Consider the following 114,366-nt stretch of genomic DNA (forward strand, 5'->3'; position numbering starts at 1 on the left):
GGCACCGGAGTGGCCGGCACCGGACCGGCCGGAGCCGGACCGCGCGGAGTCGCCACCCGTGCGGCCCCCGCCGGACCGGCCTGCGCCACCCGTGCGGGCGGCCGAGGCGGCGGTCTCGCGGATCGGCGACGCGCGGAGGCGACCCTTCGACCCGGCCGGGATGTTCAAGTCGGTGTAGAGGTGCGGCGACGACGAGTAGGTCTCCATTGGAACCGGCGTCCCGAAGTCCAGCGCGTTGTTGATCAGCGTCCACTTGTGCATGTCGTCCCAGTCGACGAACGTGACCGCGATCCCGGTCTTGCCCGCGCGGCCGGTGCGTCCCACGCGGTGCAGGTACGCCTTCTCGTCCTCGGGGATGGTGTGGTTGATCACGTGGGTGACGTCGTCGACGTCGATGCCGCGCGCGGCGACATCCGTGGCGATCAGGATGTCCTTCTTGCCGGCCTTGAACGAGGCCATGGCGCGTTCGCGCTGTTCCTGGTTGAGGTCGCCGTGCACGGCCGTGGCGTTGAACCCGCGGTCGCCGAGTTCCTCGACCAGCTTGGCGGCGGCGCGCTTGGTGCGGGTGAAGATCACGGTCTTGCCGCGGCCGTCGGCCATCAGGATGCGGCCGATCACCTCGTCCTTGTCCATGTTGTGAGCGCGGTAGACGAGGTGCTCGATGTTGGCCTGCATCAGACCCTCGTCGGGGTCGGTCGCCCGGATGTGGATCGGGCGGTTCATGAACCGGCGCGCCAGGGCGACGATCGGGCCCGGCATCGTGGCCGAGAACAGCATGGTGTGGCGGGTGGACGGCGTCTGCGAGAACAGCTTCTCGATGTCGGCGAGGAAACCGAGGTCGAGCATCTTGTCGGCTTCGTCGAGCACCATCTCGCTCACGTTGGCGAGGCTGAGCAGGCGCTGGCTCGCGAGGTCGAGAAGACGGCCGGGGGTGCCGACGACGATCTGCGCGCCGGCCTTGAGAGCCTCGATCTGGCCCTCGTAGGCCTTGCCGCCGTAGATGGAGACGACCTTGGTGTTGCGGTTGCTCGAGGCCATCTCGAGGTCTTCGGAGACCTGCACGCACAGCTCGCGGGTCGGAACGACGACGAGAACCTGCACGCCCGGCGCGGGATCGAGCCCGAGGCGCTGGATGATCGGAAGGCCGAAGCCGAGGGTCTTGCCGGTGCCGGTCTTGGCCTGGCCGATGATGTCCTGGCCGCTCAGGGCGAGGGGGATGGTCTGCACCTGGATGGGGAAGGGCTCGATGATGCCTTTATCAGCGAGAGCCTGAACCATGTCCTGGTCGATATTGAGTTCGGAGAAAGTCACGAATTATTGCCTTGTCATTAGCTGGAAGCGGGATGCGCCCGTCTTTTGCTTCGGGCACCTAACCACCGATCCATGCCGATGGCGTGGTCCCACCTTATCGGGCGGCCCTGGGAAGTCTCTTATACCGCACCGCGGCGTGCCGATTCGCGCCGGCGGGGCCGGAACCCGCGGTGCGGGCGCGGCACTGTCCTAAGCTGAGCGTGTGATCATGTGGACTGATCGGCGCGGGAAGCGCGTGGAGGCACCCCGGCAACCGACGCGGCGGGTACGTCAGTCGACCACGAAAGTCGACATTGCCGGCTTCACCCCGGAGCTGCTGCCCTACCTCGGCCAGGCGGCCTACTTCCAACTCGGCATGTTCGAGAACCTTGCCCTGGCCATCTCGTTGTCTCCGGACCTCACCGCGAAGGAGCAGCTGAGCGTCGCCGCCGGCCGGGCCCTCGCCAAGCACCAGGGGCTCGTGGCCGAGATCCGTCGCCGCGGCGGTGAGCCGTCCGAGGTGATGGAGCCGTTCGCGCCCCGCCTCGACACGTTCCGCGGGCAGACGGCCGGCGCCGACTGGTACGAGCTCCTGCTCAGCTGCTATCTCGCCGGGGGGTTGCTCGACGACTTCTTCATCCGGCTGTCCGACGGGCTGCCCGGCGACGTGGGCCCGCGGGTGGCGCACCTGCTCGGCCAGGACGCCGGAACCGAGGTTCTCGTCACCCATCTGAAGGCCGCCATCGGCGCCGCGCCCGCGCTCGGGTCGCACCTGGCCCTGTGGGGACGCCGCCTGGTCGGGGACACCCTGCTGGTCGCCCGCTCGGCCCTGCCGATGGAGGGCATCACCGCCGACGAGTCCCGGATCGAACCGGTGTTCACCGAGCTCATCGCCGCGCACACGCGGCGCATGGACGGGCTCGGCCTGACCGCCTGACCGCCTGGCGGCCTGACCGCCTGGCGGCCTGACAGCCTGACCCGTTCGCCCGCCTGCCCTGCCCGCTTCGCTGCGCTGGACATCCCCTCGGGCATGCCGAAAAGGCGGCCGGCGCCGAAGCACCGGCCGCCTTCGGGGGTCACCGTCAGGCGCCGGTCGGGTGCCCGTCGCGCAGCAGGGTGTGCAGCATCCGCTCGTCACCTGCGGTGCGCGTGCGCACCAGGGCCAGGTCGGCGGCAACGGATGCCAACGCGGTCACCCCGAGGGTGACCCACCAGATCCAGCCTTCATTCCAGGGCAGACCGAGCCAGGTCAGCGCCACCCAGACGGTGGACGCGACCGCCGTGCCGATGGCCGGCACGAGGACCGCGCCGTGCGTCATGCGGCCCGGCAGGGCATACCGCGCGGCGATCCCCAGAACCGCACCGCCGAGGGCGATGAAGAGGAGTTCCACGGTTGCTTAGGCGACGAAGCCGACGCGGCGGGACTCCTCGGAGCCCAGCTCCACGTACGCGAGCCCGACGGTCGGAACGATGTAGACCTTGCCCTTGCTGTCGGAGAGCTTCAGGTACCCGCTCTGCCCGGCGAGGGCGGCAGCAACCGTCTCCTCGACCTCGTTAGCGGGCTGTGAAGTCTCGAAGCCAATCTCACGGGGAGAATTGAAGATGCCAATGCGGATATCCACCAGATGCGCCTTTCGTTGCCTAAGCGCCCAGATTACGACAGAACCGTGCACCGGCCCGACACCGTTCACTGTCGGCGCAACCCGGTAGCTTTGAAAACGTGACAACCCTGGGAATCCCGCTCCGTACCGACCCCGATTCGGTGGTCCTCGACGACTCGCAGCGCGCCGTTCTGGCGCTGGTCGCAGAGCCGCCCCTGACCGTCGGGACCCGCCACCCCGCGGCGGGAGTCAGCGGCGCCGTGATCGGCGCCCCCGGCACCGGCAAGACCACCACGCTGGTGGAACTCGTCGCCGAGTGCGTCCTCGGCCAGGGGTATTCGCCCAGCGAGGTTCTGGTGCTCGTGCCGACCCGTACGGGCGCGACGGCCCTCCGTGACCGGCTCGCACTGCGGCTCGGCGTGCCCACCAACGGGCCGCTGGCCCGCACCGCGAATTCGGTCGCGTTCCAGATCGTGCGGGATGCCGTGGCCCGCGCGGGTGGCCCGGCACCCACCCTGCTCACCGGCGGCGAACAGGACCAGATCATCGCCGAGCTGCTCGAGGGGCACCGGCAGGACCAGGCCGAGGCCGCGCAGGGCGAGGCGCAGGCTCCGCTTCAGCGCACCGCACCGGACTGGCCCGACACCCTCGGCGCCGACGTGCGCAGCCTGCGCGGGTTCCGCACCCAGCTGCGCGACCTGATGATGCGCGCGGTCGAATACGGCGTGACCCCGCAAGCGCTCCTCGACCTCGGCCGCAGCGAGCAGCGCCCGGAATGGGTGGCCGCGGCCGAGTTCATCCGCGGCTACGAAGACGTGAAGGACCAGTCCCGGCCCGGCCAGTACGACTCCACCGAACTGGCCCAGTTCGCCGCGGCCGTCGTGGCCGGGGCGCCGGCCGGTTCCGCGGCGCTCGGCTCCCTCGGCGGCCTGCGCCTGATCGTGCTCGACGACGCGCAGGAACTCACCCAGGCCAACCTGACCCTGCTCGCGCAGTTCGCGGCACGCGGCGTGGGAGTCATCGCGTTCGGCGACCCCGACATCAGCACCGGCTCGTTCCACGGCGCCCACCCGGATGCCCTCGGCCGGCTGGGCACGTACCTCTCCGGCACCGTGCTGCCGACCCTCGTGCTCGACACGGTGTACCGGCACGACGCGGCTATCCGCGGGGTGGTGCGGGGGATCACTCACCGCATCGGGGCCGCGTCCGCCGGCACCCAGCGGTTCGCCGCCAGCGTTCCGGTCGCCGAGCCTGCCCGACCGGTGGCGCCCGCCGAGCCTCTGCAGGAGCCGAACCCCGTGCAGGCCATGCTCGCGGACAGCCCCGCCGACCAGCTGGCCGTGATCGCCCGCCGACTGCGGGAACGGCACGTGCTCGGCGGCATCCCGTGGGGGGAGATGGCCGTCGTCGTACGCAGCGGCTCGCTCGTGCCCTCCCTGTCCAAGGGCCTCGCCGCGCTCGAGGTGCCCACCCAGGCGTCGAGCGCGCAGACCGCGCTGCGCGACGACTTCGCCGTGCGGGCCTTCATCCTCGCGCTCGAGGTGACTCTGGGCCGCAAGCCGCTCGGGCCAGAGGAGGCGACCCTGCTGCTCCGCGGCCCGCTCGGCGGCCTCGACCCGATCACCCTGCGGCGCCTGCGTGCGGCGCTGCGCCTGCAGGAGCTGAACGCCGACCGCAACCGCTCCGCCGACGAACTCCTGGTGGAGGCACTCACCAACCCGGGCCTGCTGTCCGCCATCGACAACCGCACGGCCCGCCGCGCCGCCGGCTGCGGCGAAAGCCTCCGGGCCGCCGCCGTGGAATACGCGGCCGGCGCAACGATCGAGGAACTGCTCTGGGGTCTCTGGCAGCGCAGCGGCCTCGCCCGTGAGTGGAAGGAACAGTCCGCAGGCACGGGCATCGTCGCCGATGAGGCCAACCACAACCTCGACGCCGTGGTGGCCCTCTTCTCCGCCGCGCAGCGCTATGTGGAGCGCACCCCGGCCGCCCCGCCGGTCCTGTTCCTCGAGCACCTCGTCGACACCGACGTGCCCGAGGACACCCTCGCCCCGCGCGCGCTCGGCGACGCGGTCGTGGTGTCCACCCCGAGCGGCCTGATCGGCCGCGAATTCGCCGTCGTCGTGATCGCCGGGGTGCAGGAGAACGTCTGGCCCGACCTGCGCATCCGTGGTTCCCTGCTCGGAGCCGACGACCTGGCCGCGCTCGCCGCCGGCCGCCGCCCGGAGGAGGCCGGTGCCCGCACGGCCGTGCTGCACGATGAGCTGCGCATGTTCGCCCAGGCGGCCAGTCGCGCCCGCACCGAACTGCTGGTGACGGCCATCGACAATGAGGAGAACCAGCCCTCGGTCTTCCTGAGGCTATTGCCGAAGCCCGCGCCGCGAACGGCGGGGGAGCCCGGTGACATCAGCCGCTACCCGCTCTCCCTGCGCGGACTGGTGGGCCGGCTCCGCCGCGACCTGACCCGGGGGACCGCGGCCCAGGGCGACGAGGCCGTGAGCCGGGCCACGGATGCCGCCGCGACCCTGGCCCGGCTGGCCCGGGAGAACGTGGCCGGCGCCGCCCCCGAGCAGTGGTACGGCCTGAACGAACCCAGCTCCGTGCGCCCGCTCAACGACCCGGAGGCCGGCGATGCCCCGGTGCGCGTCTCACCGTCGCGGATGGCCGCCTTCGAGACCTGCCCGCTGCACTGGGTGATCGGGCAGGTCGGCGGCGGCACCTCCAACACCGCCGCGAACCTCGGCACGATCATCCACAAGGTGATGGAGGACTCCACCGACCGCACCCCCGACGCGCTCTGGGCCGGGGTGGAGGCGCGCTGGGGCGAACTGCAATTCGACGCCGACTGGCAGTCCCGCGTGCAGAAGGTCGAGGCGCGCACGCTGACCGACCGGCTCGCGTCCTACCTGCTCGACTTCGACCGCGGCGGCGGCAGCCTGCTCAGCGCGGAGGGAACCTTCCAGCTCGACGTCGACGGCGCCGTGCTCTCCGGCACGGTCGACCGGGTCGAACGGCTCGGCGACGGGCGGGCGGTCATCGTCGACCTGAAGACGGGTCGCGGCGACCCGATCAGCGACGCCGGGGTGGCCGAACATCCTCAGCTCGGTGCCTACCAGCTCGCATTCAACGAGGGGGCGATCGAGGGCATCCCCGCCGGGATGCCGCTCGCCGGAGCACGCCTCCTGATCGTGTCCAGCGGCACCGTCAAGCAGAACTACCGTAATCCCACCCAGCCCACCTTCACCCCGGAGGAGCTCGCGGCCTTCCGCACCCGGGTCGGCCGGGACGCCGCCGGCATGGGCGGCGCCACCTTCCTCGCCGAAATCAGTTCCCACTGCCTCGACCCGCGCTCGCACGGGTCTTGCCGAATCCACGTCATCAAGCAGGTCAGCTCATGAACCAGTCCGTCGCCCTGCTCCCGATCTCGGCCCTCCAGATCGCGGCGGCGCTGGGCATGTTCCCGCCGACGCCTGAACAGCAGGCCGTGATCGAGGCGCCGCTGGCACCCACCCTGGTGGTGGCCGGCGCCGGCAGCGGCAAGACCGAGACCATGGCCAACCGGGTGCTCTGGCTGCTCGCGAACGGGCACGCCCGGCCCGATCAGATCCTCGGCCTCACCTTCACCCGCAAGGCAGCCGGCGAACTGTCCGAGCGCATCCGTGACCGCATCGACCAGCTCGACGCGGAGGGGCTGCTGCCGAAACCGCCGGAGCCCGCGGCGGGCGCGGTCACGATCGATTCCGCCGACCTGTTCGACGCGCCCACCGTGTCGACCTACAACTCGTTCGCCAGCCGCCTGTTCACCGACAACGCGCTGCTCCTCGGGCGCGAACCCGAGTCGGTGCTGCTCAGCGAGACCAGCGCCTGGCTGCTGGCCCGGCGGGTGGTGATCGAGCACGGCGACAACCGGCTCGTGCCCTTCGGCAAGAAGCTCGACGCGGTGACGGATGCCGTGCTTGCCTTCAGCCGCTCCCTCGCCGAGAACCCCCCGCGTTTCGTCCCCGGCGATCCGGCCGCGCCCCACGACCTGGCCGGCCTCGCCGCGGGCTTCGGCTACCTGCGGGACCTGCCCTACGGCAACCCGCGCAAGAAGATCCCGTACGCCTCGGTCGCCGAGTCACTCGCGGCCGTGGAGCCGTTGCCCGTTCTGTGCGAGCTCGCCGAGCGCTACGCCCTGGAGAAGCGCCGGCTCGGGCTGATCGAGTTCTCCGACCAGGTAGCCCTCGCCCTGCAGGTCTGCCAGAAGGTGGAACAGGTCGTCACGCGCTACCGCGACCAGTACCGGGTGGTGCTGCTCGACGAGTACCAGGACACCTCCGTGCTGCAGACCGAGCTGCTGCACACGCTCTTCAGCCGGCATCCGGTGATGGCCGTCGGCGACCCGCACCAGTCCATCTACGGCTGGCGCGGGGCCAGTTCAGCGAACCTGCTGGGCTTCTCGCAGAGCTTCGCCGGCCTCTCCAACCGCGAGTCGCCGTCGATGAGCCTCTCCGTCACCTGGCGAAACCCGGTCACGGTGCTCGACACCGCAAACACGCTGGTGTCTCCGCTGAGCGTCGCGCTCCGGGCCCGGCCAGACGGCATCCAGGTCGACACCCTCACGGTTCCGGCCGGAAAGGCGAACGGCCGGGTCGAGGCGTCGATGCAGGAGACCATCGCCGACGAGGCCCGGGTGGTGGCGGACTGGTTCGCCGAACGCCTCACCCCGGGCAGTGAGAAGACCGGCGCGATGCTGTTCCGGGCCCGGCGCGAGATGGAGTTCTTCGCCGAGATGCTGCGGGAACGCGGTGTGCGCGCCCACGTGCTCGGTCTCGGCGGGCTGCTGTCCACCCCGGAGGTCACCGACGTGGTCTGCGTGCTGCGGGTCGTGCATGATCCCGCCGCCGGCAGCGAACTGGTGCGCCTGCTCGCCAGCGGCCGCTACCGGGTCGGCCCCCGCGACCTGCAGCACCTCGCGGCCGTGGCGCGCTGGCTGGCGGCACACGACTGGGCCCAGCAGGCGGTGACGCAGGAACTCAAGGAGAAGATGCGGGCATCCGTCGCCGTCGACGAGGGTGCCTCGCTCGTGGACGCCCTCGACTTCGTGGCTGCCGCCCCCGAGACCCACGGGCAGCTCACCGGCTTCAGCGACGCCGGCCGGGCCCGGGTGCGGGCCGCCGGCCGCCAGCTGGCCTGGCTGCGTGCGCGGGCCGGCCTGCCGCTGCTCGACTTCGTGCGGCTGATCGAGCAGGAGCTCCTACTCGACGTCGAACTCGTCGCCAACGAAGCCAACAGCCTGGGTCTGGCCAACCTCTACGCGTTCCACGACACCGTCTCCGCATTCCTCGCCAGCGACGAGGTCGGCAGCCTGGCCGGCTTCCTGCGCTGGCTGAGCCGGGCCGCAGCCTTCGACGACATGGGCCCGCGGGTCGAGCCGGGCGAGAGCGGCACCGTGCAGCTGCTCACCATCCACGGGGCCAAGGGGCTCGAATGGGACTACGTGGCCATCCCCAACCTGACCGAGAAGAGCCTGCCGGCACAGACCCGGGAGGGGGCCGGCTGGCTGAAGTTCGGCGAGCTGCCCTACCCGTTCCGCGGCGACCGGGCCGAGCTGCCCGAGCTGGCCTGGCAGGAGCACGAGACCCACCTGTCGTTCGACACCGAATTCCAGGCCTACAAGGAGCAGCTCGCCGCGCGCCACGACGACGAGGAGCGGCGCCTGATCTATGTGGCCACGACCCGGGCGCAGCGGGAGTTGCTGCTCACCGGCTCGTACTGGGGCGGCGGCAGCACCGTGCGCACGCCCAGCCGCTACCTCGAGGAGCTCGCCGAGGCCGGCCTGATCGACGCACTGCCGGAAAGCAGCGCGCACGGCGAGAAGCCCGCCGCCGGCGCGGGCGCCGAGGAGCACTGGCCCTTCGACCCACTCGGCACCCGCCGGCCCCTCGTCGAGGGGGCGGCCGCCCGGGTGCGCGGCGAGGCCGAGACCGAACGCGTCACCCGGTGGTCCGACGCGGTCACCCTGCTGCTCGAGGAACGGATGCTGCGCCTCGCCGGCGCGGGTACCACCCCGCTGCCCACGCGCATCCCGGCGTCCCGGTTCAAGGACTACATCGACGACCCGGTGGGGGTGGCCGACGCTCTCCGCCGGCCCATGCCCGAACGGCCCTACCGGGCCACCCGGCTGGGCACCCTGTTCCACTCCTGGGTAGAGCAGCGCGCCGGCGGAGCGTCGGGCGGTGACCTGATCGACGCGGGCGAGAACGAACTGGACCTCGGCGACCAGGACCCCGATGCGTTCGACCTCGACCTCGATCAGAACCAGCCGCTGGAGCAGGCGCAGCTCGAACGGCTTCAGCGCACCTTCGAGCAGTCGCCGTGGGCGGCGCGGCAGCCCGAAGAGGTCGAGATCGAGATCCACCACGTGCTGGCCGGGCAGGTCTTCGTCTGCAAGCTCGACGCGGTCTATCGCACCGAGACGGGGTACCAGGTGGTCGATTGGAAGACCGGCCGGGCACCGTCGAGCGCGGCGGACCTCGAACTCAAGCAGACCCAGCTGGCCCTCTACCGGCTCGCCTACGCACGCTGGAAGGGCATCGACCCGGAGACCGTCGACGCGGTGTTCTACTTCGTGGCGGACGACACGCTCGTCGCGCCCGACCGGCTCTACTCCGAGGAGGACCTGGTGCGGGCCTGGTCATCCGTTCGGCTGACGGCGGAGTCACCCACGATCTCGATCGCACCGGTGGCGGCATCGTCGGGCGATGACGATGACGAGGACGAGCCCGAGCCGGTCGCGTCGTCGTCCTCGAAGTCGCTGCCGAACTCCGAGAGGTTGTAGGCGTCGGTGTGCATGGCCCCGCCCAGGTCGCGGCGGGGGATGCCGCGCGGCGTGGACTTGAGCATGCTCTCCACCCCGGCGACGTCGAGGACAGGGCCGGTGGGCGGTGACAATGGATGCGACGTGGACTGGTGCACGTTGTCCACCAGTCCGTCGAGCATGGCCACGGCGTCGTCGACGATGCCCTGGTTGCGGGTGTCCGTGCCGTGCAGCAGCCAGCGGGCCAGTTCCAGCTCCGCATAGAGCATCGCCCGCTGCGTGATCCTCGGGTCGTTGCCCTGGCGGGCCGACGCATACGACGCGACGGCGGTTTCGCCGGCCGCCCCGCGGGAGGCGAGCAGCCAGTGCAGGTCGCGGGCCGGGTCACCCACGCTCAGGGCGGACCAGCCGAGAACCCCGGAGACGGAGTCGTCGGCGATCAGGAAGGAGTCGGCCGACAGCGACCCGTGCACCACGCAGGGCGCGAACTGCCAGAGCCCGTCGTCGTCGGTGGCCTGTTCCCAGCGGCGCAGGATCGCGGCGGGCAGGTAGCCCGTGGCGGCCGCCCGGTCGATCAGGGCGATGGTGCCGGTGCGGCATTCCTGGGCGCTCTGCTGCGGCAGTCCGGCGGTGCCGACGAAGGCGGTCGGCAGGGAGTGCACCGCGGCGATGGCCCGCCCGATCGAACCGGACACGCCCGCGTGGCCGGTGAGGGCATCCGCGCCGAACGAATCGCCCTCCAGGAACTCGTAGACGACGGCCCGGGTGCCGCTGAGCGGCGCCTGGCCCACGAACTGCGGCACGTCGAAGGGGAGGCGGCTGCGGTTGCCGACAGTGAGCGCCCGCAGCGCCACCAGGTCGGCGGACTGCTCGGTCTCGGCGGCCTGCGAGGCGGGAACCCGGATGATGAGGGCACGGTCGTCGCGGTCGATCAGCAGCGCGGAATCGAACGCGCCGTTGGCTTCATGGGAACGCGCGACGGAGCCGTGCAGGCGTACCTGGACGACGTCGAGATCGGGAACGGCGGCAGTGGCCAGCGCGGCTAGAGTGAGAGGGGATCTGACCATACCTTCTAGGTTAGGTCGACTTCCCCTCGGCGCGGTTGTTCGCCACGCCTCGACACAACTTCGGCAGTCTGTCCGAGACCGAGGAGCACCATGTCGTTTGCGTTCACATCCCGGCTGCCGCTTTCCCGACACGCGACCGACCGCGACGGTGAGGCGCGCTCCACCCCTGGCCTGCTCGACACGCTGCAGGCGGATGCCGGAACGCGCGTGCTCGCACTCCGGCGAGGCTCCGCTCTGATGGCAGCCACGGGCCCTGTCCGACTGCGCCTGCTGGCGCCCGACCGGGTCCCCGCCGGCGAGTTCCGGCTCTACCTCGGCCGTTCCCTCGCCGAGCAGGTGGCCGAGCCCGTGGGCACCCCGCTGGTCGCGGCCGTGCTGACCGATCAGGAGGCGATGGCGCTCGAACCCGACGAGTCCCTCTGGGCTCCGCTCCGCCAGGTGGCGACCACCCTGTCCGACCGCGACGCGGGACTGTTCACCGAGACGGTCGGCGTCGTGAACTGGCACGCCTCGCACGCCCACTGCCCGCGCTGCGGCACGGCGACCCTGGTCGAGAACGCCGGCTGGACCAGACGCTGCCCCGACTGCGGCGGCCAGGTGTTTCCGCGCACCGACCCGGCCGTGATCGTGCTGATCACCGATGCCGACGACCGCATCCTGCTCGGCTCGAACGCCCTCTGGGAGGGCAACCGCTACTCGCTCCTGGCCGGCTTCGTCGAACCGGGCGAATCGCTCGAGGCGGCCGTCATCCGGGAGATGTTCGAGGAGTCCGGCCTCCGCGTGACCGACCCGGTCTACCTCGGCTCCCAGCCCTGGCCGTTCCCGGCCTCGATCATGTTCGGCTTCACGGCCCGGCTCGCCGACGGGCAGGCTCCGGCGGCACTGCTCCCCGACGGGGAGGAGATCCTCGACCTGCGCTGGTTCAGCCGGGACGAGCTGCGGGCCTCCGGAGACGCCATCATCCTCCCCGGCCGCTCCTCGATCGCCCGGGCGATCATCGAGCACTGGCTCGGTGAACCCCTCGACTTCGGTCCCGACGAGGCGCACGGATGGCGCTGACCGCCGGGTCCCTGCTGGCCGGCCTCGACGACCAGCAGCGGGTGGCGGCCGAAGCGCTCGTGGGTCCGGTGTGCATGCTCGCCGGCGCCGGGACCGGTAAGACCCGGGCCATCACCCACCGCATCGCCTACGGCGTGATGACCGGGGCCTACTCGCCGACCCGGGTGATGGCCCTCACCTTCACGGCACGCGCCGCCGCGGAGCTGCGCGGCCGGCTGCGGCAGCTCGGCGCCGGCGGCGTCGCCGCCCGCACGTTCCACTCGGCGGCCCTGTCCCAGCTGAACTACTTCTGGCCGCACGTCGTCGGCGGCCAGGCGCCCCGCATCCTAGACGGCAAGGGCCGCCTGCTCGGGCACGCCGCCGAGACCCTCAAACTCAAGCTGGACACGGCCACCCTCCGCGACCTGGCCGCCGAGATCGAATGGCGCAAGACCTCCGGAATCGGCATCGAGGCCTACGGGGCCGGCATCGCCCGGCGCAGCCTGCCCGGCCGGCTCGACGTGGACCAGGTGCTGGCCATGATGGAGAGCTACGAGCGTCTTAAAAACGACCGCAAGCAGATCGACTTCGAGGATGTGCTGCTGGCGATGGCCGGGATGATCGAGGCCGAGCCATCCGTCGCCCTGCAGGTGCGCGAGCAATACCGCTTCTTCGTGGTGGATGAGTACCAGGACGTCTCCCCGCTGCAGCATGACCTGCTCTCGCTCTGGCTGGGGGAGCGGCGCGATCTCTGCGTCGTCGGCGACGCCAGCCAGACCATCTACTCCTTCGCGGGCGCCCGCAGCGACTACCTGCTCGACTTCCCCAAGCGCTGGGAGGATGCCACCGTCGTGCGCCTCGAGCAGAACTACCGGTCGACGGGTTCGATCGTCGCCACCGCCAACCAGCTCATGCGCGGGCGCGCCGGCGCCCTCACCCTGCGCGCCCATGCCAGCGAGACCGGGGACGAACCGGGGGTGCGCGAGTACCCGAGCGACATGGCGGAGGCCCGCGGCGTCGCCCAGCACATCGTCGAGCTGATCGAGGCCGGCACCCGCCCGGAGGACATCGCCGTGCTGTTCCGGGTGAACGTGCAGGCCGCCATGCTCGAAACCGCCCTCGGGGATGTGGGGGTCAGCTACCAGATCCGGGGGTCGAAGCGGTTCTTCGACCTGGCCGAGGTCAAGCAGGCGGTGATGCAGCTGCGCGCGGCATCCGTGTCGATCATCGGCGAACCCCTGTTCAAGTCGGTCAGCGATGTGCTGCGCTCCCTCGGCTGGAGCCAGAGCGCGCCGGAGGCCCAGGGCGCGGTGCGCGACCGGTGGGAGTCGCTGAACGCGATCATGGGTCTGGTCGACCAGGCGGCCCCGGAGACCACGTTCCGCCAGTTCACCGACGAGCTGATGGAGCGCCAGGCCGGCCAGCACGAGCCGACGGTGTCCGCGGTCACCCTGGCGACGCTGCACTCCGCGAAGGGACTCGAATGGGACGCCGTCTTCCTGATCGGGCTATCCGAGGGGCTGGTGCCGATCAGCTACGCGGGAACCTTCGAGCAGATCGACGAGGAACGCCGGCTGCTCTATGTGGGCATCACCCGCGCCCGTAAACGACTGTCCCTCAGCTGGTCGGCCGCGGGCCATCAGCAGCGCAGCCCCCGGGAGCGCTCCCGGTTCCTGGCCGAGATCGGCGCCCGCGGCGTGCGTGCGCCCGGCGCCCGCCGCGCCTGACCCAAGGCGCGGGGTAGCCTCGGGGCGTGCCCACTTTCCCGTTCACGCGCCTGGCCGCGGTTCCCTACGCGCCGCTGCTGGTGACGCAGGCGCGCCGGCTGCGCCGCGAAACGCCCCGGCTGCCCGACGCCGCCCTCCCGTGGACCGGGTCCCGGCCCGGCCCCGACCCGCTGCGCATCCTCGTGCTTGGCGACTCGACCGCGGCCGGTGTGGGCGCCGAGACCCAGGCCGAGGCACTGCCGGGCTGGATCGCCCACGAGGTGTCCGAACGTTGGGGCCGGGGCAGCACCTGGCGGGCGATCGGCGAGAACGGCGCCACGGCCCGAGACGTGCGCGCGCGCTTCCTGACGGATGCCGCCGCCGTGCCCTTCGACCTGGCCCTGCTGACCATCGGCGCGAACGACGCCCTGGGGCTGCGCTCTCGGAACGCCTTCACGAACGACGTGCGCCGGATCGTGCTCGCCCTCCGGGCCGCGGCGCCGCAGGCGGCCGTGCTCGTGTCGCTGATGCCGCGTTTCGACCGGTTCGCGCTGCTGCCCGAACCCCTCCGCGCCACCCTCGCCCGGCACGCCGCAAGCCTCGACACCGGCGCCCGCCTGGCCGTCGAGGGTCTCGACGGGGTCGTCGCGATCCCCACCCCGCCGCCCTACGTCGACGGCTTCTTCGCCAGCGACGAGTTCCACCCGAGCGCCCTCGGTTACCGCCTCTGGGCCGAATTCGTCTTCGACTCCGCGCCGGGCCTCCGACTCGACCGCCCGGCCGGCTGAGCGCCTCCGATGGCACTGCTCCGCACCCTCGACGAGGTCGCTCTGGCCGTCCGGGCTGCCGAAACCCGACGCGGGCGGGCGACGGATGCCGGCCCGCGCACCCTCGTCGGCTTGGCCGGCGCCCCGGGGTCGGGAAAGTCGACCGTGGGGGAGGCGCTCGTCGCCCGGCTGAACGCCGGTGCCCGTCCTGCCGGCGCCGCCGCCGTCGCACTGCCGCGCGCGCAGCTGGTCTCGATGGACGGCTACCACCTGCCGCAGGCCCGCCTGGTCGAACTCGGCCGTCGCGACCGGATGGGAGCGCCCGACACGTTCGACGTCGACGGGTTCCTGGCGCTGCTGCGGCTGCTCCGGTCGGCCCGGGGCACCGTGGTGGCGCCCGGTTTCGACCGGGAGGTGGAGGAACCGACCCCTGGTGCCGTGGCGATCGGCCGGGAACGGAGCCTCGTGGTGGTGGAGGGCAACTACCTGCTGCATGACGAGGGTGGCTGGGCCGCGGCCCGGCCGCTGCTCGACCTGACCCTGTTCGTGGGGCTGGAGCGGGGCATCCGTCTCGGCCGGCTGGTGGCCCGGCACGAGCGCTTCGGCAAGACCGCGGCGCAAGCCCGAGCCTGGGCGCTCGGTCCCGATGAGGCCAATGCGCGGCTGATCGAGCGCACGCGCGGGCAGGCTGACCACGAGATCCGGCTCGCCTGACCACGAGCCTGAGCCTGAGCGGCGCGGACCACGGTCACACCGGGTCGGAGGGGCGCCCGGCCTCGCGCAGCGCGGTCACGTTCCCAGGTACGATGCGGCAGCCGCACCGCTCATGCGGCCGGTAGCCGCGCCGTTTCAGCGCGCCGGACGCCGTGTCGAGGACGAGCGCGGTCTCCGTCAGGGTGGATCGCCCGAGGACGAGCCGGTCGTGGCTGATCCCGGCGACGAGGGCGGCCACGTCGATGCCGGCCCGCGGGGTCTCCGTGGGCGCCCGGCGGCTCAGCAGCTGGCAGGCGACGGCCGCCCACGACGGGTCGGATTCGAGGTGCGCCAGTTCCAGGCAGTACAGGCAGGGGCCGACCCCCGGCTCGACCAGCGGTCCGATCCGAACCTCGCTGTCGCTGAACACCACGGGCAGGTGCGGGATGTCCCGGCGCAGCCAGCGCCCATGCCGCTCCGGTTCCAGCGCGTAGTGCCCCACGACCACGGCCAGCCCGGTGCCGGGGTGCCCGGCCGCGGCCAGGGTCAGACCCAGGGTGCCGATCAGGGCGCGGATCAGGTCCGCCGTGAGCCCGTTCCCGTCGACACAGATCCCGGGCGGCGGCGCCGCCACCGCCGGTTCGGGCAACCGGGCGGGTCCGGGAACGGTCTCCGCGGTGACCAGCAGGGCCGGCCGCAGGGCGCGGAGCAGTGCCAGGACGGCCTCGTCGGAGGCCCCGCCCTCCCGCCCGATCATCAGCGCGCCCGAGCGGGGCACCCCCACGGACAGGGCCGCGAGCACCCGCTCGAGCCCCGGGCTTCGCGCGGTGATCACGGCGAGCGGTCGGTCGACGCCGACCTGGATGATGTCGGGCGAGCGCCAGACGACCGGATACCGAGGGTCAAGTCGAAGTGTCATCCGGCGATGATGTCGCACCCGGCGCGGGCCCGCGCAAGTCATCCACAGCCCCGGTCCCCAGGCCCGGTCCCCAGCCCCGGTCCACAGCCCAGGTCCCCAGCCGGGGCGGCGTCGTCGCGTGCGGCCGTTTGCCTGATCCTCGGCGTCAGTCCAGCATCCACCCCTAGGCTTTCGCTATGACGACGCAACGACGTGTGCTTGTGACCGGCGCCACCGGGTATATCGGTGGCCGGCTCGTTCCCCTGCTACTGGAAGCCGGCTACGACGTGCGCGTACTCGTGCGTACGCCTCAGAAGCTGAAGGATGTCCCGTGGGTCGATCAGGTGGAGGTCGCCGAGGGTGATCTCGGGGATCTGGCCAGCGTTCGGGCGGCCGTCGCCGGGGTCGACGTGCTCTACTACCTGGTGCACTCGATGGGTACTCGCGGCGACTTCGAGAGCACGGAACGCCTCGCGGCGAAGAACGTGGCCACGGCGGCCGCCGAGGCCGGGGTCTCCCGCATCGTCTACCTGGGCGGGCTGCACCCCGCCACCGAGGAGCTGTCCCAGCACCTGCGCTCCCGGGCCGAGGTCGGCCGCATCCTGCTGGCGTCCGGCGTGCCGACGGCCGCCCTGCAGGCCGGGGTTGTCATCGGCTCCGGCTCCACCTCATTCGAGATGATCCGGCACCTGACCGACGTGCTGCCGTATATGCCGGCGCCGCAATGGGTGCGCAACAAGATCCAGCCGATCGCCGTGCGCGACGTGCTCTACTACCTCGTCTCCTCGGCGGAGCTTCCCGCCGACATCAACCGCACCTTCGACATCGGCGGTCCCGACGTGCTGCGCTACGGCCAGATGATGAACGGGTACGCCCTCGAAGCGGGCCTCCGCCAGCGACCGATCGCGTCCCTGCCCGTGTTCACGCCCTGGCTCGCGTCGCAGTGGGTCAACCTGGTCACGCCCATCCCGCGCAGTCTGGCCGTGCCGATCATCGCCAGCCTGCAGAACGACTGCGTGGTGCACGAGCGCGACATCGACGGGTACATTCCCCAGCCGAAAGCGGGTCTCACCGGCTACCGCACCGCCGTGCGCCTGGCACTCGGCCGCATGCGCGACGGCGACGTCGAGACCAGCTGGCGGAACGCGTCGATCGCGGGCGCGTCGAGCAACCCGCTGCCCAGCGACCCCGAATGGGCCGGGCACCTCGTCTATACCGACCTCAAGGAGAAGCACACCGCCGCGAAGCCGGATGACCTGTGGCGCGTGATCGAGAGCATCGGCGGCGACAACGGCTGGTATTCGTTCCCGCTGGCGTGGGCCATCCGCGGCTGGATGGACAAGCTGGTCGGCGGGGTCGGGCTGCGCCGTGGCCGGCGCAACCCCGACCACCTGCACACGGGCGACGTGCTGGACTTCTGGCGGGTCGAGCGCATCGACACCGGCCGCTTCCTGCGCCTCCGCGCCGAAATGCGCGTTCCCGGCCGGGCCTGGCTCGAGATGACGGCGGATCCGGTGGAGGGCGGCGGTTCGGTCTACCGTCAGCGGGCCGTCTTCTTCCCGCGGGGCCTGGGCGGTCGGCTGTACTGGTTCGCGATCTTGCCCTTCCACGGCGTCATCTTCAACGGCATGGCCAACCGGATCACGGCGGCCGCCGTCGGGGAGGCCGCCGTGGAGGCGGCCGTGACGACCGCGGGCGCCGCGACTGCTTCAGCAGCGGGCCCTCCGGTCGCCGACCGCGCCGCCTGAGCCGTGACCCGACCTCGCTGACCTAGCCGGCCTTACACGGGCGAGGCATGATGGAGGGGGTTGCGAGGGAGAAGTGATGTCGTCATCCGTTTTGTTCATCGGTGACGGTTTCACCGCGGACGGCAACTGGTCGGACTGGCTCCCTGAGTACGACGTGCGCAATCTCGGGGCCAACGGGCACACCACGGATGAGGTCGTCGCCGAACTCGACCAGGTCGTCGACCGGCAGCCGGACGCGGTTGTGGTGGCGGTCGGCACGAACGACCTGGGCTGGCACCGGTCGGACGAGTACGTCGTGCGCAACATGGAAACGGTGCTCTGCATGCTGCGCAAGCGCCTGCCGGCCGTGCGCATCCTGGTCGTGTCGGTGCCGCCGCGCGAAAGCGAACTCGCCGACACCGTGCGCTCGATCAACCGCCACCTGCGCCAGTTCGCGCCGACCCTGCACGCCCAGTACCTGGACCTGTGGACACGGCTGGCCCGGCCCGACGGCGAAATCGACGTGGCGTACTCGGATGACCGATTGCACCTGAACGACGCGGCCTACGCGGTCTGGGTGAGCGAACTCAAACCCGCACTCGAGATCCTGTTCCAGCGCCCGCCGTCGAGCAGCGCGATCCCGATCCAGCAGATCTGACGATCCAGCAGATCCGGCGCGGCGCGGACCCGACGGCGGCGGTGCTAGTGGGTGGGGAGGTGCGCCGTGACCTGCTCGTGGGGCTCGAGTTCCGGCTGGCGCTCACGGAAGAGATTGAGCTGGCGCTGGCGGTATTCGCCGACCAGATCCGTGATGTCGTGGTGATCGGCGTGGCCGGGGTTGTGCACGGGGGAAGCAGTGTCTGAAGTCAAGGGGATAACCAATTCGTCTCGGGGGGAACGATCGATGCCACGGTTCGGAGCATTCAGAGACGCTATGTGATTCCACCGGTGATGTCAACGCGGCCGGTGCCGTCGGCGTCAGCCTCGGTTGTTGTTCAGCTCGAAGACCTTGAGCAGCTCCGTGATGGCAGTCTCCCTCGCCTCGCCGCCGGCCTCGAACATCTCGGTCACGTGGGTCTGCAGGTGGTTGTCGACCAGGAGCTTGTTGAGAGAGCCGAGCGACTTCTGGATCGACAGGGACTGGGTGAGGATGTCGATGCAGTAGTCCTCGTTCTCAATCATCTTCTCCAGGCCGCGCATCTGGCCCTCCAGAATGCGGGCACGGTGCAGGGCACGCCGTTTGATGTCTTCGATCATGGGATCACAGTACCGTGAATCGGAATACCCCCAAGGGGTATTCTGTTCTCTACAGGGAAGCTGTTTCGGGCCGCCTGTCCCGAGCGAAAGGACTACCGTGTCGAACACCGTCGACCTCTCCATCGAGGGCATGACCTGCGCGAGCTGCGTCGGCCGCGTGGAAGGACGTCTCAACGGCGTGGACGGCGTCACCGCCCAGGTCAACCTCGCCACGGAGCGAGCCCGGGTGACGTACCCCGAGGGGGTCACCCCCGCCGAGCTGATCGCCGAGGTCGGCAAGGCCGGCTACCAGGCGGCCGTGGTCGAACCGGCATCCGTCCGTCGAACGGCGCCGGCCGAGACGAAGGGCCCGTCGACCCCGCTGCGCATCCGCCTCCTGGTCAGCGCCTCGCTCTCGGTGCCCGTCATCGTGCTCGCAATGGTGCCGGCCCTGCAGTTCGACTACTGGCAATGGCTGTCGCTCGTGCTCGCCGCCCCGGTCGTGGTCTGGGGCGGGTACCCATTCCACCGCGCCACCGTCACCAACCTCCGCCACGGCGCCGTCACCATGGACACCCTGATCACCGTGGGTACACTGGCCTCCTTCGGCTGGTCGCTCTACGCGCTCTTCTTCGGCATGGCCGGCATGACCGGCATGCGGCACTCCTTCGAGTTCACGATCAGCCGCGGCGACGCCTCCGGCAACATCTACCTCGAGGTCGCCGCCGGCGTGATCACCTTCCTGCTACTCGGGCGCTACCTCGAGGAACGGTCGAAGAAGCGGGCCGGCTCGGCCCTGCACGCCCTGCTCGACCTCGGCGCGAAAGACGTCACGGTCGTGCGGGAGAGCCCGAGCAACCCCGGCAACCTGATGGCCGCCACCCGCACCGAGCAGAGCATCCCGATCGACGCTCTCTCCGTCGGCGACCTGTTCGTGGTGCGTCCGGGCGAGAAGATCGCGACCGACGGCGTCGTGGTCGATGGCCAGGCCGCCGTCGACCTCAGCATGATCACCGGGGAGTCCGTACCGATCGAGGTCGGCCCGGGCGACGAGGTCGTCGGCGCCACGGTCGCCCAGGGCGGCCGCCTCCTGGTGCGCGCCACCCAGGTCGGCGCCGGAACGCGCCTGGCCCAGATGGCGAAGCTCGTCGAGGATGCCCAGCTCGGCAAGTCAGACATCCAGCGCCTCGCCGACCGGGTCGCCGGTGTCTTCGTGCCCGCGGTCATCCTGCTGGCACTGGCCACCTTCGTGGTCTGGATCGCCACCGGCAGCCCCGTGGAAGCCGGCTTCACCGCCATGGTGGCCGTGCTGATCATCGCCTGCCCCTGTGCTCTCGGCCTGGCCACCCCCGTCGCGCTGCTGGTGGGAACCGGCCGGGGCGCCCAACTCGGCATCCTGATCAAGGGCCCGGAGGCTCTCGAACAGACCCGGAAGGTCGACACCATCCTGCTCGACAAGACCGGCACCCTCACCACCGGGCGGATGTCCCTGCGCCAGACCACGGCCACCGGCGACGCCGGCACTGCGCTGCGCTACGCGGCGGCACTGGAGAGCGCCTCCGAGCATCCCATCGCCCGGGCCATCGTCGCCGCGAACGCGGGAACCGGGGGAGCCGCCGCGCCGCTGCCCGAGGTGACCGGATTTCGGGCCACCGCCGGCCTCGGCGTCTCCGGCACGGTCGAGGGCCACGCGGTCCTCGTCGGCCGGCCCTCGCTCTTCCCCGGGCCGCTCGAGGCGCGACTGACCCAGGCCATCGAGTCCTCCACCGGCACCGCCGTCGTGGTCGGCTGGGACGACGAGGCGCGAGCCGTGCTCGACATCGCCGACACCGTGCGATCCGAGGCCCCGGCCGCGCTCGCCGAGCTCGTCTCGCTCGGGCTGACCCCGATCCTGCTCACCGGCGACAACGCCCGCACCGCCGGGGAGGTGGCCGCGGCCGTCGGCATCGACGAGGTCTTCTCCGGCATGCTCCCCGAAGACAAGGTCGCCACGATCCGGCGCCTGCAGTCCGAGGGTCGGGTCGTCGCCATGGTCGGCGACGGCGTGAACGACGCCGCCGCACTCGCCCAGGCCGACCTGGGCATCGCCCTGGCCACCGGCACCGACGTGGCCATCGAGGCCAGCGACGTCACCGTCGTTCGCGACCACCTCGGCACCGTGCCCGACGCCATCCGGCTGTCCCGCCGCACCCTGCGCGTGATCAAGGGCAACCTGTTCTGGGCCTTCGCCTACAATTTGGCGGCGCTTCCCCTGGCCGCGTTCGGCCTGCTCAACCCGATGATCGCCGGAGCCGCGATGGCGTTCTCCAGCCTGTTCGTGGTGCTGAACAGTCTGCGTCTGAACACGTTCCGGTAGCAGGCCGCCCCGGCGGGCCGCTGAGTAGAGTGAAGGCATGCGTCGTGCGCTGATTGTCCTGTTCACAGCCATACTCGGCGGCCTCGGCCTCCTCGGCGCGTCCGCTCCGGGGCTCGCGGTCGCCGGCCCGGTGCACGCTTCGGGCGCCGTGTCGGCGGGCGTGGAGGACTTCGACTTCGACTCCTGGCACTCCGATTTCGAGCTGGGCCTCACCGACGACGGGCACTCGCGCCTGACCACCACCGAGACGATCGTCGCCCGGTTCCCGGAGTCCGACCAGAACCGCGGCATCCTGCGCGCGATCCCCACCCACTACAACGGGCATCCCACCGACCTGGAACTGGTCAGCGTGACCGACGAGAACGGTCGAAAGCGCGGCGTCGACACCACAACGACCAGTGAGGATGGCGGAGACGAGTTCCTGGAGGTGACGATCGCCGCCGATGACTACGCGCACGGCGTGCAGACCTATGTCATCACCTACGAGCAGGTCGACGTCACGCTCGAGCCGGAGGACGCCCCGATCCAGGAGTTCTACCGGGAGGTCAACGGCACCGGCTGGGCTCAGCCGTTCGGCGACGTGTCCGCCACCCTCACGGTCGACCCGGACGTCGCACCCCGGCTCACCGGGGAGGCCGCCTGCTACCAGGGCACCCCTGACTCGTCGGAACCCTGCGCCTCGCTGTCGACGGATGCCGGGCCGACGACGGATGCCGGGCCGACGACGGATGCCGTGGGCGAGGCCGTCGCGATCGACGTCACCGCCGGGGCGCTCGGACCGGCCGAGGGGCTGACCCTGGCGGTCGGGTTCGAGCCCGGCACCTTCGTTCCCCGCGACCAGTCGTTCACGGCGAACCCGCTCCCGGGCATCGGCCTCGCCGCGGCGCTGTTCGGACTGATCGTCGCGGGTCTCGCGATCGTCGCCCGGGTCACCCGGTGGCGAAACGCGCCGGGCCGGCCGACCATCATCGCCGAGTATCTTCCGCCGAAGGGCGTAAACCTGCTCGTGGCCGGCAATGTGACCCGCACCAGCGCCCAGGCCATGACCGCCCAGTTCCTCAGCTTCGCGGTGCGCGGCAACGTGCGGGTGCTGGAGGGTGAGGGCAAGAAGCACTACATGCTCGAGCTGCGGCACACCCGAGACCTCGACACCAGTGAGCAGGCCGTGCTGCGGCTGCTGTTTCCGGGTCTGCAGGCGGGCACGAGCCGCGACCTCACGACGAAGGACACCACGCTGGGCACCGGGCTGACCAAGCAGCTTCAGGCGGTCCTGAAGCAGGTGCTGGCCGACGGGCTGCGGGTGGAGAAGGGAGGCCGGCCGCGTCGGTGGCTGATCGCCGGCGCCGTGTTCACCGGCATCCTGACCCTGGTTGGCTGCCTGGGGGCGTTCATCACCGAGGTCGGCGCGGGCTGGCCGGTCCTGGTTCTGGTGCTGGGGATCGCCGCCTCGGTCACGACCCTCACCGCCGTCGCGAGCGTGCGGCCCTTCACCGCGGCCGGCGCCGAGCTGCGCGACTACCTCGCCGGTGTGAAGCTGTACATCGAGATCGCCGAGGCCGACCGGCTGCGGGTGCTGCAGAGCCCCGTCGGAGCGCTGCGGTCGCCCTACCGGCCGGACCCGGCATCCGTTCTCGGTCGGCCCGGCTTGCCTGACCCCGGGCAGCCGGGGCAGGTGCTGAGGCTCTACGAGCGTCTGCTGCCGTACGCCGTGCTGTTCGGCCAGGAGAAGGACTGGTCGCAGGTTCTCGGCGACTACTACGCCCGGAGCGACGCTCAGCCGGACTGGTACGCTGAGTCCGCTCCGTTCAATCCGGTCTGGTTCGCCGCCGGGTTGAGCTCATTCACGAGCTCCACCTCGGCCTCCTGGTCGGGAAGCGCGTCGAGTTCCTCCAGTTCCGGTTCGGGTGGAGGTGGCTCGGTCGGCGGTGGTGGAGGCGGCGGCGGAGGAGGAGGCGTCTGATGGGCACCCCGGTCGAACCCACATTCACGCGTTCCGCGCTGGCACCCGGCCTGCTCGGCGCGGTCATCCTGCTCGGCGGGCTCGCGCTGCTGGACTCCGAAAGTTTCATCATCATCCGCTATGCGGTCAGCATCCTCGCGCTGATCCTCTGTGTCTTCGTCATCCAGGCGAAGGCCTGGCTGTGGTTGATCGGCCTGGTGCCGATCGCGGTGCTCTGGAACCCGATCGTGGTCATCGACCTGTCCGGCCAGGGCTGGGTGTCCGCCCAATTCATCGCCGCGCTGGTCTTCATTCTCGCCGGCGTCGTCACCAAGGTGCCGGTGCACCGGGATTGACCAGCAGGCGTAGAATAGAGCCGCGTTGAAATAGCCCGATTACCGTCTTGACCGTGCCGCTGCATCCCACATGCCGGTGGCGCAAATATGGTTGGCACGTTGCTCGATTCAGGCTTCGACGTATCGATCGCACCGGTGTCCACGGATACCGCACCACGTCGAGCACGGCCCCTGACTGCTGTGCTGCTGTGAAGTTGGAGAAGAATGGCTTACACCCGCCACCAGGCCGCCGGTTCGAACAACCGAGTTGCAGCCGGAGGCCGCGCACGATCGCGACCTCGTTCCCGCGACGATGACGCCCCCATCATCCCCATCCTCGCCCGCAAGGTGCGCGAGGTGGAGGCGAAGGCGCAGACCGGCGCCAAGCTCGGCCCGACCAACCGCACCAAGTACCAGGTGATCGCGTTGCTCATGCGCGAGGAACGCGCCCGGGTCAAGGGCGACAAGGAACTCACCGACGCGAACCGCGCCGAACTGCTGAAGCGCCTCGACGGCATCGCCCAGATCCTGGCGAAGACCGCGGCCCGCGACACCAGCCTGATCACCCTGCTCGAACCGGATGCCGGCGTGTCCACGGTCGCGCAGCGTTTCCGCCGTGACTGGCTGCTGGAGTCCGGTGCCGAACTCACGCCCGACGAACTGATCATCACCCGGGAACCCGAGGCCAAGCCCGAGGTGCCGGTGAACCAGGTCATCCCGCAGTCGGTCAAGGCCCGCCAGCTCGCCAACCCGTTCCTCGCCCCCGACTTCAGCGCCGCAGCGGCCCCGCCGGTCGTCTCCGGCCGTCGCCTGGCCAACTGGGAACTCATCGGCCCGCTGTTCAAGTCCTTCGAGTACGGCTCCGGCGGCCAGGCCGCCAGCATGGATCTGCCCGAGGCTCCCCGCGTCGACCGGCTCTCGCCTCGCGGCATGGAGCTGATGCGCCACCAGGCCCGCTTCGTCGAAAGTGCGCGCCTCGGCCACCGCAGCTACCTGCTCGCCGACGAGCCGGGGCTCGGGAAGACGGCGCAGAGCCTGCTCGCGGCATCCGTCAGCGGGTCCTACCCGCTCCTGGCCATCGTGCCCAACGTCGTCAAGATGAACTGGGTGCGCGAGGTCGAGCTGTGGACGCCGAACCGCCGGGCCACCGTCATCCACGGCGACGGCGACACACTAGACGCGTTCGCAGACGTCGTCATCGTCAACTACGACGTGCTCGACCGGCACCGCGCCTGGCTGGGCACTCTCGGTTTCAAGGGCATGGTCGTCGACGAGGCGCACTTCATCAAGAACCTGCAGTCGCAGCGCTCCAAGCACGTGCTGGCCCTGGCCGAGCAGATCCGGCGCCGGACGCCCGGCGGCAACCCGCTGCTGATGGCCCTGACCGGAACCCCACTGATCAACGACGTCGACGACTTCCGCGCGATCTGGCAGTTCCTCGGCTGGCTCGACGGCGACAAGCCGGCCCCCAGACTCATGCAGAAGCTCGAGGCGATCGGCCTGACCCCCGCCGACCCCGGCTTCTACGCCGAGGCGCGTGCCGCCGTGATCGACCTCGGCATCGTGCGCCGCCGCAAGGTCGACGTCGCCGCCGACTTGCCGGCCAAGCGCATCGCCGACATCCCGGTCGAGCTGGACGACGACCTCGGTCGCTCCATCCGCCAGGCCGAACGGGAGCTCGCCGCCCGGCTGGTCACCCGGTACCATTCCCTCGTCGTCGCCCGCCATCCCGGCCAGACGCCGCCCGCGCTCGAGGGCGAGCAGCGCGCCGCGTTCATCCGTGCGGTCGCCCACGCCGAACTCGAGGAATCGAAGGGGCAGACCACCGGCGAGAACGTCTTCACCATGGTGCGCAAGATCGGCCAGGCCAAGGCGGCCCTCGCGGCGGATTACGCCGTGCAGCTGGCGCACTCGGTGGGCAAGGTCGTCTTCTTCGCCAAGCACATCGACGTGATGGATGCCGCCGAGGACATCTTCGCCAAGCGAGGTCTGCGCACGGTGTCCCTGCGTGGCGACCAGAGCGCCCTGGCCCGCCAGGCCGCGATCGACTCCTTCAACGACGACCCGTCAGTGGCCGTCGTGGTCTGTTCCCTGACCGCCGCCGGAGTCGGCGTCAACCTGCAGGCCGCCTCCAACGTCGTGCTCGCCGAGCTCAGCTGGACCGCCGCCGAGCAGACGCAGGCCATCGACCGGGTCCACCGCATCGGCCAGGACGAGCCGGTCACCGCCTGGCGGATCATCGCCGCCCACACCATCGACGCGCGCATCGCCGAACTCATCGGCAGCAAGCAGGGTCTCGCGGCCCGCGCCCTGGACGGTGCCGTCGAAGAGATCTCGTCCGCCGATTCCGTGCAGGCCAGCGCCCTGATCTACCTGTTGACCCTGGCACTCGACGGGGAGCTGTAGAACGCGTCCCTCACCGGCGTGGATTTGAACCGGCCCCGCTTGGGGTCCATTATTAACTGGCGGCGGTGTGGGCGCCAATCTGATCACTTGTGCAACAAGGAGCAACGACAAATGAAAATTGGAATCCTCACCAGCGGCGGAGACTGCCCCGGACTGAACGCGGTTATTCGCGGTTCCGTCCTTAAAGGCATCCGCGTCCTCGATGCCGAATTCGTCGGCATTCGCAACGGCTGGAAAGGCTTGGTCGAGGGCGACTTTATGACTCTGGACCGGCACAGCGTGCGCGGTCTCTCCCGGCAGGGGGGCACCATCCTCGGCAGCTCCCGCACGAACCCGTTCGAGGGTGAAAACGGCGGCCCCATTAACATTCAGAAGACGATGGACGCCGAAGGCATCGACGCGATCATCGCCATTGGAGGCGAGGGCACCCTCACCGCGGCGCGCCGCCTGACGGATGCCGGACTCCAGATCGTCGGCGTGCCCAAGACCATCGACAACGACCTCGAAGCCACCGACTACTCGTTCGGCTTCAACACCGCCGTCGAGATCGCCACCGAGGCCATCGACCGGCTGCGCACCACGGCCGAGTCCCACGGCCGCTGCATGATCGTCGAGGTCATGGGCCGCCACGTGGGCTGGATCGCCCTGCACTCCGGCATGGCCGGCGGCGCCCACGCCATCCTGATCCCCGAGCAGCCGCAGACCATCGAGCAGATCTGCGAATGGGTCATGCATGTGCGTGACCGCGGCCGCGCCCCCGTCCTCGTCGTCTCCGAGGGATTCAAGCTCGCCGGGATGGACGAGGCGCTCTCCACCAAGGGCCTCGACGCGTTCAACCGCCCCCGACTCGGCGGCATCGGTGAAATGATCGCCCCGATGATCGAGGAGCGCACGGGCATCGAGACCCGCGCCACCGTCCTCGGCCACACCCAGCGCGGCGGCTCCCCTTCGGCCTACGACCGAGTGCTCGCGACCCGCCTCGGCATGGCGGCCGTCGACGCCGTCTACGCCGGCCAGTGGGGCTCCATGGTCTCCCTGCGCGGCACCGACATGGAGATCGTCAGCATCGCCGACGCGACCATCGGTCTCAAGACCGTGACGCAGGCGCGCTACGACGAGGCCGCGGTGCTGTTCGGCTAAATCCGCACGCAGTTGGACCCGCGAGTGCTCCGAGGGGTCCCGGTTCGATACCCGCCGGTCGGCGGAGGTCGAACCGGGACCCCGAGGTTTGTTCGGAAGCGGCTCAGGCGAGCTTGGCCTGTACCTGCGCCAGAGACGGGTTCGTCGCGCTCGAGCCGTCCGGAAAGAGGATGGTCGGAACCGTACGGTTGCCGTTGTTCAGGCTCATCACGAGTTCCGAGGTGCCCTGGACCTCTTCCACGTTGATCTCGGTGTAGGTTATTCCGGCCTTGACCAGCTGGGTCTTCAGGCGGGTGCAGTAGCCGCACCAGGTCGTCGTGAACATGGTTATGGTTCCGGATTCAGGCACAAAATTCATGCCTGCAGCCTAACAAGGCGCGCTGAGAAGGAGCCCCGGTTCTTCGTCGTTACCATGGGGGAATGTCCCTGCCCCAGGTGTGCGTCTGCTACCTCACCCGCCGTTCCCCGTCGGGGGAGCTGCAGGTGCTGCTCGGCCGCAAGAAGAAGGGCCTGGGCCTCGGCAACATTGTCGGCTTGGGCGGCAAGCTCGAGCCGGGTGAGTCGGCCGTGCAGGCGATGGTGCGGGAGATCGAGGAGGAGTCCGGCCTGGTCGTGGCGGCATCCGCCCTCACCCCGCTGGGGCTGCTGACCTACCTGTTCCCGCACCGGGAGGCCTGGAGCCAGGAATCCAGCGTGTTCGTCTGCACCGAGTGGAGCGGCACCCCGCGCGAGTCCGACGAGCTGAACCCGGTCTGGTTCGACGTGGCCGCCCTGCCGGTCGACGACATGTGGGACGACGCCCGGCACTGGCTGCCGGGAGTGCTCGCCGGCATTCCGGTGCGGGCCACCTTCACCTTCGGCCCCGATCTGGCGACGGTGGTCGATCGGCTCTGAATTGACCTGCCTCTCCGGGAGTGTCAGGCTTATCACTGCTTTGCAGCTTGAGATAACCCCGGCTGTCGTACACCCAGAGGAAGACGCCGGTGGATTTCACCCTGATCGTCGCGCTTGTGATTGCGCTGGCACTGATTTTCGACTTCACCAACGGCTTCCACGACACCGCGAACGCGATGGCCACCCCCATCGCGACCGGCGCCATGCGCCCGAAAGTCGCGGTGGGACTCGCCGCCGTCCTGAACCTGATCGGGGCGTTCCTCTCCACCGAGGTCGCCAAGACCATCTCCGGCGGCATCATCAAGGAGGGTGACGCCGGCGTTCAGATCACGCCCGAGATCATCTTTGCGGGCCTGATCGGCGCCATCGTCTGGAACCTGATCACCTGGCTGCGCGGACTGCCGTCCAGCTCGAGCCACGCCCTGTTCGGCGGTCTCATCGGCGCCACGATCATCGGCGTCGGCTCGCAGGCGGTCGCCTACGACGTCGTGCTGGCCAAGGTCATCCTGCCGGCGCTGATCGCCCCGCTCACGGTGGGCATCGTGGCTTTCCTCGCCACCAAGCTCGCCTACTCGATCACCCGCCGTGATTCCGGCAAGGCGGATGGCCGTGGTGGCTTCCGCTACGCGCAGATCTTCTCCTCGTCGCTCGTCGCCCTCGCGCACGGCACCAACGACGCCCAGAAGACCATGGGTGTCATCACCCTCACTCTGATCGCCAGCGGGATGCAGGACGTGGGCACCGGCCCGCAGCTGTGGGTCATCACCACCTGCGCCCTCGCCATCGCCATCGGCACGTACACCGGCGGCTGGCGCATCATCCTGACCATGGGTCGCGGCCTCACCGAGATCAAGCCGGCCCAGGGCTTCGCGGCGGAGACCAGCACCGCGGCCACCATCCTCGCGTCCAGCCACCTCGGCTTCGCCCTCTCCACCACGCAGGTCGCGTCCGGCTCGGTCATCGGCTCGGGCCTGGGCCGGCGCGGCTCGACCGTGCGCTGGGGCATGGCCGGCCAAATCGGGCTCGGTTGGGTGCTCACCCTGCCCGCGGCGGCCATCATGGGGGCCTTCGCGGCCGGTCTGGCCCTGATCGGCCCGATGGGCATTGTGCTCGACCTGGTGATCGGCTCCCTCGTGGTCGCACTGCTGTTCCGCCGGTCCCGCCTGAACCGGGTCACGCACGACACCCTGCACGACATCGACGACGCCGGGCGGGTCGTGAAAATCCGGAAGACCCCCCGCAAAGCCTCCCGCTCAGATCGAAAGAAGGTCGCGCTGTGATCGATTGGTCTGCGTTCCTGGTCGTCGCGTTCGCGTCGCTCCTGTCGTCCGCGGTCGTGGTGAGCCTGTACTCCCTCGGGCTGCGGCTGCTCACCACCGCCGGCCGGGTTCCCGTGGTCGAACCGGTCGAGTTCACGGGCGCCATCACCGTGCTCACCCCCAAGCGTGCGGCCAAGGAGGCCAAGCGCGTGCGTAAGGCCGCAGCCTCCCCGCTGGGCCCGGTGCAGAAGCAGGTCGCCTTGGTGGGTGCCTACGCCTGCTTCGTGCTCTGCAGCGCGGCCGTGCTGTACGGCGTCTACTTGATCGTGCCGGCCCTGCACCGCTGACCCGCCGCGCCCCGCTTCGGCCCTGCACGGTGGTGCCGCGTCCGGTGTGCGGCTGTTACCGCTCGGTGCCGCGCACCCGGGCCACCCAGGTCATCAGGTGGTAGATCACGATGGCGGCGACCGTGCCCAGCGCGATACCGTTGAAGCTGAGGGTGCCCGCCGAGAAGGTGTAATCGGCGATGCCGATGATCAGCGCGGTGGCCGCCGTGAACTGGTTGACCGGCTTGCTGAAGTCGACCTTGTTGTCGAGCCAGATCTTGACGCCGATGATGCCGATCAGGCCGTAGAGGGCCGTCGTGACGCCGCCGAGTACGCCCGCCGGAATGGTGTTGATGACCGCGCCGATCTTGGGGGAGAGCCCGAGCAGCACCGCGGTGATGCCGGCGACCCAGTAGGCGGCCGTGGAGTAGATGCGGGTGGCGGCCATGACGCCGATGTTCTCGCCGTAGGTCGTGGTGCCCGATCCACCGCTGAAGCCGGCGAGCATGGTGGCCAGCCCGTCGGCCATCAGTGCGCGACCGGTGAAGCGGTTCACCTTCGTATCCGTCATCTGGGCGACGCCCTTGATGTGGCCCACGTTCTCGGCCACCAGCACGAGCACGACCGGCAGGAACGCCGGCAGCACGCCGAGGGCGGCGGACGGATCCGCGAACGGGTTCATCGCCGCGGTGAACTGGGGCAGGCCGATCCAGGCGGCCTCACCCACGCCGCTGAAGTCGACCTCGCCGGCGATCACGGCGGCCACGTAGCCCACGATCACGCCGATGAAGATCGACAGCCGGCCGAGGATGCCGCGGAACAGCACGGTCGAGAGGATCACGGCCAGCAGGGTGATCAGCGCGGTCAACGGCGCCAGCGCGAAGTTCGACTTCGCGACGGGCGCCAGGTTGAGGCCGATCAAGGCGACGATGGCCCCGGAGACCACCGGTGGCATCAGTGCATCGATCCAGCCGGTGCCGGTGAGCTGCACGATCAGGCCGATCAGCGCCAGGAGCAGGCCGACGACAAGGATGCCGAACAGGGCGCTGCCCATGCCGGCGCTGGCCGTCGCGGCGGTGATCGGCGCGATGAAGGCGAACGAGGACCCCAGGTAGCTGGGCAGCTTGTTCTGGGTGATGACCAGGAACAGCAGGGTGCCGATGCCCGAGAAGAGCAGCGTCGTGCTCGGCGGGAAGCCCGTGAGCAGCGGAACCAGGAACGTGGCGCCGAACATGGCGACGACGTGCTGGGTGCCGATCCCGATGGTCAGCGGCCAGTTGAGGCGCTCGCCGGGGCCGACGACATCCGTGGCTCCGACCGTTTTACCGTTACCGTGCAGGGTCCAGGGCAGAGCCATGTGTTTCTCGTTTCCGTGTCGTGCGTAATCCCGATGGTAGTGAACAAATAGGCTCTTACGGTGAGACCATCCGTTCAGCCTGCCCCTGCAGAACCTCTCTCGGTGCGGATCGAGACCGGTTCGCTGCGCGGGATCCGGGTGCGCGGGGTGCGTCAGTGGCGCGGGATCCCCTACGCGGCGGCCCCCGTGGGAGAGCTCCGGTTCCGGGCCCCGCAGCCGGCCGTGCCCTGGCCGGGCGAGCGGGATGCGCGCGGGTTCGGCCTGGTCGCCACGCAAAGCCACCGCGGCCAGTTCATCGGCGCGAAGCCCACGATCCCGCAGGGCGAGGATTGCCTCAACCTCAACGTGATCACCCCCGACGAACCTGTCGACCAACGGATGCTGCGGCCCGTCATGGTCTTCATCCACGGCGGCGCCTACAGCGTCGGGTCTTCTCGGGAGGTGCCCCGGCAGGGGGAGGGGCTCGTGCGCCGCGGCGGCATCGTCTACGTCAGCTTCAACTACCGGCTGGGGGCGCTGGGATACCTCGACTTCAGCCGCTACTCCACCGCGGAGCGGCCGTTCGAGAGCAACCTCGGGCTGCGCGACCAGGTGGCTGCGCTCGCCTGGGTGCGGCGCAACATCGCGGTGTTCGGCGGAGACCCGGACGCCGTCACCGTCTTCGGTGAATCGGCCGGGGCCAACGCCGTGACCACCCTGATGACCGTCCCGGCCGCCGCCGGCCTGTTCCAGCGTGCGATCGCCCAGAGCGCCCCGCCGAACGCCGTCTACGCCCCCGCTGTCACCGCCGAGTGGGCAGCGGACTTCGTGCGGCTCCTCGCCCGGCGCACCGGTCAGGCCGACCCGACGAACTCGACCGACACGGCGGCGGATGCCGCTGCCCTGCTCCTTCAGGCCGACCCGGCGCATCTGGCCGAGGCCACGAGCGACCTGACCCGGCGCGCCCCGGACCGGTACCCCGGGACGATCCCGCTCTCGCCTGTGATCGACGGCGACTTCCTGCCCGAACGGCCGCTCGACGCTTTCCGCGACGGACGCGCCCACCGGATCCCCCTGATCATCGGCACCAACTCGCGGGAAGGGTCGCTGTTCAGCGGGCGCATCGACATCCTCGCCACGACGCCCGGGCGCATCCGGGCCGTGTTCGCTAACACCAAGAAGAAGGCCCGCACCCGCCTCCGGGCGCAATACCCCGGGATCCCCGCGCTGCGGCCGGCCCTCGATTTCGGCGGAGACTTCTCGTTCTGGTACCCGAGCGTGCGTGTGGGCGAGCGGCACTCCCGGTATGCCCCGGTGCGCTTCTACCGCTTCGACGCCGCTCCGCGCCTGGTGCGCCTGATGGGGCTGGACGCCACCCACGGCCTCGAGCTGTTCCCGCTGTTCGACCGGCTCGACGGCTGGTTCGGCCGCGGCATGACCGCGCTCGGTGGGCGCCGAGACTTCCAGCGGATCGGCGCACGGATGCAGGGCTGGTGGCTCAGCTTCGCCGCAACCGGAGTGCCGGATGCTGCGTGGCCGCTCTACGACGAGGCGGAGCGGCTGACCCTCGTGATCGATGCCGTCGACCGGGTCGAGTCCGACCCGCGCGGGGACCGCCGCCGGGCCTGGGACGCCTTCGTGCCGCACATCTGAGCGCCCGCGTGAGGGCCCGCGGAATCCGCCCGCACTCCGGGGCCGTAAACTGGGCAACTGAGAATTAGCTGAGTCGGACACCAGGAGCACCCCATTTCTGAAACAGAGACCCACACGTCATCCACGCCTGCCCCGAAGCCGGACACCCCGGCCGACGCAGCCAGCCCCGGGCTGAAGGCCCGCATCGACCGTTACTTCGAAATCACGCGACGCGGCTCCACCTATGGCCGGGAGATCCGGGGCGGCCTGGTGACGTTCGTCACGATGGCCTACATCGTCATCCTCAACCCGCTGATCCTCGGCGGTTTCAGCGCCGACCAGGCCGCGGTCGACGTGGCCGGCGGATGGCTGCCCAACGGTCAGGTTGCCGCGGTCACCGCCCTCACCGCCGGCGTCATGACCATCCTGTTCGGCGCCGTCGCACGGCTTCCATTCGGTTTCGCCGCGGGCCTCGGCATCAACTCCTTCCTGGCCGTGAGCGTCGTCGGCCAGGTGACCTGGCCGGAGGCCATGGGCCTCGTGGTCATCAACGGGCTCATCATCGTGCTGCTCGCCTCCACCGGCCTCCGCGAGCTCATCTTCAACGCCGTGCCGCGCCAGTTGAAGATCGCCATCACGGTCGGCATCGGCCTGTTCATCGCCTTCATCGGCCTGGTCGACTCCGGCTTCGTGCGCGCGAGCGGCGCCGCGTCGCCGCCCGTGCAGCTCGGCGACAACGGTTCCGTCGTGAGCCTGCCGACCGCCGTGTTCGTGCTCGGCCTGATCCTTCTCGGCATCCTGGTCGCCCGCAAGGTGAAGGCCGCCCTCCTGATCGGTATCGTCGCCACCACGCTGATCGCCGTGATCCTCGAGGCGATCTTCAAGGTCGGACCGTCGTTCGGGCAGAACCCCGACGGGTGGAACCTGAACGCCCCGGTGCTGCCGACATCCGTCGTCTCGCTGCCCGACCTGAGCCTGGTCGGACAGGTCAGCTTCGGCGCCTTCGACCGGATCGGCATGCTGGCCGCGTCGATGCTCGTGTTCACGCTCGTCTTCACGAACTTCTTCGACGCCATGGGCACCATGACGGGTCTGGCCAACGAGGCCGGCGTGGCCGACGACAAGGGCAACTTCCCCCGCCTGAAGTCCGCCCTGATCGTGGAGGGCGTCGGCGCCGTCGTCGGCGGGTCCACCTCCGCCTCGTCGAACACGGTGTTCATCGAGTCCGGTGCCGGCATCGGCGAGGGTGCGCGCACGGGCCTGGCCAACATCGTCACCGGGCTTTTGTTCCTCGCGGCCATGTTCTTCACCCCGCTCACCCAGATCGTGCCGCTCGAGGTCGCCGCGGCCGCCCTCGTGATCGTCGGCGCGATGATGGTGTCCCAGATCCGGTTCATCGACTTCTCGGAGTTCTCGATCGTGCTGCCGGTGTTTCTCACGATTATCGTGATGCCGCTGACCTACTCGATCGCCAACGGAATCGGGGCCGGCTTCATCACCTGGGTGCTGGTGCGTTCGTTCTCGGGCAAGGCGCGCGAGATCAGCCCGCTGCTCTGGATCGTCGCGGCCGGCTTTCTGGTCTTCTTCGTGCGCGGCCCGATCGAGGTCCTGTTCGGCGCGTGACCGCGTGGCCGCCCCCGGCCCGATTCGGGGGCTAACCCCATGGGTGCCAGAACGGATGCTCCGTAGTGTCGTTGGGAGAGCGGCATCCGTCGCTCCCCATCGAAACGGAGAACCACCCATGTCAACCATCGCTCCCGACCAGGCCACGGTCTACACTGCCGAGCCCGTACCCCCGCGGAGCAGCACCCTGGCCGTGTCGAGCCTCGTACTCGGCCTCGTGTCGATCGTCGCCGGCTGGACCTTTCTGGTGCCCATTGCCGGCCTGGTCGTCGGCATCCTCGCCCTCGGACGGGAACCGCAGGCGCGCACCCTGGCGATCTGGGGCATCGTGCTCAATGCGGTGCTGCTGGCCGGGTCGCTGCTGCTCGTGCTGTTGGCGCTGGCCCTCGGCCTGTTGGCTCTGCCGTTCGCGTTCTTGATCTGACCTCGATCTGGCCCGCCGTGGCCTCGCCCTACTCCAGGAAGCCGCGCAGCAGCAGGGCGGTGCCGGCCAGGTGCTCGGCCATCGCCTGCGCGGCGGCGTCGGGCCGGCCGGTCAGGATCGCGGTCACGATCTGCTCGTGCTGCCGGTCCGAGTGCGCGATGTTCGGGCCGAGGGACGGGATGTTGTCGAGCAGTTCGTTGACCCGCATCCGTACCTCGGCCAGCAGCGGCACCAACGACGGCGAGCCGGCCAGCTCGCCGATCGTGAGGTGCAGCCTGGAATCCAGCCGCCGGTAGTCCTCGCCGGTGGCGCCGATCGAATCGGCCAGGCTGTTCCAGAGCACCTCCCGTTCGCCGGGTGACAGGGTGCGCGCGGCGGCATGCCGGGCGGCGCCCTCCTCCAGGATCTCGCGGAGTGCGAGCGCGTCCTCGATCTCGGCCACGGGGATGTCCCGGCGTGCCCGCAGCCCACCCTCAGGGCCTCGGCCCGGCGTCTGCTGAGGCAGCGAGTCGCTGACGAAGGTGCCGCCGTAGCGACCGCGACGGGAGACCAGATAGCCGGCATCGGCCAGGGACGCGATCGCATCCCGCAGCGTGTCCCGGCTCACGGCGAGCATGGCGGAGAGTTCGCGTTCGGCAGGCAGTCTCTCGCCGGGCGCGATCAGCCCCAGCCGCACGGTCTGCAGCAACCGCTGCACGGTCTCCTCGAAGGCGTTGCCGCTGTGCACGGGCCGCAGCAGCAGGCCGCTGTCGAGCCCGGGCTGTTCGTCGTCGGTCACTGTTCTGGTCCTGGCTTCTGGTCGGACTCCCAGTCCATCACGGTTTCCCTGTCCGTCCGCACCGCTACATCGGCGTCACGTAGGCAGAGCTGATGCCGCCGTCGACCAGGAACGTGGATCCCGTGATGAACGAGGAGTCGTCGCTGGCCAGGAAGGCGACCGCGGCCGCGAGCTCCTCCGGTTCCGCGAACCGGCCGACCGGGATGTGCACCAGCCGCCGGGCCGCGCGCTCCGGGTCCTTCGCGAACAGTTCCTGCAGCAGCGGGGTGTTCACCGGGCCGGGGCAGAGGGCGTTGACCCTGATGCCCTGGCGCGCGAACTGCACGCCCAGCTCGCGGCTGAGCGCGAGCACTCCGCCCTTGGAGGCGGTGTACGAGATCTGACTGGTCGCGGAGCCGAGCACGGCCACGAACGAGGCCGTGTTGATGATCGACCCGCGGCCCTGTTTCACCATGTAGCGCAGGGCGGACCGGCAGCACAGATACACCGACTTCAGGTTGACGTCCTGCACCCGCTGCCAGGCCGGCAGCTCGGTCGTCTCGATCGAGTCGTCGTCTGGTGGGGAGATCCCGGCGTTGTTGAACGCGATGTCGACGGAGCCGTAGGTGAGGTAGGCGGTGTCGAAGAGGGCGTTGACCTCGTCCTCGTCGGTCACATCCACTTTGACGAAGAGGCAGTCGAGCAGGTCGGCCGCAGCGAGCCCTGCCGGTTCGTCGAGGTCGCCGATCACGACCGTGGCTCCCTCCGCGGCGAAGCGTTTCGCCGTGGCCAGGCCGATACCGCTGGCGCCGCCGGTGATCACGGCGACCCGGCCCGCAAGCCGCTGGGTGAGGTCGATGGGGGTGAGGCTGCTCATGCTGACTCCTTGAACGGGGTTGAGGGGTGAGAGGGCCGAAGCGATCAGTCGACGGCGATGAAGACGTTCTTGGTCTCGGTGAACGACATCGGGGCATCCGGGCCCAGTTCCCGCCCGAGACCCGATTGCTTGAACCCGCCGAACGGGGTCGAGTAGCGCACCGAGGAGTGCGAGTTGACGGACAGGTTGCCGGATTCCACGGCCCGCGCCACCCGGATGGCCCGGCCCACGTCCCGGGTCCAGATCGAGCCGGAGAGGCCGTAGTCGGTGTCGTTGGCCAGCGTCACGGCGTCGTCTTCCCCGTCGAAGGGCAGCACGGTGACGACGGGACCGAAGATCTCGTCGGTGACAGAGCGGTCGGTGCGGGAAGCCGGGGTGAGCACGGTCGGCGGGAACCAGAAACCCGGTCCGGTCGGGGCGTTGCCGCGGAACGCCACGGGGGAGCCCTCCGGCACATAGGCCGAGACCGCGGCGTGGTGCGCGGCCGAGACGAGCGGTCCCATCTCGGTGCCCTCGTCGGCGGGGTCCCCCACCCGCACCCCGGCGACGGCCGGCTCGAGAAGCTCCAGGAACCGGTCGTACACGCTCTGCTCGACCAGGATGCGGCTGCGGGCGCAGCAGTCCTGGCCGGCGTTCTCGAACACCCCGGAGGGTGCGCTGGCGGCGGCCTTCTCCAGATCGGAGTCGGCGAACACGATGTTGGCGCTCTTGCCCCCGAGTTCCAGGGTGACCCGTTTGACCTGGGCGGCACAGCCGGCCATGATCCGTTTGCCGACATCCGTCGACCCCGTGAAGACGACCTTCCGCACCTGGGGGTGTGTGACGAACCGTTCGCCGACCACCGATCCGCGGCCCGGCAGTACCTGGAACAGCCCCTCCGGCAGGCCGGCCTCCCGGGCGAGTTCGCCCAGACGGATGCTGGAGAGTGGCGTCCACTCCGCCGGCTTCAGCAGCACCGCGTTGCCGGCCGCGAGGGCCGGGGCGAAACCCCAGGCCGCGATCGTCATCGGGAAATTCCACGGGGTGATGATGCCGACCACGCCCAGAGGCTCCTGGAACGTCATGTCGAGACCGCCGGACACCGGGATCTGCCGCCCGAACAGGCGCTCGGGGGCGGCCGAGTAGTAGGTCAGCACGTCGCGCACATGGCCGGCCTCCCAGCGCGCCTGCGTGATCGGATGCCCCGAGTTGGCCATCTCGATGCGGGCCAGGTTCTCCCGGTCCCCGTCCACCGCCTCCGCGAAGCGGCGCAGCACGGCCGCCTTGTCGGCCGGCGCCACCCGGGACCAGAGCCGCTGCGCGGCCACCGCCCGGGAGACCGCCTCATCGGTCGCTTCCGGGTCGAGGTGTTCGACCACGGTGACGGGAGTCTCGTCGGCCGGGTTGATGACGGTGTAGCTGCTCACGGGGTGTCCCTTTCCTGGCCGTGTTCGTGTTCCTGGCCGTGTTCGTGTTCGTGTTCGTGTTCGTGGTCCTGCTCACGGGCCGCCCGGTAGCGGGTGGCCGCGTCGACGAGGCCCGCGAACAGGCGCAGGTCGTCGTGCTGTTCCGGATGCCACTGCACGGCCACCCCGAACGGAACGCCGGTGAGTTCCACGGCCTGCACGACCCCGTCGTGGGTGCGCGCGGTCACGGTGAGGCCGGCACCGACCCGGTCGATGGACTGGTGGTGGTAGACGGGAACCGGCAGCGGCACATCCAGGGCGTCCAGCAGCCCGTGCAACCTCGACTCGGGTTCCACATGAACGTCCACGATGCTGAAGATGCCGCCGCCGGCCTGGTAGCCGGCGTGGCCGACGACGTCGGGCAGGTGCTGGTGCAGGGTACCGCCCTGCGCGATGTTGAGCATCTGGGCGCCGCGGCAGATGCCGAGCAACGGCAGCTCCCGGTCGATAGCGCGGTGGATCAGCTCGTTCTCCCAGGCGTCGCGATCCGGGCGCGGCTCGTCGGTTCTCGTGTGGGCGGCCTGGCCGTAGCGCGCCGGATCGACGTCCTTGCCGCCGGTGATGACCAGGCCGTCCAGGCCGTCGAGCACCCGCCCGGCGATGGCCGCGTCCACGGGCTGCGGCGGCAGCAGCACGGCGATGCCGCCCGCGCGGACGACCGAGTCGAAATAGGCGTGCGGCAGGAAGGCCGCCGGCACGTCCCAGACGCCGGTCTGGGCCTGCTCGAGGTACGTGGTCAGGCCGATCACCGGGCGCTGGGCGGTGCCGGTTTGTGGGGCGGTGCCGGTTCGCGGGGCGGCGCCGGGATCAGAGGCGCTCAAAGCCGCGCACCCGCTCCCAGTCGGTCACCGCCGCGTCGTAGGCCTCCAACTCGATCCGCGCGTTGTTGAGGTAGTGGTCGACCACCTCGTCGCCGAAGGCCTCCCGGGCGACCGTGGAGGTCGCGAACAGTGCGGTGGCCTCCCGGAGCGAAGCCGGCACGCGCTCGGCGTCGCTTTCGTAGGCGTTGCCGACGAAGACGTCGTCGAGTTCGAGTTCGTTCTCGATGCCGTAGAGGCCCGCCGCGATCAGCGCGGCCACGGCCAGATACTGGTTCACGTCTCCGCCGGGAACCCGGTTCTCCACCCGCAGGCCGAGTCCCGCGCCCACCACGCGCAGGGCGCAGGTGCGGTTGTCGAGGCCCCAGGCGATAGCGGTCGGGGCGAAGCTGCCGCTGACGTAGCGTTTATAGGAGTTGATGTTCGGCGCCGAGAAGAGGGTCAGTTCGCGCATCACCGCGAGTTGGCCGGCGAGGAAGTGGCGGAACAGTTTCGACATGCCGTAGTCGGCATCCGTGTCGGCGAAGACCGCGGACCCGTCGGTGCCGCGCAGGCTGATGTGGATGTGGCAGCTGTTGCCCTCACGCTCGTTGAACTTGGCCATGAAGGTCAGGCTCTTGCCGTGGGCATCCGCGATCTCCTTGGCACCGTTCTTGTAGATCGAGTGGTTGTCGCAGGTGGCCAGGGCGTCGGTGTAGCGGAACGCGATCTCCTGCTGGCCGAGGTTGCACTCGCCCTTGACGCCCTCGCAGTACATGCCGGCGCCGTCCATGGCGTTACGGATGTCCCGCAGCAACGGTTCCATCCGGGTGGAGGCGAGCAGCGCGTAGTCGATGTTGTAGTCGCTGGCGGGGGTCAGGTCGCGGTAGCCCTTCTTCCACGCCTCCCGGTAGCCGTCGTCGAAGACGAGGAACTCCAGCTCGGTGCCGACGTAGGGCACCAGCCCGCGGTCCGCCAGACGGGCCAGCTGAGCCTTCAGGATCTGGCGGGGCGACGCCACCACGGGCGTCTTGTCGAGCCACTGCAGGTCCGCGGTGACGAGAGCGGCCCCGGGCAGCCAGGGCGCCCGGCGCAGCGTGGCGAGGTCGGGGATCATGGCCATGTCGCCATAGCCGCGACGCCAGCTCGACATCTCGTAGCCGTCCACAGTGTTCATCTCGACGTCGACGGCCAGAAGGTAGTTGCAGCACTCCGCGCCGTGGCTCGCCACGTCTTCCAGAAAAAGCCGCGCGGAGACCCGCTTGCCCACCAGCCGTCCCTGCATATCGGTGAAGGCGACGACGATCGTGTCGATGTCGCCGTCTCGAACCAGAGCGGTGAGCTCGTCGAGCGAGAGATTTCCGGAGCGGGGTGTCATCAACTTCTCCTCATCGAGCCGTTCAAAGGGTGAACATTCGACCATTAGACCACAGATCGAGCGTGGCGAAACAGACAATTTTCGTCGCATCCTTACGAGAATCGGGTATGCAAAGGTATGTACACGCCACCATTGGAGCCCTATAGTCATGCCAACGAAAACTCCCGGAGTTGCCGCTCGCTCGCCGAGACGCGCAACCAGAGCGCAAAGGAATCCAGGATGTCCAAAGACACCTTGAACGTCTCGGGCGTGACCTACACGACGGCAGAGGCCGGCTACTTCGAGAAACGCAGGCTCCGGCGCAGCGCCGGGATTTGGGGCCTGTGGGGTCTCGCCGTCGCCGCGGTCATCTCGGGCGATTTCTCGGGCTGGAACTTCGGCATCGATTTCGCCGGATTCGGCGGGATGCTGATCGCCTTCGCCCTCCTCATCGTCATGTATTACGGCATGATCTTCGCGATCGGGGAGATGGCCTCGGCCATGCCGCACACGGGTGGGGCCTACTCCTTCGCCCGCGCGGCGCTCGGACCCTGGGGCGGTTTCGTCACCGGGCTGGCCGAGACCATCGAGTATGTCGCGACCACCGCGGTGATCGTCTACTTCTCGGCGTCCTACGCCGACGGCATCACGAGTGAGTTGCTCGGAGTCTCCCTGCCCGCGTGGGTGTGGTGGGCCATCCTCTACGCCGCGTTCATCGGCCTGAACGCGGCCGGCGCCGCGATCTCGTTCCGGTTCGCGATCGTGGTCTCGATCATCTCCATCGGCATCCTGCTGGTGTTCTCCGTGATGGCGGCCTTCTCCGGCCTCTTCAGCGTAGACAACCTGTTCGATATCGCCCCGGAGGCCGGCCAGTCCGAGTTCCTGCCGTACGGCGTGGTGCCGATCCTGTTCGCCCTGCCCTACGCCATGTGGTTCTTCCTCGGCATCGAGGAGCTGCCGCTGGCCGCGGAGGAGGCACACGACCCGGTGCGGGACATCCCGCGGGCCGGCTTGATCGCCCGTTCGACGCTCATCGTCACCGGAATCCTGGTGCTGGTGCTCAACACCGGGATCGTCGGGGCGTCGAACATCGCGACCGCCGGTGAGCCTCTGCTCGACGGCTTCCGGGCGATGGTCGGCGACGAGGCCGCCGCGGTGCTGGCCCTGTTCGCCCTGGTCGGGCTGCTGGCCTCCCTGCAGGGCATCATGTTCGCCTACGGGCGCAACATGTACTCCCTGTCGCGGGCGGGCTACTACCCGAAGTTCCTCTCCCTGACCGGCCGCCGCCAGACTCCGGCGGTGGCGCTGCTCGTGGGTGCCCTGATCGGCTTCGTGGCCCTGATCCTCGTCGACGCGCTCGGCGGCGCCGGCGGCGTGGCCGGCGCGATCGTGCTGAACATCGCCGTCTGGGGCGCCGTGATCGCCTACATCCTGCAGATGATCTCGTTCGTCGTGCTGCGCAAGAAGTACCCGAACGCGAACCGGCCCTACCGCAGCCCGTGGGGCGTCCCCGGGGCGGTGATCGCGGGCATCCTCTCGCTGGCGATCTTCTTCGGGTTCTTCATCAACGAGCCGGCCCGCCCGGCCATCGCGGCCATCGCCGTGGTCTACGTGGTCATGCTGCTGATCTTCGCGCTCTACGGCCGCAAGCGCCTCGTGCTTTCGCCGGAGGAGGAGTACGCGGTGTCCGGCGGCCTGCACGGCGACCCGCAGAAGGAGGGTTACGGCGGCAAAGTGGAGGAGCAGCTGCTCGCCCTCGACGGCCGGGACGACCAGCCCGCGTCGTAGCCGGCGGAGCGCCCCGCCCGGTCGTGAACGAATTCGACGGAGATTCTCTCGAGAAACGGCTATCCCAGAGAGTTTGGGGCCGATTTCGGCACAATCTCCGTCGAATTCGTTCGGGGGGCGGCGCTACTCTGACCCCATGAGCGTCTGGGAGCGCCGTTCCCGGCGGCGGCCGGGGTCCGCACCGGCCGATGAGGCGGTGTCGCGTGACCGCGCCCTGCCCGACCGGGATTGGACCGTGCTGCCCGCCGGCAGCCGCGCCTTCCGGTTCGCGGCGCCGAGCGGGTACCTCGCCGCTTTCGAGTTGGGCGACCCGGCCGCCCCGAGAATCGTGCTGGTGCCCGGAGCCACCGGCTCCAAGGAGGATTTCGTGCTGCTGGCCCCGCTGCTGGCCGACGCCGGTTACTTCGTGCAGAGCCACGACCTGGCCGGGCAATACCAGTCGCACGCGGCCGGCCCCGACGGAACCGCGCCCTGGGACTACGCCCTGTTCGTGGCCGACCTGATCGCGTTCCTCGAGGCAGGGAGCACTCCAACGCACGTGCTCGGCTACTCGTTCGCCGGGATCGTCGCCGAGCTGGCGCTCGCCGAACGTCCCGAACTGTTCGCCAGCCTGGTCCTGCTGGGGGTGCCGCCGCAGCCGGGCCAGGCGTTCCGGCGGGTGCGGTGGATCGGCCCGCTGAGCCAGGTGCTCCCGCCGAGGCGGATCGCGGAGCTGATCATCTGGGGCATCATCGGGAACCTGAACCGGATGCCCCCTGGCCGGCTCGCGCTCGTCCGGCTCCGGTTCGGGCTCACGAGCCGGCGCAGCGTCGACGAGATCGTCGGGCTGATGAAACGGATGCCCGACCTGCGGGCTGTACTCCGGCGCACCCCGATCCCGTGCCTCGTCGCCGTCGGCGACCGAGACGTCTGGCCCGTTGAACTGCACCGGAGGTTCGCCCGCCGGATCGGTGCCGACATCCGGGTGTACCGCACCGGCCACAGCCCGTGCGAGACCACCCCGAACCAGCTGGCACGCGATCTGCTCGCGCTCTACCGCGCGGTGTGAAGCGCCCGGGGCAGAGTCACCGCCCGATCCGAGAGTGCTGGAATAGTGTGATCCCGGCCCGGTGGAGCCGCATCGCGGACCGGGTGGCGTGCCGGCGCCAGGGGTTGTCCGCGGGCCAGTCCAACAGGAATGTGCGGCCGCCCCATCGCGCCCGGCGGGCGAAGGCGCTCCAGGAATCGAACGGCCGGCCGGAGATCGCGACCCGCAGCGTGGGGTCGTATCGCACGCGCACCGAGGGGCTCAGGTTCAGGCTCAGGTCGAGGTCGTCGTGGATGTCATCGCGGTCGCGGTGCACCCGGAGGCGCGCGTCCAGCCAGACTGCCCGACGCATGGCGAAATTCGACCCGAAGACCGGGCGGTGGCCCAGCCAGAACCGCGTCCAGAAGAAGTAGCCGCCGATGTAGAAGGTGCCGCCCAGCCAGGCCACAAGGGGGCTGCAGTCGTAGAAGTCACCGGGGCCGGTGACCATGTCCGTCTGGGGGGACTCCGCCAGGGCGGACTCGATCCGGGCCAGCCAGTCGGCCGGCGGCACGGAGTCGGCGTCGAGACGGGCGATCACGTCACCGGATGCCGCGTCGTAGCCGGTCGCCGCCGCCGGCCAGATCCCCCGCTGGGGTGCCCGCACGACCCGGGCGCCGCCGGAGAGAGCGATCTCGGCCGAGGCATCCGTGCTCGCGTTGTCGACGACAATCACCTCGTCGGGCGCGCGGTGCTGCCGGGCCAGAGCCGCGAGGCACTTTTCCAGGAAGGCCGCGTCGTTGTAGCAGGGGATCACGACGGAGATCGTCGTCATGGCTGCCTGCCTCCTCGTCCGGGCGCGGCCGTGGTCATGTACTTCCGTGTTGCGGCCACGGTCAGACGTGTTGCGGCCACGGTCAGATCGCGCGGCAGTGCGTGGTGAGGAAGCCGATCTTGTCGATGGTGATCGTCACGGTCGAGCCGTCGCGCAGGAAGACCGGCGGCTTGCGGCTATAGCCGGCGCCGCCCGGGCTGCCGGTGGAGATGAGCGTGCCCGGCAGCAGGGTCGAGGTGCTGGAGAGGAAGGAGATCAGCTCGGCGACCGAGCGCACCATGTCGCCGCTCGAGGCATCCTGCAGGATCCGGCCGTCGACGTGGGTGGTCAGCCACAGGTCCTGCGGGTCGGCGATCTGGTCGGCCGTGATGACGACCGGCCCGGTGGGCGTGAAACCGTCGAAGGACTTGCAGCGCGACCACTGCGCCTCGGAGAACTGCAGGTCGCGAGCCGTGATGTCGTTGACGACCGTGTAGCCGAATACGTGGTCGAGGGCGTCAGCCACCGACACGTGGTGGGCGGCCTTGCCGATGATCACGCCGAGTTCGGCCTCGTAGTCGACCTGGCCGGTCAGATCGGTCGGCCAGGTGATCGTGGACTCGTGCCCGGTGAGCGAGTTGGGCCAGAGCGAGAATACGGTCGCCGCCGATTCGATGCGCAGCTTCAGCTCAGCGGAGTGGGCGGCGTAGTTGGCGCCGATCGCGATGATCTGCGGCGGGCGCAGCACGGCCGACGAGTAGCGCAGCTCGGCGAGCGGGGTGAGCGTGGCTCCCTGCCCGGCGGCGTTCTGACTCAGGGCGCGCACCCGGTCGTACTCGTCGGAGCCCTTCTCGATCAGGTCCTGCAGATCGCGGGGGGCATCGTCCATGATCTCGTCGAGGAACAGGGCTGCGTCGTCGAAGACAGCGGCGAGACGCGGAGTGGATTGACCTTCAACTCTGAGGTGGGCGAATTTCACCTGTTCAGGCTATCTGCCCGAAGAGGGGTCTCGCTGCGCGGGGGTCGCCGTGGCGCCTGCCGCACGCCAGAGGTGCATGCCGGCGTAGCTGCGCCACGGCGCCCAGGCGGCGCCGTGGCGGGCGAGTTGCCGGGCCTCGGCTGGGAGGCCGAGCCGCCCGGCGCCCTGCCGCAGGGCCAGGTCGCTGGTCAGCAAGATGTCCGGGCTACCCAGCACGCGCAGGGCAACGTAGCCGGCCGTCCACGGTCCGATTCCGGCCAGGGCGGTGAGGCGGGTCTCGAGCTCTTCCCGGGTCTGCCCATAGGACAGCACCAGATCGCCGGAGCAGAGCGCCTCCGCCACACCGATGATCGCATCGATGCGCGCGGCCGGGCCACGTAGCACGCCGCGCCCCTCGGCCGCGATTCGCTGGGCGGTGGGGAACAGCCGGGTCAGGGGAGCCGCCGTCGGGCCGGGCCCGGTGGCTCCGTGGCCCTGGCCGTCGCCGCCGCCGCGGTTTTTGGCGTCGTCGCCGTCTGAACCCGGGACGAGTTCGTCGCCGAGGGCCGCGGCCAGCCGGGTGAGTGCCGTGCGGGCGGAGGCCACCGAGACCTGCTGGCCGATCAGCGCACGGAACAGCGTTTCCTCGGGGTCCATGCTGCCCGGCACCCGCATACCGGGGGTGGCCGCGATACCGGCTGCGAGGGCCGGGTCCCGCCCGAGCGCCAGGTCGATCGCCCGGGAGTCCGCGTCCAGGTCGAGCAGTCGGCGCACCCGGCTGACGAGCGGCGCGAGGTCGGCGAGGCTGGTCAGGCGGGCGCGGCAGGCGACTGATGGAGCGGCCGCCGTTCCGGATAGGGTCAGTTCCACCGTCGCGGGGCCGGCAGGCAGGCGCAGTGTGCGCGCGTAGCGGGCATCCGTCGCCTGTTCCACCCCCGCGAGGCCGCGCGCGGCGAGGAACCGCAACACCCCTACCCCGTCGAATGGCGCCCGCGCCGGCAACTGCAGGTCGATCCCCGTCCCCGAGGGGACAGATTGTGCGCTCTCGCGACCGATGGGATCGGTTCCGACGGGATCGGTTCCGGTGTGTGCACCCGAGGGCCGGGCGCGGCGCAGCTCTGTGGGGGTGCGATCGTAGACGGCGGCAATGGTGTCGTTGAACTGGCGCACGCTGCCGAAACCGGCGGCGAACGCGACGTCGGTGATCGGGACATCCGTGCCGGTGAGCAGCACCCGGGCGGTCTCCGCGCGGTGCGCCCGGGCGAGCGCGAGCGGGCCGGCGCCGAGCTCGGTCACGAGCACGCGGGTCAGGTGCCGTTCGCTGTAGCCGAGGCGGCGGGCCAGGCCGGGCACCCCCGCCCGCTCGACCGTCCCGTCGCTGATCAGGCGCATGGCCCGGGCGGCGAGGTCGTCACGGATGTCCCAGTCCGGCGACCCGGGCACGGCGTCGGGTAGGCAGCGCTTGCACGCCCGCAGCCCGGCTTCGTGCGCGGCCGCGCTGGTCAGGTAGAACGACACATTCGCCGGCTTCGGTGTCGCCGCCGGGCAGCTGGGGCGGCAGTAGATGCCGGTGGAGTGCACACCCGTGATGAACAGCCCGTCGAAGCGGGCGTCGCGGGAGGACACGGCCCGGAAGCGCTCGGCGAAGACCGGATCGGGGCCGGCAGGAAGGATGGTCACCGGTTCAGCCTGTCACCCGGGGCCCGGGTGCACCAGCCGGAATCGGCCATCGCCGTCGCCGCTCCGGGGCTCGGCCTGCCCGCCGGCGCGGCACTTCGCGCGGCACCCGGCCCGGTACTCTGGGCGCATGACCGCACTGGAGCGCCTGCAGGCTGAACTCGGCACCCACGTCAGTGTCGATCCGCACCGGCTGGCGGCTGTTCGGGCCGACAAGTCGGGCTGGGTGGCCCCGGGCATGCCGCTGGCCGTGGTGTACGCGGCATCCGTCGCCGAGGTGCAGGCCACACTGCGCATCGCGACCGAGTTCCGGGTGCCGGTCATCACCCGGGGCGCCGGAACGGGCCTGGCCGGGGGAGCGTGCGGCTCCGACGGGGCCATCGTGCTCAGCACCTCACGGATGAACCGCATCCTCGAGATCCGGCCGGAGGACGAACTGGCCGTGGTCGAGCCGGGCGTGCTGAACGGCGACCTCAACCTGGCCCTCTCCGCGCACGGGCTCTGGTTCGCGCCTGACCCGGCGAGCCGGGCGATCTCCACGGTCGGCGGCAACATCGCCACGAACGCGGGCGGACTGCTCTGCACGAAGTATGGCGTCACCCGGGAGGCGGTGCTGGCGCTGACGGTGGTCCTAGCCGACGGGAGCCTGCTGGAGACCGGGCACCGCACCGTGAAGGGTGTCACCGGCTACGACCTGACCGCGCTGCTCACCGGCTCGGAGGGCACCCTCGGCGTCATCGTCCGGGCCACCGTGCGGGCGCGCGCCATCACGCTGGGAGAGACGGTCACGATCGGCGCGACGTTCCCCGACGTGGCCCAGGCGGCCGCGGCATCCGCTCTCGTCACGGCGGCCCGGCTGCGCCCGGCCGTGATGGAACTCATCGACCCGGTGGCCCTGGCCCTGATCGTGGCGCACCTCGGACCGGACCTCTCCCCGGGAGTGCCGGCCGGGGGCGCGTTCCTACTGGTGCAGACGGATGGCCCGGCGAGCCCGGCCGAGGCGGACCAGGCCGTGGCCGTGCTGCGGGCCGCGGGTGGGGAGGTGCGTGTGTCCACTGACGCCGAGTCCGCCGACCGCCTGCTGGCCGTGCGGCGGGCCGCGCACCCCGCGCTGGCCGCCCACGGCGACGTGCTGATCGAGGATGTCTGCGTGCCTCGGTCCCGGCTGGCCGAGATGTTCGAGCGGATCGCCGAGATCAGCACCCGCACGGGGCTGCTCATCCCCACGGTGGCCCATGCCGGTGACGGCAACCTGCACCCCAACTTCCTGATCCCGTTCGATCCGTCCCGGGTCAGCGCGGAGCCGGTCGTACCCGAACAGGTCTGGTTGGCGGCCGGAGAGCTCTTCCGCGCCGCGCTCGAACTCGGCGGCACCCTCACCGGTGAGCACGGGGTCGGCGTGCTCAAGCGGCGCTGGCTGGCCGAGGAACTCGGCGACCCCGGCCTGGCCCTTCAGCGTCGGATCAAGGCGGTGTTCGACCCGCTGGGCATCCTCAACCCGGGCACGATGTTCGGGTCCTGAGCACGCCGCTAGTCTGTTGGGCATGACCTACGAGCCGACCCCGGCGCACGCCGCCGCCCCGCACCCTCGTCCGGACGGATCCCGGCCGACGGCCCCAGCCGCCGCCGTGCGGCCGGCGGCCCAGCCGGTGCAGCCCGTCTGGACCGCGCCGGTGCGCCGCACCCGGGCGGGCATCGTCACGCTCGCGGTCGCCGGCCTCGTCTTCGGGGGTGCGAGCCTGCTGCTGGTGTTCGTCTACCTGGCCACCTTCCTCGGGGCCGGCACGCTGCTGGTCGGCCTCATCCTGGCGCTCATCCCGCTGATCGGCATCCTGCTCGCGGTGCGCTGGATCGACCGGTGGGAGCCGGAGCCGCGCCCCGCGCTCTGGTTCGCGTTCCTCTGGGGCGCCGGCGTCTCCGTCGTGACCGCGCTGCTCTTCGACCTGGGCGTGCAGTTGGCCCGCGCCGGCACCGGATTCAGCGAAACGGATGACGGGTTCGCCGCCGCCGTCTTCCAGGCGCCCCTCGTCGAGGAGGCCGCCAAGGGAGCCGGGGTGCTGCTGCTCTTCTGGGTGCTGCGCCGCCGGTTCGACGGCCCGGTCGACGGCGTGGTCTATGCCGCGACGATCGCTGCCGGTTTCGCCTTCACCGAGAACATCCAGTATTTCGGCGTGGCAATGATGGAGGGCGGCGCCGAGAACCTGGGTTTCACGTTCCTGGTGCGCGGGGTGCTGTCTCCCTTCGCCCATGTCATGTTCACCGCCTGCATCGGCATCGCCTGCGGGCTGGCTGTTCGGTTTCGGCCCGTCGCGGCCCTCGCCACGATCCTGCTTGGATTCGCCTCTGCGATCTTCCTGCACTTCGTCTGGAACGGCGCGTTCTTCCTGGTCGAGAGCGAATCGCTGGTGTCGTACTACCTCGCCGTGCAGGTTCCCCTATTCCTCGCCGCGATCGTGGTTGTCGTGCTGCTGCGGCGCCAGGAGGAACGCGTCACCGTGCTCCGGCTGCGCGAGTATGCCGCCGCCGGCTGGTTCAGCCTGGCCGAGGTGGGCATGCTCGCCACCCGCGACGGCCGCAGCCAGGCCCGCGCTTGGGCGTCGCGGCAGCCGCCGGCCCGTAAACGGGCGATGCGTGACTTCATCCACAACTCCACCCGTCTCGCCTTCGCGCGCCAACGCATGCTGAACGGAACGGCCGCGAACGTCGACCGTGCCGACGAGTCGGAGCTGCTGGGGCTGATCCAGCGTGACCGTGCCGGCGTGATCACCTGATGCCGTGTTCCCGGCGAACGCCGATGCCTCCGCGAGCAAGGCCCTGACGAGCAACGCCCTGACGAGCAACGCCCTGAGGAACAGGGACTCGCCGTCCCGGTGGTGTGGCAGTGCCGACAACTCTCCCGGGGCGACGAGTTCTCAGAACATAGTGCGCCCGGCACCCGCGTTCGCGCAAGAGGGAAGGCGTTCGCGCACGGAGGAATTTTCGGCGTGCGGGGGAGCGCGCAATCCGATTGGATAGAGCTATGACTGATCTGAATACCAAGCCCGAACTCGACGCGCCCGAGGGCCCCGCGCCCACCGAACTGACCGTCACCGACATCGTGGTGGGCGAGGGTGCCGAGGCAACCCCCGGCGCCACCGTCAACGTGCACTACCTCGGCGTCGCCTACGACACCGGAGACGAATTCGACTCCTCCTGGAGCCGCGGGCAATCGATCAACTTCCCGCTGGGCCAGCTCATCGCCGGCTGGCAGCAGGGCATCCCCGGCATGAAGGTTGGCGGACGCCGCAAGCTGGTCGTCCCGCCGCACCTGGCCTACGGACCGGCCGGCGGAGGACACCAGCTCTCCGGCCAGACCCTGATCTTTGTGATCGACCTGCTCGGCACCCGCTAGAAACCCGCATCGACGAGGCACGTGCGAGTCGCCACGCGGGTCGCCGTTCGCTACGAATCGTCTTCGATTCGCACGTGCTTGATCCGGGAGGCGTGACCGCGCACGATGGTCACCGCACTCGTGGACACTCCGAAGTGCTTGGCCAGCAGCTTCACCAGCGCATCGTTGGCGGCCCCTTCGACAGCCCGCTGCTGCAGGAACACGGTGAGCGGGGCATCCGTCGGGGCATGGGGCATAGCGTCGCCCGGCGCCTGGCCCGGCTCGTCCACGGTGACGAGCGGTCCCTTGCGGCTGCCGGGCTTCACATGCACCGTCAGGTTCACCGTTCGCGTCACGCCGGTCCTCCTGGAATATAGTTCTCTTCACAACGCTAGTGGGCGGAGTCGGAACATGATCTCAATCGATAATGCACGGGCCCTGGCCGAGGCCGGGTTGTACTGGCGACCGACCTCCGGTGACGCCTTCCGCATCGAGCGCTCCGGGTTCGAGAGCGACGTGTTCACCGTCAGCGACATGACGATCGAGCCGCACGAGTTCGACACGGGAACGATCCTCGGCTTCAACGGCACCACCGAGTGGGCCCTGGATTCGCTGGCCCTCGAGGATGCCCTCTGGTTGCCGCGGGAGGACCAGCTGCGCGACCTGCTGAGGAGCACGTTCCGGTCGCTCACCCGGCAGGGCGAGAACAGCTACCGGGTCACGGTCGACCTGTTCGGTGCGCCGGAATGCTTCGACGCCGCCGACCCCGCGGATGCCTACGGCGACGCGCTCCTCCGCCTGATCAGCCTGTCCGCCGACTCCCTCGCCTGACCCTGCCCTCGCGGCTGACCCTGCCCTCGCGGCTGACCTTGCCCTCGCGGCTGACCTTGCTCCCGCGGCTGACCTTGCTCCCGCGGCTGTCCGCCCCGTCGAGATCGGCGAGCTTGACCGCCACGAACCGGCGCGCCGCGTCCGAGGTCTGCACCCGGAACGGGGGCCGGTCGCCGTCGAGCAGGGCAGCGATGACCTCGCCGGCGCTCCGGGCCGACTGCGCCGCGTCGAACGACGACGCCGCCCGGGCCAGGTAGGCCTCCAATGCGGCGGCGTACGGGTCATTCGCCGGGCCGGACCGGCTGAGGTCCCGGCCGACATTGGCGACGCATGAGGAGGCCACCGCGCCGGTCTCGACCACAGTCACCGACACGCCGACCGTGGCGGCGACCGGGGCGAGGCTTTCCATGAACCCCTCTACCGCGAACTTCGCCGCGCAATACGCCTCGTTGAAGGGCTGTCCGACGACCCCGCCCGCGCTGGACACGGTGATCAGCCGGCCACGGCATCCGTTGCAGCCTGAGGCTCAGTCACGTCCAGGCGACGGATGTCGAGGCTCACCTCCGCGTCGGCGGTCGCGTCCCGCAGGGCCAGGGCCCGGGCACCCTCGAGGTTTGCGCATGGTGGCCACCACCGTGTGCCCGGCCCGTGCGGCGGCGACGGCGGCATGGAGTCCGATGCCGGAGGAGGTCCCCGTGATCAAGACGACGCGGGAGTCCGGTGCGTGAGTCATTCTGCTAGTACCGGTCAGGTTCCGGGCCGAGCTGGAACCGTCGGCCGGTGAGCTTTTTCGGCGTGATCTCGACGTAGATGTACTTCAGGGTCGGGATCAGCGGGCGTAGAGGCAGCTGGTCCGCGGCCTCGATTTCGGCCTGCTTGTCGAGAACCCGGGCCTCGCCTCGCACCACGACGCTCCATGCCTCGCTGCGGCCGATGCCGTCGATCTCGAAGGCGACGCGGTTGTTCACCGTGAGCTCGAGGAGCTTCGTGCCCTCGGCGGTGCGGAAAACGAGACGCCCGTCTGCGGAGACGAAGTTCACCGGGTAGATGTCCGGCTCATTGGAAATGCTCATCGCGAGCCGCCCGAAACTGGACGAGATCAGGAGATCCCAGCATTCGTCCTCGGTGAGGTTCTGAACCGGATACAGGTCGTTGGTTTCCATGACCCATAGTCCCACGCGGTCCGGTGCGGCGCGAGCAGGCGGCGGTACGAAAAACGCGCCCACCGTTCCCCGAGGGGCGGTGGGCGCGTTTTCGGCCGGATCAGCGAGCCGGATCAGTCCCGATGGGCCGGGCGCACCACGGTGCGTCGCAGCGCGAGGAGCGCGCCGAGTCCGAGGAGCAGGGTGCCGACGGCCACGGAGACCAGCAAGGGAGCCGAGTCGACGCCGGTCGCGGCGAGCTCGGGAGCGGCCGTCACCGTGTCAGCGGCAGCCGGCAGTGCCGTCTCGGTGGGGGTCGGGGTTGCCGTCGGTGTGGGTGTCTCTGTCGGCGTGACCTCGGCCGCAAGCGCGATCGTGTTGAGCTCGGTCGCGCACTCCACGGTCGAGCCGCCACCGTTGCTGGAGTAGTTGCACTGGTTAACGGTGATGGGAACCTCGGTCGTCACCGTTGCCGAGGGATTCACCCGGCAGAGCACATCGGCGCCGCCGCCGTTGCCGGCGTTATTGCACTGGGTGACGGTCGCGTCGGTGGTGTTCTGGAGGGGCACGCAGTCAAGTTCCGTGCTGGCTCCGGATCCGACGCATTGGTTGACCGTGGCCGGGGATGCCGTGGTCGCGCCGGTGATGTGGTTGTTCACGGTCACCGTGCAGATGGTGTTGCCGCCTCCGACGTTGATCGAGCCGTTGCACTGGGTGATCGTGCGGATTAGCTTGGAAGAGTTCACGACCGTCGCTGCGGGGGGCTGTACCTCGGTGTTCGCCGCGTGAACGCTGACGATGGTGCTCGTGGTCGAACTGGTCGCGCCGGTGGCCAGATTGAGATAGTTGTCGACCGTGACGCTGCATTCGACGGCGCCGGTTCCGCCGCCGACGCCGGCAACATCGTTGCACTGATCGACGGTGCCGTCGACCGGAGCGGCAGAAGCCGCAACCAGAGGCGACGCGGTCAGGACGAAGGCTGAAAGGAGGAGGCCGAGGGCCAGGACAATCGAACGGTTCAGTGCCGTCGAGTGAAAGAATGTACGTGAAGATTTAACAGCCGGCAGATTTGCGATGGAGGCCCCCTTATTAGGGACACTCTAACAGGGGATTCTCAGCCGCACACGACGGAATACGGGTCAGTGGCCCTCGTTCACGCCTCTGACCCGGTCAATAAGTTCCTGCCACGGCCCATGGACCTGCTGTTCGCCGAGCACGACCTCGTGGGGTGCGCAGCGGATGCGGTATACGTACCGGTCCGGCTGCGGTGCGGTCTCGGACACCTCGTCCCAGGGGAGCCCGGAGAGCATTTCCGCCCAGGTGGACCGGTCGGGTTGTTCGTCCACCTGCACCTCCCAGGTGGTGCGGATGCCGGCGAAGCCACCGCTGCGCGAGACGACGACCTTCATGAGGCCGATGCTACTCCGGCCGGGGCACAGGATCGACGGCGACGTGGCCGGAGGCGGTCCCGGTCCCCGCCGCGATGTCGGACCAGGCCCGGGAGCCGGCGCCGAGCCCGCCGCCGAGGCCGACGGCGCTCCAGCCGGCGATCACGGCCTCGTGTTCGCGGGACCCGGCTCCGTGGCGCGTGACCGCGGCCCGGGAGGTCGCCCGGGCGAACCCGGCGAAGTCCACGGTGCGGCCGAGCGTGCCCGAGGTGAGGGTGTCGAACCAGATCTGGCCGGCCGTTTCCCAGGCGTTACCGCCGAGAGCGGTGGCCACGAGGTAGAACGCCCGGTTCGGAATGCCGGAGTTCAGGTGCACCCCGCCGTTGTCGTCCTCGGTTTCGATGTAGCCGGCCATGTCGGCGGGTTGCGGGTCCTTGCCGAGCACGTCGTCGTTGTAGGCGGTGCCCGGAGCCTTCAGCGAGCGCAGCGCGACCCCCTGCACCTGGTCGGTGAAGAGTCCCTCGCCGATCAGCCAGCCGGCCTCGGCGGCGGACTGGCCCAACGACCGCTGCTCCACCAGGGAGCCGAACACGTCTGACAGAGATTCGTTGATCGCGCCCGACTGCCCCTCGTAGGCGAGGTTGGCGGTGAACTGGGTCACCCCGTGGGTGAGTTCGTGCCCGATCACCGTCAGCGACGAGGTGAAGCGGTTGAAGACCTGGCCGTCGCCATCGCCGAACACCATGCGCTCGCCGTCCCAGAACGCGTTGTCGTAGTTGCGGCCGTAGTGCACGGTTGCCTCCAGCGTCAGCCCGCGGTCGTCGATCGAGTCGCGTTCGAACGCGTTCCAGAACAGGGAATGGGTGTCTCCGAGCCCCGCCCAGGCCTCGTTCACGGCAGGGTCGGCCCCCTCGGGCTGGCCCTCGCGGCGGACCAGCCGGCCCGGCAGGCGCTCCAGGCCACCGGCATCCGACACGGCCCGGTCGAGCCGACCGCGCACCGGCGGCGCCCCGCCGCGCACACCCGGGCGGGCAGCCGACGGTGGTGACGGATGCGCCGCCGCGCGCAGTTCCCGGATCGGCACGTCCCGCATCAGGGAGCGTCTGGCTGCCTCGGCCGCAGCCGCGAGCCGGGGATCGTCGACCCGGGCCAGCCGCACCAGCAGGTACGGCGGCACGATCGTGCACCGGGAGAAGCCGTGCGATGAGCCTGTCATGGGTCGAGTGTGGCACCTGACGCGCACCTGCACCACAGAAAACCCCCGACCGGGCCGCGGGCCGGCACCGGGAACCCGAGTGGGGGAGGCCCGCGGCGGCATCCGGAACGTGGGCCGGGTGCCGCCACGGGGGTCTGGTGTACAGCCGTTGACCGGCTGCCCGAGGGGGAACGAACGCCGGTCGAGCACCATTAATAGCACTGCTCAGGCCGGGCGAAAAGGTGCCGGCGACGGGCCTTTCGTAGACTCTCAGCATGCGCTTCGGAATCGTCATCCTCCCGCAAGACTCGTGGCCCCAGGCCCGCCGCCGCTGGCAGGGCGCGGAGCGGCTCGGCTTCGACCACGCCTGGACCTATGACCACCTGTCCTGGCGGTCGCTGGCCGACCAGCCCTGGCACGCGACCATCCCGACTCTGACCGCCGCGGCGGTCGTCACCTCCCGGATCCGACTGGGTACCTTCGTTTCGTCACCGAACTTCCGGCATCCGGTGACCTTCGCCAAGGAGATCGCCACCCTCGACGACATCGCCGGCGGGCGGTTTCTGCTCGGGGTCGGCTCGGGCGGCACCGGGTTCGACGCCTCCGTGCTCGGACAGCCCGACTACTCCCCGAGGCAGCGGTCCGAGCGCTTCGCCGCCTTCGTCTCGGCCCTCGACCGGCTGCTGCGCCACGAGCAACCGGGCAGCGGCGGCATCAGCTTTGCGGGGGAGTGGGCGACCGCGGTCGGCGCGCGTATGGTCGGCACGCCGGCCCAGGAGCCGCGGGTTCCGTTCGTCATCGCCGCAAATGGGCCCAAGGGGCTGCGCCTGGTCACGACGTTCGGGGCCGGTTGGGTGACGACGGGAGCGGACGGCGCCGTGGGCGCGGACTGGTGGGCAACGGTGGCCGGCCTGACGCGCCGGCTCGAGGACACGGCGTTCGCCGCGGGCCGCGACCCGGCCACCATCGACCGGTACCTCTCGCTCGACAGCGGTGGCGGCTACTCCCTGCAGAGCATCGGAGCCTTCGAGGATGCCGTCGGCCGAGCGGCCGAACTCGGCTTCACCGACGTGATCAGCCACTGGCCACGCGCGGAGGGAATCTACGCCGGAACGGAGACCGTCCTGCAGCAGGCGGCCGCTGTGATCCAAGGGCACGCCGGAGCCGGCGAGGCCTGACCAGCAGGCAGAGGAGTACCGGCATCGCACAGTCGGCGAAGATGAGCTAGAATGGACGATTCGCACCGGCATCCCCTTCCGCTCTGGAACCGGGCCCGGCCCCGCTGCAGGCCTCGTCGACGAGGTGCTGACACGACCTCCGCTCCGCGCCCGCACGACCCTGATGGCGACGGTCCATGCTCCCGATCCAGAAAGCACTTCGTGACACCACTCTCCTCACCAAGCCGCCCCGACGATCGAACCCCGGACGATTCCCGCCACCGTGTCCGCGGCAGGCTTGTGCCTGCCCCGCGGGTCTTCTTCCCGGCCCTGATCATCATCCTGCTCGTCGTCGTGGTTGCCATCGTCTTCCCCACCGGCACGGGCGACACCCTTGCCCTGCTGCAGGGCTGGGTCGTGGCCGGCCTGGGCCCGTATTACATCTTGATCGTCGCCGCGTTCGTGGTCTTCGCCACCTGGATGGGCATGAGTCGATTCGGTGACATCAAGCTCGGCCAGGACGACGACGTGCCCGAGTTCGGGCTGATGTCGTGGTTCTCGATGCTCTTCGCCGCCGGCATGGGCATCGGCCTCGTCTTCTGGGGCACGGCCGAGCCACTCACCCACTTCACCAACCCCAAGCCCGGCGTCACGGGCAGCAGCCAGGAGCTCGCCGCCGCGGCCATGTCGCAGACGTTCCTGCACTGGGGTTTCCACGCCTGGGCCATCTACGCCGTCGTCGGACTGTCGCTGGCCTACGCCATCCACCGCAAGGGACGCCCCGTCTCCATCCGCTGGGCCCTGGAACCGCTCCTCGGCGACCGAGTGCGCGGGCGCCTCGGCGATGCCATCGACGTGATCGCGATCGTCGGCACGCTCTTCGGCGTGGCCACGTCCCTCGGCCTGGGCGTCAAGCAGATCGCGGCAGGCCTGCGCCACTTGGGCGTCGTCGGCGCGGTCGACAATACCCTGCTCGTCGTGCTCATCGTTATCATCACGGCGATCGCCACCGCCTCCGTCGTCAGTGGCGTGGGCCGGGGCATCAAGTGGCTCTCGAACATCAACCTCGGCATGGCCGGGCTCCTCCTGGTCGCGGTGCTGCTCCTCGGCCCCACGCTCTACCTGTTTCGCGTGTTCGTCGAATCGATCGGCGGCTATCTGCAGGGCGTCGTCGGACTCACGTTCGATGCCGGTTCCTTCACCGGCCAGACCGGCCTCGACTGGCAGGGTGCCTGGACCGTCTTCTACTGGGGCTGGTGGATTTCGTGGGCGCCGTTCGTCGGCGTCTTCATCGCCCGGATCTCCCGCGGGCGCACGGTGCGCGAGTTCGTGGCCGGCGTTCTGCTGGTGCCGACCCTGGTGACCTTCGCCTGGTTCGCGGTCATGGGCGGCAGCGCCATCAAGCAGGCCTTCGGCGGCGACGGCGGCGGACTGTTCGACCCGGCAGTCGGCATCATCGCCGAGAACGTGCTCTTCGACTTCCTCTCCGGACTGCCCTTCGGCGGCGTGCTCTCGGTGCTCGCCGTGATCGTGGTGGCCATCTTCTTCATCACCTCGGCCGACTCCGGGTCGCTCGTCATCGATATGCTCGCTTCCGGCGGCGACACCAACCCGCCCAAGTGGAGCCGCATCCTCTGGGCGGGTCTCAGCGGACTCGTCGCGATCGCGTTGCTGCTGGCCGGCGGGCTCGCGGCGCTGCAGACCGGAGCCATCCTGACCGCCATCCCGGTCAGCGTGGTGATGATCGGCATGTGCGTCGCCACCTACAAGGCGTTCCAGGAGGAGCATCAGGTGCTGGTTCGCCTCGAACGCCGTCAACGCCGGGACGAACTGTCCCGGCGGATCCGGAAGAACGTGACCGACCACCTGGAAGAGAATTTCGACGACCACTTCGGCGACCAGATGGACGAGCGGATCACCGCTGCCCTCTCCGAGGGGGAGCAACGCCGCTGGAAGCTCTGGCGTCGCAAGCATCCGGTGGAGCACGCCCGTGCGGAGTCGGACGATGGCGCTCAGGTGGAGCTGTCCGGGCCGATTCAGGGCGAGCCGATTCAGGCTGCGCCGGCCGAACCTGCCGAACCTGAGACGCCTCGGACGTCGATGCGATAACCCATCGGTAGCCTTCCGGCGTGAGCGGGCGGATGCCGGGGGCCACGAGTGGGGCCGCCGTCACCGGACCCACCGCCGCGGCCACGACGGTGTCTCTGAAGGCGCCGAACAGTGCCGCCACGGTCGGCGCGCTGGTGAAGGTGACGGCGTCGAGGCCGCCGGCGAATCTCCGTCGAAGTGGTCCGACGCCGGGCCGGGGGGTGCCGCCCCCCAATCAGTCGGGAGGCTCTCGGCCGGGCAGCCGTTTACCCGGGTGGCACAGGTGCCTATGGTGGCAGCATGCGCACCGACGACCCCTCGCACCCGTCCCTGCAGACCCTGCTGACCAGCCGGCTGGGCCGGTGGGCCATCCGCTCTGCCCAGATCATCGTCGTGGTCGTGCTGGCCGCCGGCGCCGTCTACGCGCTGGTGCAGGTGAAGCTTGTGGTGATCCCCGTCCTCGTGGCGCTCATCCTGGCGTCGGCGCTGGCACCGCTGGTCGGCTGGCTGCGCAAGCGCGGCCTCCCGAGGATCCTCGCGACCTGGATCACCCTGCTGGCAGGGGCGCTCATCCTCGGTGGCATCATCACGCTCATCGTCGTCGCGGTGCGCAACCAGTGGGGTGAACTGGTGGCGGCAGCCGGCGACGGGCTCGATGAACTGCAGGGGCTGCTGGTCGAGGGGCCGATCGCGTTGGACTCGGAGCAGTTCAACGCGGTGCGTGATGCGGTCGTGGGCTTCGTCACGAGCGCGCAATTCGGCACGGGCGCGCTCGCCGGTGTGTCCGCCGCGGTGGAACTGGTCACCGGAGCCCTGCTCGTGCTGGTGATCCTGTTCTTCTTCCTGAAGGACGGCGGCCAGATCTGGACCTTCTTCCTGCGTTTCCTGCACGGTGAGAACCTCGAGCGCGCGCACCGGATCGGCGACGCCACCCCGGTGGTCCTCGGCCAGTACGTGCGGGGAACGGCGATCATCGCCCTGTTCGACGCCGTTCTGATCGGAATCGGGCTGGCCGTCCTACAGGTTCCGCTGGCGCTGCCGCTGGCCGTGATCGTGTTCCTGACCGCGTTCATCCCCCTGATCGGGGCGACCATCGCGGGCATCCTGGCTGCCCTCGTGGCGCTGGTGGCCAACGGGCCGCTCGTGGCGCTGATCGTCGTGGCCATCGTGATCGTGGTCAACCAGCTCGAGGGCGATCTGCTCAACCCTGTGGTGATGGCGGGATCGTTGAGGCTGCATCCGCTCGTGATCCTCGTCGCGTTGACCGGGGGCACCATCCTCGGCGGCATCGCCGGGGCTGTGCTCGCCGTGCCGATCGTGGCCGTGGGCTGGGCGATGATCAAGGTCTGGGATGGGCCGGACCAGTCGATCACCCAGCGGGAGAAGTTCTCCCTCCGGCACCGGCCGACACCCGTGAGTCCGTCCCAGCCCGCGAAGCCGGCGCAGACCGCGTAGGCCGAAACCCAGTGTCGGCGTCGGGTTGTCGGCGTCGGGTTGTCGGCTTCGGGCATTGTCGGCGTCGGGCCGCCAGCCTACGATGAGCGGCATCTGACCGGGGAGGCACAGGTGGCGATCTCAACGCTGAAGTCCGTCGTCGACCGGGCATTCGCCGAACGTTACGGCGTGCCCGCGATCAATGTCGTGAACGACTTGACCATGGAGGCCGTTCTCGCGGGGGCGGTCGAGGCGCGCTCCCCGGTGATCGTGCAGACATCCGTCAAAACCGTGAAGACCATCGGGTCGAGGGTGCTGTTCGCCACGTGGGAGGCGATGACCGCCGGCATCGAGGTGCCCGTGGTGCTGCACCTCGACCACTGTCCCGACCGGGCCGTGATCACCGAATGCCTGCGCCAGGGTTGGAACTCGGTGCTCTTCGACGCCTCCGTTCTGCCCGTGGCGGAGAACCAGCGGCAGACCATCGAGGTCGTCGCCGAGGCTCGCGGTTTCGGCGCGCATGTGGAGGGCGAGATCGAGTCGATCACCGGGGTGGAAGACGGGATCGGCTCGGAGGCGCCCTCCGCGCGACAGAGCCTGGAGATCTCGCTGCGGTTCATCGAGGCCACCGGGGTGGATGTCTTCGCTCCCGCGATCGGCAACGCTCACGGCGTGTACAAGCGTGAGCCGGTGCTCGACTTCGACCGGGTCACCGATCTGGTGGCCGCGCACCCGATCCCAATCGCCCTGCACGGCGGCAGCGGCCTCAGCCCGGCCCAGTTCACCGACCTGATCGGGCGCGGCTGCGCCAAGGTCAACATCTCCACCGCGCTGAAGATGACGTTCATGCAGTCGAGCCTCGCCTTCCTGAAAGAGGCGGAGGCCCGGGACACCTGGGACCCGCCGTCGCTGTTCGGTCAGGTGCGCGGCGACGTCGTCGCACTCACCCGCGACCTGGCCGTGCGATTCGGCAGCGCGGGGAAGGCGTGAGGACATGCCGGCGATTATCTTCGACTGCGACGGCGTACTGGCCGACACCGAACGCGACGGCCACCTGCCGGCGTTCAACCAGACCTTCGAGGAATTCTCGGTGCCCGTGCAGTGGAGCGACTCCGATTATGCCCTGAGAGTGAAGACCGGGGGAGGCAAGGAACGGATGCGCAGCATCCTCACCCCGGAGGTCGCGACCGCGCTCGGTCTGCCGCAGGGCGACCCCGTGGCCCTCGACGAGGCCGTCGCCCGCTGGCACCGGCGAAAGACCGCGATCTACACCGAGCGGGTGGCGAGCGGCGCGCTGCCGGCCCGCCCGGGCATCCGTCGCCTCGTCGCCCAGGCCGAGGCTGCCGGCTGGACCCTCGCCGTGGCTTCGACCTCGGCGGAGGAATCCGTGCGCGCCGTGCTCACGCACGCGGTCGGGCCCGAGTTGGCCGCGCAGTTCCAAGTCTTCGCCGGCGACATCGTCGACCGGAAGAAGCCGGCCCCGGACATCTACCTGCACGCCCTGCGTGAACTCGGGATCGGACCCGCCGACGCCGTGGTCGTCGAAGACAGCGCGAACGGCCTCCGGTCGGCGCTCGCCGCGGGGCTCCGCACCGTCATCACGGTCAGCGGTTACACCGCGGACGAGGACTTCACCGGGGCATCCCTGGTGGTGTCCTCGCTGGGGGACCCCGGCGGCCCCACCACCGTGACGCTCGTCGACACGCTGGGTCTGGAGCCGGAATTCTTCGTCGACCTGCCCGATTTCGTCGCCATCCTGACCACTCCTGCCCCCGACCTCACTGCCCCCGATCTCACTGCCCCCGATCTGGAGAACCGATGACCCGCTCAGCACTGTCCGACACCGAATTCGTCGTCCACAGTATTGCCCGCACGGCCGTCGACAACGAGCGGGAATTCGGGGACCTCGACGCCGTCGTCGGTGACGGCGACTTTGGGTTCTCCCTGGCCCGCGGGTTCGAGATCGTGCTCGCCGACTGGGACGGCTTCGACCGCTCCAGCCCCTCGGCCTTCCTGAAGAAGGTGGCGCTGGTCATCTCCGGGCGTATCGGCGGCACCTCCGGTCCCCTCTGGGGCACCGCATTTCTGCGCTCGGCCGCGGCGGTGTCGGGCAAAGAGGAACTGAGCGGCACCGACGTGGTGGCGATGCTCCGGGCCGCCGCCGACGGGATCAAGGCCCGCGGCAAGGCCGACCTCGGCGACAAAACCCTGCTTGACGCCCTCGTGCCGGCCACGGATGCGCTCGAAGCCGAGGTCGCCGCCGGCAGCGACCCGGAGGCCATCCTCGCCAGGATCGCCGTGGTCGCACGATTGAGCGCGGATGCCACGAGCATGCTGCAGGCCCGTCGCGGCCGGGCCAGCTACACCGGGGAACGCAGCATCGGCTCGCCCGATCCCGGAGCGGTCGCCGTGGCGGTCATCCTGGAGCGTCTCAGCCGGGAATGGTCCTCGCGCGACGACCTCTGACTCACAACCATCAACGGCACCAGGAGGAGGGAACCATGAAGAAATTCGTCAACGACCCGAAGCAGTTCGTGCCCGACATGCTCAAGGGCATCGCCGCCGCGAACCCCGACACGCTGCGCTACGTGCCGGAGTACAACCTGATCATGCGGTCCGACAGCCCCAGCCCGAATCGGGTCTCGATCATCCAAGGATCCGGGTCCGGCCACGAGCCGGCGCACGTCATGACGGTGGGCCGGGGCATGCTGGATGCCGCGTGCCCGGGTGACGTCTTCGCCGCGCCGCCCATGGACTACGTCTACGAGACCACCAAACTCCTGGCGTCGCCGAAGGGGGTGCTGCTGCTGGTCAACAACTACACCGGCGACCGGATGGCGTTCGAGATGGCCCAGGAGATGGCCGAGGCCGACGGCATCACCGTGAAGACCCTGTTCATCGACGATGACGTCGCCGTGCAGGACTCCACCTACACCGTGGGGCGCCGCGGCGTGGCGGGCAATTTCTTCGTGATGAAGGCCGTTGGGGCGGCGGCCGAGGCCGGCGCCGACCTCGAGGAGTGCGTGCGGATCGGCGAGAAGGTGGACAGCGTCACCCGCACCATGGGAATCGCGCTCACCTCCTGCACCCCGCCCTCGAAGGGATCGCCCCTGTTCGAACTGGGGGAGGATGAGATTGAGGTGGGCGTGGGCATCCATGGTGAACCGGGCCGGCGCCGCGCGAAGCTGACCACCGCGAACGAAATGACCGACGAGATGCTCGACGCGGTCGTGAGTGACCTGCCGTACGTGTCGGGGGATCGGGTGGCCCTGATGATCAACGGCCTCGGCGGCACCCCGATCAGCGAGCTCTACATTCTGTTCGGGCGGGCGCACGAGCAGCTCGCCGCGCGGGGGATCACCGTGGGCCGCAGCTACGTCGGCGAGTACTGCACCTCGCTGGACATGGCGGGAGCATCCCTCACCCTGGTGCGCCTCGACGACGAGATCGAGGGGTTGCTCGCCGCCCCGGCCGAGATCGCCGCCCGCATCTTCTGACCATCCGGACTCTGCTAAACTCGGACGGTTGCCGTTTGACGGCCGCGGATCAAGAGAGCCCAGGCATTCGGCCCCGGGCACCGCGCAGTGAGAGAAAGGGGATCCCATCTATGGCACTCGAAGCTAATGCAAAGAAGGCGATCATCGAAAAGTACGCTACCCACCCAGGCGACACCGGGTCCCCCGAAGTTCAGATTGCAATGCTCACGCAGCGCATCCTGGACCTCACGGAGCACCTGAAAGAGCACAAGCACGACCACCACTCGCGTCGTGGCCTGCTTCTCATGGTTGGTCAGCGCCGTCGTCTGCTCGGTTACCTGTCGGATGTCGACATCACTCGGTACCGCACGCTGATCGGCAGCCTCGGACTGCGCCGCTAAGGCACTTTTCGAAGACACCGCGATCTTCTTACAAACGGGTCGTCACCTTTCGGGTGGCGGCCCGTTTCGTTTGTCCGGGGGTGCGGAATGCGGGAATATCCCCGGGCCCGGCGCGGTTTCCACCAACGATGTCTACCTCCCCGCTGAGCCTCTCCGTGCTCGATCTGATCCCCGTCCGCACCTCGCAGAGCTCCGCACACGCAATCGCGGCAGCCGTGCACCTCGCCCGGAGCGCGGACCGGCTCGGTTACACCCGCTACTGGGTGGCGGAGCACCACAACATGCAGGCGGTCGCGTCGACGAACCCGCCCGTGCTGATCGGCATCCTCGCGGCCCAGACCGAACGCATCCGGGTCGGCGCCGGGGGTGTCATGCTGCCGAACCACTCACCGCTGGTGATCGCCGAGCAGTTCGGCATCCTCGAGGCCGCGTACCCCGGCCGCATCGACCTGGGACTGGGCCGGGCGCCCGGCAGCGACCCGATGATCACCGCGCTGCTGCGCTCGAGCGGAGCCGTCAGCGAGGTCGACGCGTTCCCGCGCAACATCGCCGACATCGCGGCGCTGTTACACCCCGACGGGGCGTCGCTCAGCCTCACCTCCGGCCGGGAGTACACCCTGCACGCGACACCGGCCGCCACGGGGATACCCGAAATCTGGCTGCTCGGCTCCAGCGACTACTCGGCCCGGCTCGCCGCCCGGCAGGGCATGCCCTACGTGTTCGCCAACCACTTCGCCGGCGACGGCACCACGGCGGCCCTCGAGCTGTACCGCCGCGGGTTCACACCCAGCGAGACCCTCGACGCGCCGCGCACGATCCTCACCCTGAACGTGTCGGTCGCCGACACCAGAGGCGAAGCCCTCGCCCTCGCGCTGCCTCAGATGCAGCAGATGGCGCGGCTGCGATCGGGCCTTCCGCTCGGCCCGCTCGCAACGGTCGAAGAGGCCGCCGCCGCGCCGATGGCCCCGGCGCTGCTCGAGATGGTCGAACGGATGACGGCCGCCTGGATCATCGACGAACCCGTCGCCGCAGCCGCGCGCATCCGTGCCCTCGCGGCGCAGTTCGGGGTCGACGAGGTCATGCTGCAGCCGATCGCCTCCGCTCACACGGGCGCCGACATGGCCACCTCACCCGGTCGTGAGCGCACGCTGGAACTGCTCGCTGCTCAGCTCCTGATCGGCGAGCACCTCGCCGCCGAACTGCTCAGGGCCGGCTAGGCGCTCCGGGCGGTTGTCGCACAGCGAGACCTCCGCCCCGAACGAATTCGACGGAGATTTTGCCCGAAACGGGCTCACAACCGTGGAAATACCCTGTTTCCAGGAGAATCTCCGTCGAATTGGTTCGACGCCGGACGCGAACTCGGCTCAGGCGTCCGGTTCCGTCATGTCGACCACGTGCGACTTGACGTGGGTCTTCAGCGCCTCGATGCCCTTGAGGGCCTCCGCCTTGGAATGGTAGCTCTCGGAGGTCGCGATCACTTCGCCGTTGTTGGCCTTCAGCCGAAACTGATATCCGCCGGATCGTTCTGCGTAGAGCTCGTATTTTCCGCTCATCACACACTCATTTCTTCAACATTGAAAAACGTGGTCGGCAGCTAGCCGTTCCGAAAACCCTACCGCCACCGGCGGCCCGGCCCGGCCCGGCCCGCAATCGTTGCCGGATCGGACATCCGTTGCCGGTGTGCCGGCAACAGTTGTCCGAACGGGCAACAGGTGAGCGTGAGCGACCCTAGGCCGCACCCAGGAGCCGCAGTCCCGCGGCCGCGGCGGCGCCCACGATGACCACCACCAGGAACGGGGCTTTGAGCCAGAGCGCGATCGCCGCGGCGACGAGGGCGCCGAGCCGGGCGTCGACGACCAGCTCCTGGCCGGTGGCCACGGTGTTCGCCACCGTCAGGGAGGCCAGCAGGCCGATCGTCAGAGTGCCGGCGACGCGGGCGATGCGCGCGTTGGCGAGCAACTTCCGCGGCACGAGATAGCCGAGCAGCTTCGTGACGAATGCCGCCGCGCAGGCCACCAGGATCCAGACCCAGACGCTCATCGGGTCGCCTGCGCATCCGTCGGCCCGGGCCGGCCCTGCGGCGCGGGATAGGGGTCCAAGTCGGGTTCGAGCCCCTCACCGTCGGGCCCGTGCCGAAACCCGAACCAGCCGATGGCCCCGGCAACGACGGCCGCCACCAGGATCGGCACGCCCGGCGGCACGAACGGCACGGCCAGCATGGTGGCGAGGGCGCAGGCCACGGCGATCGCCCCGGCCTCCCTCGACCGCAGCCGTGGCCAGAGCAGCCCGAGGAACGCCGCGACCGCTGCCCCGTCGAGGCCCCACTGCTTCGGGTCACCCAAGGCGTCGCCCGCGAGCGCTCCGATCAGGGTGAACACGTTCCAGAGCACGAAGATGCCCAGGCCGGCCACCCAGAACCCCCGTTTCTGCTCGAGGAGCATGGTCTGCCCGGTGCTCGTGGCGAGTGACTCGTCGATGGTGACGTGGGCGGCGGCGAAGCGGCGCCAGCCACGAGGGTGCAGCAGGGCATTCAGCTGCATCCCGTACACCCCGTTACGGATGCCGAGGAGCGCCGCCGCGCCGGCGGCCGCCGCACCGCTGCCGCCGCCGGCGATCACCCCGATGAAGGCGAACTGGGATCCCCCGGAGAAGAGGAGCAGGCTCAGCGCCGACGTCTGCCAGACGTCGAGTCCCGACGAGACCGCGAGGGCGCCGAACGAGAGGCCGTAGAGCCCGGTGGCCACGGCGATCGACAGGCCGACCCGGGCCCCTGGGGAGTGGCGGAGGTCGGTGGGCACCGCTCAATGCTAGGCGAGGGAGGGCCGATCCTCCGGCTGCGTGACGCCCCAACGAATTCGACGGAGATTCTCATGGAATACCGTTCTATCAGCGCAATCGGGCACGATTTCGGCAAAATCTCCGTCGAATTCGTTCGGGGCGGGGTCACCGCCGGCGAGCGGACTCGACGGACTCGGCGCTCCGGGCAGTCGGACGGCCGGGGCGGGAAAACCCGGCGGGGGCCTAACATTGACCGGTACCCAACGGAACGGAAGCACCCAGTTATGAGCGTCTGGCGCACCAAGAGTATCGAAGCCTCCATGGCCGACTCCCTCGAGAAGGGCCACAGCCTCAAGCGCACGCTGGGCACCTGGGACCTCATGATCATGGGAGTCGCGGTCGCCGTCGGCGCCGGAATCTTCTCGGTCGGTGCGAAAGCGGCCGGAAGCTACGCCGGGCCATCCGTCACCCTGGCGTTCCTGCTCGCCGCGATCACCTGCGCCCTGGCCATCATGTGTTACGCGGAATTCGCCTCGGCGGTCCCGGTGGCCGGTTCGGCGTACACCTTCACGTACGCGACCCTCGGCGAGCTGCTCGCCTGGATCATCGGCTGGGACCTGATCCTTGAGATGCTCACCGCCGCGGCCGTGATCGCGAAGTACTGGGGGATCTACCTGAGCGAGGTCTTCGCACTCTGGAACTGGGATGTCCCGGCCACGATCCCGGTCTTCGGTCTGCAGGTCAGTTGGGGTGCGTTCGTCATCGTCGCCGTCTTCACCACCCTGCTGGTGCTGGGCACCAAGCTGTCGGCGCGCGTCGCCAGCATCTTCACCATCCTCAAAGTCGCGATCGTGCTGTTCGTGATCGTTGTGGGCGCCTTCTTCATCAACCCGAAGAACTACACGCCGTTCATTCCCGAGGCCGTGCCGTCCACGGGCGGCGACGGCGATGTCTGGATGCAGTCCCTCTTCTCGTTCATGACCGGCGCTCAGCCGGCCCAGTACGGGCTGTTCGGCCTGCTCGCCGGCGCCTCGCTCGTCTTCTTCGCGTTCATCGGCTTCGATGTGGTCGCCACCAGCGCGGAAGAGGTCAAGAACCCGCAGAAGACCCTGCCGCGCGGCATCTTCGCCGGTCTGGCCATCGTGACGGTGCTGTACCTCGGCGTCAGCCTCGTGCTCACCGGCATGGTTCCCTACACGGTCCTCGCCGACGACCCCAACGCCTCGCTCGCGACGGCGTTCATCTCGGTCGGCGCGGGCTGGGCCGCCCAGGTCATCTCGGTCGGCATCCTCGTGGGGCTGACCACCGTGATCATGGTGCTGCTCCTCGGCCTCTCCCGCGTGCTCTTCGCCATGAGCCGGGATGGCCTGCTGCCCCGCGGTCTGAGCGTCACCTCGTCCAAGCGCGGAACGCCCGCCCGGGTGCAGATCATCTCCGGCGCCGCGGTCGCCCTGATCGCCGGCTTCACCGACGTGGGCGTGCTCGAGGAAATGATCAACATTGGCACGCTGTCGGCCTTCGTGCTGGTCAGCATCGCCGTGGTCGTGCTGCGCAAGAAGCGCCCCGACCTGCCCCGAGCCTTCAAGGTGCCCTTCTCTCCCTTCCTGCCGATCCTGTCTGCGGCGCTCTGCTTCTGGCTGATGCTCAACCTGACGACGCTCACCTGGGTGCGCTTCGCGGTGTGGCTCGCCATCGGAATCGCCGTGTACTTCCTCTACGGCCGTCGCCACTCCGTGGTCGGGATCGAGGCCAAACGCGTTTTCGACGACACCCTCCGCGACGAGCTCATCGCCGAGGAAAAGGCTGCCCTGGGCAAGCAATAGCCCCATTGTCGCCGTTCGGGGACGGTGCACCGGGTGGACCCCCAGCAACGAGCGGGGAGGATGGAGCCATGCTGCATCGCCATCCCGTCCTGTCCCTGGTCACGCTCGCCTACCTGGCGTCCGTGGGCTGGGTGACCCTCGGGCCGCAGCCGCTCGACAGTGGCAACAACGAGCTGCTGCTGCGGGCGCTTCGATTCTTCGACCGGCACGACGCCACCGACTGGATCACCTACGGGCGGGTCGAATTCGCGGCCAACATCGCCATGTTCATCCCGATCGGTGTGTTCCTGTTACTCCTGTTCGGACGCCGGCTGTGGTGGCTGGCGATCGTCGTCGCCGTCCTGCTCACGGGATCGATCGAGTTCATCCAGCAGTTCCTGCCGACCCGGGTCCCGGATGTGCGCGATCTGGTCGCAAACGGGAGCGGCGCCGTACTCGGAGTGATCGGCGGCCTCATCCTCACGGCGTTCAAGCTGGTGCGCCGTGAGGACCCTCGGCCCCGGCGGGCCGAGGCAACCTACAGCCGGTAGAGGCGCGCCTCCCACGGGCGCAGCACCGTGATCGCGGCCGGTGCGGCGGCATCCACCCTGACCGGGTAGTTGGACAGAACCAATTCCGCGCCGGAGACGTCCATCGAAAGCGGGTCGGTGAGCGGGGCATCGGATGCGTTCGCGACGACGAGCAGCGTCTCGTCACCCTGGGTGCGGGTGAAGGCGTAGAGCGCCTCGTGGTCGGGTTCGAGGAGGGTGAAGTCGCCGAGGGCGACCGTCTCGTTGGCGTGCCGCAGTCTGATCAGGTGCTGGTAGAAGCGGAACACGCTCCGCTCGCCCGCGAGGTCGGCGGCCACGTTGAGATGAGTGCTGTTCGGGTTCACGGCCAGCCACGGCGTGCCGGCGGTGAAGCCGGCCTGCGGCGAGGCATCCCACTGCATGGGGGTGCGCGCGTTGTCGCGGCCCATGGTCTGCACGCCGGCAAGCACGGTGCCCGGGTCCAGGTCGAACTCGTCCACGGCCTCGCGGTAGTGGTTGAGGGACTCGAGGTCGCGGTAATCGTCGATGGTGTCGAACCGCACGTTGGTCATGCCGATCTCCTCGCCCTGGTAGATGTAGGGCGTGCCGCGATGTAGGTGGAGCACCAGCGCCCAGAGCGTCGCCGACTCGTAGCGGTACTCGGTGTCGTTGCCGAAACGGGACACCAGTCGGGGTTGGTCGTGGTTGTTCAGGTAGAGGCTGTTCCAGCCGGTGGCGGCGAGGCCGTCCTGCCAGCGGGACAGGCTCTGCTTCAGTGCCGGCAGGCTGCGGGGGAGCACGTCGAACTTGTGCTCACCCTGGTCCAGGCCTACATGCTCGAATTGGAATATCATGTCGACCTCGCGCCGGGCCGGGTCGGTGAACAGCCGGGCGTCGGCGGTGCTCACACCGGGCATCTCGCCGACGGTGAGGTGCCGGCCTTCGCGCCCGTCGAAGACCTCTCGGTGCATCTCCTGCAGGAACTCGTGGATCTGCGCACCCATCGGGGAGCCGCCTCCGGTGGCCGGAGTCGGCCCGTCGATCAGCTCGACCTGCTTGGCGATGAAGTTGATCACGTCCATCCGGAAGCCGTCGACGCCGCGGTCCAGCCACCAGTTCATCATCAGGTAGACCGCCTGTCGCACCTCGGGGTTCTCCCAGTTGAGGTCGGGCTGCTGCTTCGCGAACAGGTGCAGGTAGTACTCGCCGGTCGCCGGATCGAGGGTCCAGGCCGGGCCGCTGAAGGCGCTGCCCCAGCCGTTCGGCGGGCCGCCGTCGGCCCGCGGCTTGCGCCACCAGTACCAGTCGCGCTTCGGATTCGTCAGCGACGAGCGGGATTCCCGGAACCAGGCGTGCTCGTCGCTGGTGTGGTTCACCACCAGGTCCATCACGATCTTGAGGCCGCGCTCATGAGCCTCGGCCAGCAGCAAATCGAACTCCGCCAGGCTGCCGAAGACCGGTTCGATGTCCTGGTAGTCGCTGATGTCGTAGCCGTTGTCGTGCTGCGGCGACGGGTAGACGGGGGACAGCCAGACCGCGTCGACACCGAGTTCGGCGAGGTAGTCGAGCTTCGAACGGATGCCGCCGAGGTCGCCGATCCCGTCACCGTCGGAGTCCGCGAAGCTGCGCGGGTACACCTGGTAGACGACGGCGCTGGCCCACCAGGGGGCGCCGGTCTCAGGGGAGGCCGTCGGTGCGGTGTTTGTCATTTGATCGATCCTCTCATCACGCCGGAGATGACCCAGCGCTGGGCAAAAATGTACACAATCAGCAGCGGGGCCATGGCCATCAGGTACGAGGCGAACGCGGCCGAGTAGTTGGTGTTGAACTGGCCCTGGAACACGAACTGGGAAAGCTGCAGGGTGCGCGCCGCCGGGTCGGAGAGCACGACGAGCGGCAGGATGAAGTCGTTCCACGCCCAGACGCAGGTGAGGATGCCGACGGTCGCGTTCATCGGGGTCAGCAGTGGGAAGATGATCTGCCAGTACACCCGCCAGGTGGTCGCCCCGTCGGTGTAGGCCGCCTCCTCAAGCTCGATCGGGATCGACTTGATGAACGCGACGTAGATGAAGACGTTGAGGGAGAGCCCGAACACCGCGTAGAGCAGGATCAGCCCGACCTGGTTGTCGAGGCCGAACAGGGCCGTCTCCTTCACAACCGGGAGCATGATGATCGGGAACGGGATGAAGATCGCGGACAGCAGGTAGAAGTAGACGCCCTTGAAGAACGGCTTGTGCAGGTTGCGGGCGATGGCATAGGCCACCAGCGAGTTCGTCAACAGGGTGAGCACGACGGCGCCGACGGTGATCAGGGCCGTGTTCAGCAGCGCCTGCGGGAACCGGGTCAGCGTCCAGGCGTCGACGAAGTTCTGCCAGTGGAAACCGGTGGGCAGTTCGAATCCGGTGCCGCCGAGCTGGTCGGGGGTCTTCAGCGCGGTGATCACCGCGAAATAGAGCGGCACGAGCACGGTGATCGCGCAGATCGCGATCAGCGCCGTGGCCCACCAGTTGATCCGGGTGCGGTTGCCGGTGATACGCCGGACTCCACGCGGGTCCCGCTCGATGCGGAGGGACACGGGTTCGACTGTGGCGGGGGAGTCGATGGTGATAGCCATTAGAAGTCGGCCTCCTTGCGCTGGAGAATTCGGAACTGCAGGAACGAGACGAGCATGATGACGACGACGAACAGGACCGCGTTGGCGGACTGGTAGGCGAACTCGCCGCCCTGGAAGCCGCCCCGGAAGATGAGCAGGGTGATCGATTCGGTCGAGGTTCCCGGCCCCCCGGCGGTGAGGGCGACGATGTGGTCGAAGGTCTGCAGGAACCCCTTCAGGCTGAGCACCATGTTGATGGTGAAGAAGGCGCTGATCATGGGGAACGTGATCGACCGGAACTGCCGTCCCGGCGTGGCGCCGTCGATGGCGGATGCCTCGTAGAGCTCCTGAGGAATCGTTTGCAGCCCGGCCAGATAGAGGATGATCGCGAACGCGCAGGCCTGCCAGACGGCGAGGGCGACGATGGCCGTCCACGCCCAGTCCGGGTTGGTCAGGATGTTGTCACGGAACACCGGGACGTTCGACAGGATCCGGGGCAGCGAGTTGGCGAAGAAATACTGGAAGACGTAGCCGACGACCAGGATCGCGAGCACGTAGGGGATGAAGAAGATGCCGCGGAAGGTGGACTGGAACGCGATCTTCGCGTTGAGCCCGACCGCGATGGCCAGAGAGATCACGTTGGTGAGGATGGTGGCGACGATGGCGAACCCGAAGGTGAATCCGTAGGCCTTCAGCACCCGGTCATCCTGGAACAGGGCGAGGAAGTTGCCGAACCCGACGAAGTCCCACGAGCCGAAGCCGGCGTAGTTGGTGAAGGAGAAAAAGACGCCGATGAGCACCGGGACGGTATGCAACAGCGCGAAGACGGCGACCGCGGGGACGACCATCCAGTAGAAGGCGCGCGGGGTGGCGCCGACGCGACGTCGCACGGTGCTCGGCCGGGATACTCGGGGCGTGCGCTCCGGCCGTGGCCGGGTCAGGACGGGAGTAGCCATTGTTAGTCTCCGCTTCGGGTCGAGGTGGTGCGTGACGCGACCTTGCGCCACTCGTTGTCGAGTGTGGCCAGCGCGTTCGCGCTGTTCGTGTCCGTCAGGAACTGCTGCACGATCGGCCCGAGCGGGATGCTCGCCGGGATCTGGTGATCGATGAAGCCGGTGATCTGGCCGGCCTGGAAGTACGGTTGCAGTTCCGCCAGGGCCGGGTTGGTGTTCTCGGCCGCGTCACGGGCCGTCGAAAACATGTTCTGAGAGGCTGCGAAGGAGTTGAGCACCTCCTTCTGGAAAAGGAAGTCCACGAACAGCTGCGCCTCGGCGAGGTGCGGCGTATCACGGCCGATGGCGATGGCCACGTCGACACCGGAGACGAGCTCGATGTCGGCCGGGTCATCCGTCACGGGGTAGGGGAAACCGCCGACGCTGATGTCGGGGTTGTTGGCCAGGATCGGGCTGAGTGCCCAGATCCCCTGCATCAGCATGGCCGATTCCCCGTTCGCGAAGGCCAGGTTGCCGTCTTCGTAGGTGCGGCCGAGGTAGCCGTCCTGCGCGTAGGAATACAGTGTCTGCAGCTTCTCGAACGTCTCGTCGTAGTTCTTCGCGAACGAGACGGCCGAGTCGGGACCGACCTCCGCACCCTCCGCGCGGAGGTCGGGGAAAAAGTCGTCGCCGCCGAGCTGGGCGCCGAGACCGTTCAGCGGGGATTGCACCGTCCAAGCGTCGGCTGCGGTGCCGTAGAACGGGGCGATTCCGGCCGCCTGGAGGGCGTCGCAGGCGGCGATCAGTTCGTCCCAGGTGGTGGGGATCTCGATGCCTTGCGCGGCGAAGATGTCGCGGTTGTAGAGCACGCCGTTGCCGTTGTTCACGAAGCCGAGGGCGTTCACCTCGTTCTCGTGGGAGCCGAGGGCTCCGACGATGTCCTGCACGGCCGGGTTGATCTGATCGAGAATGGGGTCGCCGGTGAAGTCGTGGAAGACGCCCGCCCGTGCGAGCTGGCCGAAGTTGCCCGATCCGTTCAGGCTGATCACATCGGGCACCTTGTCTTTGACCAGCAGGGTGCGGATGGCGGTGTCCGCGTCGGGGACGGCGTTCTGCGTCACCCGGATGCCGGGGTTCTCGGCCTCGAAATCGGCGATGATGCCATCGAAGTCAGCGATGGCCTCGGATTTGAACTGGAAGAAATCGAGGGTGACGGCGTCCGTCTCGCCCGGGACGCAGCCGCTGAGGGCGCCGAGGCCGAGCATTCCGGCCAGGAGGAGTGCCACGGATCGCTCCAGCGTGCCGAACTTCCGCCCCCGATGCCGTCGCCGGGAGGGGGTCTGGTACGTCGTCGTATCCGTCATTGCGGGGCTCCTTAGGCCGTCATGTCACTGCTAGAATCTTTCTACGGCAAAAAGAATAGGACGTCAACTCCAGAATTCTGTGCCATTGAGGGGCCAAAATTCCATCGGAGGCAGTCCATTCATGCCATTATGGAACAAATAGCACCTCGGGGAGCGGATATGACCACGGATACACCGTCGACGGTGAGCGAGACCTCTCGGGAACTCGCGCGCGCCGTGCTCATCCACGGCCCGATTTCTCGCGGCGACCTCGGCCGTCGTCTCGGACTGTCGCCGGCCAGCCTCACCCGGCTGAGCAAGCCGTTCCTCGACCGGGGCCTCTTCGTCGAGGCCAGCGAAGAGCCCGACGGAACCGTCGGGCGTCCGGCCCGTCCGCTGGACGTGCGGGTGGATGCCAGCCGATTCGTCGGGGTGAAGCTCGCCGGCGACGACGTATTCGGGGTGCTCACCGACCTGCGTGCCAACCAACTGGGCTCGGCCCGGCGGCTGCTGGCCGGCCACGCAGTCGAACACGTCGTGGCGAGGATCGAGGAAGTCGTGCGCGAGCTCGGCGGCCCGGACGGCCTGTCCGGGCTCGGCGTCTGCGTGGGCGGGCACGTCACCGGCGCCCGGGTCGTGACCCGGGCGCCTTTCCTGGGCTGGCACGACGTGGACCTGGCCGCGCAGCTCGAGCACCTGCTGGGAATCCCAGTCACGATCGAGAACGACGTCGTCGCGCTCACCTCCGCGGAACAGTGGTTCGGAGCGGTCCGGGGTGCCCCGACCTTCGCGGTTCTGACCGTCGGCGTCGGCGTCGGCTACGGACTGGTCGTCCATGACCGGGTGATCGTGACGGTCGACAGCGGCCTGGGCCTCGGCGGGCACATCCCGCTCGACCCAAACGGGCCACTCTGCCCCGAGGGACACCGCGGCTGCTCGCAGGCCATGCTCACGAGCCAGAGCGTGTCCGCCCAGGTCAGCGTGGCCCTCGGCCGCGAGGTCGGCTACGACGAGGTGCTCCGGCTGGCGGTGGAGGGGAACCGAGCTGCGGCATCCGTCGTCACCGCCACCGGCCGCGCCCTGGGCCGGTTGATCGCGGTGATTGCCAATATCGGGATGCTTGACACGATCGTGCTCTCCGGCGAGGGGATCGGACTGTGGGCGCAGGCATCCGAGGACGTCATCGCCGCTGCCCGAGCCGACCGCGACCCGGCGGCGACGCCGCTGACGATCGTCGTCGACGACAGTGGGGTCTCTTCCTGGGCCCGTGGGGCCGCGGCGGTTGCCATCCAGCATTCGCTCGACCGCCTGGCCGGCTCCGTGAGGCGGGCCAGCGAATAGACTCGTCTCTGCGCGCCGCGCGAGTGGGAGGCTGCACATGCAATTCGGGATCTTCACCGTGGGTGACCTCACGGCCAACCCCACGACCGGCCGCACCCCCACCGAGCACGAGCGCATCACCGCCATGGTCGCCATCGCCCGGAAGGCCGAAGAGGTCGGACTCGACGTCTTCGCGGCCGGCGAGCACCACAACCCGCCGTTCGTGCCGTCTTCTCCGACGACGATGCTCGGCTACATCGCCGCGAAGACCGAGCACATCATCCTCTCCACGGCCACGACCCTGATCACGACGAACGACCCGGTCAAGATCGCCGAGGACTTCGCCATGCTGCAGCACCTCTCCGACGGTCGAGTCGACTTGATGCTCGGCCGCGGCAACACCGGCCCGGTCTACCCGTGGTTCGGCCAGGATGTCCGCCAGGGCATCCCGCTCGCGCTGGAGAACTATGCCCTGCTGCGCCGGCTCTGGCGCGAGGACGTCGTGGACTGGGAGGGCCAGTTCCGCACCCCGTTGCAGGGGTTCCAGTCGACGCCGCGTCCCCTCGACGGGGTGCCGCCCTTCGTCTGGCACGCCAGCATCCGCAGCCCGGAGATCGCCGAGCAGGCCGCGTTCTACGGGGACGGCTTCTTCGCCAACAACATCTTCTGGCCCCGGGAGCACTACCTCCAGCTGATCGGCCTCTACCGGGCCCGGTTCGAGCACTACGGCCACGGCCGCGCCGACCAGGCCATCGTGGGCCTCGGCGGCCAGGTCTTCATGCGCACGAACTCGCAGGAAGCGGTCGACGAATTCCGGCCCTACTTCGACAACGCCCCGGTCTACGGCCACGGCCCGAGCCTCGAGGAGTTCACCGAGCGGACGCCCCTGACCGTCGGCAGCCCGCAGCAGATCATCGACCGCTACGCCGGCATGCGCGACTACTTCGGCGACTACCAGCGCCAGCTGTTCCTGATGGACCACGCCGGACTGCCGCTGAAGACCGTGCTCGAGCAGCTCGACATCCTCGGCGGCGAGGTGGTGCCTGTGCTCCGCAAGGAGCTGGCCGCGAACCGCCCGGCCCACGTTCCCGAGGCACCCACGCACGCCTCTCTGAAGGCCGAGGCCGAGAACGGCCGGCTCGCGGCATCCGTCGCCCGACCGTGAACCACCCGCGGAAGCAGGCACCATGACCATCGCACCCCCTATGCCCCCGACGGATGCGCGCCGCGCCTTCTTCGACGCCCGCCGCGCCTTCGAGGCGGTCAACCTCTCGGTGCGAATCGGCAGCCTCACCCTCGCCAACCCGGTCATGCCTGCCTCGGGCTGCTTCGGGCCCGCGCTCGGCCGACTGATCCCCGTCGCCGAGCTCGGCGCCGTCGTCACCAAGACCGTGTTCGGCACCCCGCGCGGCGGCAACGCGGCGCATCGCCTGACCGAGCTCCGGGCCGGGATGGTCAACAGCGTCGGCATCCCGAGTCGCGGCGCCGCCGGCTACCTCGCGGCGCAGCATCCGCTCTACCTCGCGCTCGGCGTGCCCGTGATCGTCAGCGTCGGCGGCCACCGGCCCGGCGAATACGCCCCCGTCGTGCGCGGCCTGCGGGGCGCGGGCGACGCCTACGAGCTCAACGTCTCCTGTCCGAACCTCGACCGCCACGGCACCGACATCGGCTCCGACCCCGACGCCATCGGGACGGTCGTGCAGGCCGTCCGGCGCGAGACCGACAAACCCCTGATCGTCAAGCTGCCCGTGCTCGTCTCCTCGATCGCGGACTGCGCCCAGGCAGCCGAGGCGGCCGGCGCCGACGCCGTCTGCGTGGCCAACTCCATCCCCGCGCTGCCGCTCACGGCCGACACCCGCAGCCCCGTCCTCGGCAACGTCATCGGCGGCCTGTCCGGACCAAACATCCGACCCGTCGTGCTGCGGCTGGTCTGGCTGGCCGCCCGGGCGGTCGACATCCCGGTGATCGCCTGCGGCGGCATCGAAACAGCCGACGACGCCCTCGACTACTTCTCGGTCGGCGCCCGCGCGGTGCAGGTCGGCACGGCCAGCTTCGGACGCCCGTTCGCCATGGTCGAAATCATCCGCGCGCTGCAGGAGCGCTGTGAGGGCGCCGCCGCGGCTGACATCGCCGAACTGATCGAACTGTGGAGAGCCTGATGACCGGTACAACCGCGACAGTCGCGGAACGCCTCGCCGTCCTGCGCCGCCAACAGGCCTTCGCCGCCGCCGACGAGGCCGCGCTCGCCGGTCTCATCGCGGTGCGCCCGCCCGAACGGATGCCCCGGCCCGACCCGGTCTGGGACGACGCCGCCGTTCTCGTGCACGAGGTCGTGGGGGAGCGGTACCGCCGGCTCGTGCTGGCCAGCGCCACCATTGCGACGACCGCCCTGGCCGGACAGTTCCTGATGATCACCGTGCCGCCGGCGCTGGGGGAGCGCATCCTGCTCCCCCGGCCGATGGCCATCCACCGGCGGCACCCTGAGCAGGGCACCGTGGAGGTGATCTACGGCGTGGCCGGCCGCGGCACCACCGCGCTCGTCGACGTGGGCGTGGGGGAGCGCCTCCTGGTCACCGGTCCGCTGGGCCGCGGCTTCGAGTTTCCGGATGCCGCCGGCCCGGATGCCGCCGGCCCGCGGCCCGCCCGCACGGCCCTGATGATCGGCCGCGGGGTCGGCGTCTGCGCCATCATGGGCTCGGTCGAAGACGCCGCCCGGCTCGGCATCGACGCCACGGTCGTGCTCAGCGGACGGTCGCGGGCCAACCTGATCGGGTCGGCCGATTGCGCCGAACTCGGCGCCACGGTCATCCCCGTCACCGACGACGACGGCTCGAGTGCGCTCGCGGCGCTCGGCGAACGCCTGCGCGGGCTCTTCGCCGGGGCCCCGCCCGACGTGATCCTGGTCTGCGGCGCCGGTGTGCTCGCCCGCCTGGCCGCCGAACTCGGCGCCGAGTGGGGGGTGCCGGTGCAGGTCTCGCTGGAGGCCCACATGGCCTGCGGCCTTGGCTACTGCCACGGATGCGCCGCGCCGGTGGCTACGGATCCCGCCGTCGAGGGGCCGCTGGTCTGCGTCGACGGCCCGGTGTTCGACGCGGTGCTCCCGGAGGGCTGAGCGTGTTCTGTTAGGCTTGAGACGGTCAATCTTCGGAGTGACCACGCAGAATCACGCTCAATACGGAGCAGACCGGCAGCAGGCTGGTCCTCGGTGGTGGTTTCCCAACCCGGCGGCGACAGCCGCGGTTGGTGAATTTCTACTGGTGGCCAGCACGTGCCCTTCTCCTCCGCGTCCAGCTCGCGCGCCATACGGGCAACCGAGTCTTCGTCGCCAGAATGGCGAGAAGCAAAAAACCAAAGGAGAGAACCCCCACATGGAGGGTCCAGAAATCACGTTCGCCGAAACCGTTATCGATAACGGCAAGTACGGCACACGCACCATCCGTTTCGAAACCGGGCGTCTCGCCCAGCAGGCGCAGGGCTCGGCCGCCGCCTACATCGACGAAGAGACCATGCTTCTCTCCGCCACGAGCGCCAGCAAGAACCCGAAGGAAAACTTCGATTTCTTCCCCCTCACCATCGACGTCGAGGAGCGCATGTACGCTGCCGGACGCATCCCGGGCAGCTTCTTCCGTCGCGAAGGTCGCCCGTCGACCGAGGCGATCCTCACCTGCCGTCTGATCGACCGGCCGCTGCGCCCGTCGTTCGTCGACGGTCTCCGCAACGAGATCCAGGTCGTCGTCACCGTTCTGGCCATCGCGCCCGACGAGTACTACGACGTGCTCGCGATCAACGCGGCGTCGATGTCGACCCAGCTCGCCGGCCTCCCCTTCTCGGGCCCGATCGGTGGCGTCCGCGTCGCCCTCATCCCCGACGAGAACGGCTCCGGCCAGTGGGTTGCCTTCCCGAAGCACTCGCAGATCGTTGACGCCGTGTTCAGCATGGTCGTCGCCGGCCGCGTCGTGACCGACGCCAACGGCGCGCAGGATGTCGCGATCATGATGATCGAGGCCGAAGCCACCGACAACGCCTGGGACCTCATCAAGGGCGGCGCCATCAAGCCGAACGAAGAGGTCATCGCCGAGGGCATCGAAGCCTCGAAGCCCTTCATCAAGCAGCTCATCGAAGCGCAGCAGAAGGTTGCCGCCTCGGCCGCCAAGCCGACCGGCGCCTACCCGGTGTTCCCGTCCTACCAGCCGGCCACCTACGACGCCGTCGCCGCTCTCGCGTACGACCAGCTGGGGGCCGTCTACCAGATCGCCGACAAGATCGAGCGCCAGAACGCGGATGACGCACTCAAGGCATCCGTCAAGGAAGCCATCGCTGCCAAGGTCGCCGCCGGCGAACTCGACGCGGGCGCGAACAACCAGGTGTCCGCCGCGTACAAGTCGGTCACCAAGCTCGTCGTGCGCTCGCGCGTTCTCAACGAGGGCATCCGCATCGACGGCCGTGGGCTCGCGGACATCCGCCCGCTCGACGCCGAGGTTGCCATCATCCCGCGCGTGCACGGGTCGGCGATCTTCCAGCGCGGCGAGACCCAGATCCTGGGCGTCACCACGCTGAACATGCTCAAGCTCGAGCAGACGATCGACTCCCTGAGCCCGGTCACCAAGAAGCGCTACATGCACAACTACAACTTCCCGCCCTACTCGACCGGTGAGACCGGCCGGGTCGGAACGCCGAAACGCCGCGAGATCGGCCACGGCGCGCTCGCTGAGCGTGCCCTGGTCCCCGTGCTGCCGACGCGCGAGGAGTTCCCCTACGCCATCCGTCAGGTCTCCGAGGCGCTCAGCTCCAACGGATCCACCTCGATGGGTTCCGTCTGCGCCTCGACCCTGTCGCTGCTCAACGCCGGTGTGCCGCTGCGCGCACCCGTTGCCGGCATCGCCATGGGCCTCATCTCCGACACCGTCGACGGCAAGACCCGCTACGCGGCTCTCACCGACATCCTCGGCGCCGAAGACGCCCTCGGCGACATGGACTTCAAGGTCGCCGGCACGAGCGAGTTCGTCACCGCGATCCAGCTCGACACGAAGCTCGACGGCATCCCGGCATCCGTTCTCGCCGGCGCGCTCACCCAGGCCAAGGACGCTCGCGCGACCATCCTGTCGGTGCTGAACGCCGCCATCGACCGTCCCGACGAGATGGCACCGACCGCGCCCCGTGTGATCAGCGTGCAGATCCCCGTCGACAAGATCGGCGAGCTGATCGGCCCGAAGGGCAAGACGATCAACGCCATCCAGGACCAGACCGGCGCCGACATCTCGATCGAGGAGGACGGCACGGTGTACATCGGCGCCGTTGACGGACCGTCGGCCGAGGCAGCTCGTGCCCAGGTCAACGCGATCGCGAACCCGACCAACCCGGAGATCGGCGAGCAGTTCCTTGGAACCGTCGTCAAGATCGCCGCGTTCGGCGCCTTCGTCTCCCTGCTCCCGGGCAAGGACGGACTGCTGCACATCAGCGAGGTCCGCAAGCTCGCCGGTGGCAAGCGGGTCGAGAACGTCGAAGACGTGCTCGGCGTGGGTCAGAAGGTCCTCGTGGAGATCACCAAGATTGACGACCGTGGCAAGCTTTCGCTCGCCCCGGTCCTCGACGAGTCGGCTGAGGCCGGCACCGAGGACGCACCGGTTTCGACCGAGGCGTAGTCCGCTAGATCTACCGACAACCTCTCGCCAGGTTAGTCGGCTAGACGGAAAGCCCGTCCTGCTACGGCAGGGCGGGCTTTTTGCATTCCCGGAGACGACTGTCGCCGAATCGGTCAACTGTTGCCCGCACGCCGGTAACTCTTGTCCGGAACGGGAACAGTCACGAGGCACACCCGCGGTTCGGTGGTCGAGCCTGTCGAGACCCCGCACCTATTTGAAAGTATTACAGGTTAGCGATATGATCAAACGGTGTCAGCGACCGGACTCCCCATGGCCCAATTGAAGTCCGACCTCTTCAAGGCGCTCGGGCATCCGTTGCGAGTGCAGGTTCTGGAGCAGCTCGTCGGCGGGGAACGGTCGGTCGGCAGCCTCGCCGAGGTGCTCGGCGCCGAACTGTCCAACCTCTCCCAGCAACTGGGTGTCCTTCGCCGTGCCGGCGTGGTCGTCACCCGCCGCGACGGCAACACCATCTTCTACGCCCTGCGCGACCCGGGCGTCGCCCAGCTCCTGGCCATCTCCAAGCGGATGCTCGTGACCAGCCTCGAGCACTCCAACGCCCTGCTCCGCACCATCGAGCAGGACACGCAGTAGCCCGAGGCGCGGCTAGAGGTCGTTGCCGGCGTAGGACTGGTTGAAGCTCTTGTTCACCAGGGGGAAGTCCGGCACGATCGTCTCGGACAGAGCCACCGGCAGCGCCGGCCAGTTGAAGTAGGACGGGTCGACGACCTTGAGCCGGGTGATGGCGCCGTCTCGGCCCAGTTCGACCCGGTGGCAGATGGTTCCGCGCCACCCCTCCACGAGGGCGAGGCCGCTGCGGGTATCCGGTGTCGCCGCGGCCGTCGACGCAGCATCCGTCGCCGCCGGAGCGGCCACAGCGGCAACGTCGCCGCGGTGCGCGCCCAGCCGGCCGATCAGGTCGATCGCCACCGCGACGGAGACCTCGAACTCGCCGGCCCGCACCCGGTAACGGCTGAGCACGTCGCCGCCGGTATCAGTGACCACGTGGAAGTGTTCGCCGAGATCGACGAAGGGGTGGTCGCGTCGGGCGTCGGCGTCGATACCGGATGCCCGCGCCACGTAGCCCAGCGTGCCCATGGCCTCGGCCAGGGCGGTTGGCAGCGGGGCGGTGCCGCTGAACCGGTCCCGTACGATCGCGTGCCCGAGAGTGATTGCGATGATCTCCTGCACGTCGGCGGCGATCCGGCGCAGGTCGTCGGGATCCGGCAGGGTGAGCACGTTCACCCCGCCCACCGACAGCGCCCCGCGCAGGAATCGATGCCCGGTGACGGACTTGTTGATCCGGAGCAGCGTTTCGCGCAGCCGCTGGGTGTGCGAGTTCACGACGCTGAACCCCACGTCGTTGGCCAGCGATCCGAGATCGGAGACATGGTTGTAGAGGCGTTCGAGTTCGAGCAGCAGGGCGCGTAGCAGGCGGTCGGGCTCGGAGACCTCGAGGCCGGAGGCCGCTTCGATCGCCATGACGTAGGCCAGCGTGTGGCCGATCACGGTGTCTCCGGCGATCTGCTCGGCCATTGCGAGACCGTCCTCGGGCAGACGGCCCTCGAAGAGCCGCTCGACGCCGCGGTGCATGTACCACTGGCGGGCTTCCATCCGCACGATGGTCTCGCCGACCACGGAGAAACGGAAGTGGCCGGGGTCGATGATGCCGGCGTGGATGGGGCCGACCGCGATCTCGTAGACCCCGGGCCCCTCGACCTCCACGAACGGGAACGACTCGACGTCGGGCTCGAATTCGGGGGTGTCCCGTGCGTCTTTGCGCATCGGGTACCAGCCGCGGGGCCAGTGCCCGTGGCGCACCAGCCGGTGGGGCTGGGGGTGGTTCGCCGGCCGCACCCCGAACAGGTCGCGGGTGCCGCGCTCGAAGTTGCCGGCCGGGAACGAGAGGTCGGCCAGGCTCGGAATCCAGGCGTCGTCGTAGGGGATCGGCACGACGAGGTCGATCTGGCGCCGCGGGAAGACGGCCACGAAGGAGTAGACCACGCGCAGTCGGTCGCCGTCGTCGTGGCAGGCCACCAGCGCGAGCCGGTTGCCTTCGGTCAGCAGTGCGGCGACTACGTCCCGCAGCTCGTCGCGGGTGAGCGTGCGCACCTCGGGGGTGCCGGCTGACAGCTGGCTCGGCTTCGTCATTGGATTCCTCCCAGAACCTCGGCCGCACGCGTCAGGAGCGTGCCGACCGGTTCGGCGATGAAGGCCACCACCGCGGTGGTGCCCAGGGCCAGGATGAGCGGCAGCATCGGCCCGTGGCCCGACCGGTCCGGCACGATAGGCGCCTCCGGGCGCGGCTCGGCGTCGACCGGGGTGACGGATGCGCCGACGCCGGCCGCGGGGACCACGCCGGTCATCGCTCCGGTGACGTCGATGCCGGGCGCAGCCGCCGAGGGCAGAACCGCAGCCGGGGCCGCAACCGAAGCCGAAGTCTGCGCTACCGGCGCCCCGATCGTCATGGCCACCGTCAGACGGGTGAGGCTGGCGAAGATCACGAGGAGCAGCACCAGCGCGATGCCGACCACCACGCCCATGCCTGTCGCGTAGCCGGCCACGATGATGCCGACCTCGGAGAAGAAGATGCTGAACGGGGGGAATCCGATCAGGGCGGCCATGGCGATCAGCCACAGCACGGCCAGGCCCGGTCGCCGCACGAGCAGGGCGCGCACGTCGTCGATCTTCGGGGTGCCCTCGACCTCGAGGATGCGCCCGGAGATCACGAACAGCGTCGCCTTCGTCAACCCGTGGCCGAGCACGTACAGCAGCACGGCCGGCAGGGCCGCCGCGCCGATGGCCGCGCCGATGGCCATCATTCCCATGTGCTCGATGCTGGAGTAGGCCAGCATCCGTTTGAAGTCGCGCTGGCGGATCAGGAGCGCCGCCGCTACGAAGAGGGAGAGCAACCCGCCGACGCTGAGCATGATGCGCAGGAAGTCCGGCCCGATCACGGCGTCGGTGATGGTCTGGATGCGGAGGATCGCGTAGAGGGCGACCGCGAGCAGCACGCCCGACATGAGCCCGGAGACGGGTGCCGGCGCCTGGCTGTGCGCGTCGGGCAGCCAGCTGTGCATGGGGGCGAGCCCGGCCTTGGTGGCGAAGCCGAGCACGGCGAGGGCGCCGCCGGCGCGGATCAGCGCGGGGTCGAGTGGCAGGCCGGCCTGGCTGAGCACGAGCCAGGAGAGGGTGGCCTCGCCGGTGCCGCGGGAGGCGGCGTAGATGAGCACGATGCCGAGCAGGGCGATGGCCACGCCGACGGAGCCGAGGATGACGTACTTCCAGGCGGCCTCCAGCGAGCGGGGGGTGCGGTGGTGGCCGACCAGGAAGGCCGTGGCGATGGTAGTGGCCTCGACCGCGGCCCACATCAGACCGATGTTGTCCGCGATCACCGCGAGGCTCATCGCGGCCAGGAATACGGAGATCAGGGCATCGTAGGAGCCGGCGAACCGGGCGGGAACGTTGCCGGCGTGGCCGAGCCCGCCCCAGGTTGAGACGAGCCCGACGGCGCCGACCACGGTGAGCATGTAGGCGCTCAGCGCGTCCGCGCGGAGCAGCCCGCCGGCCAGAGTCGGAACCTGGTCCGCGAGCACGGCGCTCACCAGGAGCAGACCGGAGACGAGCACCGCGACGCTGGAGGCGACGGGGCTGAGCCGGCGCAGCGCGGGGGAGGGAACGACGAGGCTGAGCAGGGCGAGGACGGCCGGGATGGCCAGAGGGGTCCAGAGGGCGAAGGACATCAGTCGTGCAACTTTCTGAGCTGATCGATCTCGGTGTTGCCGAACTTGTTGCGCATACGGCCGGCGAAGACGTACAGGATGACGACCACCAGCAGCACGTCCAGGGAGATGCCGAGCTCGAGGAACAGCGGCACGCCGCCCGAGGTCAGAAACGCGACGGTGGCGATTCCGTTGTCGAGCACCAGGAAGCCGATCAGCTGCGATCCGGCCTGCCGGCGGGTGACCAGCAGGAGGAACCCGATCAGCACCATCGCGAGGCCGATCGGGGCTGCGTGGGCCGAGATGCTGGTGTCGCCGGTGAGCAGTCGGCTGGCGACGACGTAGCTGAGGATGGTGAGCAGTGCCACGGTCAGGAGGGCCGCCGTCGGGTTGAGGCGCGGCGCCTCATCCGTTCGCGTGGTGGCATGGGTCTCGCGGGCGAGTACCCAGGGCAGGGCCATGCCCTTGACCAGCAGCACGAGCACGGCCACGAGGATCACCTCGAGCTCGCCCTCCTCCACGCCGATCACGGCGACCAGCGCGGCCAGCGCGAAGCCCTGCACGCTGAGCAGTCGGATGGACGCCAGCAGCGAGTGCCGCCAGACCATCAGGGCGCTGGTGAGCAGCAGGGCGCCTGTGCAGAGGCCGATCAACTGCGGGTAAACGGTGGTGAACACGGATGCTCCTAAGCGACCAGGTAAGAAGCGGTGACGGCCAGCAGGCCCAGGGCGAACGACCCCGCCAGCAGCTCGGGCACGCGGAACAGCCGCGCCTTGGCCAGGAAGACCTCACCCACGCTGAGCACGACGCCCAGCAGCAGGACCTTCATGGTGACGGTGCCCACGCCGACTATGACGCCGAGCACCGAGAAGTCGGTCACGATGCCCCACGGCACGATCAGGTTGCTGAGCAGGCCGAGCAGGGCCGCCAGCTTGAGCCAGGAGCCGAGTTCGAGCCAGGCCAGGTCGCGGCCGGACGCCTCCAGCACCATGGCCTCGTGCAGCATGGTCAGTTCGAGGTGGGTCGACGGGTTGTCGACCGGCAGGCGGCTGGTCTCGGCCATGATGGCGATCGCCAACGCGACCATGGCCAGCAGGCTGACCGGGGAGATGATCACGGCCGGGTTGGCGAGCCGGGTCTCCACGATCAGTGAGAGCGTCGAGGTGCCGGCCGGGATGGAGAGCGCGTAGACCGCAAGCAGCAGGGTCGGCTCGACCAGGGCGGCGACGGTCATGTGCCGGCTGGATCCCATCCCGCCGAACGCGGTGCCGGCGTCGAGGCCGACCAGGGCCAGGGCCACGACGCCGATCAGCATGACGGAAACGATCACGAACAGGTCGCTGGGGATCAGCGGCAGCGGCAGGGTGCCGACCAGCGGCAGCAGGGCGCAGAGCAGCAGGCTGGAGACCAGGAGGGTGACCGGGCCGGCTGCGAGCATCCAGCTGCTGCCGGCGGCGCGCACCGGGTTCTTCGCCAGGAGCTTACGCACATCGCGCCACGGTTGCCAGATGCCGGAACCGGCCCGGCCCTCGAGGCGGGCCCGCACCTGGCGGATCACCCCGATCAACACGGGGGCGAGGAACACGAACAGCACAAGCTGGACGAGGGCGATGATGATCGCCGCGGCGCCGGTCACAGGGACACCACGATCAGAACGACCAGCAGGGCGACGAAGGAGTAGGACAGGTAGCGATGGATGCTGCCGTTCTGCGCGCGTCGGGCCAGGATGCCTGCTCGTTGCATGAGGTTCAGCACCGGGCGGTAGAGCCGGGTCTCGACCACGTCGGACACGCTCTGTTCCACGTGCACGCGTTCCACCAGGTAGCGGGATTCGCCCGCGTGGGTGACCTCGACGTCGCGGGAGGGCCGGAGCACGTCGTCGAACACGCGCACCAGCGGCTCGGCGTAGGAGGTGGCCGTGTACTGCATCCGTGGGCGCAGCCGGGACCCGCCGCCGGCCCAGGGGAGCGGCGAGGTGCGGGTGGGGTGGCGCCGGGCGGAGAGGAACAGAACGATCAGCACGGGTACCAGCAGGAGCCCGGCCAGCACCACGAAGGTGATGGGGTCGAGCACGGCGTCGATGCCGCGGGCGTCGATGCCCGCGAGGCCGATGGTGCGCACGTCCGGGGTGAACTCGGGGCCCACGGCGCCGCCGATGGCCACGGCGAGCGGCCCGGGCAGCACGCCGAGCCCGATCACGAGCAGGGCGCCGATCGCGAGCGGGATGCGCATGATGACGGGTACCTCGCGGGCCTGTTTGGCCTCCTGGGAGCGCGGGCGGGCCAGGAAGGCGATCCCGTAGGCCTTGACGAAGGTGAGCAGTGCCAGCCCGGCGGTGAGGGCGATCACGGCGACCGCGAGCGGCATGGCGACGGATGCCGCGACGGAGACGACCTCCCCGTCGACCCGGGAGCCGTGGATCAGGGCCTGCAGCAGCATCCACTCGGCGACGAACCCGCTCGTGACGGGCAGGGTCGCGGCACCCATGGCGGCCGCGCCGAAGGCGGCGGCGGTCCACGGCATCCGGCTGCCGAGGCCGCCGAGTCGGTCGAGGTTCATCTCGCCGGCCGCGCGGGCCACGGCGCCCGCGCCGAGGAACAGGGTGGACTTGAACGCGGCGTGGCTGAGCATCAGCAGCAGGGCGGCGACGAGGGCCGCGTCGGCTGCGGCCGTGGCGTTGTCGGCGCGCAGCAGAACGGATGCGCCGAGCCCCAGGAACACCAGCCCCATGTTCTCGGTCGTGGAGTAGGCCAGCAGCACCTTGAGGTTGCTCGCCACCGAGGCCTGCAGGATCCCGTAGAGCGCGGACACCCCGCCGAGCGCCATGATCAGCACGCCCCACCAGGCCGGGCCGTCGGGCAGCAGCCGCACGACGACGAGGAGGGCGCCGTAGACGCCGATGTTGACCATCGCCCCGCTCATCGCGGCGGCGACATGGCCGGGGGCCTCGGGCAGCACCCGGGGAACCCAGACGTGCAGGGGCACGAGCTCGGCCTTGCCGCCGAAGCCGAGCAGGAGCAGCAGGAACGCGACGCTCGCCTGCCAGGTGAAGGGATCGATCGTGGCGAGGTCGGCGAACCCGGTGCCGCCGGCCAGGCCGGCGAGCATGGCGAAGCCGGCCAGCACGAAGAAGAAGCTCAGCTGCGACATCGCCGAGTACCAGACCAGGGCGGAGGCGACCGTGCCGCGGGTGGCATGGTGGGCCAGCAGCAGCGCCGTCGAACCGAGCGTCATGATCTCCCAGAACAGCAGGAACGACACCACATCGGTGGCGGCCGGCACCAGCTGCATGCCGAAGAGGAACACGGCCATCGACAGCCAGGCGGTGCGGGAGGCGGAGGCGACGCGGGCCGAGCCGATCCCGAACAGGGAGGCGAGCACGCCGACCACGGAGACGACCACCATGACAAGGCCGCCGAGGCGGTCGGGGGAGAGTGCGAGCGGGTCCATCGGGAGGGCGGTGGGGATGCTCAGCGAACCGGTGCCGCCGGCGAGGGCGATCGCGCCGGTGACGATGCCGGCCGCGGCGAGCAGGGTGCAGAAGGTTCCGCTGACCCGGGAACGCCAGGAGAGGGGGGTGGCGAGGGCCGCGGCGATGGCGACCACCAGCAGCAGGGTCTGGCTGAGCATCCCGGCTTCGAGGGCTGTCATCGGCCGGTCATCCGGCGCAGAGCCAGGGCGATGACGGCCGGCTCGGGCGGGTTGCCCGGCACGGACAGGTCCACGTGCACGAAATCGGACACCGGACCGGCCACCCCGTAGCCGTCGGCGAAGACGCCGCCGGTGATGGCGCAGTCGCCGACGGCGATCACGAAGCGGGGGGTCGGCGTGGCGTCGATGGTGCGCAGCAGGGGCTCGATCAGGTTGCGGGTCACGGCGCCCGTGATCACGAGCACGTCGGCGTGGCGCGGCGACGCGACCAGACGGATGCCGTAGCGCTCGACGTCGTAGACCGGGCCGAACGCGCTCTGCACCTCCATCGCGCAGTCATTGCAGCCGCCGCCGTTGATGAAGCGCACCTGAACGCTGCCGCCGAAGACCTCGGCGCCCGGGAACAGGGCCGGGGCAGGCGGGGCCGCTTCGGCGATGCGCCCACTGGTTCGGATCAGCTTCGTGAGTCGTTTGACGCTCAACTCAGGCTCCGTGGGGCACGATACATCATTACTTCTTTATATACCTATATGATGAATTTATCAAATAGATTCGGGTTATTCGTCGGGCCAGGGCGCGCTCAGGGAGTCCACGGCGTCCTGGGTGAAGTCGATCACCGCGGTGAGGAGCTGCTCGATCGAGGTCGACCGCAGCAGTTCGACCTGGTCCAGCGGACCCAGCGGGGCGATTCCGGCGATCTGCCAGGCGGCCGCCGTCGGATCCCGGGACAGTTCCACCGTCGACGGCCAGAGCTGGTCGGCGAATTCGCTCGCGAGGGCCAGGGCACGTCGCACGGCCTGCTCGGCCCGTTCCCGCAGCGGCAGCAGGTCGTCGTCCCAGTCCAGCGCGTCCAGGTGACGAACCGTGGCCTGGGGGTGCGGGTCCTCGGTCAGCCAGTCCACGACCTCGATCCGGCGTTCGCCCTGGGCGGTCACCCCGACGAAGCCCTCGGAGGCCTCGAGCTCGGTGATCTGGGCCACGGTCCCGTACCGGAACCGCCGCTCGCCGCCGCCGACCTCCTGGCCGCGTTCGATCAGCACCACGCCGAACTCGGCCGGCTCCTCCTTGAGGATGCGCGAGAGCATGACCAGGTAGCGGTCCTCGAACACGCGCAGCTGCAGCGGCATGTAGGGGAACAGCACCGATCCGAGCGGGAACATCGGCAGGGTCGTCTCCGGCGACTCGGTCATCGGCGGGCCGCCCGCATTACGGGATCATCGCGTCGGGGAAGGGAGATGCGCCGGGGCCTGACGTGCCGGCGCCGCCCTGGCGGCCGGTGCGCTCCAGAAGCGGGGTGATCCGGAAGGGAATCAGCTCGCCCATGGCCAGGGACGTCTCAGTGCGATCAACACCCTCGCAGGCGAGGATGGTGCCGTCGATGCGAAACAGGTCGTCGGCATCCGCGCACACCACGCGCACCAGGATGTCGGTGGCCCCGCTCATGCCGTGCGCCTGCACGATTTCCGGGATGCGGGCGAGCTCGGCCACGATTTGGGCGAGGCGTTTCTGCTGCACGTGCACCTCGATGAAGGCCGTCAGCGGGTAGCCCAGGGCGACCGGGTTGATGCGGCGGTCGAAGGAGAGGAACGCCTTCGATTCCTCGAGCCGCGCCATGCGCGCCTGCACGGTGTTGCGGGAGAGGTGCAACTGCTGGGCGAGCGCGACGAATGTGCTGCGTGGGTCCGCGCACAGGGCGCGCAGCAGCTGTAGGTCGACTTTGTCCAGCCTGTGCATAATGCTCGACGCTAGCACGCTGACTGCCCCATGAATAGGGCAAATTGCTCAAAATTACTCGACATGGTTGTGCTCCATGTCGCGGAATCGTACGCTCTCAACAACTTCGGCAACGACGCTGGGAGCGGTTCATGAACACTGTCCACACCGGGGGTACCCCCGACGTTCTCCTGCAGCTGCTGAGCCCCGCGGGGGTGCGGCTGGCCGACGCCGATCTCGATCCCTGGGTCGCGGAGGTGACCGGGAACGACCTCGCGGCGCTCTACCGGGACATGGTGGTGGTGCGCCGCATCGACGCCGAGGCCACGGCGCTGCAGCGCCAGGGCGAACTGGGACTCTGGCCGCCCCTGCTCGGTCAGGAGGCCGCTCAGATCGGCTCGGGCCGCGCGCTCCGCGCCGACGACTTCGTCTTCTCCAGCTACCGGGAGAACGCGGTCGCCTGGTGCCGTGGCGTGGCGCCCACCGACATCCTGCGGGTGTGGCGCGGCACCGCGCAATCCGGCTGGGACCCGCTGGTGCACCGGATGGCGACGCCCAGCATCATCATCGGGGCGCAGACCCTGCATGCCACGGGCTGGGCGATGGGAGCCCGGTTCGACGGCGCGGACTCGGTGGCCGTGGCCTACTTCGGCGACGGCGCGACCAGCGAGGGTGACGTCAACGAGGCGCTCGTGTTCGCGGCGAGCTTCCAGGCGCCGGTGGTCTTCTTCTGCCAGAACAACCACTGGGCCATCTCCGAGCCGGTCGGTCTGCAGGCCCGGGCCGGCATCGCCGGGCGGGCCCCCGGGTTCGGAATCCCCAGCCTGCGAATCGACGGCAACGACATCCTGGCCGTGATGGCCGCGACCCGGCTGGCCCTGAACCGGGCCCGCACCGGCGGAGGCCCCACCTTCATCGAGGCCGTCACCTACCGGATGGGCCCGCACACGACGGCGGATGACCCCACCCGCTACCGGCCGGCGGCCGAACTCGAGGAATGGGCGAAGAAAGACCCGATCCTGCGCCTGGGGCGGCTACTGGACTCCCTTGGGCTGCTCACGCCCGAACTAGAGGCCGAGACCCAGGCCGTGGCCGACGCCACGGCCGCGGAGCTGCGCGCCGGCTGCATCGGGCTCCCCGACCCGGAGCCGCTGACCGTGCTCGCCAACGTCTACGCCACCCCGCACACCGGGATCGACCGCCAGCGCGCGGAATACGCGGCCTACCTGGCGAGCTTCGAGCCGACCGGAGGAAAGGACTCGTGACCATCGAAACCATCCGGAGTTCCCCGCTCCCCGCGGCGAACGGCCAGGCGCCGGTGCCGCTGACCGAGACGACCACCCTGACCCTGGCCAAGGCGATCAACGCCGGGCTGCGGCGCGCGATGCTCGACGACCCGAAGGTGGTGCTCCTCGGCGAGGACATCGGCGCCCTCGGCGGCGTATTCCGGGTGACCAGCGACCTGCTCGCCGAGTTCGGGCCGAACCGGGTCGTCGACACCCCGCTGGCCGAGTCTGCCATCATCGGCACCGCGGTGGGACTGGCGTACCGCGGCTACCGCCCGGTCTGCGAGATCCAGTTCGACGGCTTCATCTTCCCCGGCTTCGACCAGATCGTCAGCCAGGTGGCCCGGTTCCACTACCGCACCCAGGGGGCCCTGCGCATGCCCATCACCATCCGGGTACCCTTCGGCGGCGGCATCGGCGCCGCGGAGCACCACTCCGAATCTCCCGAGGCCTACTTCACGCACACCTCGGGCCTGCGGGTGGTCGCGGTCTCGAACCCGCAGGACGCCTACAGCCTGATCCGACAGGCGATCGCCTCCGACGACCCGGTGCTCTTCTTCGAGCCCAAGCGGCGCTACCACGTCGCCGGCCCGGTGTCCCCGCAGCTCGGCGAGTCCTTCGAGAGGGCCCGGGTCGTGGCCGCCGGCACCGACGTCACGCTGCTCGCCTACGGCGCGCTGGTGTCCACGGCGGCGGATGCCGCGCTCGCCGCCGCCGACGACGGCATCTCGGTCGAGGTCATCGACCTGCGCTCGCTCTCGCCCATCGACTACGCCACCGTCGAGGCATCCGTTCGGAAGACCGGCCGGCTCGTCGTGACGCACGAGGCCTCCCGCTCGGGCGGGCTGGGCGGCGAGATCATCGCCGAGGTCACCGAGCGCTGCTTCGACTACCTCGAGGCCGCGCCGGTTCGGGTCACCGGCTTCGACATCCCGTACCCGACGGCGAAGCTGGAGGGTCACCACCTGCCGGACCTTGATCGCATGCTCGACGGCGTCGACCGCGTGCTGGGGAGACGACGATGATCAAGGTCTTCAGGCTGCCGGACCTCGGCGAGGGACTGACCGAATCGGAGATCGTGGCCTGGCGGGTCGCGCCGGGCGAGACGGTGACGCTCAACCAACTCATCGCCGAGGTGGAGACGGCCAAGGCCGTCGTCGAGCTGCCGTCGCCCTTCGCGGGCGTGGTCGCCGAACTCCATCAGCAGCCCGGCACCACCGTGCACGTGGGTGACCCGATCGTCTCCTTCGAGGTGGCCGGCGCCGAGCCTCCCGTGACTCCCGCCGATGCCGCTGCGCCTCGTTCTGCCGGTTCTGGCCGCGAGAGCGACCACTCAGCCCCGCCAAACGAATCGACGGGGCATGATCTGCGCGCTCGCGAGCCCGAACGGGAGGCCGTTCTGGTGGGGTACGGCGCCGCCGTCGAGCGCGGCGGGCGGCCCCAGCGACGGGCTCGCACCGGGGCGACGGATGCGGGTGGTCCGGATGCGCGGGGTCCGGTCGCACGGGCAACGGTGCCGGGCGTGACGGTGCCCGGCGTGACGGTGGTGACCGGGGAGGCGACGGTGCCTGCGCCTCCGATCGCGGGGGAGCGGTGCTCGGTCACGACCGAGCGTCCGCGGTCCACGCCGCCGGTGCGAGCCTTGGCCCGCACCCTGGGCGTCGACCTGACAGAGGTGACCGGAACCGGTCCGACCGGCCTGATCACCCGGGAGGACGTGGAGGCGCACGGCGCGCCTGCCGCGCCCACGGCCCTCGTCGTCAACCGGGCCGAACCGGCAGCTCGGCCGAAGGCAGCCGCGCCCGGTGCCCGGGAAACCCGCAGTCCGATCCGGAGCGTGCGCAAGCTCACCGCCGCCGCCATGGTGCGTAGCGCGTTCACCGCGCCGCACGCCACGGAGTTCCTGACCGTGGACGTGACGCCGACAATGGAGCTGATCGACGCGCTCAAACGCGACCGGGAGTTCGCCGACGCGCACATCGGCATCCTGGCCGTCGTCGCCAAGGCGCTCTGCCTCGCGGTCGCCCGCACGCCCGAGGTGAACACCCGCTGGGACGAGGCGGCCGACGAGATCGTGCAGTTCCACTACGTGAACCTCGGCATCGCCGCCGCCACGCCGCGGGGGCTGCTCGTTCCCGGCATCCCGGATGCCGACCGGTTGGGCCTCGCCGACCTCGCCGCGGCGCTCGCCGAGCTGACCAGTACCGCCCGGGCGGGTGCGACCAGCCCGGCCGCCCTGACCGGCGGCACGATCTCGATCACCAACATCGGTTCCTTCGGCATCGATGCCGGCACGCCGATCCTCCCGCCGGGGGAGGCCGTGATCCTCGCCCTGGGGGCGATCGCCCCGCGGCCGTGGGAGCACCGCGGCGAGATCGCGCTGCGGCAGGTGGTCACCCTCAGCGTCGCCTTCGACCACCGGCTCGTCGACGGCGAGCAGGCCGCCCGCTTCCTGACCGACGTCGCCGGCATCCTCGCCCACCCCGCGCGCGCCCTCGCCCTGCTCTAGTCCGCCCCGCCGTTCCGCCCCGCCGTTCCGCCCCGACCGTCCACCCCCCAACGTGGTCTGCCCCTCACTAACTCGACGGAGATTTTGCCTCTGGTGCCTGGAATACGGGCACAAACGGTCATTTTTCTCACAATCTCCGTCGAATTGGTTCGCCGAGCACGTTGGGCGCGGCATCCGTGCGGGGGAGCGGGCCGGCAACGGATGCCCCCGAGCGCGCCTTGACGGGGTTCGCACCGCGCAGCAGAGTGAGGGGATGACTGCACCGGGCACCCTCCTCACCCCGATCGACACCGAGTCCGTACTCTCCGGCGGTGCCTTCGCACACCTCGACGGCGCCCTGCACGGCTCGTTCACGACCCGGGATTTCGCGTCGGCGGTGCGCCTGCTCGTCCTGGTGGCCGAGGCGGCGGATGCGATGAACCACCATCCCGACGTGCGGCTCGGCTACGGCCGGGTCGGCTTCCGCCTCTCCTCCCATGACGCCGGCGGTGTGACCGAACGCGACCTGCGGCTCGCGCTGCGGATCCAGGAACTTGCGGATGCGCAGGGCGCCGACCGGGCGCCCGTCACCCCGGCCCGATACGACGTGGCGATCGACTGCACCGACGCCGACGCGATCCGACCGTTCTGGCGGGTGGGTCTCGGCTACGTGGAGGTCGACAGTGAGGGTGCGATCGAACTCGTCGATCCAGTCGGCCCGGGTCCCCGGGTCTGGTTTCAGAGCATGGACATCGCGCGCACCGAACGCAACCGCATCCACCTGGACGTATATCTGCCCACGATCGACGCCGAGTCCCGCGTGCAGGACATCATCGCCGTCGGCGGCGACCTCCTCACCGACGAGCACGCCCCCGACTGGTGGGTGCTGGCCGACCCAGAGGGCAACGAGCTCTGCGTCTGCACGACCGTCTACTGAGCGGCCCCGAGTGCCGCGAGCGCCATCTCCTCCAGCAGCGGTCGCACCGCGCCGCTCGGAGACGCGGGCAGAGTGTGCGGGGTCGAGTTCAGCAGTCCGAACGTCGCCTGGGCCCGGATGCGCAGCAGCTGCGCTTCCACCTCGGGGTGCACCTGCCCGAGCACGCGCACCCACAGCTCGACATAGGTGCGCTGCAGGGTGCGCACCCGGTGCCGGTCCGCGGGGGCCAGGCTGTCCAGGTCCCGGTCCTGCACGCGGATGACGTTCGGGTGCGACAGGGCGAAGTCCGTGTGGAAGCGCACCAGTGCGCGGAGGGCGCCCGCGGCATCCGGAGCGCCCTCGACCACGGCCTGCCCGCCCGCCACCAGCGTTTCGCTGACCTCCACCAGCAGTGCGGCGAGCACGGCCGGTTTGCCGCTGAAGTGCCGGTAGACGGCCGGGCCGCTCACGCCGACGGCCGCGCCGAGGTCCTCGATCGAGACCCCGTTGTAGCCCGACCGGGCGAACAGCGCGGCCGCAGCCCCGAGCAACGCCTGCCGCCGGTCGGCCTTGGCCCGGCTGCGCGGCGTCGGCACGGACGAAGAACCAGGCACGAGCACCATCGACATCCCATCCGGCCCAGGACTCTGGACAACTCAGTTATGAACCGCTAACCTGAATTTCGGTTAGTACACGCTAACTGTACCGGCTGAGCACTCAAGCGGGAAAGCGGGACGTCGTCGATGGAGACACTCGCGAGTCTGATCGACTCGACCAGTCCGGCCTTCGCCGCGAACGCCGCCGCCCACCGCGAACTCGTCGCCGACCTGCGCCGCCGCCTCGCCGTCGTCGCCCTCGGCGGCCCCGCGACCTCCCGCCAGCGCCACCTCGACCGCGGCAAGCTCCTGCCGCGGGAACGCATCGACCGGCTGCTGGATGCCGGCAGCCCCTTCCTCGAGATCGCGCCCCTGGCCGCCACCGGCCTCTACGACGACGACAGCCCCGGCGCCGGCCTGATCGCCGGGATCGGGCTCATCCACGGCCGCCACGTGCTCGTCCTCTCCAACGACGCCACCGTCAAGGGCGGCACGTACTACCCGATGACGGTCAAGAAGCACCTCCGGGCCCAGGAGATCGCGTTCGAGAACCGGCTCCCGTGCGTCTACCTGGTCGACTCGGGCGGGGCCTTCCTGCCGCTGCAGGATGAGGTCTTCCCCGACATCAACCACTTCGGCCGTATCTTCTACAACCAGGCCCGGATGTCCGCGGCCCAGATCCCGCAGATCGCAGCCGTCCTGGGCTCCTGCACCGCCGGCGGGGCCTATGTTCCCGCGATGAGCGACGAGACCGTGATCGTGCGGAACCAGGGCACTATCTTCCTCGGCGGCCCGCCGCTGGTGAAGGCCGCGATCGGCGAGGTTGTCACGGCCGAGGAACTCGGCGGCGGCGACCTGCACGCTCGCACCTCCGGGGTGACCGACCACCTCGCCGAGGACGACGAGCACGCCCTCCAGATCGTGCGCGACATCGTGCGCTACCTGCCCGCACCGCCGCCGCCGGCCTGGCCGCGGTCGCCGGCCGGCGACCCGGTCGCCGACCCGGCCGAGCTCTACGGCGCCGTACCCACCGACCCGCAGGGCCGTTACGACGTGCACGAGGTGATCATCAGGCTGGTCGACGGCAGCGAGTTCCACGAGTTCAAGCGGGAGTACGGCACGACCCTGGTCACCGGCTTCGCGCACCTGCACGGCCACCCGGTCGGCATCATCGCCAACAACGGCGTGCTGTTCTCCGAATCCGCGCTCAAGGGCGCGCACTTCATCGAGCTGTGCGACCAACGCGGCATCCCGCTGATCTTCCTGCAGAACATCTCCGGATTCATGGTCGGCCGTGACTATGAGGCCGGCGGCATCGCCAAGAACGGCGCGAAGATGGTCACCGCCGTCGCCACCGCGCGCGTGCCCAAGCTCACGGTCGTGATCGGCGGGTCCTTCGGCGCCGGCAACTACGCCATGTGCGGCCGCGCCTACTCGCCCCGCTTCCTCTGGATGTGGCCGAACAGCCGCATCTCCGTGATGGGCGGCCCGCAGGCCGCGTCCGTGCTCGCCACCGTCAAAAGGGAGCAGCAGGAGAAGGCCGGCGTGCCCTGGTCGGCGGATGCCGAGGCCGCTGTCACCGCGCCCGTCACCGCCCAGTACGAACGGCAGGGCAGCCCCTACTATTCCACCGCCCGGCTCTGGGACGACGGGGTGATCGACCCGGCTGACACCCGCACCGTGCTGGGCCTGGCCCTCGACGTCGTCGCCCTGGCGCCCCTGCCCGAGACCGCCTTCGGCCTCTTCCGGATGTGAGGCGCACCATGACATCGAACGCACCGACATCGAACGCACCGACATCGAACGCACCGACACCGCGCAGGAAACCCTTCGAGACCGTGCTGGTCGCCAATCGCGGCGAGATCGCCTGCCGCATCATCCGCACCCTGCGAGCCCTGGGCATCCGTTCGGTGGCCGTCTACAGCGACGCCGACCGCGACGCGCTGCACGTGAGCCTCGCGGATGCCGCGGTGCGCCTCGGCCCGGCCGCGCCCCACGCCAGCTACCTGAACATCGACGCGATCCTCGCCGCCGCGGCCGCCACGGGCGCCGGTGCCGTGCACCCCGGCTACGGGTTCCTGAGCGAGAACGAGGCCTTCGCGCGGGCCTGCGCCGACGCCGGCCTCGTCTTCGTCGGACCGGGCCTGACCGCCCTCGCCGTGATGGGCGACAAGATCCGCGGCAAGAACCACGTCGCCGGCAGCGGTGTGCCCGTCATTCCCGGGTTCTCCCGTCCGGGCCAGAGCGACGCGCAGCTCGTCGCCGCCGCCGCCGAGGTGGGCTACCCGCTGCTGATCAAACCGTCCGCGGGCGGCGGCGGCAAGGGGATGCTGCGGGTCGACGCCGCCGGCGAGCTCGCCGACGCGCTCGTCACGGCTCGGCGCGTGGCGCAGGGCTCTTTCGGCGACGACACCCTGCTGCTCGAACGCTACCTCGACCGGCCGCGGCATATCGAGGTGCAGGTGCTCGCGGACGCCTCGGGCGCGGTCATCCACCTCGGCGAGCGCGAGTGCTCCCTGCAGCGCCGCCACCAGAAGGTGATCGAGGAGGCTCCCTCGCCGCTGCTCGATCCGGCGACCCGCGCGCGCATCGGTGAGGCAGCCTGCCGGGCCGCCCGAAGCGTCGGCTACACCGGCGCCGGCACGGTGGAATTCCTGGTCTCCGACATGGCCCCGGACGAGTTCTTCTTCATGGAGATGAACACCCGGCTGCAGGTGGAGCACCCGGTCACCGAGCTGGTCACCGGCCTCGACCTGGTCGAGTGGCAGCTGCGCATCGCCGCGGGGGAGTCGCTGCCGCTGACCCAGGCGGAGGTGGTGCTCACCGGGCACGCGATCGAGGCGCGCGTCTACGCCGAGAACCCGGCCCGCGGTTTTCTGCCCAGCCAGGGCGCCGTGCTGAGCCTGTCCGAGCCGGTCGGCGACGGCATCCGGGTCGACAGCTCGCTGCGGCCGGGTCTGACCATCTCCGGGGTCTACGACCCGATGCTGGCCAAGGTGATCGCCTGGGGCGCCGACCGCGCCGAGGCTCTCGCCCGCCTCGACCGGGCCCTGGCCGACACCGTGGTGCTCGGGGTGCACACCAACGTGGAGTTCCTCCGGCTGCTGCTGCGGAACCCCGACGTGGCCGCCGGCCGCCTCGACACCGGCCTGATCGAGCGGAGCCTGCCGGGCCTCGGCCTCCGGGGAATGCCGGGTCAACCCCTGCCCGACCACTTTTCTGTCGCCGCCGCCCTGTTCCTGCACGCCGCCGCGGGCAGTGGCACCGGCCCCTGGGCGCAGCCGAACGGCTGGCGGCTCGGCCAGGCCCGGCCGGCGCGCTACAGCCTGCGGGTCAGCGCCACCGAAACGGTCGACGTCGCCGTGCTGACCGGGCCGGACGGCCTGAGCGTGGCCGTCGACGATCGGATGCCCGTTCCCGCCCGACTCTCGCCGGTCGCCGATCATTCGGGCACCTTCGCCTGCGAGCTGGACGGCCGCCTCGAGGTGCTGCAGCTCGTGTCCGACGGCCCGCGCCTCTGGCTCGGCCAGAACGGCTTCAGCGCGGAGCTGGTGCACCGCTCCCGGGCCGAACGGCTCGCCGACCGTCTCGCCGGCCGGGGCCGTGCGGGGGGAGAGGCCGGGACGGCCCGGCCGGAGGTGCGCTCCCCGATGCCCGGCACCGTCGTCGCCGTGCACCTCGCCACCGGAGACCTGATCGTCGCGGGCCAACGCATCCTCACCGTGGAGGCCATGAAGATGGAGCACCACCTGCTGGCCGAAACGGATGGCCTGCTCACCGTCGGCGTGCGCCCGGGCGACCTCGTGCGCCTCGACCAGATCGTCGCCAGCGTCGACGCCGTCGCCGTCGCCACCACCACCCTGACGGAAGCCAGCGCGCCAGACACCGAAGCCACACCATCAGCCACGCCAGTCAAGGGAGACCCAACGTGAAACAGGAACTGACCGAGCAGCAGCGTCGCCTCAGCGACACCGTGCGCGACTTCGCCGACACGGTCGTGGCGCCGGCCGCCTACGAGTACGACACCAAGCGCAGCCTGCCCTACGACATCATCGCCCAGATGGGGGAGATGGGCCTGTTCGGCCTGCCTTTCCCTCAGGAGTACGGCGGGCAGGGCCAGGACTACTTCTCGCTCTGCCTCGCGGTCGAACAACTCGCCCGGGTCGACCAATCCATCGCCGTCACCCTCGAGGCCGGCGTGGGGCTCGGGATCATGCCCGTCTACCGGCGCGGCACCGAGGCGCAGAAGCAGGAATGGGTGCCGCTGCTGACCAGCGGGCGGGCGCTCGCCGCGTTCGGGCTGACCGAGGCGGACGCCGGCTCCGACGCCGCCGGCACGAAGACGACGGCCGAACTGTCCGGCGGTGAATGGGTGATCAACGGCACGAAGCAGTTCATCACCAACTCCGGCTCCGAGATCACCCGGCTGGTCACCGTGACCGCCGTCACGGGCGAGTCCGAACGCCCCGACGGCTCGGTGAAGAAGGAGCTCACGGCCATCCTGGTGCCCACCCCCACCCCGGGGTTCACGGCTCTGCCGGCCTACGACAAGGTGGGCTGGCACACCTCCGACACGCATCCGCTGCTCTTCGAGAACGTGCGCGTGCCGGAGGCAAACCTCCTCGGCGACCGCGGCCGCGGCTTCGCCAACTTCGTGCAGACCCTCGACGAGGGCCGCATCGCCTTCGCCGCGCTCTGCACGGGCGCGGCGCAGGGCTGCCTCGAGGAGGCCATCCGCTACGCCAACACCCGCAACGTGTTCGGCCGGTCGATCGGCTCCAACCAGCACATCGCGTTCAAGATTGCACGGATGCAGGCGCGCGTGCACACGTCCCGCCTCGCCTACTACGACGCCGCCTTGAAAATGGTGCACGGACACACCTTCAAAATGGAGGCCTCGATTGCCAAGATGGTGGGGAGCGAAGCCGCCATGGACAACGCCCGCGACGCCACCCAGATCTTCGGCGGATACGGGTTCCTGAACGAGAACCCGGTGGCCAGACACTACCGCGACTCGAAGGTGCTCGAGCTCGGTGAAGGCACCACCGAGGTTCAGCTGATGGTCATCTCGCGGGCGCTTGGGTTCACCGGTTAGGCGGGAGGAAAATGGACGACGAACGACGCACGATCGAGCAGCGCGGGCTGTACTACGAGGAATTCGACCTCGAGGCCCGCTACCGGCACAGCCCCGGCCGCACCGTCACCGAGTCCGACAACGTGCTCTTCAGCACGCTGACCATGAACTCGCAGGCACTGCACCTTGACGCGGCCTGGGCGGCCACCCAACCGTTCGGGCAGCGCCTGGTCAACTCGATGTTCACCCTCGCCACGCTGGTGGGCAGTTCGGTCGCGCAGCTGACTCAGGGCACGATCGTGGCGAACCTCGGCTTCGGGGAGGTGACGTTCCCGCATCCGCTCTTCCACGGCGACACCCTCTACTCCGACACGATCATCACCTCCCGGCGGCTGTCGGCGTCCCGGCCGGGCCAGGGTCTGGTCACGCTCCTGCACACCGGGCGGAACCAACACGGAGACGTGGTGGCCACCGCCGAGCGCACGGTGCTGGTCTGGTGCCGGGAGGCCGCGCGATGAGTTTCGACCTCGGACCCGCGCTGCTGTTCTGCCCGGCCGACCGCACCGACCGCTACCGCAAGGCGGCGGAGCGGGCGGATGCCGTGATCCTCGACCTGGAAGACGCGCTCCTGCCCGGCAACCGGGCCAGGGCCCGCGGCCTGCTGGTCAGTCATCCGCTCGACCCCGAGCGCACCATCGTGCGCGTCAACCCGGTCGGCACGCCCGACTTCGAGCTGGACCTCGCCGCCCTCGACGACACCCTGTACCGCTACGTGATGCTGCCGAAGGCCGTGAGCGCCGCCCACCTCGCCGCTCTGGCCCGGTTCGAGGTGATCGCGCTCTGCGAGACCGCCGCCGGGGTGCTCGCCGCACCGTCGATCGCGGCCGAACCCAATGTGGTGGCGCTGATGTGGGGCGCCGACGACCTAGTGGCCTCGCTCGGCGGCAGCTCGAGCCGGTTCCCCGACGGCAGCTATCGCGCCATCGCCCGCCATGCCCGTTCCGCGGTGCTGCTGGCGGCCGGGGCCCACGACAAGGCGGCGGTGGACGGCGTGTTCCTGGCCATCCCCGACCTCGAGGGTCTGAAGGCCGAGGTGGTGGATGCCGTGGCCAGCGGATTCCGCGCCACCGCCTGCATCCACCCCAGCCAGGTGTCCGTCATCCGGGACGCCCACCGGCCCACCCCCGCCGAGGTTTCGGCGGCATGGCAGATTCTGGAGGCGGCCGCCGGCGAGGAGGGCGTCTTCGCCTACCAGGGGCGCATGATCGACATGCCTCTGCTGCGCCATGCCGAAGCGGTGCTGCGGCGGGCGGCGGCCGCAGCACCGGAGCAGGGGGCTCCGCCGGACGCGGTGGACTACTAGAAGACGCCCGGCGTCCAACGAATTCGACGGAGATTCTCCTGAAACAGGCCCTTTTTTCGGGATTCGGGCCCGTTTCGGGCAGAATCTCCGTCGAATTGGTTCGGGTCGCCGTGTGGGGGCCAGGATCGGTGGATGCCCTAAGCGCACGCGAGCGGAGGCCTATCCGGCGGGTGTTGTGGCCAACTCAGGAGATCTGGCGGGCCGGGCCGGGCATCCGCTCCGGTTCCACACTCGTCCGTGGCGGTTGGCGAACCCGGGCGACGGATGTCCTGAGTTGGCCACACCCGCGGGCCCCGCCTGGCTGTCCGCGCTGCGCCTGCCCTGCGGTGCCAAGCGTCCAACGAATTCGACGGAGATTCTCCTATAACAGGCCCTTTTTTCGGGATTCGGGCCCGTTTCGGGCAGAATCTCCGTCGAATTGGTTCGGGACGGAGTCACCCCGAGGCGGTCTCGGACTCGGTGGACCGCTGGCTTGCCGGACTATTAGGCGGCGTCGGCCGCAAGCGTCTTCTCGATCGCCCGTACGATCTCGTCCGACTCCGGCTCGACCGTCGAGGCAAAACGGTTGACGATATCGCCGTCGGGGCTCACCAGGAACTTCTCGAAGTTCCACTTGATCAGGCCGGGCAGCACGCCGGACTTGAACTTGGTCAGCTGGGCGTACAGCGGATGCTGGTGCTTTCCACGCACGTCGACCTTCACGCTGAGCGGGAAGGTGACGCCATAGTTCATCTGGCAGAACGACTCGATGTCCGCCTCGGCGCCAGGCTCCTGCCCCATGAACTGGTTGCAGGGCAGGCCGAGCACGACGAGTCCCTCGTTCTGGTACTTCTGATAGAGCGCTTCGAGGCCGGCGTACTGCGGGGTGAAGCCGCATTTGGAGGCGACGTTCACAACCAGGACAGCCTTGCCGGCGAACTGGTCGAAGGTCGTCTCCGTGCCGTCGATGAGGGTGAGCGGGGTCGAATAAAGCTCTGTTGCTGACATGGGTCAGACGTTACCGGTGCCGGCTTCGAGAAGGCTGGGCAGGGCAACGGCGGAGCGGTCGACCGCGCTGCGGTAGAATAGACAGTCATGAGCATCATCCGTGCCCTCTCGACCGCCGTGTCGATGACTTCACGGACCTGACGCCACCGCCTTCGGACTCAGCCTCGACTCCGACCCGATCGGACACTAACGTTCGCCCCGGGCGAGGTAGCCGAATCCAGACTTTGCACGATCTGTTCCCCAGAACATCCATTCACCAGGACCCGACAACGGTCCATTACGCGAGACACGCCCGCCACGCGCGCGTTCTCACCCTGAGAAATGAGTTTTCTTGACCAAGCACCCGCTCGACCTGTCCACGCCGCCGCAACTGCCCCGCCGCGGACTCCGCGTCACCCCGCTCGGCGGTCTCGGCGAGATCGGCCGCAACATGACCGTCTTCGAACACAAGGGCAAGCTCCTGATCGTGGACTGCGGCGTTCTCTTCCCCGAGGAGACCCAGCCCGGCATCAACGTGATCCTCCCCGACTTCTCGTCCCTGCGCGACCGCCTCCAGGACATCGAGGCCATCGTGCTCACCCACGGGCACGAGGACCACATCGGCGGGGTGCCGTACCTGCTGCGCGAGCGCAAGGACATCCCGATCATCGGGTCGCAGCTGACCCTGGCCTTCGTGACCGCGAAGCTCGAAGAGCACCGCATCACGCCGCGCCTGATCGAGGTCAAGGAAGGGCAGCGCCGCAAGGCCGGTCCGTTCGACCTCGAATTCCTCGCCGTGAACCACTCGATCCCCGACGGCCTCGCCGTCGCGATCCGCACCGAGGCCGGCCTCGTGCTCGTCACCGGCGACTTTAAGATGGACCAGTTCCCCCTCGACAACCGCCTCACCGATCTGCCTGGCTTCGCCCGGCTCGGGGAAGAGGGCGTCGACCTGTTCCTGACCGACTCGACCAACGCCGAGGTTCCCGGGTTCACGGTGACCGAGGAGGACATCCGCCCGGCCATCGACGCCGTCTTCCGCACCGCGCCGCGCCGCATCATCGTTTCCAGCTTCGCCAGCCACGTGCATCGCATCCAACAGGTCATCGACGCTGCCGCCCGCCACAACCGCAAGGTGGCATTCGTCGGCCGCTCGATGGTGCGCAACATGGGCATCGCCGAGAAGCTGGGCTTCCTCCAGGTGCCCAAGGGCCTCCTCGTCGACGTCAAGGCCTTCGACCGGATGAAGGACGACAAGGTCGTCCTCATCTGCACCGGTTCACAGGGTGAGCCGATGGCCGCGCTGGCCCGGATGGCCAACCGCGAGCACACCATCAAGATCGGCGAGGGCGACACGGTGCTCCTGGCCAGCTCGCTGATCCCCGGCAATGAGAACTCGATCTACCGGGTCATCAACGGCCTCACCCGCTGGGGTGCCAACGTCGTGCACAAGGGCAACGCCAAGGTGCACGTTTCCGGCCACGCGTCGGCCGGCGAACTCGTCTACTGCTACAACATCGTCAAGCCCAAGAACGTCATCCCGTACCACGGCGAATGGCGACACCTCAAGTCGAATGCCGACCTCGCCATCCGCACAGGCGTCCCCGAGGACCAGGTCCTCGTCGTCGAAGACGGCGTGGTCGTCGACCTCGTCGACGGCGTCGCGAAGGTCACCGGCCGCGTGGCTGCCGAGCTCGTCTTCGTGCACGGCATGACCGTCGGCGGCGGCGGTTCCGAAGAGGCTCTCGCCGACCGCGTGCAGCTCTCCAACGACGGTGCCGTCACGATCCTCGGCATCCTCGACACCCGCACCGGCCTGCTCACCGAGCCGGTCGAATTCATCGCCCGCGGCTTCGTGCAGGACAACGAGTGGATCCAGGGCGCGACCAAGTCCATCGATGACGCTCTGCGTGCCGCGAACAAGGTCAAGATCGTCAACGGCGCCGAACTCGAAGACATCTTCACGCAGAGCCTGACCCGCTGGATGCAGCGCAAGTACCGCCGCATCCCGGTCATCACCTCGGTCGTCGTCGACGCCTGATACAGTCGGCGGGTCGCCGAGCCGTTCGGCCCGGCGACCCTCCCGCTCTCTTCGCAACCAGAAACGACTCGGCGCGACCATGACCACTGAATCATCCGGCAGAAAGACCGCTCGTCGGTCCCGACGGCGGGCGCGCGTTTGGATCGCGCTCGGTGTCGTCATGGCCGTGCTCGCGACCACGGCGATCGTCGTCGTCGTCAATCTGCCCGACGACCTGTCGATCGGCCGGTTGTCGCAGAAGAGCAACATCTATGCCACGGCGAGCGACGGCTCGCCTATTCTGCTCGCCTCCTTCTACGACCAGAACCGGGTCGAAGTGAGTTCGGATGCGATCAGCCAGTACGTGAAGGATGCGGCGACCTCCGGTGAGGATCCCGGCTTCTACGAGCACGGTGGCGTGAACATCTGGGGCAGCCTCACCGGCGCGGCCACGACGCTGTTCACCGGCGAGGTCCGCGGCGGTTCTTCGATCACCCAGCAGTACGTGAAGAACGTCTTCGTTCAGCAGTGCGAGGCGCTCTCCGACGCCGACGAGCGCAGCACCTGCTACGACGCGGCCACCGAGACGAGCCCGTGGCGCAAGCTCAAAGAGATGAGCCTCGCCGTGGGGCTGGAGAAGAAGTCCTCCAAGGACGACATCCTGCGCCAATACCTGAACATCACCGGCTTTGGCGGATCCGTCTACGGCATCGAGGCGGCCGCCAACTACTACTACAACAGCACTGCGGCCACGCTCACGCTTCCGCAGGCCGCGAGTCTCGTGGCGATCGTGAACAACCCGGTCAAGTTCCAGCTGGACGACCCCGAGAGCGCGACCAACGGCGCCGCCAACGGCTACGCGGCCAACAAGGAACGCCGCGACTACATCCTTGACGAGATGCTGGCGAACGAGAAGATCACCGCTGCCGAGCGAGACGCCGCGGTCAGCGCTCCGATCGAACCGACGATCACCGAGCCGAGCACAGGCTGCCGCACCGCGGGCGGCAGCGCCTATTTCTGCGACCTGGTCCTACAGACCCTCCGCAACGACCCGGCCTTCGGCGCGGATGCCGACGCGCGCCTGGCCAACTTCCGGCTCGGCGGCTACAACGTGTACACGACCCTGGACCTGGACCTCCAGGGGGCGGCCGAGGCGACCATGGCCGAGAACGTTCCCCAGACATTCGAGGACTGGGATGTCGGCGGCGTCATCTCGAGCGTGGGCGTCGGCACGGGCCGGGTGCTGGCCATGACCCAGAACAAGAACTACAGCCAGGACCCGGCCGACACCGGGGCCAACTTCACCGCCATCAACTACAACACGGACATGGCCCAGGGTGGTTCCAACGGATTCCAGACCGGGTCGACCTACAAGGTCTTCACCCTCGCCGAATGGCTCACCCAGGGTAATTCGCTCGACGATTCGGTCAATTCGCGGGAACGGGACGACTGGGGAACCTTCGAGGACAGCTGCAACGGGCCTCAGGAATACGGCGAGGCGTTCGCGCCGGGCAACGACTCCTCCTCGGATAACGATTCCTACTATTCGCCGCTGGAATCGACCATCGATTCGATCAATACCGGCTTCATCGGGATGGCCAAGGAACTCGACCTCTGCGGCATCCGGAAGACGGCCGAAGCCTTCGGCGTGCACCGGGCCGACGGCGGCGCCCTGGAGCAGGGCGCGTCCGCCGTCCTCGGCACCAACGAGATCGCGCCACTGACGATGGCCGCCGCCTACGCGGGGATCGCCAACAACGGGGTCACCTGTACCCCGATCGTGATCGACCGGATCACCGGACCAGACGGCGCCGAGATCCCCGCTCCGCAGTCGAACTGCACGCAGTCCGTCACCCCTGAAGTCGCCGCCGGCATGAGCTACGCGATGGAGCGGGTGATGACCAGAGGCTCGGGCGGCCCGTCGTACTACGAGACCGACCCACAGGTGCCGATGATCGGCAAGACCGGCACCACCGACGAGAACAAGGACACCTGGATGGCCGGCGCGAGCACGAAGGTCGCCACGATCGTAGGCGTTGTGAATGTGTCCGGGGTCGGTGAAGACCAGCGGGAGACCTGGTTCGAGAGCGGGCAGGCGGCCAGGGCCCGGCACCAGATGTGGCCCGACGTGATGAGCATCGCCAACGAAAAGTACGGCGGGGACGAGTTCATGGAGCCACCGCGCAGCATGACCCGCTGACCTCGCGCCCTGCGGCATCCGCCCGCCACTCAGCCGCGGAGGCGTCTGACCAATTCGACGGAGATTGTGATGTGAGAGCGGTTTCTCGCCCGGTTTTGCGTCGATTCCGGCATAATCTCCGTCGAATTCGTTCGGGCTGCGGGCCGGCGAATCAGCAGAACCGCGCCTAATACGCGGCGGGAACCGCGTTGCTGCCCGTGGCGAGGTCTTCCAGCATCAGCTCGGGGTGATCGCGCACGGTGTTGCGCAGCCGCCACGGGGTGCTGAACAGGGCGAGCAGTGTGCCGTCGGAACGCATCAGCACCTCGACCTGGCGGTCGTGGCCGAGGATCTCGGCGCTCGCCCGGTCCGTGCGCCGGGCCAGCTGATACGGCAGAGCCTCGGTGCGGATGGCGGCGCCGAAGTCGTGCGTCATCCGCTCCTCCACAACCTCGAACTGCATCGGGCCGACCGCGCCGAGCACCGGCGCCTGGTCGCCGCGCAGCTCGGACCGCAGCACCTGGATGACGCCCTCGTGGTCGAGCTGGTCGATGCCGCGACGGAACTGCTTGTGTTTGCTGGAGTCCGCCGACCGCACCACGCGGAAGTGTTCCGGCGCGAACATCGGCAGCGGCGGATACTCGACCGGTTCGATCTCGAAGATCGAGTCGCCGACCCGCAGGGCGGACGCGTTGACCAGGCCGACGATGTCCCCGGGCCAGGCTTCGTCGGCCACCTCGCGCTCGCGCCCGAACAGGTGCTGGGCGTACTTCGTGGCGAAGGGCCGCCCGCTGGCCGCGTGGGTCACGATCATCCCGCGTTTGAACTGGCCGGAGCAGACCCGCACGAACGCGACGTGGTCGCGGTGCGAGGCGTTCATGCCCGACTGCACCTTGAAGACGAATCCGGAGAAGGCGCTGTCCACCGGGCGGTGGCCACCGGATGCGTCCTCCCGGGCTTCCGCCGCCGGCGCGAAGTCCACGAGGGTGTCCAGAATGTGCTGCACGCCGAAGTTGAGCACGGCCGCGGCGAAGAGCACCGGGGTGGTCTCGTTCGCCAGGAAGCGGGCCTCGTCGTGGTCCTGGTCCTCCTCGGCGAGCAACTCGGATTCCTCGGTGGCGGTGACCCAGGCTGCGCCTTCCTCGGCGGCAGCGACGGCCACGCTCAGGCGCTCGGGTTCGGCGGCCTTCGCTCCGCCGGCGGTGCGGTGGAAGCGGATGAATTCGTGCGAGGAACGGTCGATCACGCCGCGGAAGTCCCCGGCGATCCCGACGGGCCAGGTCAGGGGAGTGGGCAGGAGTCCGGTGCGCTCCCGGATCTCGTCCATCAGGTCCAGCGCCTCCGCGCCCGGACGGTCCCACTTGTTGATGACCGTGATCACCGGCAGGCCGCGCTGCTTGCACACCTCGAAGAGTTTCATGGTCTGCACTTCGAGGCCCTTGCTGGCGTCGACGAGCATGACAGCGGCGTCCACGGCGGAGAGGACACGGAAGGTGTCCTCGGAGAAGTCCGCGTGTCCGGGGGTGTCCACGAGGTTGATCACGGCGTCGCGGTACTCGAACTGGATCGCCGCGCTGGTCACGGAGATACCGCGGGCCTGCTCCATCGCCATCCAGTCGGACACGGTGCCGCGCCGGCCGGCCTTGCCGTGCGTGGCGCCGGCCGTGGTGATCGCCCGAGCGTGCAGCAGAAGCGCCTCGGTGAGCGTCGACTTGCCCGCGTCGGGGTGCGAAATCACGGCGAAGGTGCGTCGTCTGCGCGCTTCGGTCAGTACCTCGGGCGTGGACACGCCGGCGAGCTGCGTCATGGATCCTTCTTTCGCGGATGATTCGGGCAGGCGGGGGGACGTTGCCTGGGCGGCCGCTACTCAAGAATCGGTTCTCCCTAATTGTAACTTCACACTCTGGGAACTGGTTATCCTCGTTCGGAGGTCGGTTCCGACCGCCCGCGCGCACGGTTTGGTAACGGTCCAGGCGTGTCCTTTGCAACGCTCGGCCCCGGGGATAGCCTCGGCTCAACCGGAGGGAGACAACGGATGCCGCGTCCGAGCATGCATGGTTCCCACCGCACGACCACCCGCCCGGCCTCTCGCCCGACCGAACACGGCCGACCTCCGATCTCCGAGTCCATCCCGATTGCTCCGCAGGAGTCCCACCCGGTTCTGCCGCCCCCTCCCGCGACCCCGGACGCGGTCGTTGCGCAGGCCGCCCCTGTGACCGGCGCGTCCCCGCTCGCGCTCCGCCGCACGATCGCCGACACGGATCTCACCGTGCACCCGCTGGCCCTCGGCACGAGTGTGTTCGGCTGGACGGCTGACGGCGCCATCAGCCACCGCATCCTCGACCGCCACCGCGACCTGGCGGGGAACTTCCTTGACACGGCCGACAGCTACACCTCCGGTCGCAGCGAGGTGATCATCGGATCATGGCTGCGCTCCCGCAGAACCCGTGACAGTACCGTCATCGCCACCAAGATCGGCAAGAACCTCGACAACCCCGGTCTCTCCTCCCGCAGTATCTTCGCCGCCGTGCACGCTTCGCTCGACCGGCTGGGGACGGACTACATCGACCTGTTGCACTTCCACTTCGACGACCCGACCGTGCCGCTGGAAGAGAGCCTCGGTGCCGTCGACGTGCTCATGCGCCGAGGCCAGGTCCGCTACCTCGCCGCCTCGAACTTCTCCGCCGAACGCCTGATGGAGGCCCGGGTTCTCGCCGCGAACGGTTTGCCCCGCTTCGTGGCCCTACAAACGCAGTACAGCCTCCTGCACCGCACGACTTTCGAATCCTCCCTCGCTCTCGTCACCCGGGCTCAGGGCATGGCCGTGCTGCCCTACTTCGCGCTCGCCCACGGATTCCTCGCCGGCCGGTACCGGTCGAAGGCCGATCTGGAGGAGACCACCCGCAGCTCCCGCGCCGCCAAGCACCTCAACCGCAGCGGATTTCGTGTGCTGGCGGTGCTGGACCGCATCGCCGAAGAGCATGCTGCGGCGCCGGCGACGATCGCCCTCGCGTGGCTGCTCGCGCGTGGCCCGATCGTAGCGCCGGTGGCCAGCGCCAGCCGGCCCGAGCAGGTCGACGCCCTCGTCGCTGCCGCCGGCATCCGTCTGACCCGCAACGACATGGTGGACCTGGACCGGATCTCGGTCTGACGGACCGGTATTGCCGAACCTGTATTGCCGAACCGGTATTGCCGAACCCGTACTGCCCACCACCGAAAAAAGGCGCCCGGGTGGTGTCGGCGGCGTGACGTAAGGTGGACTAGTCATGAACGGTGCCGTCGAATTCCCTCTGGACCTGCCCGAACTTTCCTTTCGAGCGGCAGGTGATTCCTTGGTGCGCCGCAGCGTGCTGCCGAGCGGTGTGCGCATCGTGTCGGAGCATGTTCCCGGCAGCCGCAGCCTGACCATCGGGTACTGGGTCGCGGTCGGTTCCCGCGACGAGGAGCCCGGCCACTTCGGGTCCACGCACTTTTTGGAACACCTTCTGTTCAAGGGCACCGCCAAGCGAACCGCCCTCGACATCGCGATCGCCTTCGATTCGGTCGGCGGCGAGCACAACGCGATGACCGCCAAGGAATACACCTGCTACTACGCCAAGGTGCAAGACCGCGACCTGCCGATGGCGGTCGAGGTGCTCACCGACATGCTCACCTCGTCGCTGCTCGACCCGGTGGAGTTCGAGAACGAGCGCGGTGTCATCCTCGAAGAGCTCGCCATGGCCGATGACGACCCGGCCGACGTCGCCAACGAGCGCTTCTTCGAGGCGGTCATGGGCGATCACGCGCTGGGTCGCCCGATCGGCGGAAGCTCCGATGCGATCCGCGCGGCCTCCCACGCGGCCGTTCTGGAGCACTACCGGGCGAACTATCGTCCTCAAGACCTCGTCGTCACCGTGGCCGGCGCGGTCGACCATGACGTGCTGGTCGCCGACGTCACCCGGTCCCTCGCCCTCGCCGGCTGGGACCTCAGCGTCTTCGCGCCCCCGGTCGGCCGTCGCTCGGGGGCCCCGGTCGCCCTCAGCCAGGGGGCTCCGGTCACCATCGTCCGTCGCCCGCTCGAGCAGGCGAACATCCTGATGGGCTTCCCCGGCCTGCTCGCCACCGATGACCGGCGCGTCACCATGAGTGTGCTCACCTCGATCTTCGGCGGGGGAATGTCCTCGCGCCTGTTCCAGGAGGTCCGCGAGAAGCGCGGCCTGGCCTACTCGGTCTACTCCTTCGCGCCGGGCTACTCCGATGCGGGACTGTTCGGCATGTACGCGGGCTGCACCCCGGCGAAGGCAGGCCAGGTGGCCGAGCTGATGCTGGGCGAGCTGCACCGGCTCGCCGAGCACGGCGTCACGGCCGACGAGATGAAGCGGGCCGCGGGCCAGCTGTCCGGCGCATCCGCTCTCGCCCTCGAAGACTCCGACACCCGGATGTCCCGGCTCGGCCGCGCAGAGATCACCCTCGGCGAGTTCATCGACCTCGACGAGGCCCTCCGTCGGCTCGCGCGCGTCACGGCCGGGGACGTTCAGAACCTCGCCGCCGAACTGGCCGCCGGGCCGCTCTCCATCTCCGCGGTCGGGGCGCTCGACGACGACGTCTTCGCCGCGATCCTGCCCGCCGCCGTGCGCTCGTGACCACACTCTTCGACACCAGAACGTAAACGACCAGACCCGCATATCCCGGAACCACCGAGACCCCGTGCCGAGGCCATCCACTGACGTGTGGCGCCGGACCGAAAGAGATCCCCTTGCACCACTACATCTACCTCGTTCGCCACGGTGAGCAGCAGGACGCTGAGCACGGCATGCCCGACGGTCCGCTGTCCGCGCGTGGCACGCGCCAGGCTCAGCTGATCGCCGAGCGCCTCGGCGGCGTGCCGTTCACGGATGCCTGGCACTCGCCGCTGCAGCGCGCGGCCGACACGGCGAAGATCATCGCGCAGAGATTGCCGGCCCTGACCTCGGTGCCCAGCCCGTTGCTCTTCGACTGCATCCCCTCCGGCCGGGCGCCGGAGACGCCGTCGGCCTATGCGCCGTTCTTCGGCGGGGTCACTGAAGCCGACATCGAGGCCGGCAGCGCGCAGATGGGCGACGCCGTGGCCGAGTTCCTCCAGCCGCGCCGAGGTGAGCGACATGACCTACTGATCACTCACAACTTCGTCATCGCCTGGTTCGTGCGCGAGGTGCTCGGCGCCCCGGACTGGCGCTGGATCAGTATCAACCAGGCCAATTGTGGCCTCACCGTGCTGCACCAGAAGCCGGGCCGCCCCTGGACCCTGTTGACCCACAACGACACCGGCCACCTTCCCGTGGAGTTGCGCACCGGTCTGCCGGACCCGCTCCTCTTCTAACCGGCACCGGGCCGGGCGCTAGGTGGTCTCGACTCCGGTCCTCGGCCGGGTGAGGCTCTTGCGATACCAGTTCGTGGCGTTCGGGTTGTCGTTGTACGGCGCACAGGACTCGTAGCCCGACCGCGCGTAGAGCGCCCCGGCCGCGGTCAGGCTTGCGTTGGTGTCGAGCACGACCTCGTCAGCGCCGAATTGCCGGGCGCGTTGTTCGAGCTCGGCGAGCAGGGCCTGGCCCCAGCCGTGCCCCCGCACCTGCGGCTGCAGCCACAGGTGCTTGATCTCGAAGCGCACCGCTTCGGCCGGGCAATCCTCGAGCCGACGGATGCCGCCACACCCCACAAAAGCGCGTTCGGCCGGTCCCGTCTGCTCGCTGACCAACAGGAACACCCCGGACGGCGGCAGGAACTGGGCCGGATCGGGGAACGTAGTGCGGTACCGGCCCTGCGCAGCCGGGAAGCCGGACTCCCGGTCGCTGAAGTACTGGGTGAGTAGCACGATGGAGCCGGCATCCGTCACCGACACGGCACTGAAGGCAAGGGCGGGAGAGTCTGGCATGGCCCAAGGCTAACTCGATGCCCCGCGATTGATAGATTGGATTCATGAAAACACGGGTGGCCATCGTCGGCGTATCGGGAACGATGGGCCGTCTGGTCTCGGGTCTCGTCGAGCAGTCGGAGGAGTATGAACTCGTCGCCGGCCTGAACTCGAAGAGTGACCTGTCCGAGATGCTCGGCGCGGAGATCGTCATCGACCTGACCCTGCCCGGGGTCAGCCAGGGCGTGGTCGACTTCGCCGTCGACCACGGCCTGCGGGTGCTGGTGGGCACCTCCGGCTGGTCGCAGAACCGAATCGATGCCCTGACCGGCCGCCTAGCCGGGCAGAGTGAGGTCGGTGTCGTCATCATCCCCAACTTCTCGATGGGGTCGGTCATCGCGACCGGCCTCTCGGTGCTCGTCGCCCGCTTCTTCGATTCGATCGAGATCGTCGAGGCCCACCAGGCTGGCAAGGTCGACTCGCCGTCGGGCACTGCCGTGCGCACCGCCGAGCTGATCGGGCGGGCCCGATCCGAGATCGGACCGGTGTCGGCGCCGCACACCGACCAGCGCGCCCGCGGCCAGCAGGTGTCGAGCATCCCCGTGCACAGCCTGCGCGTGGACGGGATGCTCGCCCGCCAGGACGTGCTCTTCGGCGGTGCAGGTGAGACCGTCACGATCAGCCACAACACCCTGTCGGCCGCATCCTACGAGCGCGGCATCCTGCTGGCGCTGGCCGCCACCCGCACGGCCGTCGGCGTCACCGTGGGTCTGGACCAGATCATCGACCTCGGGCTGGGTGCGCCGTCCACGGGCGCGGCCGCCCAGACCGGCGCGGCCACCGCGACGGCCGAGGCCGCCCGATGAGAGGCCGGGTCGCGGCCGGCCTGATGGCCCTACTGCTCGTGTTCTACCTGGTGCTCGTCGGCTGGCGCGCGGTGTTGTTTCTGCAGAGCGGTGACGGCGTCGGCATCGTGATCGGGGTGGCGTTGCTCGTGCTCCCGTTGATCGGAGTGTGGGCGCTGGTCGCCGAACTCCGCTTCGGGCGCAACTCCGAACGACTCGTGCGCCGACTCGAAGCCGAGGGCGAGCTCCCGGTCGAAGAACTGGCGATCCGGCCGAGCGGGCGCCCCCTGCGGGACGACGCGGACGCCGAATTCCCTGTCTATCGGGCAGCCGTCGATGCCGCTCCCGAGGATTGGCGCGCCTGGTTCAGGCTCGGCCTGGCCTACAACTCCTCGGGAGACCGCCGTCGAGCCCGCGGCGCCATCCGCACAGCGATCGCCCTCGAGCGCTCCTAGACCCCAGCGGACTCCGAACGAACAGTCCTACGGGTGGCTGAGCATCCAGGCCACGGCCTCGGCCGCGGTCTGGTGTTTGAAGACGAAGCCGTCCTGCTGCAGTCGCTCCGGCACGATCTGCTGATCGGCGAGCAGCAGCGCGCGGGCGGCTTCCTGCAGTGCGAGCGTCAGCACGAACTCCGGCACCGGCACCAGGAACGGGCGGTGCAGGCCTGCCGAGACCGCGCGGATGACGTCGTTCGCGGTGGCCGGGGTCGGGCCGACCAGGTTGATCGGGCCCGACAGCGTCGAGGTGAGCAGGTGCACAAAGGCCGCGGCCTCGTCGTGCAGGCTGATCCACGGCCAGTGTTGGGTGCCGTGGCCGAGCGGGCCGCCCAGGCCGAGCTTGACGATCGGCAGCAGCGGTTTCAGGGCGCCGCCGCGGGCGATGACCAGGCCGGTGCGGAGGGTGAGCACCCGGGTCGCCGCAGGGGCGCGTGCGGCCTCGGCCTCCCAGGCACTGGTGACTTTCGCCAGAAAATCGTTGGCCGCCGGGGATTTCTCGGTGAGTACCTCGTTCGGGCGGTCACCGTAGATGCCCACGGCCGACGCGTTGAGCAGCACGGATGGCGGTGTCGCCTGCCGGCCCATCGCATCCGTCAGCGTGCGCGTGGCCTGCACCCGCGAGTCGCGGATCTCCCGGCGGTACGCCTTCGTCCACGGCAGACGGGCGATGGACGCGCCGGATAGGTTGATCACGGCGTCGACGCCGTCGAGGGCGCTCACGTCCATGCTCAGCGCTGCCGGGTCCCAACGGAATTCGTCGGCCCCGCGCGGATCGCGGCGCACCAGTCGGGTGACGGTGTGGCCGGCCGCGCGCAGCTGGGTGCACAGCTCGGTGCCGATCAGTCCGGACGACCCGGAGACGAGAACTCGCATCGTGTGCGGGCCGCGCCTACGCCAGCTCGGCTTCGATGGTGATCGCGATGCCCGCGAGCGCCTTCGAAATCGGGCAGTTGGCCTTGGCGTCCTCGGCGTAGACCGCGAACTCCTCCTCGGTCAGACCGGGGACCTTGGCGCTGACCAGGAGGTGGCTGCCCACAACGCCGACGCCGGCTTCGAAGGTCACGGCCGCGGTGGTCTGGATGCTGTCGGGGGTGTGACCGCCGGCGCTGAGGCCGTTGGCCAGGGCCATTGAGAAACACGCCGCGTGGGCGGCGCCGAGGAGCTCTTCGGGGTTGGTCGTGTTCGGCGTGCCGGCGGAGCGGGCCTGCCAGGTGACCGGGAACTCGGCGGTCTTGGAGGAGTCGAGGGTGACGGTGCCGCTGCCGGACTTCAGATCGCCGGTCCAGACGGTTGTTGCTTCGCTGGTGAGTGCCATGGTCTTGCCTCCTGAAAGTGAAGCTTCAGCCTAACTGTCGCCTCGGCCGACGTGGGGTTCACTCCCAGCGAATGATCAGGGACGGGGCCTGGCGGCGGTCAGCTCCCGACCGCCGCCGTCTGCTCGCGGGCGAGGATTCCGGCGCGCGCCAGGATCAGGTAGAGCTGGCAGCCGAGGCAGTAGTCGAACACGGCGTTGAGGAAAGCCGCCACGAAGGCGACGGCCGCAGCGGCCCCGACGGCAGGCGCCAGCCCGGCCAGTCCGAGAACCACGCCGGTCAGGGTGACCAGCAGCCCCACGCCCTGGGCGAACGTCGGCGGGGCGGCGTTCTCCAAGGCGGCCGGCGGGCCGAGCCGGGGCCGCACGAGCGCCTTGAACACAGTGCCGTAGGGGTGGCGCCCGGCGCCGGCGAGCGCACCCCAAGCGAAGAGGGCCGCCAGGACCGTCAGAAGACCGAGGGCGGCAACGGATGCCCCGGT

General features: G+C 69.5%; 104 protein-coding genes and 2 pseudogenes (1 of these 106 only partly in view). 59 read left to right on the top strand and 47 right to left on the bottom strand.

Translation table 11 applies throughout. The annotated features are described in order from the left end of the window. Positions 1-1,311: DEAD/DEAH box helicase (locus E3O67_RS00655; protein ID WP_135101414.1), on the bottom strand; the 1,311-nt coding region annotated here is incomplete at its 3' end. A gap of 208 nt (positions 1,312-1,519) precedes the next feature. Between E3O67_RS00655 and E3O67_RS00660 the strand changes: the two genes are divergently transcribed. After that, a complete protein-coding gene (locus E3O67_RS00660; protein WP_174776777.1) occupies positions 1,520-2,227 on the top strand; it encodes a ferritin-like fold-containing protein in 708 nt (235 codons plus the stop codon). 145 nt (positions 2,228-2,372) lie between these two features. Here the strand turns inward: E3O67_RS00660 and E3O67_RS00665 are convergent, their stop codons facing one another. Together E3O67_RS00665 and E3O67_RS00670 are read right to left on the bottom strand one after the other, a co-directional pair. Further along, positions 2,373-2,681, bottom strand: coding sequence for a hypothetical protein (locus E3O67_RS00665; RefSeq protein WP_135101416.1), 309 nt, complete (start codon positions 2,679-2,681; stop codon positions 2,373-2,375). A 6-nt stretch (positions 2,682-2,687) separates the two neighbouring features. Further along, positions 2,688-2,912, bottom strand: coding sequence for a DUF3107 domain-containing protein (locus E3O67_RS00670; RefSeq protein ID WP_134427126.1), 225 nt, complete (start codon positions 2,910-2,912; stop codon positions 2,688-2,690). Between the two features lie 98 nt (positions 2,913-3,010). Between E3O67_RS00670 and E3O67_RS00675 the strand changes: the two genes are divergently transcribed. Together E3O67_RS00675 and E3O67_RS00680 are read left to right on the top strand one after the other, a co-directional pair. Then, positions 3,011-6,286 (top strand): ATP-dependent DNA helicase, encoded by a 3,276-nt coding sequence (locus E3O67_RS00675; RefSeq protein WP_135101418.1) that lies wholly within the window; start codon positions 3,011-3,013, stop codon positions 6,284-6,286. Further along, positions 6,283-9,708 (top strand): ATP-dependent DNA helicase, encoded by a 3,426-nt coding sequence (locus tag E3O67_RS00680; RefSeq protein WP_135101420.1) that lies wholly within the window; start codon positions 6,283-6,285, stop codon positions 9,706-9,708. Before E3O67_RS00675 ends, E3O67_RS00680 begins: the two co-directional genes overlap by 4 nt. A gap of 284 nt (positions 9,709-9,992) precedes the next feature. Here E3O67_RS00680 and E3O67_RS17685 read toward each other — a convergent pair. Beyond that, a pseudogene (locus E3O67_RS17685) lies at positions 9,993-10,754 on the bottom strand (phosphotransferase); the annotation flags it as partial. Positions 10,755-10,844: 90 nt separating this feature from the next. On the opposite strand from E3O67_RS17685, the gene nudC reads away from it, so the two are divergent. Genes nudC through E3O67_RS00710 form a run of 4 tightly spaced genes read left to right on the top strand, consistent with a single transcriptional unit; the run spans position 10,845 to position 14,979 of the window. Beyond that, entirely contained in the window at positions 10,845-11,813 is a 969-nt protein-coding gene (gene nudC / locus E3O67_RS00690; RefSeq protein WP_134427118.1) for an NAD(+) diphosphatase, read from the top strand. Next, positions 11,804-13,519, top strand: coding sequence for an ATP-dependent helicase (locus E3O67_RS00695; protein ID WP_135101424.1), 1,716 nt, complete (start codon positions 11,804-11,806; stop codon positions 13,517-13,519). Before nudC ends, E3O67_RS00695 begins: the two co-directional genes overlap by 10 nt. Before the next feature lie 26 nt (positions 13,520-13,545). Then, the gene (locus E3O67_RS00705) at positions 13,546-14,286 is read left to right on the top strand and encodes an SGNH/GDSL hydrolase family protein (RefSeq protein ID WP_134427115.1); all 741 of its coding nucleotides are present in this window, start codon (positions 13,546-13,548) and stop codon (positions 14,284-14,286) included. Between the two features lie 9 nt (positions 14,287-14,295). Next, on the top strand, positions 14,296-14,979 hold the full coding sequence (locus tag E3O67_RS00710; RefSeq protein ID WP_134427113.1) for a nucleoside/nucleotide kinase family protein: 684 nt from the start codon (positions 14,296-14,298) through the stop codon (positions 14,977-14,979). A gap of 34 nt (positions 14,980-15,013) precedes the next feature. On the opposite strand, the gene E3O67_RS00715 is transcribed toward E3O67_RS00710, so the two are convergent. Continuing rightward, positions 15,014-15,877: a hypothetical protein gene (locus E3O67_RS00715; protein ID WP_135101426.1), complete on the bottom strand. Its 864-nt coding sequence runs from the start codon at positions 15,875-15,877 to the stop codon at positions 15,014-15,016. Positions 15,878-16,053: 176 nt separating this feature from the next. Here E3O67_RS00715 and E3O67_RS00720 point away from each other — a divergent pair, with 176 nt between their 5' ends. Continuing rightward, a complete protein-coding gene (locus E3O67_RS00720; protein WP_135101428.1) occupies positions 16,054-17,604 on the top strand; it encodes an SDR family oxidoreductase in 1,551 nt (516 codons plus the stop codon). 76 nt (positions 17,605-17,680) lie between these two features. Next, positions 17,681-18,241, top strand: coding sequence for a GDSL-type esterase/lipase family protein (locus E3O67_RS00725; RefSeq protein ID WP_134427107.1), 561 nt, complete (start codon positions 17,681-17,683; stop codon positions 18,239-18,241). A 44-nt stretch (positions 18,242-18,285) separates the two neighbouring features. Here the strand turns inward: E3O67_RS00725 and E3O67_RS16730 are convergent, their stop codons facing one another. Both E3O67_RS16730 and E3O67_RS00730 read right to left on the bottom strand, forming a co-directional pair. Next, complete coding sequence (locus E3O67_RS16730; protein WP_166786887.1) at positions 18,286-18,453, bottom strand: hypothetical protein; 168 nt, start codon at positions 18,451-18,453, stop codon at positions 18,286-18,288. Positions 18,454-18,561: 108 nt separating this feature from the next. Beyond that, positions 18,562-18,840 carry a metal-sensitive transcriptional regulator gene (locus tag E3O67_RS00730; protein ID WP_134427105.1) on the bottom strand — a complete coding sequence of 93 codons (279 nt, stop codon included), beginning with the start codon at positions 18,838-18,840 and terminating at the stop codon, positions 18,562-18,564. A gap of 97 nt (positions 18,841-18,937) precedes the next feature. Here E3O67_RS00730 and E3O67_RS00735 point away from each other — a divergent pair, with 97 nt between their 5' ends. From E3O67_RS00735 to E3O67_RS00755, 5 genes are all read left to right on the top strand, one after another. Beyond that, positions 18,938-21,175 (top strand): cation-translocating P-type ATPase, encoded by a 2,238-nt coding sequence (locus E3O67_RS00735; protein ID WP_255575479.1) that lies wholly within the window; start codon positions 18,938-18,940, stop codon positions 21,173-21,175. Positions 21,176-21,212: 37 nt separating this feature from the next. Further along, positions 21,213-23,135, top strand: coding sequence for a DUF2207 domain-containing protein (locus tag E3O67_RS00740; protein WP_135101433.1), 1,923 nt, complete (start codon positions 21,213-21,215; stop codon positions 23,133-23,135). Beyond that, complete coding sequence (locus tag E3O67_RS00745; RefSeq protein ID WP_135101435.1) at positions 23,135-23,470, top strand: DUF6804 family protein; 336 nt, start codon at positions 23,135-23,137, stop codon at positions 23,468-23,470. The genes E3O67_RS00740 and E3O67_RS00745 overlap by 1 nt, the downstream gene beginning before the upstream one ends. 204 nt (positions 23,471-23,674) lie before the next feature. Next, a complete protein-coding gene (locus E3O67_RS00750; RefSeq protein ID WP_134427097.1) occupies positions 23,675-25,855 on the top strand; it encodes a DEAD/DEAH box helicase in 2,181 nt (726 codons plus the stop codon). 111 nt (positions 25,856-25,966) lie between these two features. Beyond that, a complete protein-coding gene (locus E3O67_RS00755) occupies positions 25,967-26,995 on the top strand; it encodes a 6-phosphofructokinase (protein ID WP_135101437.1) in 1,029 nt (342 codons plus the stop codon). Positions 26,996-27,098: 103 nt separating this feature from the next. Here E3O67_RS00755 and E3O67_RS00760 read toward each other — a convergent pair whose 3' ends face one another. Then, a complete protein-coding gene (locus tag E3O67_RS00760; RefSeq protein ID WP_135101439.1) occupies positions 27,099-27,353 on the bottom strand; it encodes a mycoredoxin in 255 nt (84 codons plus the stop codon). Positions 27,354-27,415: 62 nt separating this feature from the next. Between E3O67_RS00760 and E3O67_RS00765 the strand changes: the two genes are divergently transcribed. The 3 genes from E3O67_RS00765 to E3O67_RS00775 all read left to right on the top strand — a co-directional run bounded on the left by E3O67_RS00765 (position 27,416) and on the right by E3O67_RS00775 (position 29,495). Beyond that, complete coding sequence (locus E3O67_RS00765; RefSeq protein ID WP_134427091.1) at positions 27,416-27,889, top strand: 8-oxo-dGTP diphosphatase; 474 nt, start codon at positions 27,416-27,418, stop codon at positions 27,887-27,889. A gap of 89 nt (positions 27,890-27,978) precedes the next feature. Continuing rightward, positions 27,979-29,169 carry an inorganic phosphate transporter gene (locus tag E3O67_RS00770; protein WP_134427089.1) on the top strand — a complete coding sequence of 397 codons (1,191 nt, stop codon included), beginning with the start codon at positions 27,979-27,981 and terminating at the stop codon, positions 29,167-29,169. Beyond that, complete coding sequence (locus tag E3O67_RS00775; RefSeq protein ID WP_135101441.1) at positions 29,166-29,495, top strand: peptidase; 330 nt, start codon at positions 29,166-29,168, stop codon at positions 29,493-29,495. Before E3O67_RS00770 ends, E3O67_RS00775 begins: the two co-directional genes overlap by 4 nt. A 55-nt stretch (positions 29,496-29,550) precedes the next feature. Here the strand turns inward: E3O67_RS00775 and E3O67_RS00780 are convergent, their stop codons facing one another. After that, positions 29,551-30,831 (bottom strand): uracil-xanthine permease family protein, encoded by a 1,281-nt coding sequence (locus tag E3O67_RS00780; protein WP_135101443.1) that lies wholly within the window; start codon positions 30,829-30,831, stop codon positions 29,551-29,553. A 60-nt stretch (positions 30,832-30,891) separates the two neighbouring features. On the opposite strand from E3O67_RS00780, the gene E3O67_RS00785 reads away from it, so the two are divergent. The 3 genes from E3O67_RS00785 (at position 30,892) to E3O67_RS00795 (ending at position 34,489) form a co-directional block, all read left to right on the top strand. Then, a complete protein-coding gene (locus E3O67_RS00785) occupies positions 30,892-32,463 on the top strand; it encodes a carboxylesterase/lipase family protein (RefSeq protein ID WP_135101445.1) in 1,572 nt (523 codons plus the stop codon). 93 nt (positions 32,464-32,556) lie between these two features. After that, positions 32,557-34,065 carry an NCS2 family permease gene (locus E3O67_RS00790; RefSeq protein ID WP_134427081.1) on the top strand — a complete coding sequence of 503 codons (1,509 nt, stop codon included), beginning with the start codon at positions 32,557-32,559 and terminating at the stop codon, positions 34,063-34,065. A gap of 118 nt (positions 34,066-34,183) precedes the next feature. Next, positions 34,184-34,489: a hypothetical protein gene (locus tag E3O67_RS00795; RefSeq protein ID WP_233194207.1), complete on the top strand. Its 306-nt coding sequence runs from the start codon at positions 34,184-34,186 to the stop codon at positions 34,487-34,489. Between the two features lie 28 nt (positions 34,490-34,517). Here the strand turns inward: E3O67_RS00795 and E3O67_RS00800 are convergent, their stop codons facing one another. From E3O67_RS00800 to E3O67_RS00820, 5 genes are all read right to left on the bottom strand, one after another. Next, entirely contained in the window at positions 34,518-35,267 is a 750-nt protein-coding gene (locus E3O67_RS00800) for a FadR/GntR family transcriptional regulator (protein WP_134427079.1), read from the bottom strand. A 64-nt stretch (positions 35,268-35,331) separates the two neighbouring features. Then, positions 35,332-36,123 carry a 3-oxoacyl-ACP reductase gene (locus E3O67_RS00805; protein ID WP_166786886.1) on the bottom strand — a complete coding sequence of 264 codons (792 nt, stop codon included), beginning with the start codon at positions 36,121-36,123 and terminating at the stop codon, positions 35,332-35,334. A 44-nt stretch (positions 36,124-36,167) separates the two neighbouring features. After that, the gene (locus E3O67_RS00810; protein ID WP_134427077.1) at positions 36,168-37,529 is read right to left on the bottom strand and encodes an aldehyde dehydrogenase; all 1,362 of its coding nucleotides are present in this window, start codon (positions 37,527-37,529) and stop codon (positions 36,168-36,170) included. After that, the gene (locus E3O67_RS00815) at positions 37,526-38,389 is read right to left on the bottom strand and encodes a gamma-glutamyl-gamma-aminobutyrate hydrolase family protein (protein WP_198418939.1); all 864 of its coding nucleotides are present in this window, start codon (positions 38,387-38,389) and stop codon (positions 37,526-37,528) included. The genes E3O67_RS00810 and E3O67_RS00815 overlap by 4 nt, the downstream gene beginning before the upstream one ends. Then, positions 38,376-39,743 carry a glutamine synthetase family protein gene (locus tag E3O67_RS00820; protein WP_135101447.1) on the bottom strand — a complete coding sequence of 456 codons (1,368 nt, stop codon included), beginning with the start codon at positions 39,741-39,743 and terminating at the stop codon, positions 38,376-38,378. The genes E3O67_RS00815 and E3O67_RS00820 overlap by 14 nt, the downstream gene beginning before the upstream one ends. A gap of 219 nt (positions 39,744-39,962) precedes the next feature. On the opposite strand from E3O67_RS00820, the gene E3O67_RS00825 reads away from it, so the two are divergent. Together E3O67_RS00825 and E3O67_RS00830 are read left to right on the top strand one after the other, a co-directional pair. Beyond that, positions 39,963-41,510, top strand: coding sequence for an amino acid permease (locus E3O67_RS00825; RefSeq protein ID WP_134427073.1), 1,548 nt, complete (start codon positions 39,963-39,965; stop codon positions 41,508-41,510). A gap of 136 nt (positions 41,511-41,646) precedes the next feature. Beyond that, positions 41,647-42,558: an alpha/beta fold hydrolase gene (locus E3O67_RS00830; protein WP_135101449.1), complete on the top strand. Its 912-nt coding sequence runs from the start codon at positions 41,647-41,649 to the stop codon at positions 42,556-42,558. A 16-nt stretch (positions 42,559-42,574) separates the two neighbouring features. Here the strand turns inward: E3O67_RS00830 and E3O67_RS00835 are convergent, their stop codons facing one another. The 3 genes from E3O67_RS00835 to E3O67_RS00845 form a co-directional block, all read right to left on the bottom strand. Then, positions 42,575-43,351 (bottom strand): glycosyltransferase family 2 protein, encoded by a 777-nt coding sequence (locus E3O67_RS00835; protein WP_134427070.1) that lies wholly within the window; start codon positions 43,349-43,351, stop codon positions 42,575-42,577. Between the two features lie 82 nt (positions 43,352-43,433). Further along, positions 43,434-44,309, bottom strand: coding sequence for a fumarylacetoacetate hydrolase family protein (locus tag E3O67_RS00840; RefSeq protein ID WP_241979111.1), 876 nt, complete (start codon positions 44,307-44,309; stop codon positions 43,434-43,436). A 9-nt stretch (positions 44,310-44,318) separates the two neighbouring features. Beyond that, positions 44,319-45,968, bottom strand: a complete 1,650-nt coding sequence (locus E3O67_RS00845; RefSeq protein ID WP_135101451.1) for a DNA-3-methyladenine glycosylase 2 family protein — start codon at positions 45,966-45,968, stop codon at positions 44,319-44,321. Between the two features lie 127 nt (positions 45,969-46,095). Here E3O67_RS00845 and E3O67_RS00850 point away from each other — a divergent pair, with 127 nt between their 5' ends. From E3O67_RS00850 to E3O67_RS00860, 3 genes are all read left to right on the top strand, one after another. Next, entirely contained in the window at positions 46,096-47,487 is a 1,392-nt protein-coding gene (locus E3O67_RS00850) for an FAD-binding oxidoreductase (RefSeq protein WP_135101453.1), read from the top strand. A 22-nt stretch (positions 47,488-47,509) separates the two neighbouring features. Continuing rightward, positions 47,510-48,736, top strand: coding sequence for a PrsW family intramembrane metalloprotease (locus E3O67_RS00855; protein ID WP_135101455.1), 1,227 nt, complete (start codon positions 47,510-47,512; stop codon positions 48,734-48,736). Between the two features lie 248 nt (positions 48,737-48,984). After that, the gene (locus E3O67_RS00860; protein ID WP_134427062.1) at positions 48,985-49,356 is read left to right on the top strand and encodes an FKBP-type peptidyl-prolyl cis-trans isomerase; all 372 of its coding nucleotides are present in this window, start codon (positions 48,985-48,987) and stop codon (positions 49,354-49,356) included. A gap of 50 nt (positions 49,357-49,406) precedes the next feature. On the opposite strand, the gene E3O67_RS00865 is transcribed toward E3O67_RS00860, so the two are convergent. Further along, positions 49,407-49,691, bottom strand: coding sequence for a DUF167 domain-containing protein (locus tag E3O67_RS00865; RefSeq protein WP_241981898.1), 285 nt, complete (start codon positions 49,689-49,691; stop codon positions 49,407-49,409). A 55-nt stretch (positions 49,692-49,746) separates the two neighbouring features. On the opposite strand from E3O67_RS00865, the gene E3O67_RS00870 reads away from it, so the two are divergent. Then, positions 49,747-50,166: a hypothetical protein gene (locus E3O67_RS00870; RefSeq protein ID WP_135101457.1), complete on the top strand. Its 420-nt coding sequence runs from the start codon at positions 49,747-49,749 to the stop codon at positions 50,164-50,166. On the opposite strand, the gene E3O67_RS00875 is transcribed toward E3O67_RS00870, so the two are convergent. The 6 genes from E3O67_RS00875 to E3O67_RS00895 all read right to left on the bottom strand — a co-directional run bounded on the left by E3O67_RS00875 (position 50,138) and on the right by E3O67_RS00895 (position 53,912). Further along, complete coding sequence (locus E3O67_RS00875) at positions 50,138-50,653, bottom strand: SDR family NAD(P)-dependent oxidoreductase (protein WP_241981899.1); 516 nt, start codon at positions 50,651-50,653, stop codon at positions 50,138-50,140. The two genes, E3O67_RS00870 and E3O67_RS00875, sit on opposite strands and share 29 nt — an antisense overlap. A gap of 5 nt (positions 50,654-50,658) precedes the next feature. Continuing rightward, on the bottom strand, positions 50,659-50,835 hold the full coding sequence (locus tag E3O67_RS17285) for a hypothetical protein (protein ID WP_166786883.1): 177 nt from the start codon (positions 50,833-50,835) through the stop codon (positions 50,659-50,661). Positions 50,836-50,903: 68 nt separating this feature from the next. Next, entirely contained in the window at positions 50,904-51,329 is a 426-nt protein-coding gene (locus tag E3O67_RS00880) for a pyridoxamine 5'-phosphate oxidase family protein (protein WP_134427058.1), read from the bottom strand. Between the two features lie 113 nt (positions 51,330-51,442). Further along, a complete protein-coding gene (locus E3O67_RS00885) occupies positions 51,443-52,054 on the bottom strand; it encodes a hypothetical protein (protein WP_135101459.1) in 612 nt (203 codons plus the stop codon). Positions 52,055-52,447: 393 nt separating this feature from the next. After that, positions 52,448-52,717: a protealysin inhibitor emfourin gene (locus E3O67_RS00890; RefSeq protein WP_134427054.1), complete on the bottom strand. Its 270-nt coding sequence runs from the start codon at positions 52,715-52,717 to the stop codon at positions 52,448-52,450. A gap of 10 nt (positions 52,718-52,727) precedes the next feature. Continuing rightward, positions 52,728-53,912, bottom strand: coding sequence for a M4 family metallopeptidase (locus tag E3O67_RS00895; protein ID WP_135101461.1), 1,185 nt, complete (start codon positions 53,910-53,912; stop codon positions 52,728-52,730). 254 nt (positions 53,913-54,166) lie between these two features. Here E3O67_RS00895 and E3O67_RS00900 point away from each other — a divergent pair, with 254 nt between their 5' ends. Both E3O67_RS00900 and E3O67_RS00905 read left to right on the top strand, forming a co-directional pair. Further along, entirely contained in the window at positions 54,167-55,069 is a 903-nt protein-coding gene (locus E3O67_RS00900) for an LLM class flavin-dependent oxidoreductase (protein WP_134427050.1), read from the top strand. A 201-nt stretch (positions 55,070-55,270) separates the two neighbouring features. Then, positions 55,271-57,157 carry a BCCT family transporter gene (locus E3O67_RS00905; RefSeq protein ID WP_241981901.1) on the top strand — a complete coding sequence of 629 codons (1,887 nt, stop codon included), beginning with the start codon at positions 55,271-55,273 and terminating at the stop codon, positions 57,155-57,157. A 67-nt stretch (positions 57,158-57,224) separates the two neighbouring features. On the opposite strand, the pseudogene E3O67_RS17690 reads toward E3O67_RS00905, so the two are convergent. Further along, positions 57,225-57,278, bottom strand: a pseudogene (locus tag E3O67_RS17690) (hypothetical protein); the annotation flags it as partial. A 158-nt stretch (positions 57,279-57,436) separates the two neighbouring features. Between E3O67_RS17690 and E3O67_RS00915 the strand changes: the two are divergent. From E3O67_RS00915 to E3O67_RS00945, 7 genes are all read left to right on the top strand, one after another. Then, on the top strand, positions 57,437-58,591 hold the full coding sequence (locus E3O67_RS00915) for an AI-2E family transporter (protein ID WP_134427048.1): 1,155 nt from the start codon (positions 57,437-57,439) through the stop codon (positions 58,589-58,591). Positions 58,592-58,702: 111 nt separating this feature from the next. Beyond that, a complete protein-coding gene (locus E3O67_RS00920; protein ID WP_134427046.1) occupies positions 58,703-59,560 on the top strand; it encodes a class II fructose-bisphosphate aldolase in 858 nt (285 codons plus the stop codon). Between the two features lie 4 nt (positions 59,561-59,564). Continuing rightward, positions 59,565-60,392: an HAD-IA family hydrolase gene (locus E3O67_RS00925; RefSeq protein ID WP_135101467.1), complete on the top strand. Its 828-nt coding sequence runs from the start codon at positions 59,565-59,567 to the stop codon at positions 60,390-60,392. Next, positions 60,389-61,036, top strand: coding sequence for a dihydroxyacetone kinase subunit DhaL (gene dhaL, locus E3O67_RS00930; protein ID WP_134427042.1), 648 nt, complete (start codon positions 60,389-60,391; stop codon positions 61,034-61,036). The genes E3O67_RS00925 and dhaL overlap by 4 nt, the downstream gene beginning before the upstream one ends. A 35-nt stretch (positions 61,037-61,071) precedes the next feature. Then, positions 61,072-62,067, top strand: coding sequence for a dihydroxyacetone kinase subunit DhaK (gene dhaK, locus E3O67_RS00935; RefSeq protein ID WP_134427040.1), 996 nt, complete (start codon positions 61,072-61,074; stop codon positions 62,065-62,067). A 110-nt stretch (positions 62,068-62,177) separates the two neighbouring features. Next, positions 62,178-62,447 carry a 30S ribosomal protein S15 gene (gene rpsO / locus E3O67_RS00940; protein ID WP_104101100.1) on the top strand — a complete coding sequence of 90 codons (270 nt, stop codon included), beginning with the start codon at positions 62,178-62,180 and terminating at the stop codon, positions 62,445-62,447. 128 nt (positions 62,448-62,575) lie between these two features. Next, positions 62,576-63,664 carry an LLM class flavin-dependent oxidoreductase gene (locus E3O67_RS00945; RefSeq protein WP_135101469.1) on the top strand — a complete coding sequence of 363 codons (1,089 nt, stop codon included), beginning with the start codon at positions 62,576-62,578 and terminating at the stop codon, positions 63,662-63,664. A 147-nt stretch (positions 63,665-63,811) separates the two neighbouring features. Here the strand turns inward: E3O67_RS00945 and E3O67_RS00950 are convergent, their stop codons facing one another. From E3O67_RS00950 to E3O67_RS00960, 3 genes are all read right to left on the bottom strand, one after another. Beyond that, positions 63,812-64,000: a DUF1508 domain-containing protein gene (locus tag E3O67_RS00950; RefSeq protein ID WP_134427036.1), complete on the bottom strand. Its 189-nt coding sequence runs from the start codon at positions 63,998-64,000 to the stop codon at positions 63,812-63,814. Between the two features lie 175 nt (positions 64,001-64,175). Then, entirely contained in the window at positions 64,176-64,487 is a 312-nt protein-coding gene (locus tag E3O67_RS00955; protein ID WP_134427034.1) for an AzlD domain-containing protein, read from the bottom strand. Further along, a complete protein-coding gene (locus tag E3O67_RS00960; RefSeq protein ID WP_135101471.1) occupies positions 64,484-65,245 on the bottom strand; it encodes an AzlC family ABC transporter permease in 762 nt (253 codons plus the stop codon). The genes E3O67_RS00955 and E3O67_RS00960 overlap by 4 nt, the downstream gene beginning before the upstream one ends. Before the next feature lie 264 nt (positions 65,246-65,509). Between E3O67_RS00960 and E3O67_RS00965 the strand changes: the two genes are divergently transcribed. Together E3O67_RS00965 and E3O67_RS00970 are read left to right on the top strand one after the other, a co-directional pair. Continuing rightward, positions 65,510-67,048 carry an amino acid permease gene (locus tag E3O67_RS00965; protein ID WP_134427030.1) on the top strand — a complete coding sequence of 513 codons (1,539 nt, stop codon included), beginning with the start codon at positions 65,510-65,512 and terminating at the stop codon, positions 67,046-67,048. A gap of 68 nt (positions 67,049-67,116) precedes the next feature. Next, complete coding sequence (locus tag E3O67_RS00970; RefSeq protein ID WP_134427028.1) at positions 67,117-67,578, top strand: VanZ family protein; 462 nt, start codon at positions 67,117-67,119, stop codon at positions 67,576-67,578. Here E3O67_RS00970 and E3O67_RS00975 read toward each other — a convergent pair. From E3O67_RS00975 to E3O67_RS00990, 4 genes are read right to left on the bottom strand one after another with little or no spacing between them, the layout of a single operon-like run. After that, a complete protein-coding gene (locus E3O67_RS00975) occupies positions 67,566-69,266 on the bottom strand; it encodes an alpha-glucosidase (RefSeq protein ID WP_135101473.1) in 1,701 nt (566 codons plus the stop codon). The two genes, E3O67_RS00970 and E3O67_RS00975, sit on opposite strands and share 13 nt — an antisense overlap. After that, positions 69,263-70,171 carry a carbohydrate ABC transporter permease gene (locus E3O67_RS00980; protein ID WP_134427024.1) on the bottom strand — a complete coding sequence of 303 codons (909 nt, stop codon included), beginning with the start codon at positions 70,169-70,171 and terminating at the stop codon, positions 69,263-69,265. Before E3O67_RS00980 ends, E3O67_RS00975 begins: the two co-directional genes overlap by 4 nt. Continuing rightward, complete coding sequence (locus tag E3O67_RS00985) at positions 70,171-71,106, bottom strand: carbohydrate ABC transporter permease (RefSeq protein WP_135101475.1); 936 nt, start codon at positions 71,104-71,106, stop codon at positions 70,171-70,173. Before E3O67_RS00985 ends, E3O67_RS00980 begins: the two co-directional genes overlap by 1 nt. Positions 71,107-71,108: 2 nt before the next feature. Beyond that, positions 71,109-72,446 (bottom strand): ABC transporter substrate-binding protein, encoded by a 1,338-nt coding sequence (locus E3O67_RS00990; protein WP_241981903.1) that lies wholly within the window; start codon positions 72,444-72,446, stop codon positions 71,109-71,111. Positions 72,447-72,629: 183 nt separating this feature from the next. Between E3O67_RS00990 and E3O67_RS00995 the strand changes: the two genes are divergently transcribed. The 6 genes from E3O67_RS00995 to E3O67_RS01020 all read left to right on the top strand — a co-directional run bounded on the left by E3O67_RS00995 (position 72,630) and on the right by E3O67_RS01020 (position 79,978). After that, a complete protein-coding gene (locus E3O67_RS00995) occupies positions 72,630-73,766 on the top strand; it encodes an ROK family transcriptional regulator (RefSeq protein WP_241981905.1) in 1,137 nt (378 codons plus the stop codon). A gap of 37 nt (positions 73,767-73,803) precedes the next feature. Next, the gene (locus E3O67_RS01000) at positions 73,804-74,910 is read left to right on the top strand and encodes an LLM class flavin-dependent oxidoreductase (RefSeq protein ID WP_134427019.1); all 1,107 of its coding nucleotides are present in this window, start codon (positions 73,804-73,806) and stop codon (positions 74,908-74,910) included. 22 nt (positions 74,911-74,932) lie between these two features. Then, positions 74,933-75,904, top strand: coding sequence for a dihydroorotate dehydrogenase (locus E3O67_RS01005; protein WP_134427017.1), 972 nt, complete (start codon positions 74,933-74,935; stop codon positions 75,902-75,904). After that, on the top strand, positions 75,904-76,857 hold the full coding sequence (locus E3O67_RS01010; protein ID WP_198418940.1) for a dihydroorotate oxidase electron transfer subunit: 954 nt from the start codon (positions 75,904-75,906) through the stop codon (positions 76,855-76,857). Before E3O67_RS01005 ends, E3O67_RS01010 begins: the two co-directional genes overlap by 1 nt. A 256-nt stretch (positions 76,858-77,113) precedes the next feature. Then, positions 77,114-79,387: a polyribonucleotide nucleotidyltransferase gene (locus tag E3O67_RS01015; RefSeq protein WP_134427015.1), complete on the top strand. Its 2,274-nt coding sequence runs from the start codon at positions 77,114-77,116 to the stop codon at positions 79,385-79,387. Positions 79,388-79,636: 249 nt separating this feature from the next. After that, complete coding sequence (locus E3O67_RS01020) at positions 79,637-79,978, top strand: metalloregulator ArsR/SmtB family transcription factor (RefSeq protein ID WP_241979107.1); 342 nt, start codon at positions 79,637-79,639, stop codon at positions 79,976-79,978. 12 nt (positions 79,979-79,990) lie between these two features. On the opposite strand, the gene E3O67_RS01025 is transcribed toward E3O67_RS01020, so the two are convergent. The 8 genes from E3O67_RS01025 to E3O67_RS01060 all read right to left on the bottom strand — a co-directional run bounded on the left by E3O67_RS01025 (position 79,991) and on the right by E3O67_RS01060 (position 88,491). Beyond that, on the bottom strand, positions 79,991-81,535 hold the full coding sequence (locus E3O67_RS01025; protein ID WP_134427014.1) for an NADH-quinone oxidoreductase subunit C: 1,545 nt from the start codon (positions 81,533-81,535) through the stop codon (positions 79,991-79,993). Then, positions 81,532-83,127: a proton-conducting transporter membrane subunit gene (locus E3O67_RS01030; protein WP_134427012.1), complete on the bottom strand. Its 1,596-nt coding sequence runs from the start codon at positions 83,125-83,127 to the stop codon at positions 81,532-81,534. Before E3O67_RS01030 ends, E3O67_RS01025 begins: the two co-directional genes overlap by 4 nt. Further along, positions 83,127-83,783: a hypothetical protein gene (locus E3O67_RS01035; protein WP_134427010.1), complete on the bottom strand. Its 657-nt coding sequence runs from the start codon at positions 83,781-83,783 to the stop codon at positions 83,127-83,129. Before E3O67_RS01035 ends, E3O67_RS01030 begins: the two co-directional genes overlap by 1 nt. 8 nt (positions 83,784-83,791) lie before the next feature. After that, positions 83,792-84,742, bottom strand: a complete 951-nt coding sequence (locus E3O67_RS01040; protein ID WP_135101477.1) for a respiratory chain complex I subunit 1 family protein — start codon at positions 84,740-84,742, stop codon at positions 83,792-83,794. Then, the gene (locus tag E3O67_RS01045; protein WP_135101479.1) at positions 84,739-86,757 is read right to left on the bottom strand and encodes a proton-conducting transporter membrane subunit; all 2,019 of its coding nucleotides are present in this window, start codon (positions 86,755-86,757) and stop codon (positions 84,739-84,741) included. The genes E3O67_RS01040 and E3O67_RS01045 overlap by 4 nt, the downstream gene beginning before the upstream one ends. Then, a complete protein-coding gene (locus E3O67_RS01050) occupies positions 86,754-87,239 on the bottom strand; it encodes an NADH-quinone oxidoreductase subunit B family protein (RefSeq protein WP_134427004.1) in 486 nt (161 codons plus the stop codon). The genes E3O67_RS01045 and E3O67_RS01050 overlap by 4 nt, the downstream gene beginning before the upstream one ends. 75 nt (positions 87,240-87,314) lie before the next feature. After that, positions 87,315-87,947, bottom strand: a complete 633-nt coding sequence (locus E3O67_RS01055; RefSeq protein WP_241981907.1) for an LON peptidase substrate-binding domain-containing protein — start codon at positions 87,945-87,947, stop codon at positions 87,315-87,317. A 16-nt stretch (positions 87,948-87,963) separates the two neighbouring features. After that, entirely contained in the window at positions 87,964-88,491 is a 528-nt protein-coding gene (locus E3O67_RS01060; protein ID WP_134427002.1) for an Lrp/AsnC family transcriptional regulator, read from the bottom strand. A 131-nt stretch (positions 88,492-88,622) separates the two neighbouring features. Here E3O67_RS01060 and pdhA point away from each other — a divergent pair, with 131 nt between their 5' ends. From pdhA to E3O67_RS01080, 4 genes are all read left to right on the top strand, one after another. Then, positions 88,623-89,735 carry a pyruvate dehydrogenase (acetyl-transferring) E1 component subunit alpha gene (gene pdhA, locus E3O67_RS01065; RefSeq protein ID WP_135101481.1) on the top strand — a complete coding sequence of 371 codons (1,113 nt, stop codon included), beginning with the start codon at positions 88,623-88,625 and terminating at the stop codon, positions 89,733-89,735. A gap of 53 nt (positions 89,736-89,788) precedes the next feature. Next, positions 89,789-90,781, top strand: coding sequence for an alpha-ketoacid dehydrogenase subunit beta (locus tag E3O67_RS01070; RefSeq protein ID WP_255575480.1), 993 nt, complete (start codon positions 89,789-89,791; stop codon positions 90,779-90,781). Next, positions 90,778-92,265: a dihydrolipoamide acetyltransferase family protein gene (locus tag E3O67_RS01075; protein WP_134426996.1), complete on the top strand. Its 1,488-nt coding sequence runs from the start codon at positions 90,778-90,780 to the stop codon at positions 92,263-92,265. Before E3O67_RS01070 ends, E3O67_RS01075 begins: the two co-directional genes overlap by 4 nt. A 253-nt stretch (positions 92,266-92,518) precedes the next feature. Continuing rightward, complete coding sequence (locus tag E3O67_RS01080) at positions 92,519-93,181, top strand: VOC family protein (RefSeq protein WP_134426994.1); 663 nt, start codon at positions 92,519-92,521, stop codon at positions 93,179-93,181. Here the strand turns inward: E3O67_RS01080 and E3O67_RS01085 are convergent. Then, complete coding sequence (locus tag E3O67_RS01085; RefSeq protein WP_338145376.1) at positions 93,175-93,774, bottom strand: TetR/AcrR family transcriptional regulator; 600 nt, start codon at positions 93,772-93,774, stop codon at positions 93,175-93,177. The genes E3O67_RS01080 and E3O67_RS01085 overlap by 7 nt on opposite strands. A 129-nt stretch (positions 93,775-93,903) precedes the next feature. Here E3O67_RS01085 and E3O67_RS01090 point away from each other — a divergent pair, with 129 nt between their 5' ends. From E3O67_RS01090 to E3O67_RS01110, 5 genes are read left to right on the top strand one after another with little or no spacing between them, the layout of a single operon-like run. Then, on the top strand, positions 93,904-95,511 hold the full coding sequence (locus E3O67_RS01090) for a carboxyl transferase domain-containing protein (protein ID WP_135101483.1): 1,608 nt from the start codon (positions 93,904-93,906) through the stop codon (positions 95,509-95,511). 8 nt (positions 95,512-95,519) lie between these two features. Then, positions 95,520-97,688 (top strand): biotin carboxylase N-terminal domain-containing protein, encoded by a 2,169-nt coding sequence (locus E3O67_RS01095; RefSeq protein ID WP_135101485.1) that lies wholly within the window; start codon positions 95,520-95,522, stop codon positions 97,686-97,688. Further along, a complete protein-coding gene (locus tag E3O67_RS01100; protein WP_174776776.1) occupies positions 97,685-98,851 on the top strand; it encodes an acyl-CoA dehydrogenase family protein in 1,167 nt (388 codons plus the stop codon). The genes E3O67_RS01095 and E3O67_RS01100 overlap by 4 nt, the downstream gene beginning before the upstream one ends. 11 nt (positions 98,852-98,862) lie before the next feature. After that, complete coding sequence (locus tag E3O67_RS01105) at positions 98,863-99,348, top strand: MaoC family dehydratase (RefSeq protein WP_135101487.1); 486 nt, start codon at positions 98,863-98,865, stop codon at positions 99,346-99,348. Further along, the gene (locus E3O67_RS01110; RefSeq protein ID WP_134426985.1) at positions 99,345-100,193 is read left to right on the top strand and encodes a CoA ester lyase; all 849 of its coding nucleotides are present in this window, start codon (positions 99,345-99,347) and stop codon (positions 100,191-100,193) included. The genes E3O67_RS01105 and E3O67_RS01110 overlap by 4 nt, the downstream gene beginning before the upstream one ends. A gap of 483 nt (positions 100,194-100,676) precedes the next feature. On the opposite strand, the gene E3O67_RS01115 is transcribed toward E3O67_RS01110, so the two are convergent. Next, complete coding sequence (locus tag E3O67_RS01115; RefSeq protein WP_135101489.1) at positions 100,677-101,180, bottom strand: glutathione peroxidase; 504 nt, start codon at positions 101,178-101,180, stop codon at positions 100,677-100,679. A gap of 331 nt (positions 101,181-101,511) precedes the next feature. On the opposite strand from E3O67_RS01115, the gene E3O67_RS01120 reads away from it, so the two are divergent. Next, positions 101,512-103,200 (top strand): ribonuclease J, encoded by a 1,689-nt coding sequence (locus E3O67_RS01120; protein ID WP_241979105.1) that lies wholly within the window; start codon positions 101,512-101,514, stop codon positions 103,198-103,200. A gap of 79 nt (positions 103,201-103,279) precedes the next feature. Next, on the top strand, positions 103,280-105,379 hold the full coding sequence (locus E3O67_RS01125) for a transglycosylase domain-containing protein (protein WP_135101491.1): 2,100 nt from the start codon (positions 103,280-103,282) through the stop codon (positions 105,377-105,379). A gap of 166 nt (positions 105,380-105,545) precedes the next feature. On the opposite strand, the gene E3O67_RS01130 is transcribed toward E3O67_RS01125, so the two are convergent. Further along, positions 105,546-107,165 (bottom strand): peptide chain release factor 3, encoded by a 1,620-nt coding sequence (locus E3O67_RS01130; RefSeq protein WP_134426979.1) that lies wholly within the window; start codon positions 107,163-107,165, stop codon positions 105,546-105,548. 243 nt (positions 107,166-107,408) lie between these two features. Between E3O67_RS01130 and E3O67_RS01135 the strand changes: the two genes are divergently transcribed. The 3 genes from E3O67_RS01135 to E3O67_RS01145 all read left to right on the top strand — a co-directional run bounded on the left by E3O67_RS01135 (position 107,409) and on the right by E3O67_RS01145 (position 110,696). Next, on the top strand, positions 107,409-108,509 hold the full coding sequence (locus tag E3O67_RS01135; protein WP_135101493.1) for an aldo/keto reductase: 1,101 nt from the start codon (positions 107,409-107,411) through the stop codon (positions 108,507-108,509). Between the two features lie 115 nt (positions 108,510-108,624). Continuing rightward, positions 108,625-109,980, top strand: coding sequence for a pitrilysin family protein (locus tag E3O67_RS01140; RefSeq protein WP_135101495.1), 1,356 nt, complete (start codon positions 108,625-108,627; stop codon positions 109,978-109,980). A gap of 113 nt (positions 109,981-110,093) precedes the next feature. Further along, the gene (locus E3O67_RS01145; RefSeq protein WP_134394655.1) at positions 110,094-110,696 is read left to right on the top strand and encodes a histidine phosphatase family protein; all 603 of its coding nucleotides are present in this window, start codon (positions 110,094-110,096) and stop codon (positions 110,694-110,696) included. A gap of 18 nt (positions 110,697-110,714) precedes the next feature. On the opposite strand, the gene E3O67_RS01150 is transcribed toward E3O67_RS01145, so the two are convergent. Then, a complete protein-coding gene (locus E3O67_RS01150; protein WP_134426974.1) occupies positions 110,715-111,248 on the bottom strand; it encodes a GNAT family N-acetyltransferase in 534 nt (177 codons plus the stop codon). Between the two features lie 44 nt (positions 111,249-111,292). Between E3O67_RS01150 and dapB the strand changes: the two genes are divergently transcribed. Both dapB and E3O67_RS01160 read left to right on the top strand, forming a co-directional pair. Continuing rightward, positions 111,293-112,093: a 4-hydroxy-tetrahydrodipicolinate reductase gene (dapB, locus tag E3O67_RS01155; RefSeq protein WP_134426972.1), complete on the top strand. Its 801-nt coding sequence runs from the start codon at positions 111,293-111,295 to the stop codon at positions 112,091-112,093. Continuing rightward, entirely contained in the window at positions 112,090-112,527 is a 438-nt protein-coding gene (locus E3O67_RS01160; RefSeq protein WP_134426970.1) for a hypothetical protein, read from the top strand. The genes dapB and E3O67_RS01160 overlap by 4 nt, the downstream gene beginning before the upstream one ends. Before the next feature lie 27 nt (positions 112,528-112,554). On the opposite strand, the gene E3O67_RS01165 is transcribed toward E3O67_RS01160, so the two are convergent. The 3 genes from E3O67_RS01165 to E3O67_RS01175 form a co-directional block, all read right to left on the bottom strand. Further along, positions 112,555-113,445: a TIGR01777 family oxidoreductase gene (locus tag E3O67_RS01165; RefSeq protein WP_135101497.1), complete on the bottom strand. Its 891-nt coding sequence runs from the start codon at positions 113,443-113,445 to the stop codon at positions 112,555-112,557. A 16-nt stretch (positions 113,446-113,461) separates the two neighbouring features. Further along, a complete protein-coding gene (locus E3O67_RS01170; protein ID WP_134426966.1) occupies positions 113,462-113,887 on the bottom strand; it encodes an OsmC family peroxiredoxin in 426 nt (141 codons plus the stop codon). 98 nt (positions 113,888-113,985) lie between these two features. Further along, positions 113,986-114,366 carry the 3' portion of a DUF4395 domain-containing protein gene (locus tag E3O67_RS01175; RefSeq protein WP_134426964.1) on the bottom strand. It continues 135 nt past the right edge of the window, so only the last 381 of its 516 coding nucleotides appear in the window; its start codon lies beyond the right edge, outside the window — the gene reads right to left on this strand; it ends in the stop codon at positions 113,986-113,988.

This window comes from Cryobacterium sp. TMT3-29-2 (assembly GCF_004564305.1).
GTDB lineage: Bacteria > Actinomycetota > Actinomycetes > Actinomycetales > Microbacteriaceae > Cryobacterium > Cryobacterium sinapicolor.

Bases quoted from the DNA above. Each gene is read 5' to 3' on its own strand.
- E3O67_RS00660 (WP_174776777.1), top strand. From the start codon at position 1,520: ATGTGGACTGATCGGCGCGGGAAGCGCGTGGAGGCACCCCGGCAACCG.
- E3O67_RS00680 (WP_135101420.1), top strand. From the start codon at position 6,283: ATGAACCAGTCCGTCGCCCTGCTCCCGATCTCGGCCCTCCAGATCGCG.
- nudC (WP_134427118.1), top strand. From the start codon at position 10,845: ATGTCGTTTGCGTTCACATCCCGGCTGCCGCTTTCCCGACACGCGACC.
- E3O67_RS00695 (WP_135101424.1), top strand. From the start codon at position 11,804: ATGGCGCTGACCGCCGGGTCCCTGCTGGCCGGCCTCGACGACCAGCAG.
- E3O67_RS00710 (WP_134427113.1), top strand. From the start codon at position 14,296: ATGGCACTGCTCCGCACCCTCGACGAGGTCGCTCTGGCCGTCCGGGCT.
- E3O67_RS00715 (WP_135101426.1), bottom strand. From the start codon at position 15,877: ATGACACTTCGACTTGACCCTCGGTATCCGGTCGTCTGGCGCTCGCCC.
- E3O67_RS00720 (WP_135101428.1), top strand. From the start codon at position 16,054: ATGACGACGCAACGACGTGTGCTTGTGACCGGCGCCACCGGGTATATC.
- E3O67_RS00725 (WP_134427107.1), top strand. From the start codon at position 17,681: ATGTCGTCATCCGTTTTGTTCATCGGTGACGGTTTCACCGCGGACGGC.
- E3O67_RS00730 (WP_134427105.1), bottom strand. From the start codon at position 18,840: ATGATCGAAGACATCAAACGGCGTGCCCTGCACCGTGCCCGCATTCTG.
- E3O67_RS00740 (WP_135101433.1), top strand. From the start codon at position 21,213: ATGCGTCGTGCGCTGATTGTCCTGTTCACAGCCATACTCGGCGGCCTC.
- E3O67_RS00745 (WP_135101435.1), top strand. From the start codon at position 23,135: ATGGGCACCCCGGTCGAACCCACATTCACGCGTTCCGCGCTGGCACCC.
- E3O67_RS00750 (WP_134427097.1), top strand. From the start codon at position 23,675: ATGGCTTACACCCGCCACCAGGCCGCCGGTTCGAACAACCGAGTTGCA.
- E3O67_RS00755 (WP_135101437.1), top strand. From the start codon at position 25,967: ATGAAAATTGGAATCCTCACCAGCGGCGGAGACTGCCCCGGACTGAAC.
- E3O67_RS00760 (WP_135101439.1), bottom strand. From the start codon at position 27,353: ATGAATTTTGTGCCTGAATCCGGAACCATAACCATGTTCACGACGACC.
- E3O67_RS00765 (WP_134427091.1), top strand. From the start codon at position 27,416: ATGTCCCTGCCCCAGGTGTGCGTCTGCTACCTCACCCGCCGTTCCCCG.
- E3O67_RS00780 (WP_135101443.1), bottom strand. From the start codon at position 30,831: ATGGCTCTGCCCTGGACCCTGCACGGTAACGGTAAAACGGTCGGAGCC.
- E3O67_RS00795 (WP_233194207.1), top strand. From the start codon at position 34,184: ATGTCAACCATCGCTCCCGACCAGGCCACGGTCTACACTGCCGAGCCC.
- E3O67_RS00805 (WP_166786886.1), bottom strand. From the start codon at position 36,123: ATGAGCAGCCTCACCCCCATCGACCTCACCCAGCGGCTTGCGGGCCGG.
- E3O67_RS00820 (WP_135101447.1), bottom strand. From the start codon at position 39,743: ATGACACCCCGCTCCGGAAATCTCTCGCTCGACGAGCTCACCGCTCTG.
- E3O67_RS00825 (WP_134427073.1), top strand. From the start codon at position 39,963: ATGTCCAAAGACACCTTGAACGTCTCGGGCGTGACCTACACGACGGCA.
- E3O67_RS00830 (WP_135101449.1), top strand. From the start codon at position 41,647: ATGAGCGTCTGGGAGCGCCGTTCCCGGCGGCGGCCGGGGTCCGCACCG.
- E3O67_RS00835 (WP_134427070.1), bottom strand. From the start codon at position 43,351: ATGACGACGATCTCCGTCGTGATCCCCTGCTACAACGACGCGGCCTTC.
- E3O67_RS00850 (WP_135101453.1), top strand. From the start codon at position 46,096: ATGACCGCACTGGAGCGCCTGCAGGCTGAACTCGGCACCCACGTCAGT.
- E3O67_RS00855 (WP_135101455.1), top strand. From the start codon at position 47,510: ATGACCTACGAGCCGACCCCGGCGCACGCCGCCGCCCCGCACCCTCGT.
- E3O67_RS00860 (WP_134427062.1), top strand. From the start codon at position 48,985: ATGACTGATCTGAATACCAAGCCCGAACTCGACGCGCCCGAGGGCCCC.
- E3O67_RS00870 (WP_135101457.1), top strand. From the start codon at position 49,747: ATGATCTCAATCGATAATGCACGGGCCCTGGCCGAGGCCGGGTTGTAC.
- E3O67_RS17285 (WP_166786883.1), bottom strand. From the start codon at position 50,835: ATGCCGCCGTCGCCGCCGCACGGGCCGGGCACACGGTGGTGGCCACCA.
- E3O67_RS00880 (WP_134427058.1), bottom strand. From the start codon at position 51,329: ATGGAAACCAACGACCTGTATCCGGTTCAGAACCTCACCGAGGACGAA.
- E3O67_RS00890 (WP_134427054.1), bottom strand. From the start codon at position 52,717: ATGAAGGTCGTCGTCTCGCGCAGCGGTGGCTTCGCCGGCATCCGCACC.
- E3O67_RS00895 (WP_135101461.1), bottom strand. From the start codon at position 53,912: ATGACAGGCTCATCGCACGGCTTCTCCCGGTGCACGATCGTGCCGCCG.
- E3O67_RS00900 (WP_134427050.1), top strand. From the start codon at position 54,167: ATGCGCTTCGGAATCGTCATCCTCCCGCAAGACTCGTGGCCCCAGGCC.
- E3O67_RS00915 (WP_134427048.1), top strand. From the start codon at position 57,437: ATGCGCACCGACGACCCCTCGCACCCGTCCCTGCAGACCCTGCTGACC.
- E3O67_RS00925 (WP_135101467.1), top strand. From the start codon at position 59,565: ATGCCGGCGATTATCTTCGACTGCGACGGCGTACTGGCCGACACCGAA.
- dhaL (WP_134427042.1), top strand. From the start codon at position 60,389: ATGACCCGCTCAGCACTGTCCGACACCGAATTCGTCGTCCACAGTATT.
- dhaK (WP_134427040.1), top strand. From the start codon at position 61,072: ATGAAGAAATTCGTCAACGACCCGAAGCAGTTCGTGCCCGACATGCTC.
- rpsO (WP_104101100.1), top strand. From the start codon at position 62,178: ATGGCACTCGAAGCTAATGCAAAGAAGGCGATCATCGAAAAGTACGCT.
- E3O67_RS00945 (WP_135101469.1), top strand. From the start codon at position 62,576: ATGTCTACCTCCCCGCTGAGCCTCTCCGTGCTCGATCTGATCCCCGTC.
- E3O67_RS00950 (WP_134427036.1), bottom strand. From the start codon at position 64,000: ATGAGCGGAAAATACGAGCTCTACGCAGAACGATCCGGCGGATATCAG.
- E3O67_RS00955 (WP_134427034.1), bottom strand. From the start codon at position 64,487: ATGAGCGTCTGGGTCTGGATCCTGGTGGCCTGCGCGGCGGCATTCGTC.
- E3O67_RS00965 (WP_134427030.1), top strand. From the start codon at position 65,510: ATGAGCGTCTGGCGCACCAAGAGTATCGAAGCCTCCATGGCCGACTCC.
- E3O67_RS00970 (WP_134427028.1), top strand. From the start codon at position 67,117: ATGCTGCATCGCCATCCCGTCCTGTCCCTGGTCACGCTCGCCTACCTG.
- E3O67_RS00975 (WP_135101473.1), bottom strand. From the start codon at position 69,266: ATGACAAACACCGCACCGACGGCCTCCCCTGAGACCGGCGCCCCCTGG.
- E3O67_RS00980 (WP_134427024.1), bottom strand. From the start codon at position 70,171: ATGGCTATCACCATCGACTCCCCCGCCACAGTCGAACCCGTGTCCCTC.
- E3O67_RS00985 (WP_135101475.1), bottom strand. From the start codon at position 71,106: ATGGCTACTCCCGTCCTGACCCGGCCACGGCCGGAGCGCACGCCCCGA.
- E3O67_RS00990 (WP_241981903.1), bottom strand. From the start codon at position 72,446: ATGACGGATACGACGACGTACCAGACCCCCTCCCGGCGACGGCATCGG.
- E3O67_RS01000 (WP_134427019.1), top strand. From the start codon at position 73,804: ATGCAATTCGGGATCTTCACCGTGGGTGACCTCACGGCCAACCCCACG.
- E3O67_RS01005 (WP_134427017.1), top strand. From the start codon at position 74,933: ATGACCATCGCACCCCCTATGCCCCCGACGGATGCGCGCCGCGCCTTC.
- E3O67_RS01010 (WP_198418940.1), top strand. From the start codon at position 75,904: ATGACCGGTACAACCGCGACAGTCGCGGAACGCCTCGCCGTCCTGCGC.
- E3O67_RS01015 (WP_134427015.1), top strand. From the start codon at position 77,114: ATGGAGGGTCCAGAAATCACGTTCGCCGAAACCGTTATCGATAACGGC.
- E3O67_RS01025 (WP_134427014.1), bottom strand. From the start codon at position 81,535: ATGACGAAGCCGAGCCAGCTGTCAGCCGGCACCCCCGAGGTGCGCACG.
- E3O67_RS01030 (WP_134427012.1), bottom strand. From the start codon at position 83,127: ATGTCCTTCGCCCTCTGGACCCCTCTGGCCATCCCGGCCGTCCTCGCC.
- E3O67_RS01045 (WP_135101479.1), bottom strand. From the start codon at position 86,757: ATGACAGCCCTCGAAGCCGGGATGCTCAGCCAGACCCTGCTGCTGGTG.
- E3O67_RS01055 (WP_241981907.1), bottom strand. From the start codon at position 87,947: ATGACCGAGTCGCCGGAGACGACCCTGCCGATGTTCCCGCTCGGATCG.
- E3O67_RS01060 (WP_134427002.1), bottom strand. From the start codon at position 88,491: ATGCACAGGCTGGACAAAGTCGACCTACAGCTGCTGCGCGCCCTGTGC.
- pdhA (WP_135101481.1), top strand. From the start codon at position 88,623: ATGAACACTGTCCACACCGGGGGTACCCCCGACGTTCTCCTGCAGCTG.
- E3O67_RS01075 (WP_134426996.1), top strand. From the start codon at position 90,778: ATGATCAAGGTCTTCAGGCTGCCGGACCTCGGCGAGGGACTGACCGAA.
- E3O67_RS01080 (WP_134426994.1), top strand. From the start codon at position 92,519: ATGACTGCACCGGGCACCCTCCTCACCCCGATCGACACCGAGTCCGTA.
- E3O67_RS01090 (WP_135101483.1), top strand. From the start codon at position 93,904: ATGGAGACACTCGCGAGTCTGATCGACTCGACCAGTCCGGCCTTCGCC.
- E3O67_RS01095 (WP_135101485.1), top strand. From the start codon at position 95,520: ATGACATCGAACGCACCGACATCGAACGCACCGACATCGAACGCACCG.
- E3O67_RS01105 (WP_135101487.1), top strand. From the start codon at position 98,863: ATGGACGACGAACGACGCACGATCGAGCAGCGCGGGCTGTACTACGAG.
- E3O67_RS01110 (WP_134426985.1), top strand. From the start codon at position 99,345: ATGAGTTTCGACCTCGGACCCGCGCTGCTGTTCTGCCCGGCCGACCGC.
- E3O67_RS01115 (WP_135101489.1), bottom strand. From the start codon at position 101,180: ATGTCAGCAACAGAGCTTTATTCGACCCCGCTCACCCTCATCGACGGC.
- E3O67_RS01125 (WP_135101491.1), top strand. From the start codon at position 103,280: ATGACCACTGAATCATCCGGCAGAAAGACCGCTCGTCGGTCCCGACGG.
- E3O67_RS01130 (WP_134426979.1), bottom strand. From the start codon at position 107,165: ATGACGCAGCTCGCCGGCGTGTCCACGCCCGAGGTACTGACCGAAGCG.
- E3O67_RS01135 (WP_135101493.1), top strand. From the start codon at position 107,409: ATGCATGGTTCCCACCGCACGACCACCCGCCCGGCCTCTCGCCCGACC.
- E3O67_RS01140 (WP_135101495.1), top strand. From the start codon at position 108,625: ATGAACGGTGCCGTCGAATTCCCTCTGGACCTGCCCGAACTTTCCTTT.
- E3O67_RS01150 (WP_134426974.1), bottom strand. From the start codon at position 111,248: ATGCCAGACTCTCCCGCCCTTGCCTTCAGTGCCGTGTCGGTGACGGAT.
- dapB (WP_134426972.1), top strand. From the start codon at position 111,293: ATGAAAACACGGGTGGCCATCGTCGGCGTATCGGGAACGATGGGCCGT.
- E3O67_RS01160 (WP_134426970.1), top strand. From the start codon at position 112,090: ATGAGAGGCCGGGTCGCGGCCGGCCTGATGGCCCTACTGCTCGTGTTC.
- E3O67_RS01165 (WP_135101497.1), bottom strand. From the start codon at position 113,445: ATGCGAGTTCTCGTCTCCGGGTCGTCCGGACTGATCGGCACCGAGCTG.
- E3O67_RS01170 (WP_134426966.1), bottom strand. From the start codon at position 113,887: ATGGCACTCACCAGCGAAGCAACAACCGTCTGGACCGGCGATCTGAAG.